Source organism: Actinoallomurus oryzae, assembly GCF_039541955.1.
Lineage (GTDB): Bacteria > Actinomycetota > Actinomycetes > Streptosporangiales > Streptosporangiaceae > Actinoallomurus > Actinoallomurus oryzae.
This window is the reverse complement of record NZ_BAABHF010000042.1, coordinates 1-115,343: the sequence shown is the minus strand read 5'-3', so window position 1 is coordinate 115,343 and position 115,343 is coordinate 1. Positions and strand designations below refer to the sequence as shown.

Genomic DNA, 115,343 nt, shown 5'->3' with positions numbered 1-115,343 from the left:
TCCGTCACCTTGACCTGCCCGTCCGCCGCCAGCAGGACGTTCTCCGGCTTGACGTCACGGTGGACCAGACCGACGCGGTGCGCGGCGCCCAGCGCGGCGAGTATCGGCCGCATGATCCGCAGCGCCGCGCGCGGCCCGAGCCGGCCCCGCTCGGTCAGCAGGTCACGCAGAGTGCGCCCGGCGACGTACTCCATCACGAGGAACACGCGCCCCTGATCGGTGCCCTGGTCGTACATCGCGACGACGTTCGGATGCGACAGCGCCGCGGCGTGCCTGGCCTCGTCGGCGAAGCGCCGCACGAAATCCTCATCGCCGGCCAAGTTGGCGTGCATCACCTTGAGCGCCACCGCACGGTCCAGCTTGGTGTCGTGACCGGCGTACACCGTGGCCATGCCGCCACGGGCGACCCGGGACCCCACGACGTAGCGCCCGTCGAGCACGTGCCCGACGAGTGGATCCGCCCCTGCCATCTCCATCAGATGGAGTGTATGCGGGATTTAATGCGCTGACCTGCCGCTTTGCCGCGGCGTCCACCCGTCCGCGGCGCCCTTCCCCGGGATCGCACCGACCGCCGCGGTTCCTCGACGTGCACCTAGGATTACGAGGGTGACGGCGAGAACCAGTGACATCGAGAAGGCGGCCGAGGTGCTTCGTGCCGGAGGGCTGGCGGCCTTCCCGACCGAAACCGTCTACGGTCTGGGCGCCAACGCCGAGGATCCCGCCGCCGTCGCGCGCACCTTCCAGGTCAAGGGGCGCCCGCCCTCCCACCCGCTGATCGTCCACATCGGCGGCGCGGAGCACCTGGACGACTGGGTACACGACGTGCCGGCGACGGCGCGCCTGCTGGCCGAACGCTTCTGGCCCGGACCGCTCACGCTGGTTCTACGGCGCGACCGCCGGGTGCCCCTGGAGGCGACGGGTGGCCTGGAGACGGTGGCGGTGCGCGTGCCGGACCACCCCGTCGCGCTGGCGCTGCTGTCGACCTTCGGCGGCGGTGTCACGGCCCCGTCCGCCAACCGCTTCGGCTCGGTCAGTCCCACAACGGCGGACCACGTCCGTGCCGAACTCGGCGATGCCGTCGACTTCGTGCTGGACGGCGGCCCGTGCGAGGTCGGCGTCGAGTCGACCATCGTCGACGCCACCGGCGAGACCCCCACCGTCCTCCGGCCCGGCGGGGTGACGCGCGAGGACCTCGAAACCGCGCTGGGGCGCCCGCTCGCGGTCCACTCGACGAGCCGGGTCCGGGTGCCGGGCCAGCATCCGTCGCACTACGCGCCCCGTGCGCGGGTCATCCTCGTCGAGCCCGAGACGGTCGTCGCCGAAGCACAGCGCGCACAGGAGCTGGGGCGGCAGGTGGGCGTCTTCCTTCCCCCCTCCTTCGCCGACGCTCCGGTGAAGGCGCACGCCGTGGTGACGGTCCCCGGTTCGATGGCCGCCTACGCCCGTGGGCTGTACGGATTCCTGCGCGAACTCGACCAGGCCGGGTGCGACCTGATCGTCGCGTCCCTGCCCGAGGAGCAGGGGCTCGGGCTCGCGATCGCCAACCGCCTCCGTCGCGCCGCCGGGCCCCGGCCCACCGACTGACCGGCACCGGCGCGCCGATCACGTCGAGACGATCGGATAAATTGGATCGCGTTCCGTTTACTCCGTGAACGCACGATAACTGGAGCGTGATCCGGCTGAAGAGTGCCGATCCGGCCGAGCTGCGGGCCGATGCCGCGCGCAACCGGGAAGCCCTCCTGGAGGCGGCCACCCGGACTTTCGCCGCGTCCGCCACGGAGCCGTCCATGCGGGCCATCGCGCGCGAGGCCGGCGTTGGAATCGCCACGCTCTACCGGCACTTCCCCACCAGGGAGGCGCTGGTCGAGGCCGTCTATCAGGACCAGGTACAGCGGCTCACCCAAGAAGCCGGGAGGCTGCTACGGCGGCTCCGGCCGAGCGAGGCGATGCGAGCGTGGATGGACCTCTTCGGCGACTGGCTCATGACCAAGCACGGCATGATCGACACCCTGCGCGGCATGATCGACTCCGGCGAGATCGCGCACACTGAGACTCGCGACGAGCTGCTCGCAGCGATCACCAGCATCCTCGACGCCGGGAGCGCCGCGGGAGACCTGCGCCCCGATGTCGCCGCCGACGACATCGCGGCGAGCCTTATCGGCATATTCACCGTCACCGCCGGACAGAGCGAGCGGACCGGGCGGCTCCTGGATCTCCTCCTGGACGGTCTCCGGCCCCAGAGCCGCCGGACCTAGACGGCGCGGACGGGCCTGGTACGCGGACGAGGGCGACACCGACGCCTCAGGGGCCCCGCCGCCCCTTGAGCCGCTATTGACACCTATCGCACCAAACATGCGCCATGCGAAGATTTCCGGGCAGAACTTGTTGGCCGGCGGCGGTGCGAGGTCTGCTCTGGTACCGCGGAGGGTGAGGGTTGTCGGTGGCTCGGGTACCAGAGGCGCCTGTTCCCCTCGTACGTGTGCCGCGCATGGTGGGGCGCGACGCGGAGCTGGCGCGACTGCGCCGCGCGGTGGCGAGTCCGTCCGCGTTGGTGCTCGTCGACGGTGAGGCGGGAATCGGCAAGACCCGGCTGGTGCAGGAGGCCGTCGCCGAGCGGCGGCGGGTGCTCGTCGCGGTGTGCCCCCCGTTCCAGGACGCGTCGACGCTCGGCCCGGTCGTGGACGCCATCCGGCAGACCGGTGTGACGGCCGCCGGACTGGGGCTGAGCGGGCTCGCCGGCGCGCTGCGGCCGCTGTTCCCGGACTGGGCGGACGAGCTGCCGGGCCCGGTCGAACCGCTGCTGGACGCGGCCGCCACCCAGCACAGGCTGTTGCGCGCCCTGGCCGAGCTGCTCGACCGGCTCGGTGTCGAGCTGCTCGTCGTCGAGGACGCGCACTGGGCGGACGAGGCCACCCTCGAGTTGCTGCTGTTCCTCACCGCGCGGCAACCACCCGGCGTCAGCGTGCTCGTGACCTACCGGCCGGAGGATGTGCCCGCCGGATCGCTGCTGCGCCGGCTGTCCTCGCGGGCCCGCGGCATGTCCGGGCACCTGCGCCTGACCCTGAACCCCCTCGACACCGCCGACACCGCCGCGCTCGTGTCGTCGATGCTCGGCGGCGAGCACGTGTCGGCCGCGTTCGCGGAGTTCTTGCACACCCAGACCGACGGGTTGCCGCTCGCGATCGAGGAATCCGTGCGGCTCCTGCGGGACCGCGCCGACCTCGTCCGCGTGCACGAGGAGTGGACGCGGCGCAGTCTCGACGAGATCGCGGTACCGCCGACCATCCGCGACGCGGTGCTGGAGCGCATCGGCCGCCTCGACGAGCCGGCCCGTACGCTCCTGCACGCCGCCGCGGTGCTCGCGGAGCCCGCCGATGAGGCGGTGCTTCGCGCGGTCGCCGACCTGCCGGAGCGGCAGTGCCGCGCCGCGATCGTCGACGCGATCGCGGGCGGCCTGCTCGTGGACGATGAGCGCGGCCGGTTGGCGTTCGCGCACGTCCTCGCCGCGCGGGCCATCTACGATGCGGTGCCCGGTCCGGTCCGCCGCATGCTGCACGGGCGGGCCGGCCGGGCCCTGGAGGCCGCGGGCCGGCCGTCCGCGTCGCGGCTGGCCCGCCACTTCCGGCAGGCCGGCGACACGAGCCGGTGGCACCGGTACGCCGAGCGGGCCGCGGACCTCGCGCTCTCCGTGGGCGACGACGCGGCCGCGGCCGGACATCTGCTCGACCTGCTCGGCGCGGACCTGCCCGCGGACGCGCTGATCCGCGTCGCGGGCAAGATGCCGACCCTGGCGTCCAGCGGTTACCTGCGCAGTAGCGGCCTGGTCGAGGGGCTGCGCTCGATGCTCGACCGGGCCGCGCTCTCGAGGCGGCAGCGGGCCGAGATACGCGCCCAGCTCGGCGCGGCGCTCATCCGCGGCGGTGAGCCCGAGGCCGCCGTCGCCGAGCTGGAAAGCGCCGTCCCGGATCTCGGCCATGACCCCTTCCGGCAGGCCTACGCGATGACGGGCCTGGGCATGCCGTACAGCACGAATCGTCCGGCGAAGGAACACCGCCGCTGGTTCGACCGGGCCGCCGCCGTGGTGGCGGAGGCGTCGCTCCCGCAGCGGGAGGTTCTCGAATTCCAGGTCAGCCGGGCGACCGGCCTGCTGTCCCTCGGCGACCCCGGGGGATGGACCGTCGCCGCCGGACTGCCCGACGGCGCGACCGCGCCGGGCGAGGTCGCTCCGCTCGCCCGGGCGGCGCTGAACATCGGGAACGCGTCCATGGACTGGGGCCGGTACGGCGAGGCGCGCGAGCACCTGGCCCATGGTGCCCGGCTCGCCGAACACCACGGCTATGTGCGGCTGCACGACATGATCGCCGTGACCTCCGCGCACCTGGACTGGTTCACCGGCCGGTGGGACGGTCTCGCCGAGCGGGCCGCACGGCTCGCCGAACTCGACGGCGAGGCGGAGATCCAGCTGGACGCGCAGACGATCGCCGGGCTGCTCGACGCGGCCCGGGGGGATCGGTCGAGCGCGCGGGCCCGGCTGCGGTGGGTGCTGGACGAGTCCGGCAGGCGCGGTTTGGTACGGGTCCCGCAGGAGCCGGCCGCGGGCCTGGCCCGGCTGTGCCTGGCCGAGCAGGACGCCGACGCCGCTCTGCGCATCACCGACGCACCGATGCGTCTGATCGCGGCCAAGGAGACGTGGCTCTGGGCCACCGAGTTCCTGCCGGTGCGGGTCGAGGCCCTCATCGCCGCGGGACGGCCGGCGGAGGCCGCCGAACTCACCGCGGGGTATGAACGCGGCCTGCGGGACTGCGGGGCGCCGAGCGCGCACGCGGCGCTGGCCGACTGTCGCGGTCGGCTCGCCGAGGCGCACGGCGGGCCCGCGGCCGCCGTCGACGCGTACGCCCGGGCCGCCGAGGAGTGGGACGCGCTGCCGCGGCCCTACGCGGCACTGCTCACCCGCGAGCGACAGGCGTCCTGCCTCGTGTCCGCCGGGCGGCGCGACGCCGGGCTGCAACTGCTGACCGAGGTCCTCCGGGGGCTGTCCCGGCTGGGTGCCACCGGCGACGCCGACCGGGTCGTCGAACGGCTGCGCGGCCACGGCGTCGCCGCGCGGCGCGTCTGGCGTGGTGGGCGCCGCGGCTACGGCAGCGAACTGTCACCGCGGGAACTCGAAGTGGTCCGGCTGCTGATGACGGGCCAGAGCAACAAGGCGATCGCGCAGGCGCTGTCCCGCTCGCCGAAGACCGTCGCCGCGCAGCTCAACTCCGCGATGCGCAAGCTCGGCGTTTCCTCGCGCACGGCACTCGCGGTCGCCGCCGCCCAGGCCGGCTTCGGGCCCGGCGAACTCCCGGCGGAACTTTAGGTCATCCGCCCAATAGCAAGCGCCGCGCACGGCTCCGATGATTGATCGGCCGGACGAACCGGTCCGAGACGACGGCGTTTCCGGTCCGCAGCGCCGGCGTGACCACGAGCCGCCCTGATCGGGAGAATCCATGCGTCTGCGCAGACTCGTGACGTTGGCAGCCGCCATCAGCCTTGGCATCGGCGTGCTCGCCGCGCCGGCACAGGCCGCGCCTCCGCCCACCGCCTCGCAAGCCGCCGAGCCGCTGCCCGGCATGCCTCGGCCTGACCACACCCCGGCCGCCTGCAACCGGGTGGACCTGCCCGCCGGCCATGCCCACTGCTTCCTGGAGGTCTACACCCCCGAGCAGGCGAAGATCGCCGCGAAGGCGGAAACGCCGCCGTCGACCGCGCTCACGCCCGAAGACATCCGGTCGGCGTACCACCTGCCCGACGGAGGGAAGGGGCAGACGGTCGCCATCGTCGACGCTTACGGCTACTCCGTCGCCGAGAGCGATCTCGCGGTGTTCCGAGCCGAGTACGGCCTGCCGGAGTGCAGCACGGCCAATGGCTGCTTCCGCAAAGTGGACCAGAACGGCGGCACCGACTTTCCGGGAAACGACGCCGGCTGGGAGGCGGAGAGCGCGCTCGACCTCGACGCGGTCTCCGCGGTCTGTCCACACTGCGACATTCTCCTGGTGGAGGCGAACTCCGCCTCCATCAAGGACCTCAGTACGGCGGCGGACACCGCCGTCGCCCTGGGCGCCAAGTTCGTCTCCAACTCCTACGGCATCCCCGGTGAGGCCGACGGGGAGCAGGCCTACGACGACCGGTACGACCATCCCGGTGTCGTGGTGACCGCGTCCACCGGCGACACCGGCAACCTCAACAGCTGGCCGGCCGGCAACCCCAACGTCGTCGCGGTCGGCGGAACGAAGCTGGTCCGCGACACGTCGACCGATCGCGGCTGGAGCGAGAGCGCGTGGGCCGACGGCGGATCGGGCTGCTCGCCGTACGAACCACGCCCCGACTACCAGGGCGGCATCGAGACCAACTGCCCGAGCGGGCGGGCGACCGCCGACATCGCGGCCGACGCCGACCCGAGCAGCGGGCTGGCCGTCTACCACTCCATCACGAGCGACGGCCACACCGGGTGGGTGCAGTACGGCGGCACCAGCCTGTCCGCCCCGCTGGTCGCCGCGATGTACGCCCTCGCCGGCACCCCGGCGACGGGCACCTACCCGGTGACCTACCCCTACTCCGCCGCCGGGTCGGCCGACCTGTTCGACGTCAGCCAGGGTGTCAACGGCACCTGCGGCAACGTGCTGTGCCAGGCCGGTCCCGGCTGGGACGGGCCGACCGGCCTCGGCAGCCCGAACGGCGTCAAGGGGCTGGCGTTCGGCCCGGCCGGCACCGTGACCGGCCACCTCACCGACCAGAGCGCCGGCAAGCCGGTCACCAATGGTGAGATCACCGCCCGCAACGACGACAACGGCAGGACCTACCACACCGGCGCCGACGGCCAGGGGGCGTACACGCTGGTGCTGCCGGCGGGGACGTACACCCTCACCGCCTCGGGCTTCGGCTACGCCAAGGCGACCAAGAGCGGCGTGGTCGTGACGACCGGCCAGACGGTGACCGCCGACATCCCCATGAAGACGACGCCCAGTCGTACGGTGTCCGGAAAGATCACCGGGGACACCGACCACGCCTGGCCGCTCGCGGCGTCGATCACCATCGACGGCTACCCGGACGGCACGGTCAAGACCGACCCGTACACCGGCCGCTACACGGTCAAGCTCCCCCTCGACGCCGACTACACCTTCCACATCGCCGCCGACTATCCCGGATACACCACCAAGGTCCAGCGGGTCAGCGTCGGTGACAAGGACACCAGCGCGGACGCGGCCCTCGCGGTCGATCGCAAGCCCTGCACCGCCCCGGGATACGCCTATCCGGCCCGCGTCGACTTCGAGGGCTGGACCGGCACCACTCCTCAGGACGGCTGGACGGTGAGCGGATCCACCCCCGGCTGGGAGTTCACCGGCAACCCGGCCAACCTCACCGGGGCCACCGGCGACTTCGCCGGCGCGGCTCCGTTCGTCCACGACGGCACGGCACAGGACACCTACCTCACCTCGCCGAAGATCGACTTGTCCGGACAGAGCGCGCCACAGATCCGGTTCGACAACGCCTACGTGCCTTCGGACGACAGCACGGTGGGCGACGTCCAGCTCAGCCTGGACGGCGGCGCGAACTGGACCACCGTCGGTCACCCCATCGCCGATTTCGCGGCACCGACGAGCATCGCGATCCCCCAGGCGGCGGGCCGGTCCGACGTCCGGGTGCGCTTCCACTACGCCGGTCGCGGTGTCTCCACCTGGCAGCTCGACAACGTCACCGTCGGTGCCTGTACCGCACGGCCGGGAGGACTGGTCAGCGGCACCGTCACCGACGCCAACACCGGCCGGCCGGTGTCAGGCGCGACCGTCGACGGCTCCACGCCCAGCACGGCCGAAGGCTGGTTCTGGACCTTCGCCGGGACCGCCCGGAAGACTCGGCTGACCGCGTCGGCCGACCGCTACGCGTCCTCGACCGGCACGGTGAAGGTCGCTCCCGACGCGGTGACCCGCCACGACTGGTCTCTGCGGGCCGGACGGCTCTCGCTGAGCACGACCGCCGTGTCGGTCGACACCACCCTGGGACGCGCGGGCCGTACCCAGAAGGTCCGGCTCACCAACACCGGCGGTGCGCCCCTGCGGGTCTCGATCGGCGAGCACGGCGCGACGGCCGGATCCAGCGCGGTCCCGCAGGGCACCGCGTGGACGGAGATCCCGGAGTACCCGTTCCCGGTCATGAGCAACACGGTCGGCAGCCATCAGGGCAAGGTCTACTCGGTCGGCGGTGTGACACCGGGCAAGGCCCTCTCGGCCGGTTACGTCTACGACCCGGCGGCCGGCACGTGGAGTCCGATCGCCGACCTGCCTCAGCCCCTGTACAACGCCGCCGGGATCTTCCTCGACGGCACGATGTACGTCGTCGGCGGATCTCACGGCGCCGCGCCGTCGTCCACGGTGTACGCGTACCACCCGGCGAGCGACCGCTGGACCCGGCTCGCCGACCTGCCGACACCGGTCGACCGGGGGGCCGTCGCCGTGCTCGGCGACCGGCTCTACGTCGTGGGCGGCTGCGTGGAGGACTGCCTCAAGTCGTCCTCGGCGGCGGTGTACCGCTACGACCCGCAGCGCGATCGCTGGGCACGTGCCGCCGACTACCCGATGTCCGTGGAGGGTGAGGCCTGCGCCGGAGTCGGCGATCAGATCATCTGTGCCGGTGGGGTCAGCAAGGCCTCCGCGAGTGCGCCCTTCGTCTCGCACACCGAGACCTACGCCTACAGCCCACGCCGAAACACCTGGACCCGCCTCGCCGACATGCCCTACAACGCCTATTACATGGCGTACGGCGGAGCCAACGGCAGGCTTCAGGTCGCCGGCGGTGTCAACCACCAGGCCGCCACCGACCGGGCCGCGGAGTTCGACCCGGTCGCCGGCACCTGGCACGCGCTCCCCAGCATGCGCCACGCCGCGTACTACGTCGGCAGCAGCTGCGGGCTGTACAAGATCGGCGGGGTGGGCGGCGACCCCTCGCCGGTCGGCGAGGTGCTCCCCGGCTATGACTCGTGCGGCGGAGACGACGTGTCCTGGCTGAAGGAGAACCGCACCCGGTTCGAACTCGCACCGGGCCACTCGGCGACGTTGATGATCACGACCAACGCTCGTGTCAGCGTGCCGGGCCGCTACGCCGCCAGGCTGTCGCTGGACACCGATTCGCCCTACCAGCACGGCACGGTCGACGTCTCCATGAAGGTGACGGCACGCAGGTCCCAGGGGAGATAACGGCGACCAAGCCGTGATGCGGCCTCCGGTCACGCGTGACGCGACCGGAGGCCGCCGCCGTCCCGCCGGCGAGGCGGTTGCGGTCGTCAGTCCTTGATGTCGCAGATCGCGAGGCCGGAGGAGACGGTCGCGCCGACCTCCGCCGTCAGGCTCTTGATCGTGCCGGAGCGGTGGGCGTTGATGGGCTGCTCCATCTTCATCGCCTCCAGCACCACGACCAGGTCGCCTTCGTCGACGTGCTCGCCCTCCTCCACGGCCACTTTCACGATGGTGCCCTGCATCGGCGAGGTGAGCGTGTCGCCGGAGGCCGCCGGGCCGGATCTGCCGGCGGCACGCCGTTTCGGGCGCCCGCCGCCCGCGGGGCGGGGCAGGGTGGTTCCCAGCGACGCGGGCAGCGAGACCTCCAGCCGCTTGCCGCCGACCTCGACCACCACGGTCTCGCGTCCCGGCTCGCCGGCGTCCTCGGTCCCGGCGCCACCGGTGAACGGCGGGATGGTGTTGGTGAACTCGGTCTCGATCCAGCGGGTGTGCACGGTGAACGGCGCGCTGGTGAACGCCGGGTCCTCGATGACCGCGCGGTGGAAGGGGATGGCGGTGGCCATGCCCTCGACCTGGAACTCGGCCAGGGCGCGCCGGGCGCGTGCCAGGGCCTGTTCGCGGGTGGCGCCGGTGATGATCAGCTTGGCCAGCAGCGAGTCCCACGCCGGGCCGATCACGCTGCCGGACTCCACGCCCGAGTCCAGCCGCACGCCCGGGCCGGACGGCGGGGCGAACTTCGTCACCGTCCCGGGGGCGGGCAGGAAGCCCCGGCCCGGGTCCTCGCCGTTGATGCGGAACTCGAAGGAGTGGCCGCGCGGTGCCGGGTCGTCGTACCCGAGTCTCTCGCCGTCGGCGATCCGGAACATCTCGCGTACGAGGTCGATGCCGGTGACCTCCTCGGTGACCGGGTGCTCGACCTGCAGCCGGGTGTTGACTTCGAGGAAGGAGACCGTGCCGTCCTGCCCGACGAGGAACTCGCAGGTGCCCGCGCCGACGTACCCGGCCTCGCGCAGGATGGCCTTTGACGCCCGGCGCAGCTCGGCGTTCTGCTCGGCGGTGAGGAACGGCGCCGGCGCCTCTTCCACCAGCTTCTGGTGGCGCCGCTGCAGTGAGCAGTCGCGGGTGGAGACCACCACCACGTCGCCGTACCGGTCGGCCAGGCACTGGGTCTCCACGTGCCGGGGCCGGTCCAGGTAACGCTCGACGAAGCACTCCCCGCGCCCGAACGCGGCCACGGCCTCGCGTACGGCCGAGTCGTACAGCTCGGGGATCTCCTCCAGGGTGCGCGCCACCTTCAGGCCGCGCCCACCGCCGCCGAACGCGGCCTTGATCGCGAGCGGCAGGCCGTGGTTCCGGGCGAACGCCACCACCTCGTCGGCGTCCCGCACCGGATCCTTGGTGCCCGCGACCAGCGGCGCACCCGCACGCTGGGCGATGTGACGGGCGGCGACCTTGTCGCCCAGGGCACGAATCGCGGTGGGTGGGGGGCCGACCCAGATCAGGCCCGCGTCGATGACGGCCTGGGCGAAGTCGGCGTTCTCCGACAGGAAGCCGTAGCCGGGATGGACGGCGTCCGCGCCCGAATCCGCGGCGGCCTTCAGGACCTTGGCGATGTCCAGGTAGCTGGTCGCCGGGGTGTCACCGCCGAGCGCGTACGCCTCGTCCGTCGTACGGACGTGCACGGCGTCGCGGTCCGGCTCGGCGTAGACGGCCACGCTCGTGATCCCCGCGTCGCGGCAGGCACGGGCGACGCGGACCGCGATCTCGCCACGATTGGCGATGAGCACCTTCGTCAGCATGCCGCCTCCTCGTCAGAACGCATCGGACGGGACATGGACGCCCCAGACGTCACGGAGGGCGTGGGAGACCTCGCCGACCGTGGCGCGAAGCCCGAGGGCCTCGCGCATCGGAAGCAGGACGTTGCCGGTGCCCTGGGCGGTGGAGCGCAGGGCGTCCAAGGCCCGCTCGACGGCGGCGTTGTCGCGTTCCTTGCGCAGGACCGCGAGCCGTTCACACTGATCGACCTCGATCTGCGGGTCGACGCGCAGCGGCTCGTAGGGTTCTTCCTCGTCCAGGGCGAACTTGTTCACCCCCACCACGGTCCGCTCCCGGTTGTCGATCTCCTGCGCGATCCGGTAGGCGGAGCGTTCGATCTCCGACTTCTGGAAGCCCTGCTCGATCGCTGCCACGGCACCGCCGCGGTCGTCGACGGCCTGGATCAGCTCGAGGATCGCCGCCTCGAGCTCGTCGGTCGTCGCCTCCATGAAGTAGGACCCGGCGAAGGGATCGACGGTCTTGGTCACGTCGGTCTCGTAGGCGATGACCTGCTGGGTGCGCAGGGCCAGCCGCGCCGCCTTCTGGGTGGGCAGGGCGATGGCCTCGTCGTAGGAGTTGGTGTGCAGGGACTGCGTCCCGCCGAGCACCGCCCCCAGGCCCTGCAGGGCGACCCGGACGAGATTGACCTCGGGCTGCTGCGCCGTCAGCTGCACACCGGCGGTCTGGGTGTGAAAGCGCAGCATCTGCGACTTGGGATTCTTCGCCCCGAACTCATCGCGCATGATCCGCGACCAGATGCGGCGGGCGGCGCGGAACTTCGCGACCTCCTCCAGCAGCGTCGTACGGACGACGAAGAAGAACGACAGGCGCGGCGCGAAGTCGTCGACGTCCAGGCCCGCGGCGATCGCGGTCCGCACGTACTCCTTGGCGTTGGCGAGGGTGAACGCGATCTCCTGTACGGGCGTGGCCCCGGCCTCGGCCATGTGGTACCCGGAGATGGAGATCGTGTTCCAGCGCGGAATCTCCCGGTGGCAGTAGGCGAAGATGTCGCTGATCAGCCGCAGCGACTGCTGCGGCGGGTAGATGTAGGTGCCGCGGGCGATGTACTCCTTGAGCACGTCGTTCTGGATCGTGCCGGTCAGCAGCCGGCTCTCGACTCCCTGTCCGGCCGCCACCAGCTGGTACAGCAGCAGCAGTGCCGACGCGGTGGCATTGATCGTCATCGACGTCGACACCTTCTCCAGCGGCAGCCCCTCGAACAGCGTCCGCATGTCGTCGATCGAATCGATCGCCACGCCGACCTTGCCCACCTCGCCCCGGGCGATCGGCTCGTCGGAGTCGTAGCCCATCTGCGTCGGCAGGTCGAAGGCCACGCTCAGCCCGCCGGTGCCCGCGCCGACCAGATCGTGATAGCGCTCGTTGGACTCCTTCGCCGTACCGAAGCCGGCGTACTGCCGCATCGTCCACGGCCGGCCGGTGTACATCGACGGGTACACCCCGCGGGTGAACGGGAACCGGCCCGGAGCGCCCAGCTTGGCGTCCGCGTCGAAGCCTTCCAGCGTGGAGGGGTCATAGACCGGCTGCATCGGCAGCCCGGACTCGTTGCGCGAGGGGACATGCATTCGCCGGATCCCTTCTGGTACTGGGTACCTTTTGAATGGTACTGAGTACCGGCAATGCCGCCAAGTGGCCGGCGTCGCCGAGTGGCCGGCGTCGCCAGGTGGGCCGTCGCCAGGTGGCCGCCTGCGCGGAGACGGGGAAGGATGGACGGTCATGAGCAAACCGACCGCGCGGGCCCGGCTCGCACAGGCCGCGTTCGTGCTCTTCGACGAGCGCGGGTACGAGCAGACGACGGTCGACGACATCGCCGAGCGGGCCGGCGTGGGGCGCACCACCTTCTTCCGGCACTACCGGTCCAAGGAAGACGTGATCTTCCCCGACCACGACCGGCTGCTCCAGCTGATCAGAGACCGCCTGGCGGCCACCGGCAACGGCACCGCCCTGGTCGCCGTCTCCGACGCCGTACGCCTGGTGCTGCTGCACTACATCGACGAGGGCGACCTCGCGCGCCGGCGGTACGCGCTCACCAGCAAGGTGCCCGCCCTCCGCGAGCGCGAGATCGTCAGCGTCGCCCGCTACCAGCGGCTGTTCCGCGAGTTCATCTCCGACTGGATGGGAGACCCCACGGAGTCGGCGTCACTCAGAGCCGAGCTGATGGCGGCATCGGTCGTCGCCGCCCACAACCACGTGCTGCGCCGATGGCTCCGCGGCGACTCCCCCGACCCGATCGCCGAGGTGGACGAGGCGATGCGCGAGGTGCTCGCCCTTTTCCCCGGGCCCCAGTCCCGACCGCGAGCCGCCGACGGCGGCACCACCGTCGCCGTGTTCCGTACGGGAGAAGATTTCGACGCGCTGCTTCCCACACTGCGGCGCCTCATCGGCGGTGAGCCCGAGCGGTGAACGCCCGCCGCATGAGACGCGGAGGGCTCATCGGCCGTTCTGCGGCTCAGTGGACGAGGCCGCGCTGCCAGGCCAGGCGGCGATCTCGACGCGGTTGCGGGCCTGGAGCTTGTCCTGAACGTGCGTCAGGTGCGACTTGACCGTTCCGATGGTGAAGGCGAGTTCGGTGGCGATCTCGACGTTCGTCCGTCCTCTGGCCACCTTGGCGGCGACCTCTCGCTCCCGGGACGTCAGCGCCTCCGCGGTCTGCCCGCCGCGCCCGTCCTCGCGGGCCGGCGCAGGCCCCCCGGATTCCGATGACGGGGCGGCGTGCGCGAAGCGCTCCAGCAGCCGTACCGTCACCGAAGGCGAGATGAGCGCGCCGCCGTCCACCGCGGCGCGTACCGCGTCGATGAGGAAGCGCGGGCCGGAGTTCTTCAGCACGAACCCCGCGGCACCCGCGCGCAGCGCTTCCAGGATCAGGCAGAACCCGCTGCGGACCATCTCCTGGTCGTCGGCGACCAGCACGCGGATGGCCACGCGGTCAGCTCCTGGGCAGGGACGCCGACAGCTCCCAACCGCCCTCGGGCTGCGCCCCCAGTACAGTTCGCCGCGGAGGCCCTCCACGCGCTCGGACAGGCCCAGCAGCCCGAACCCGCTGCGGGCGAACCGGCGTCCGCGGCGTCCATGCCCGGTGCCGTCGTTGCGCACGGCCACCCGCACCGTGTCTTGATGCGCCGACAGCAGCACCCGGACACCGGTCGGGTTCCGGACGTGCTTCAGGACGTTGGCCGGCCCCTCCTGCACGGACCCGCTGCACCGTGGTGACCAGCTCCGGCGACAGGGACGCGAGGTCCTGGTCGGGGTCCAGGCCTACCAGGTACGGATGGAGGTGACCGGCCCCGGATCCGCACAGATCTCCTACGGTTTCTCCGGGTCCGATGCCTCCATGCCCCGCCGGGAGAAGCTGACCTGGATCAAACGGGCCGACGCCGGGTTCGGTTTCAACCGTCTCTCCGTCTCCGCCGGTGACCCCGGCACCACCTGCCGGATCGTCGTGGACGACGAGGAACGCGACAGGAAGACCGTGGGCGCCGACGGAAAGGCCGAGTGCTACGTCAGCGTCCAGAACGACTAGCCCGGCCGCGCGCGACGGCCACCACTTCACGCGGCCGTCCGGGACCTCACTCGCATTCACGGAGGGAATGCATGGACCTCTCGTCGCTTCGTTATGCGATCACGCTTGCGGAGGAGTTGCACTTCGGCCGCGCCGCGCAGCGGCACTACATCAGCGCGCGGCCGTTCGGCCGCCACATCCAGAACCTGGAGCGCGAACGGGCATCCGGCTGTTCGAACGCACCAGCCGGCGGGTCACCGTGACCCCCGTGGGCGCGCGGGTGCTGGCCGAGGCACGGGCCATCGTGGACGCGGTGAACGCGCTCACCGACTCGCACCGCTGGGCCGAACCCGGCGAGGCCGGCACCCTGGCCGGCTCGTGCAGATGAACGGGCGGTCCATGAGACGCCTCGCCGGGCCGAACGCTCAGACAGCGTGAAGTTCCAGGCCGTGGTAGCCGCCGCCGACGGGATAGGTCGTGCCGCGGCGCCATCCTGAGGCCGCGAAGAGCGTGTCGAACTCCTCCAGGTCTCGTTCTATACCGCCGGTCACGCAGAGCATGGCCATGTCCGACAGGGCGGCGAAGTCGGGCCGGCCGATCTCGCCGACGACGGTCTCCACGACCAGCGCGCGCCCGCCCTCATTTACGGCGGACCGGCAGTTGCGAAGGATGGTGATGGCCCGGTCGTCGTCCCAGTCGTGGAGCACCGTCTTCAGGAGGTACAGATCCGCGGCGGGAACCTCGGCGAAGAAGTCGCCCGCCACCGCGGAGAAGCGCTCGGACAGGCCGCGATTCCCGGCCTCTCTGCGGGCGTCCTCAACGGCGTGCGGCAGGTCGAGCACCTGGCCGCGCAGCCCGGGGTCGGCCGCCATCAACGCGAGGACGAACCGCCCGTCCGCACCGCCGACGTCCACCACGGTCGACACGCCCGCGGTATCGATCGCGGCCACGGCGCCCTGAACCGTCAGATTGGACAAGTCCGCCATCGACTCGGTGAAGAGCGCCGCCTCTCGGGCGTTCTCCGGCCGCGAGAGGTAGTCGAAGATGTCCGCCCCCAGCGCGTCCTTCGCCTGGGCGGCGCCCTGCCGTACCGCCTCGGGGAACAGCTCCCAGGACTTCCAATGCGCACGCCCGGCCTGGACCAGTACGAAGGAGCGGAGGGAGCCGGGAACGTCGGCGCGCAGTAGCCGGCCTCGCCCCGTCAGTCCGAAACGGCGTTCCCCCTCGTAGCTCAGCACGCCCAGCGAGGCGGCCGCGCGCATCAGGCGATAGGTGGCCCGTACCTGGCTGCCCTCGCGCTCGGCCACCTCCTCCGCCGTCCGAGCGCCGTCGGCGAGGTGATCGGCGATATGGAGCGCGGCGACCGCGTGCAGGACCTGGATCCTGACCACTCCCAGGAGCATGTCCATGAGGCCCGCGGCATCCGCCGCGGGGTCGTTGCGCGCTTCGCCGGTGATTTGCGTCGTATCTACCATGGGAATCGAGTGGGCCTTTCTCCCTGTTCGCGGCATTGGCCTCCGGTAACTTATGGCGGGCGATATCGAAGATGTGTGTATCTCAGCGCCACTTTGATAGAACATGCGCGCCATATCGGGGGCAACGATGAGCACCGGATCGATGACGGGCCGAGCGACGACGTTCTCCGCCGACGTCACCGCCCCGAGCGCCGCGCGGAACGGCTTCGACATCTTCCGGCGCGAATGGGACGTGCAGGTGGGAGAGGCCTGGCCACTGGCAGAACTCGACCTCGGCGAGGCCGGCGACTTCCGGATCAACGTCCAGGCCGTGAGGGCGCACGACACGTTGATCGCGGACGTCTACAGCGAGTCGTTCACCGGCCGGACCATGGCCGCCCGCGGCTCCGGTGACCGGGTGCTCGTACACATGATGCAGCGCGGAGCCTGGCGCTTCACCCCGCCGGACGGACGGGGTGAGACCGTCACGGTGCCGGCCAGGTCGTTCATCGCGCGGCACAACGGGCCACCGTCGCTGTTCGAGGTGGACCCCGGCGCGACGGCGAGGATCCTGATTCTGCCCGCCCCGGCTCTCGGACCGCTGATCAACAGCGACCGGCACGTCGTCGGGTCGGCCCGCTCGCCCGAGGTGCGGGTGCTCACGGCCCACGCGAACATGGTCGGCGAGACCGTACGCGACCTCACCCCGGCGGGCGTACGGGGCGCCCGCGACGCCTTGCTCGAGCTCGTCAAGGGAGTCCTGAGACGGGAGTTCGACGACGTCGAACCCCGGCTGGCTCCCGCGCTCGCGCGCGCGGCGATGGAGATCGCGGACAGGCACCTCACCGATCCCGAACTCTCACCGGCGTCGCTGGCACGCGAACTCAACGTCTCCGTGCGCACGCTGCACCGGGCGTTCGCCGCGTCCGGGGAGCCGGTGGCGGCCTACATCCGCCGGAGGCGGCTGGAGCAGGCCCGGCTCCAGCTGGCCACACCGCACCGCCGGCCGAGCATCTCGGAGGTCGCCGCGCACTGGCAGTTCGCCGACAGCAGCCACTTCATCCGCGAGTTCAAGAAGCACTACGCACAGACGCCCGCCGAGTTCGCCCGCGCGTGGAAGGGCGCGCTGCGCGCCATAAGTGGCGACCGGACGGCAGGGGATCGATAAATGCGACATCGTGGCGGCGGACCATCGGGGTGCCTGCTCGCCGTGTCCACCGCCAGTGTTCTGCTCTCCGCATTGGCCGGCCTGCTCGGCAATGTCGTGACGTCGGGGAAGCTGCCGTTCGGCCTGGAGCCCTACCGGCGTTGGGCGCCGGTCGCGCTGGTCGTCGGCCTGGTCCTGGTCATGGTGGTCGCGCTCCTTCAACTGTTCGTGGAACGCCATGAGGACGCCCCGGAGCCGGAGCAGGAGGCCGGCGCCCGGCGGACATGGCTGGTGGCACCGGTGGCGTCGGGGTGCCTCGCGCTCCTTGTCCTGGCCCTCCGCGCCACGAAGTCGGTCCCGTCCGCGCTGGGCACGGCCTCGGTCCTTCTCGTGGTGGTGACCAGCGCCGGTACCTGCGTCATCGTGTCGGCGCGGTTCCTGTGGTGGCGGCGGCAGCCCAAGCCGTTTCCCGCCGTGCTCCGGAGACTGCTGGACAGGCAGCGTGCGACAGCGTCCCTGCAGCACGAGTACAACTACTGGGACGGCACCGCACCGCCCTTGCCGGACATCTACGTCGAGCAGCGGACCGAATATCTTCTGCCGTCGCCCATGGCCGCGCGGAACAAGGACCGAGCCGGCCCGTTGACGCTGGCGCAGATGCTCCACGCCAGCCGGTTTTCGGTGGTTGTGGCGGAACCCGGCGTCGGCAAGTCCACGTCGGTCGCGCGCGTACTCCAGGAGCAGAGCGCGTGGTGGCTGAACGCTCGTAGGACGGCCAAACCCGAGGACGCCCCGTACGGACCGTCGGTGCCCATCGCGCTGCCCGTCAATCTCCACGGATGCGACAGCCTGCCCGAGGCGATGGCCATGGAGTGCAAGCTGCTGACCGGCCTCGAGCCTCCCGCGCGGATGTTCGACGCCCCGCCGCCCGGTGGGCGCTCCTGGCTGATTCTGCTCGACGGGATCGACCAGATTCTCCTCACCCAGGAGCGCAAGGGGGTACTCGCCCGTCTGGGCGGCTGGATCGAGCAGGCACCCACGTCCTATCGATTCATGATCACCACTCGTCCTCTGCTGGGCGGAGAACTCGGCCGGCTCGGCACGGACCATGTCGGGTGGTACGTACTGCAAAGGTTCGACGAAGCGGGCCTGCGCAAGTTCATCACCCAGTGGGTGGCCTATCGGCGGGACCATCACGTGTCCGGTATCGAGGCGGCCCCGATCACCGTCGAGAGGTTCATGGCGAGCGTTTCCTCCGCATCGCTGTCCTCTCTGGCCCGGACCCCACTGATCGCGACGATCACCGCGCTGGTGCTCGAGTGGAGCCACGAGACGGACCTGCCGGCCAGCCGCGCCGGACTGTACGAGAGGTACGTGCAGCAACTGCTCACATCACGAGAGTTGCAGACGATGCCGCCGAGTCCGGAATTCAGCGCCGCGGGAGCCGTGGGAGGACGCGCCTGGAACTGGTTGCGGGACAATATCAGGGCCCTTCTTGAGGGCGTCGCCGACCGGCACCTTTCCCCCACTTCGCCGAGTGTGACAAAGTGCGCGATAGCCTGGATAAAAGAGCGATCCGGAGGGTTGCTCGACGCCGTGCCGGGCTGGGAGACCGCGTTGAGCCGGCTGCTCACCGCCACCAGCCTTATCGTGCCCAGCTCGGACGGGCTGCGATTCGTTCATCCGAGTTTCGCCGAATATCTGGCCGCCGGCCCGCGCGCGGAGGCCTTCGACCTGGACACGTGGTTGGCCGACGCTCTCAGCCCGGACAGCCGCAATCTCGCCCTGTTCATCCTGGCCCGCCTCCCGCAGACCGCCGCACGGCCGTCCGGGCACCGGCTCGCCGACACACTCGTCGAGATGCTGCTCGAACGAGGGAGATGGAGACCTGCGTGGCCGGGGCGATCGCCGCCGACGGCATCGAGATGAGCGATCCGCTCCGTCGCCGCGTCATCGACGACCTCGCGCAGCAGCTGGCCCAGGAGGACCAGACCACGGCCGAGGCCATTCGTGTTCTCATCGACCTCACCATCGATCCGCAGGTCCTGGAGCGGCTGACGCGGTTCGTCGAGGACGCGGGCAACCCGGACTGGGTCAGAGCCGACACCGCGGAAGAGCTGTGCGGCGTCGCGCGGGAGACCGGGATCCGCCTCTTGCGCCATGTGCTGGAGACCGCCGATGACTCGTGGCTCAAGTACCGGATCCTCCTGCTGCTGATCGACTTCGGTGAGGCGACCGACGGCGAGAAGGCCCGCGCCGAACGCCACGATCTCACCGTTCTCGACGTCGACACCTCCAACGTCAGCGCCGGGCACTGGGTGCGGCAGATCGCCGGCAGCACGACCGTCCTCCCCCGGCACCGGCTCTTCGCCGTCCTCGCGATGGCTCAGCGCCGTGAGTCCGGCTGGGACGAGCATTTCGCGGACGTCATCCTCGACGACGCCCTGACCGTCGAGGAGCGCCTGGAGGCGGGCCGGGCCGTGGCGCGGATGACCACACCGGACGGTGCCGAACCGGAGGGCGTGTCGCTGTTGCGCCGCATCGCCGATTCGGAGGAGCGCTCGCTGGACATCAGGGTGCCGCTGCTGGCCGCGTTGGCCGCGGAACAGGACCAGGCGGCCCGGCAGAAGCTGAATGGGCTCGCCAGGACCGGCGGTCGGGAGTTCGCCGAACGCTTCCCGTTCGCCGCCGCGTGGGAGGTGTCGGCCGGGACCCGAAGCTCCGAGCTGTCGTCGCAGGTCACTGGGGGTACGGCTCGTGGACGTGTGCCCGAGGTCTGGGGAGGCGTCCCGCCCCGCAACGCTCACTTCACCGGGCGCGAGGAGCTGCTGGCGGAGCTCAGAGAGAGCATCACCGCCGGGGTGACCGCGATGTTGCCCCTCACCCTTCATGGCCTCGGGGGCGTCGGCAAGACACAGTTGGCGTTGGAGTACGCCTATCGATACCTCGCCGACTACGACCTCGTCTGGTGGATACCGTCCGACCAGCCGTTTCTCGTCCGATCCTCGCTGGCCTCGCTCGCCACCCATCTTGGGCTGCCCCACGCGAACACGACCGGTGTCGAGGAGGCCGCGAGAGCCGTCCTCGACGCCCTCCGACGTGGTGACCCTTATTCCCGATGGCTACTGATCTTCGACAATGCGGGCGAGCCGGAGGATCTGTACGACGTCATTCCCGATGGACCGGGCCACGTTCTGATCACCTCGCGGAACCCTCGTTGGGAGGCCGTGGCCAACACGGTGAGCGTCGATGTCCTGACTCGCCGGGAGAGCGTGGAGTTCCTCTCCGCGCGCACCGCCGAGGTGATCACCGAGCCTGCCGCCGACCGCCTCGCCGACGAACTGGGCGATCTCCCGCTCGCGCTGGAGCAGGCGGCCGCGTTCCAGGTGGAGACCGGGACCGCGGCCGACGAGTATCTCGCGCTTCTGCGTGAGCAAACAGGCGAACTTCTCGATGAGGTGGGATCGGCCGAGTACCCGACATCGGTGAGCGCCGCCTGGACCCTGTCGATCGAAAAGCTCCGCGAGGACCAGCCCGAAGCGGTCGAGCTACTCCGTTGTTGCGCTCTTTTCGGAGCCGACCCGATCCCCCGCGCCATCTTCAGGCGTCCCGCGCGGGGAGATGTGTCGCCACCGCTCGCTCTTCTCGTCGACGATCCGATCAAGCTGGCCCGCGCGATCCGCGCACTCAGCTACTACGCACTCGCCAGGGTCGATCACGCTCGAAACACCATCCAGCTCCACCGGTTGGTCCAGGCCGTCGTACGTGAAGAAATGACCGGGGCCGAACGGCGGCGGATGAGGAGCGACGCGCGACTCTTGCTGGCCGGGTACGCATCAGGGGATCCGGCCGATCCCGAGACGTGGAACACCTACTCCAGCGCACTGGCCCACGTTGAGCCGTTGGGCGTCGAGGAGAGCACGGACCCCGCTGTTCGCGAGTTCGCGCTGGATGTCATTCGGTACCTGCATCTGTCCGGCGCCTATGACGCCGCTCGGTCAATGGTCGAACGGCTGATCGCCGCGTGGGGCACGGAGCCTGAGCCTGATGAGGACGGGCTGGACATCGCCCTCGCCCACCAGCTGTTCGGTGACATCCTTCGCGCCCTCGGCGACTACCAGGCGGCCTACGACGTCGACACGGCGACATTGGCCAGGCTCGAGTCGACCGTCGGCAGGGAGCACGAGGCGACCCTGCGAAGCATGGTGAGTATCGCCACCGACATGCGGGGCCGCGGAGAGTTCGCCGCGGCCAGGATCCGGGACGAGGAAGCCCTGTTCCACTGCGAAAGGCTCTATGGCGCGGACGACCCGGAAACGTGCCGTGTGCTGAACAAACTGGCACTCGACTTCGCCCTGGGCAGTGACTTTCAAGGCGCGAAGGCACTTCACGAACGCGCCTACCAGGCGTCTCTGTCCGGACCGCCCGGCGGCGAGACGCTGCTCCTGAGTACGCGGAGCGATCTGGCCCGCGCGGCCCGACTCTGCGGCGACTACTCCGAAGCGTGTGACGTGGGCGAGGTGGCGTACGCCCAGAGTGTGGGCAAGCTCGGGCCGGAGCATCCCTGGACGCTTCGCACGGCCATCGATCTGTCGACGGCCTTGCGCCGATCCGGTGACTTCGGGGCGTCCCTCGACCGGGCGAGGGACGTGCACGCCCGCATCGTTCGACGACTCGGGACCGACCACCCCGACGCCCTTGCCGCCGCCACCTGCCTCGCCATGAGCCTGCGCGTCACCGGCGAACTGGATGCCGCTCTCGACCTGACCGCCGACACCGCACGGCGCGCCACGAACGTCTACGGAGCGGACCACCCGTACGCCCTCGCCCACACCGGGAACCTCGCTCTCCTGCACCGGCTCTCGGGCGACGCGCGGGAAGGCGGGCGACTCAACGAAAGCGTCCTCGCGGCACTCGATGCGACGCTCGGCCGCGACCACCACTTCTCGCTGACCGTGGCCGCCAACCTCGCCGGCGATCTGGCCGCCCTCGGCGATGTCGCCGCAGCCGCCGGGCTCGGGCGCGAAATTCTCCCGCGACTCCGGGCACTCCTGGGCGAAACCCACCCGATGACGCTCGCATGTGCGGCCAACCTCTCCGCCGACCTGACGGAACTCGGCGAGACCGACGAAGGAGAGACCCTGCGCGAGGCGACCCTCCGTGTCCACGCGGAGAGGCTCGGCCCCGATCACCCGGCCGTCCAGGCCGCACGGCAAGGACGGCGGCTGGACTTCGACTTCGATCCACTACCGATCTAGTGCCGCTCCGGCGGGTTGTGCGCCCGGCGGTAGGCCAGCGGAGACAGGCCCACGTGGGTGTGGAACTGTTTGCGCAGTGCGACCGGATCGCCGAAACCGCAGGCGGTGGCAACGCGTGCGATGGCGAGGTCGGTGGACTCCAGTAGCAGGCGTGCGTGTGCCAGTCGGCGCTGGGCCAGCCATTTGAGTGGGCTGGTGCCCGCCTCGCTGCGGAAACGGCGGGTGAAGGTACGTACGCTCATGTGCGCATGTCGTGCCATGTCCTCCAGCGTGATCGGTTCGGCCAGCCGTTCCAGTGCCCACTGCCGGGTCGCCGAGGTGGAACGGTCGGTGTCCTGGGGAACCAGGTGCTCGATGAACTGGGCCTGTCCACCCTCGCGCCACGGCGCCGCCACGCACCGGCGTGCGGCGGCCGCCGCGACCGTCGCTCCGTGGTCCCGGCGAACCAGGTGAAGGCACATGTCGATGCCGGCCGCTCCGCCGGCGGATGTCAGGATGCGCCCGTTGTCGACGAACAGCACGTTCGGATCGACCTCGACGTCGGGGAACAGCCGCGCGAACGTGTCGCACAGTGCCCAGTGGGTCGTGGCCCGCCGGCCGTTGAGCAGGCCGGCCGCCGCGAGCAGAAAGGCCGAGGTGCACAGGCTCACGATGCGGGTCCGCGGCGGTATCCGATCCAGTGTCGCGGCGAGGTCGCCCGGCAGCGCCCCCGTCGCGAGCAGGTGTTCGCTGGGCTCCTGGGTGGCGATCACCACGGTGTCCGCGGTCCGCAGCACGGACTCGTCGTGGTCGACGAGGATCTGGAAGTCCTCGTGCGTACGGACCGGTCGGCCGCCGAGCGAGAAGGTGCTCACCGAGTAGAGACGAGCCCCGTCCGGAGTACACGCCTCGTTGAACACCCGGGCCGGAATGCCCAGATCCAGGGGCAGGACTCCGTCGAGGGCGAGGACGGCAACACGGTGCGGCATGGCCGGAATGGTACGACAGGTATCCCCCGGCCACTCACCCGCTGCCGTGGGCAGCGCTTGTAGTGCGTAGGCACCAGGACATGCGGGTGGCTGGTCCGGGTGCACCAGGGGAAGACGGCGGCGGGGGACGATGCCCACGCCGGGCGCCGGAGGGAAGTGTTGGAGGCGCGTGAATCTCGCGCATTCCCCTTGCCCAAGCGGCGTCTGGAGTGATCAGCAAGTGGCGACATCTCGTTACGACCCGGCGGCGTCGACCCGGCCGGGCCCCGCGGGAGCGGTCCTACCGCGAGGGCGGACGGCCCGCTTCGGGAGGCTGTGGATCGGTGTCCTCGGCGTCTTGGCCCTCGCCCTCGGCACCCTGCAGTCAGTGGTGGAGCCCGCGATCCCGCTCCTGCAACGTGAGCTGGGGGTCAGTCCCGCCGAAGGGGCACTGGTCGGCAACGCGGTACTCGTCGCCGGCGCGGTCGTCGCACCCGTCGCAGGCAAACTCGGTGACCGCTACGGCGGAAAGCGGGTGCTGGTCGGCCTGATGGCCGTGGTCGCGGCCGGTGGTCTCCTGGCCGGCCTGGCGCCGAACCTGCCGGTGTTGTTGCTCGGTCAGGTGATGCAGGGCGTCATGGTGGGTGCGCTGCCCCTTTCGTTCATCCTGGTGCGCAAACACCTCCCGGCGGGAGAGTCACAGGCGGCGATCGGGCTGGTCGTGGCGCTGTTCACGGGCGGCGGCATGGTGGGAACGTCGATTGCCGGGCCGGTCGCGGAAGAACTGTCCTGGCACTGGATGTTCGCGCTGCCGACGATCGTGATCATCGCGACGACGTTGGCCGTGACCCGGCTGATGCCACATGACCCGCCGATCAAATCGGACGACAGGATCGACTGGCCCGGCGTGGCGCTGCTGAGCGGCACATTGCTCGTGTTCATGATCGGGCTCGTGCGGGTGACGAGCGCCGGCCTGTCGCCACTCGCGGCCGGTGTCATCGCGGTGGTCGTGGCCGCCCTCGCGACCGGATGGGTCGTCGTCGAGCGCCGGGCGGCCTCGCCGATGGTCGACCTACGAATGCTGGCAAAGCCCGCAGTGTGGCATTCGTGCGTGCTCACCTTCGTCATCACCATCAGTTCCGGGATGGTGATCTTTCTACTCCCGCAGCTGTTCGCGGTATCGGCCGACGGATACGGCTTCGGAGTCAGCACGACGGACATCGGACTGTACCTGTTGCCCGGCGCCATCGTCGGGGCGGCGAGCGACTCGGCCGGCGGGTTCGCGGCGCGGCGTTACGGTCCGCGTGCCGTGGTCATCGTGAGCGCTGTCGTCACGACGGCCACGATGATCGCCCTGGCGTCGGCGCACACCGCGGAATGGCAGCTGGTCCTCGCGAAGGTACTGACCGCGTTCGCCGCGGGCGTCGGTACCACGGCGTTGCTCGCCGGCACCGCCACCGCCGTCGAGGCCGGAGACACCGGCATCGCCACCAGCCTGCTCGTGGTAACACGCGTGATCGGCGTCGCCGTGGGCGCTCAGGTCGGCGGCGCGATCCTCGACGCCGCGGCCGACCCGGCGACAGGCCTGCCGACCGAATCGGCCTTCGTGACGGGTTTCGCCGTCGCCGGCCTCGTCGGCGCACTGTCACTGCTCGTTGTCCGTATCACGAAAAAAGGAGCCCAGGCATGACACGGATGGACGCAAGTCATACCGCCAAGCGCAAAGTTCTGATCTCTGGGGCCAGTATCTCCGGACCCGCGCTGGCGTACTGGCTGCACCGGTCCGGATTCGCGGTCACCGTGGTGGAGAAAGCAGGCGCGCTGCGCGGCGGCGGCTATCCGATCGACGTCCGTGGTACCGCGATCGAGGTGGTCCGGCGGATGGGAATACTGCCGCGACTGCAGGACGCGCACATCGACTCGCGTCGTTACACGTTCCTCAACGCCGATGGCAGCATCGCGGCCTCGGTCGCGGGAGCCGTTGCCGGCAGTGTCGAGGGACAGGACCTCGAGGTACGTCGCGGGGATCTGGCCGCGGCCCTCTACTCGATCGTTCGCGACGACGTGGAATTCCTGTTCAACGATTCCATCGACACCCTCGACCAGTCCGGACAAGGAGTCGACGTTACCTTCCGCGGTGGGCGACGGCGCACTTTCGACCTGGTGGTCGGCGCCGACGGCATGCACTCCTCTACCCGGGAGTCCCTGTTCGGCCCCGAGGAACGGTTCCACCGCTACCTCGGCTACTGCTTCGCCATATTCACCATGCCGAACACCTTCGGGCTCTCCCGCGAGCTCATGATGTGGAACGCCCCGGGGAAGGCCGCGGCCCTCTACGCCGTCGGGGACAACGACGAGTTGCACGCCTTCCTGAACTTCCACCAGCCGGAGCCGCCGTTCGATGCCCTCCGGAACCCCGGCGCCCAGCGGGACCTGGTCGCCAGGGTCTTCGCGGGCGCGGGATGGGAGGTCCCTGCCATGCTCAGCGCCATGCGCGACGCGGATGACCTGTTCTTCGACACGGCCGGTCAGATCCGCATGCCCCACTGGTCCAGCGGCCGCGTCGCGCTCGTCGGCGACGCCGCGTACGCGCCCTCGTTCCTCACCGGACAAGGCTCAAGCCTCGCGCTGGTCGGTGCCTACATGCTCGCAGGCGCCCTGGCCGCGAACCGGGACCACACCGCGGCCTTCGCCGCCTACGAACGCGACGTTCGCGGGTTCGTCGGCATGAACCAGGCGCTGGTCGACAACGGTGCGGCCACGCTCTTCCCCACCACGGCACAGGCACTGGAGCAACGCAACACCATGCTGCGCAGCCTCCTCACCATGCCGTCCGCGACGGCACGACCGGCCTACTCGGCCATCACGCTGCGCGAATTCGCCCCTATATCGTGACCTGCCACTCCTGCAGCGTCTCGCTGCCAGGCTGAGTTGAACCCGCGGGCCGTGCGGTATCCAGCCCACAGACGCAGGGCGGCGGGTTTCAGCGACCGGCCGGGAGGCGGCGGTCGAGGAAGTCGCGGATCAGTTCGGCGACCTCGTCGCCGGCGCTCTCCAGGAGGAAGTGGCCGCCGTCCAGGAGGTGGACCTCGGCGTCCGGGACGTCGTCGGCGAAGGCGCGGGCGCCCGCAGGAGCGAAGATCTCATCGCCCCGGCCCCAGACCGCCAGCACCGGCGGCCGGTGGGCGCGCAGGTACTCGTGCAGCGCCGGGTACAGCGGCGGGTTGGTGGCGTAGTCGCGGAACAGCGCGAGCTGGATCTCGTCGTTGCCCGGCCGGGACAGCAGCGCGACGTCGTGGTGCCAGGTGTCCGGGCTGACCAGGCTCTCGTCCGGCACGCCCGTGAGGTACTGCCAGCGGACCGCCTCCAGGGTCAGCGCCGTACGGATCCCGCTCTCGTCCTCCGGGTCGCGGTGGTAGGCCCACACGGTCTCCCAGAACTCCGGTACGAAGCCGGCCTCGTAGCCGTTGCCGTTCTGCGTGACGATCGCGGTGATCGCTTTCGGGTCGGCCAGGGCCAGTCGCCAGCCGATCGGGGCACCGTAGTCCTGGACGTAGATGGCGTACCGCGTCACGCCGAGTTGGTCGAGCAGCCCCGCGGTCAGCTCGGTGAGGGCGTCGAAGGTGTAGTCGAACTCCTCGACGAGAGGGGCGTCGGACAGCCCGAATCCGAGGTGGTCCGGGGCGATCACGTGGTACCGGTCGGCCAGTGCGGGGATCAGGCCGCGGAACATGAACGAGCTGGTCGGGTAGCCGTGCAGCAGCACGAGCACCGGGGCGTCGGCGGGACCGGCCTCCCGGTAGAACAGCCGCCGGCCCTGGACGGTGGCGTAGCGGTGGTGAACCATCATTCGTAACCCCCTTGGTTTCCTTTGCTGGTTAGAACTTGAGCACGCGATGATGTAACCTGTCAAGTCAGCTTTGGAGGTTAGGTATGAGCGAGGCCGAGGAGATCCTCCTGCTCGATCTGCTGAACACCACACCCGTCATCAACGGCGTGCCCCGAGACGACCTGGCCGACGCCGAGGCCGGGCGGCGCTGGCTCGCCGCCCACGGGGGGCCGGTGTCGGAGGAGGAGTGGCGAGAGCTCCGGGACGTACGTCCGGTGCTTCAGGACGTCGTACGCGGTGACGCGCCTCCGTCGGCGCTGGCGCGCTTCGTGACCGGCGTGAGCCGGCGCGCGTCGTTCGCCGACGAGGGCATCGAGTGGACCCTCGACCTACCCGACGGCCGGTCCACCGCCGTACGAGCCGTGCTCGCCTGGGACGCGCTGCGAGTTTCGGCCCCCGGCCGCCTGCGCCCCTGCGCGAACACGGAGTGCCGGCTGTTCCTGATCGACCGCAGCCGCCCGAACAACGCCCGCTGGTGCTCGATGACCGTCTGCGGCAACCGCATGAAGGCCCGCCGCCACTACCAGCGCACCCGCACGGCCGACTGATCGCGCGCCGCTCGGTGCGGTGAGCCCGGAATCTACGGATCGGTTCGGCGTCTTGAGCGGACCCGACCGGGGGCCGCGAACCCCGCGGGTCCCCGGTATCGGACTACGACAGGCGGTCGGTGCCACCGTTCGGGTCGGCGTGGGCCAGGCCCGTCTGGTAAGCGATGACGACGAGTTGTGCCCGGTCGCGGGCGTCCAGCTTCGTCATGGCGCGCTGCACGTGGGCGCGGACGGTGAAGGGGCTGAGGAACATCCGCTCGGCGATCTCCTGGTTGGAAAGGCCGGTCGCGACCAGGGCCACCATCTCGCGTTCGCGCGGGGTGAGCACGGCGAGCCGTTCGGGGTCGTGTGGTGGGACGTCGGGTGTGGCCAGGAAACGGGTGACCAGGGAGCGGGTCGCGGCGGGCGACAGAAGAGTGTCGCCGTCGGCGATCGTACGCACGGCGTCCAGCAGGTCATCGGCCCCGATGCCCTTGCCGATGAAGCCGCTGGCCCCCGCGCGCAGCGCCTGAGCGACGTACTCGTCGGTCTCGTACGTGGTGAGGATCAGGATGCGGCTGGCACGCAGTTCCGGGTCCGCGCAGATCTCCGACGTGGCGGTGAGACCGTCCACCTCGGGCATACGGATGTCCATGATCACCACGTCCGGGCGCAGTTCCCGGGTGAGTCTCACCGCCTCCCTGCCGTCGGCGGCCTCGCCGACCACGGTGATGTCGGCGGCGGAGTCGAGGAGCAGCCGGAAGGCACCGCGCAGCAGGGCCTGATCGTCGGCGAGCAGCACCCGGAGCGTCACGACGCATCCCCGGTCTCTTCGTCGCCTGTCGGTCCGTCGATCGCCGTTGCTCCGTCCGCCCTCCGCGTCGTGTCCTTGGCGGGCGGGAGGGGCAGCTCGGTGGAGACGAGGAAGCCTCCCTCCGGCCGCCTGCCCGCGGAGAGGTGTCCCCCGACCGCGGTGGCGCGTTCGCGCATCCCGATGAGGCCGTAACCGGGCGGACGGACCGCCGCCGTGGATGCGGCCGGCGCCGTACGGACGCCCCTTCCCTCGTCGGCGACGGTGATGGTCACGTGATCGCGGCTCCAGACGAGGTGCACCCGGGCGCTCCCGGTACCGGCGTGCTTGGTCACGTTGGTCAGGGCCTCCTGGACGATGCGGTAGGCGGTGAGGTCCACTCCCGGCGGCAGCGGTCTGGCCGTGCCTTCCTGGTGCACCGAGACCTCCAGGCCCGCGCGGCGGAATGACGCGAGAAGCGTGGGAAGCCGGGACAGCCCGGGCGCCGGTTCGGCGGGCCCGGTCGCGTCCCCGGACTGACGCAGCAGACCCACCGTGGCCCGCAGGTCGTCGAGCGCGTTGGCGGTGGTCTCGACGAGCTCGTTCAGGCTCTTGCGGGTCTGCTCCGGGCGGGCGTCGAAGAGGTGGGCGGCGACCGTGGCCTGCGCGTTGGCCAGGGTGATCTGATGGGCCACGAGGTCGTGCAGTTCCCGGGCGATGCGCACCCGTTCCTCGGCCACTCTCCGGCGCGCCTCGCTGTCCCGGCTCTTCTCGGCCCGCTGGGCCCGCTCCTCCACGGCCGCCAGGTAGGCCCGCCGGTTCTGTACCGAGTAACCGAGTAGGGCGGCCACCAGCGGGAACGCCGCCACCGCTCCCACCCTGCTCACGTCCTTCCACGACAGGGCCCCGAACAGGGGCGTGGAGGCGACCAGCAGCGCCACGGAGGTGAGCGACACCGCGATCAACGCGTGCCGCTCGGTGCGCGCCGTGAGCGAGTAGGCGGTGATCAGGGCGGGGGCCACGATGAGCGGGCTCAGCAGGAGGCCCAGGAGTGGCACCAGCACGCCGCACGCGGTCGTGGCCGCCATGACGGCCAGGGGCGCCCGGTGCCGCACCGGCAGCACGGCACAGGACGCCACGGCGATGAGGTAGCCGGCGGCGGACGGCGGTGACAGCGTGCTGCCGTCGGCCTGCACCACGCCGCCGAGCAGGCAGAGCGCGAACGCCGTCGCCGTGACCGCTCCCTCCCGCCACCACGTGCCGCGCGGTCGCGGGTCACCGCCATCCATGTTCGTCATGGCCGGCTCAGTGCCGACGGACGGCGAGCGGCGGCACCGCTGCTTCCGGCATGGTCGCCGAGGCCGGGGCATGCCTGCTCAGCGCCTCACCCTCGATGTCCACATTCGGCAGCATGCGGTTCAGGATACGAGGCAGCCACCAGGCCCGGTGGCCGAGCAGTGCCAGGACCGCGGGGACGATCGCCATCCGGACCACGAAGGCGTCGAAGAGGACGGCGGCGGCCAGGCCGACGCCCATCGTCTGGATGGTCGGGCTGTTCATCCCGGCGAATCCGGCGAACACGCTGATCATGATGATCGCCGCCGCGGCCACCACACGTCCACTGTGCCGGAAACCGCTGACGATCGCCTCGCCGGGAGACGCGCCCTGGACGTAGGCCTCCCGTATCCGCGAGACCAGGAAGACCTCGTAGTCCATGGCGAGGCCGAACACTATTCCGATGATGATGATCGGCATCAGCGACATGACCGGTCCGGTCTGCTCGATGCCGAGCAGGTCTGCCGCCCAGCCCCACTGGAAGACGGCGACGAGGACGCCGAAGGCGGCGCCCACCGACAGGAGGAAGCCGAGCGCGGCCTTGACCGGGACCAGGATCGAGCGGAAGACCACCGTCAGCAGGAGCACCGCCAGGCCGATGACCACGGTCAGATAGGGGATGAGGGCGTCGGACATGGCTTCGGAGATGTCGATGTTCATCGCGGTGGTGCCGGTCACCAGGACGCCGGCGCCCGTGTCCGCCTCGACGCCGGATACCGCGCCCCGAATCGCGTGCACCAGGTCCTTGGTCTCGCCGCTGTCCGGCGCGGTCTTCGGGACGACGGTGAAGACGGCCGTGTCCTTGGCCCGGTTGAAAGCCGGATCACCGACCGACGCGACGCCGTCCACTCCGCGTACGGTCTTGACGGCCTGGTCCGTGGTGGCCCGCGTGTCCGCGGACTCCGACGTGTCGACGACCACGGTCAACGGGCCGTTGAAGCCGGGGCCGAAGCCTTCTGACAGCAGGTCGTAGGCACGGCGCTCGGTGGTCTGCACCGACTTGGACTCGTCTCCGGGCAGCCCGAGTTCCAGGCGCAGCGCCGGTAGGGCGACCGCGCCGAGGCCGAGTCCGGCGATCAGCAGTACGGCCACCGGCCGGCGCAGCACGAACCGCGCCCAGCGGGTGCCGAGCCCGAGCCGGCCGGCCGCGGTGGGCACCCGGTGCGGGCGCTCGTTTCCCGGCCGGCGATACGAGGACGCCTTGCGGGCGGCGCGGGGCAGTACCCGCCGGCCGAAGAAGCCGAACAGCGCGGGGACCAGGGTCAGTGCGACGAGTACGGCAAGGGCCACCGCGCCCGCGCCGCCCATGCCCATCTTGGTGAGTTCGGGGATGCCGACGACCCCCAGCCCGACCAGGGCGATGGAGACGGTCGCGCCGGCGAAGACGACGGCCGATCCGGCCGTGCCCACCGCCCGGCCGGCGGCCTCCTCCGGCTCGCTGCCCTGGGCGCGCTCGTCACGGAAGCGGGAGGTGATGAAGAGTGCGTAGTCGATGCCGACCGCCAGCCCCAGCATCAGCGCCAGGATGGCGACGGTGGATGACAGGCCCAGCGGCACGGCCAGCGCGGAGACCAGGCCGAAGGCGATGCCCACCCCCGAAAAGGCGGTCAGCAGCGACAGTCCGGCCGCGACCAGCGACCCGAGGGCGAGGATCAGCACCACCGCCGCCACCACCATGCCGATGAGCTCCGTCGTACCGCCCGGTTCCTCCTCCGTGTCCAGGGCCGAGCCACCGATCTCCACGGTCAGCCCCGCGTCCCGGGCCTGGCTCGCGGTGTCCTCGAGGGCGCTCTTCGTCGCCGCGGTCAGGTCGACGGCGTCCGCGGTGTAGTTGACCGTGGAGTAGGCGATGGTGCCGTCCTCGCTGACGGCACCGGTCTCATAGGGGTCGGTCGTCGACGCGACCTGGGCGCCTCCGTCCAGCGAGTCGAGCGTGTGCTCGACGACCGCCCTGTTCTCCCTGGCCGTCACCCGCTGCCCGTCCGGGGCCTTGAACACGAGGCGGGCCTCGGCCCCCTGGGAGTCGCCCTCGGGGAAGCGCTCGTCCAGCAGGTCGAACGCCTTCTGCGACTCGGTTCCGGGCATGGAGAGGTCCTCTTCCTCCCCGGCCGGCGCCAACGCGGCGGCGGCCACGGCCAGCACCAGGGCTCCCAGCCACACACCACCTACGAGCCGGCGTCGCCGGAAGGCCCACCGTCCGAGCCGGTAAAGAAGTCTCGCCACTTGTCGATCACTCCAGACGCCGCTTGGGCAAGGGGAATGCGCGAGATTCACGCGCCTCCAACACTTCCCTCCGGCGCCCGGCGTGGGCATCGTCCCCCGCCGCCGTCTTCCCCTGGTGCACCCGGACCAGCCACCCGCATCTTCTGGTGCCTACGCACTACATGCCGACCCGGGCTCAACGGCCGACCGGGACCGTCCGGTCTTCGATGTAACTCCTTGATCACTCGACCGTGATCTTGGTCGCTGCGATCGACCCGGTGAAGAAGTAGGCGTCCGCGAGGCCGGTGGTGCCCTTGCCGAGCGTCATGGAACCATTGACGACCGGCAGGTAGCCGCCGTCCGTGGTAGCGGACCCGCTGCCGCTGTCAGCTCCGGAGACGGCGATGGACAGGTGGCTGCCGTCCCACCGCGCACGGATGTCGTACCGCTTCCCGGCTACCGCGTGGACGCCGGACGACGCGATCGCGTACGTGTTGCCCGGGTGGTTGACCGGTGACATTCGGAACGTGAATGTGCCATCCGGGTTGACGTACACGGTCCAGCCCGCCGAATAATCTCCCGACGCGCTCCTGGCGTTGGCGATGGCCTGGTAGCCGCCACCGACCTTCTGAGGCACGACTCCGACCAGATCGAGTGTCCAGGTCTGACCCGCGCGGATCGCCTCCGGCTGGTAGTCGGCGCCGTACGGGATGGTTATCGCTCCATCGTCGGTGCCGTTGAAGGACGCTCCCGTACCGGTGAACGTGACTCCGGAGCCGACACCTCCGACACGTCCGTGGCCGGAAAGGTCGGCGGCGCAGCCCAGCGCGAAGTCCCACTGCGCCCGGGCCTTCGGGTCGGCCGCCGGTGGCGTGCCGGTGCAGACGACCATCGTGGTCTCGCCTTCGGCGCTGCCCTTCGTCCGCCCCTTCCACTTCTCGGTTTCCCACCCGTACGCGGCCGTCGCGGTCAGCCGTGGCGCCGCTTCGCCGGCGTCGGCCTTGAGGTTCCCCGGCGGGGTCACTCGCCATTCAACGGTGGCGGACTCCCCGGGCCCGACGCGGTCAATGGTCGACGAGGTGGGCTCGGCCGTCCAACCGTCCGGCGCCTTCAGCGTGACGTCGACGCCGGTCAGAGCCGCGCATCCCCGGTTGGTGACCGTCGCGGTCGCGGTCGCGGCCGTGTGCGAGCCGACGAACGCCGTACCCGCGTCGAGCGCCAGGTCGGCCGGTGGCGCCGGTTGCGTGGGCACCAACGGCAGTACGTTGATGGTCACCGTACGTGTGGGTTGCGAGTCGCCGAGTGCGACCCCGAGCGTGTGCTCACCGGGTCGGCACACGGTGGTGGCGAGCCCGACCGGCACCACCCCCTCGGAGTGTCGCCTGAAGGAGATCACGCTCTCCGGTGTGGTGAACCCGATGCCCTTGGCGAGTGCCCGGTCGTCGGTCTGGGCGGGCTTGCCGTCGACGTACAGCCGGACCCGCGGGTCATCGAGGTAACCCGCGCCGCCCGTGTTGACGACGTTGGCCGTGACCTGGAACAGGTCGCCGGCCCGGACCGTCGGGTGGGCCGTCGCGGTGTCCTCGACCCGAACCTTCGGCGGGGACGTCATCTTGTGGTAGCTCGCCAGGTAGTCGGAGACCGCACGGGCGAAGGAGTACGCCGGGGCGGGATCCTGCCGTTTCCAGCCGATCTTGATCGTGGCAGGTCCGGTCAGCTTGGGGAGCGTGATGCGGTCGCCGCTGAACGTGTGGACGCTGTGCCCGTTCACGGTGACCGCGGTCACCGCGTCGTTCTGCGGGATGCTCACGACGGTGCTCTTCGGCGCGTCTCGCGTGGGCGGGTCGAGGTGCATCACCGCCCCGCCGTCCGCGACGTCGATGGTGTAGGCGAGGTGGCCGAAGTCGGTGTCGCCGGCGAACTGGACGCGCCGGCCGGGCTTCGCCCACTGGGGCGCCCATACGTTGGCCAGGTGCAGCGTGCTGTCCTGGCCCTCGAACGCGAGCATGTCGTGGAGCGTGGTGAGGTACTTACCGGAGAACTCGCCGTGCGGCATGGTGTCCGTCTGCGAGCCGTGGCGTCCCCACCGCTCATAGGCTCGCATCGCTTCCGCGGCCATGTGGGTGCCCGAGGTGTGGATCAGCATCCCGTAGAGGTACTGCAGCGCCTCCGACTGGTCGCCGCGCCGGACATGGGTGATCCCGATCGAGGACGTCGTGTAGCTGTGCAGAAGGTTCTCCATGCCGCCTTCCGGGTAGCCGAAGATGCCTTCGAACGTCTGCGCGTCCCACACCTTCAGGCTCTTGGTCACCCATGGGTCGTCGGGAGAGAAGGCGCCGGTCGGCCATGCGGCTTCCAGGTTGCCCCAGTCGATGCCGTACACGTCGCCGTACCAGCCCACGCGGACAGCGGCGGCCTTAACGCCCTCGAGTGTGGTCGGGAGAAAGCCCAGCTGGTCCACTGCCGGCTTCACCTTCTCCCGCAGCAGGTCGACGTACTGCGTGCGGCGGTGCTGCCACTCATCGGCCGTCGTGTCGGAGCCGACGGCTCGCGCGATCTGAACCGCGCCCTGCTCGCCGGCGATGTTCCACATGTCGTAGGTCAGGAGGTGCCCGCGGACGCCTTCGTTGTCGTAGTCCATCGCCCCCTCGGGCATGAGACCGCCGTCACGTGCCTGCCACTCCCAGGCCATCGCCCGCTGGACCGCAGGCCACACGCGCTGCGCGAACTCCTTGTCGTGCGTACGGGTGTAGTAGTTGCCGAAGGCCCACAGGGCCTGGCCGGTCGCGTCGACCTGACCGGCCTGGGAGTTGAACTGGCCGTCGTCCGTTTGGTAGTCCAGCATGGCGAGGGTCACCCCACGCACGATCTCGGGGAAGCCGGCATCCAGCATGCCGTCCATGTCGAACGCCGTGTCGCGTAGCCAGTAGCCGTCGTACACCGTGGGGTTGGCGTCCCAGAAGTAGTGCCCGTCGACGTTGTCGAACAGCAGCAGGGAGAACGCCAGGTTGGCCTTGTAGGTGTCGAGGACCTTGCTCTCAACGCCCGTACCGGGAACATCGATGCGCGTGTCGGCCTTGTCGAGCGTGCGGTGCCAGAAGTTCGCCGTATCGGTCAGGTAGGTGTCGTAGTCGGCGCCTCGTATCGCGCTCGCGTCGGACTCCTGGGCTACGAAGTACGGCATCTTGAAGACCAGCGACCGGGTTTGACCGGCCGACAGGGCCACGTCATAGTCCAGGCTCCCGGAGTTCACCCGCGTCGGGCTGTCGGCCGCGGTGAAAAGGAGCTTGCCGTCACCGGTGTAGGCGTTCTCGTCGCTGTCCCATGCCGCGGTCGCCGGTCGTGCCGGCCCGTTGTTCCCGTCACGTGCATTGATCTTGTCGCCGGTCAGGCTGACCGAGAAGCGGTACGTCGTCGCCGCGTCGCCGGTGTTGGTCAGGTCGACCTTCACGAAGTTGACCATGTTGTCGACCTGCGACTTCAGCGTCCGCTGCGGCTTCCCGTACGTCTCCTGGTACGCGACCTTCGTGACGCCCGGGACCTTCGCGGCGAACATCTCGATGTTGTTGCGGACGCTGCCGCCGCTGAACTTCTCCTCCAGGATCGGCAGGTAGCCGTCCTTCCACGTCTTGACCCGCTGGTTGATCGGGGTGCGCTTCTCGCCGGTGGCGAAGGCCAACGCACCGAAGACGGTCTGCAGGTTTCCCTGAGGGGTGACGATCGACTCCTCCGGTCCCCCGAGGACGCCGATCGCCGTCAGCGGGTACCGGTACCAGTCGAACGGTTCATTCGGATCATCGTCGACCCGCGGCAGGTTCGCCTGTTGCCGGGGGGAACCCGTCACTCCGAACGGCGTGCGCAGGAAGTCGGTGTACGGGTTGCCGTATGGGCTGCGGACCGACTGGATGGGGGGTTTGGGACCGGGCGGAGGCGTCTCGGCGCTCGCCGGGCCGGCGAGCGGCACAGTGACGCTGAGTAGCAACCCGAGGCACGTAAATGCGACGAAAACCCAAGATCGCCAACGTTTCGACCGCATGACGCCAACTCCTACCTTCGCGGACTGGACCAGCCAGTCACCGCCGCTGCAGCTCCCCCGGTAAGATATGTAAGGTCTTTTCGAAACTAACTTTTGTTAATATGCATCAGTGACACGCCACCGTCAAGAGACGCACGGAGCGCAGTCGGTCACAGGCGGCCCGCCGCTGCTACGACAGATCAACCAGAGAAAGATCCTGGCCATCCTGCGATCCGAGGGCCCGGCGCGGGTAGGCGAGCTGGCCCGGCACTCCGGCCTTTCCCGCCCGACCGTCACACACGTGCTCGATCAGCTGTCCGAGGCGGGGTTGATCGACTACCTGCAGGATCATCCCGATGGGCGCGGTCAGTTGGGGCGGCCCGCCCGGGTGGCGCGGTTCCGGGCCGAGGCCGGCTACGTACTGGGGATCGACATCGGACCCCACCAGACGGCGGTGATCGTCGCCGACCTGGACGGCCGGTCGGTCGCGACCACCCGGCGATCCACGTCATCGGCGCACGACCAGCATCAACTGCTGGCAGCGGTGCGCTCAGCGATCGAGACGGCGCTGGAGCAGGCGGGCGTGACCGAGCAGGCGGTTCTGTCGGTCGCGGTCGGCAGCCCGGGCATCATCGACCGGCGAGTCGGCACCGTCGTACGGGCACCGGGGTTGCCAGGATGGACGGCGCTCGACCTAGGCGAGGAGCTTGGGCGTTTCTTCCGTTGCCCGGTACTTCTCGACAACGATGTCAACCTCGCCGTGCTCGGGGAGCGTTGGCGCGGCGTCGCCCAGGACACCGACGACGTCGTGTTCGTCCTGTGGGGAGAGCGCGTCGGCGCCGGTATCTGCATCGACGGAGAGGTACACCGTGGCAAGGCGGGCGCTGCCGGCGAGATCGGATATCTCACCGTCCTCAGCAAGGATGCCGCCGTCGCGGAACCAGACGGCGAAGGACGAGGGCCGTTCGAGCGGGAGGTCGGGGCCCGCGCGATCATCCGCCTCGCACACGAACTGGCGGCCAGGCCGGGACACACGTCGTCGCTCGCCGGCCGGCCGACGCTCGACGTCCCGGCGGTTTTCGCGGCCGCGGCCGCCGATGACCCGGTCGGGCGGGAGGTGGTGGATACCGTCGCCGCCCGCCTCGCCGCCGGCCTGGCTCCGCTGCTGCTGGTACTCGACCCGGACATGCTGGTCATCGGCGGTGGGATCTCCCGCGCCGGCGCGCGGATCATCGACTCCGTGGCCGCCCACCTCCGCCGGCTCGTGCTCGTCCCGACTCCCGTCCGGCTCTCCGCCCTCGGACAGGACGCCGTCGTCACCGGGGCCGTCCGGCAGGCTCTCAGCGAGGTGGAACAGCGGCTCCTGCCGAACCCCGAAACCGCCCGAGATGGCGCTGACTGACGGGGAGAATCCAAGGGGCTGAGGAGGAACGCCGCATACAAGCGGCCTAGGTGATTGAGATATCAACTTGATCTGCAGATATCGGCAGATGCACCCGTGAACAGGCGGTTCTGCCGTATCAACGCTCCGCAGTGGCATACTGTCGTGGTGCGCGATATCCATCCCGTGATCATGGGAGCGCCTCATATCCCCGCGCTGCTGCTGGCCGGCACGGAAGAGACCGGCCTCGACCGCACCACTCGGGCATACAGGGCGATCAGGCGCCAGATCATCGACCTGACGCTACCGCCCGGCAGCAGCTTCAGTGAGGCATCGCTCGCGCAGCAATGGCGCATCAGCAAGACGCCGGTGCGCGAGGCGCTCGCGCGGTTGAGGCGCGATGGGTTGGTGGATGCGCTTCCGCGCGCGGGCTACGTCGTCAGCCCGATCACGCTCCAGGACACCGACGATCTCTGCGCCTTGCGGACGCTGCTCTCCTGCGAGGCCGCCGCCGCGGCGGCGCGCCGAGGCGTCGAGGCGCCGGCGCTCGAACGGCTCGAAGTGCTGTCCAAGGTGCACTTCGCGCTCGCAGCGGGCGAAGTGGAACTCGAGGAGGCGCTGCAGGCCGCGATGGAGTTCGAGGCCATCATCGCCAACTTCAGCGGCAACAACCGTTTTGGTAAGGCGATCATCGACGTGCTCGACGAGTTGGAGCGGGTCCTGCGGATGGCCGCGTTGATCGCTCCCGAGGCCGCGAGCCCGCCCGGGGAACTGGAGGCCATCTTCGAGCGACTGCGCGCGCGGGATGCGGACGGCGCCCACGAGGCCATGCGTAAGCGCTGTGAGCGCGTGCGTCGCGACGTGCTCCAGGTCCTGGCGAAGAGCCACTCCGTCAGCAGGGCGCACATTGAGATGCCGGCGTCGTCGCTCCCCCCGGCCTAGGCACGCGTCCCCGGCCGAGGCACGCGTCCGCCGGAGCTTGGTCACACCGGGGTGCGGGTCTTCTGCCTGAGGCGTTCACCATGGGTCATCGTGGTTCTCCGGGCCAACCGGCACAGGACACGACCTCAAATCCCCGGCTGGGGAAAACGGCGTCCATGAAGAAGTCGTGCATGGCCGGGTCACCATCGGCGCAACCGTCGCGCAGCACGGTCACCTCGTAGCCACGGTCTGCCGCGTCGTAGCACGTCGCAGCCACCATTGCGCTGGTCGCGACTCCGGCGATCGCGAGAGTGTCGACGCCACCCGCGCGGAGCACAAGGTCAAGATCTGTGCCGGCGAACGCGCTGGCGCGGCGTTTCATCACGACGACGTCCTCGTCGGCGACCGGCAGATCGATCTCCGTTCCGGCCGATCCCTCGTGGAAGGCGTCCCCAGCTTCGAAGAACGTCCTGAACAGCGCGTTGCCCGGCGGCAAGTCGGCGCCGTTGACCCGGAAGGCGAAGTGCACGAACACAACGAGAGCACCGGCCGCGCGGGAGCAGTTCGGTGAGCGGCGGCACGACCTTCCTGGCGAACGGGTAACTGCTCGTGATGCCCTGCTGGACGTCACCGATGATCAGTGCGGTGGTCATGACAGGTTCCCTTCCAGTCTCTCCATCCGACGCCCTGCGGTGAGCAGGACAGCCGTTCCGGCGGCCCGCGCCGAACCGGTTCAGCATCACGTTGCTCGGCACCTCGATGAGGAAGTAGCCGATGAAGAACAGTCCTGCGGCGAGGCCAATGCCGATCTTGTGCCAGGTGCGGAGCGCAACGATCGGGGTGGGCGGACGCCCGAGCTTCATCTCTGGGATCACAGTAGAAGCAAGCTGAGATATCAGCAACCGCTATCGCGCTGCCCGCCGGCTGTCCGGTTCGCTGGCGCGGGTCTCGGGTCTTTCATCGTCAGGCCCAGGCTTCACGGCATTCAGGGCGGTCATGAGACGTGTGAGGAGGGGGCTCATGTCCCCGGCTCGCCAGACCAGGTGCAAGGTGGTGGCGGTACCCGCGAGTCGTCGAGGTGTCACGCCTTCCCGGTGCAGGACTCGATAGGAGTCGGCCATCACGGCGGCACCGAAACCGGCGGCGACCAGCGCGAGGATCGTCTGAACGGTCCGTCCTTGTGCGCCGATGCGCGGCACGATCCCGGCGTGGTGGCACAAGGAGGTGATCTCGTCGTACGCATGGGGCGCGGATTCGCGTGGCCACAGCACCAGGGAGTCTGGCCGAGTACGGACACCGGTGCCGGCTCACGGGTCCTGGCGAGCGGGTGCCCGGCCGGCAGGAAGAGGGCCAACGGCTCGCGCGCCCAGACCCGTATGGCGAGGCGAGCGTCGCGGACCGGTAGCCGCTGCACTGCCACGTCGAGGCTTCCGTCAAGGACGCCGGCCGACATCTCGGCGTCGTCGAACAGTTCCACCAGGGACAGGTCGACGTCGGGGAGTTCGGCTCGCAGTCGGCCGAGGGCGTCTCCCAACGCGCCATTGATTCCGGACCCGGCGAACCCCACCGTCAAGCGACCGGTCCTGCCCTCGGCTGCCAGCCGTACGTCGTTCAGGGCGGCTTCGGCATCGGCCAGCATGCGCACGGCACGCCGGAGCAGCGCCTCGCCTGCGGCGGTCGGAATGAGGCCGCGGCCGGCGCGTACGAAGAGTTCGGCCCCCAAACGTCGTTCCAGGTCACGTAGCTGCCGGCTCAGGGTCGGCTGGGTCAGCCGTAGGCGGCGGGCGGCTCCGCTGATGGACCCCTCTTCGGCGATCGCGACCACATAACCCAGCAACCGTAGATCCATCCATACCTCCACAGCATGGGCGTCATATCGCCCGATGCCTCAAAGTAGGCACGTGGAGATCCTCCGGTAAAGAATGAAGTCGTCCCGATTCCCGGAGAATGCCGGAGCCGTCGTGAAACATCTTGGAGTTCTCGCGCACAGCACGGGGGGAGCCGCCCTTTGCTTCCTCACCTTCTGTGAGGAGGGATTCCGCCGGACCGGCCGCAATGAACATCCCGACGTCACCTTGGACTACATCGCCTTCGGGTACAGCATGCCCGCCTGGGACGCGGGGGATCACGCGAGCGTCCGGGCCACCCTGGCCACCAGCGCGCGGCGGCTCGCCCGGGCCGGCGCCGACTTCTTCGTATGTCCCGACAACACCGCCCACATGGCTCTGGAGGTGCCGGGACCGGACCTCCCACTGCCGGGTCTGCACATCGCCGAGGTCGTCGCGGACCAGGCCGCGGCCGAGGGGCGCGCACGCGTGGGCGTGCTGGGCACCAGGTACACGATGGACGGCCCGCTGTACCCGCGTGCGCTCGCCGCCCGCGGGATCGCCGCGGAGCTGCCGGACGCCGACGACCGCCACCTCGTCAACGAGGTCATCTTCACGGAACTGGTGAACGGCGTGATCAGCGATTCGTCGCGCCAGGCCTACCTCCGCGTCATCGAACGGCTGGCCGACCGAGGCTGCGACGCGATCGCGCTCGTCTGCACCGAGATCCCGTTGCTGATCACACCCGACGTCTCTCCCCTGCCGACCTTGGATTCAACCCGCCTGCTGGCCCGAGCGGCCTACGACGTCGCCGTTGGCGAGCGGGCGATGCCCGACTGGCACGGCGGCCCTCGATGAGCCTGAGGCGCCGCAGAGCAGAGCGTGAGATGTCAGATTTTGAACTTGCTACGGCTTATCCACGCGGATAAAGTTATCCGGTCGGATAACTTCCCCTGTGGCGGACTCACCTCCGCTTCGGCACCGTCCGGCTCACCACGCTTGACATCGCGGGCATCTCGTTCCCAGCGTTCAGGAGAATTTGATGATCGAAGGGTTGAGGATGGGAACGTTGCAGGGTAAGACGGCCGTGGTTACCGGAGGCTCCAGAGGAATCGGCCGGGCGATCGTGGAGCGGCTCGCACGCGAAGGCGCACACGTCGTGTTCAGCTACGCGAAGGACAAGGACCACGCCGTCGCAGTCGAGCAGACGGTTTCACGAGGCGGCGGCAGGGCTCATGGCATCCAGGCCGATTTCACCGATCCGGCCAATGCCGAACGGCTCATGAAGCAGGCCGATGACCTACTCGAGGGCCTCGATATATTGGTGAACAACGTGGCCCTGGCCTTCACCCCGACAACAATCGCCGATACCGACGAAGATCTTTATGACCAGGTCATGGCAACCAATACGAAGTCGACCTTTCTCACCATACGTTACGCTGCGCGGAATATGCGTGACGCGGGACGTATCATCAATATTTCCACCGTGAACACGGTACGGCCGGCCCCTGGCATAGCCATGTACACCGCGAGCAAGGGTGCGATCGAACAACTCACCGCGGCAGCCGCGATGGAATTGGGATCGCGCAGCATCACCGTGAACGCCGTGTCACCGGGATTCACCGATACCGATCTTCTGCGCGGCAGCAACAGTGAACAGGCGCTCGCGCAGATTCCCCGCCTCACTCCGCTCGGCCGAATCGGACAGCCGGCCGACATCGCCGACGTCGTCGCCTTCCTCGCCGGGCCGGACGGCCGTTGGCTCACCGGCCAAAATCTGCACGCCAATGGCGGTTTCGCGTAGCACAAATATCCGAGGCGTTGCTCTCTGGGGCGCGAGTTGTGAGGGTGAGCAGATGATGAAGGATTTTCCTGAGAGCTTGACCGTGCGCCGCCCGACGGTCGTGGATCACGCGCGGGTGCTCGCGGTGCTCGACTGTTGGTGGGACGGGTTCGGGGGTGAGGCCGGGTCGACGGAGCGGGCGCTGCTGTTGCCACGACTCTTCTTTCAGCATTTCGCCACGACCAGTTACTTGGCCGAACGGCCCGACGGTGACCTCGCCGCCTTCCTGATCGGTTTCTTCTCGCAGAGCGATCCAACGGTGGCCTACATCCATTTCGTCGGTGTCGATCCGGCCCTGCGCGGACGCGGTATAGCCACCGCCCTCTACCGAGCTTTCTTCGAGCAGGCGCGTACGCATGGTCGCCGTCACGTCCATTGCATCACCAGCCCTGGCAACACCACGTCTCGCGCCTTCCACGGCCGGCTCGGCTTCGAGATGCTGTCGGGGGTACCGGGCGTCGATGACCTGCCGGTTCAACCGGACTACGACGGCCCCGGACTCGACCGGGTCGTCTTCGCGCTCGATCTCGCTCAGCCGCAGGCCGGCGGCCGAGGCGACGAGCGCGTCGCAGCCCGGCCCGCACTGCGCCTGACGGTCCTGCCGACGGTGTTCGCCGTCGAACACCTCGCGGATCGTCGTCACCGCCGTGACGACTCTTGGCACGCACTCGTGCGTACGTCCGAGGGGCTTACCGTGATCAGAGAGGCATCCGGACAAACGGCCCCGGCGGACCGCTGGATCGGTATCTACGACGCCGACGCGGGACATGGCCTGGATGTCCCTGGTCTCCTGGCATCGGTTATCCAGCCGCTGGCCGAGGCCGGAGTACCGGTATTCGTCGCCTCTACCTACCAAGCCGATCTGGTATTGACGCCCGAGTCGCAGCGCGACCGCGCGGTCACCGCCTTGCAGGCCGCCGGCCACGAGATCGTCTCCCAGGATCCGGCCGGAAGTGCCCAGGCCGACGATCGCCACGTCCGAATGGTCTGATGGCTGCCTTGAGCCCGTGAGATCGGTGGTCGTCAGCGCCAATGACGATCTCCTAGCATCGTGGCTTCCGCACCCCCGTCGGCGAAGATGATCTGTCCGGTGACGAAGCGGTTGTCCGCGCCGGCGAGCCAGCAGATGAGCTCGGCGACCCACTGTGGCCGCCCGGGAAAACCACCGAACGGTTGCGGCGCCGCGGTCTCCACGGCGGTGCGCACGTCTTCGCTCGCCAGGATCCAGGCGGCGGCAGGTGTGTCGACGACGCCGGGTGCGACCGCATTGAGGGCGATGCCGACCCCCGCCCATTCGGGCGTCGGTGCGGCTCCGCGCACCCAGCGATTCAACGCGCGCTTGGCGATGCCGTAGGCGCCGGTGGGTCCACCGATGGACGACTCCGCCTCGACGAGGGCGACGGCGGCGGCCTCGTCACCGTCGAGACATGCCTGAACCAAGCGCTCGTCGGCAGGGTCCAGCGAAGCGGTCGACGACACGGCCACGGCCCGGGGTGCCTCGCTCTGCGCGAGCAGCGGTCGTAGCCCTTCGAGCGTCGCGACCGTACCGAAATAGTTCGTCTCGAGAAGCCCCGTCCTGCCGCCCCCGGCGATGGCGAGCACCGCGTCGATGGGCCCACGCTCGGTCACCTGATCGACCAACGCCTGCCGGCCGAAAGGCGTGGACAGGTCCGCCTGGATGTCGGCCTCGCCGAGGTCACAACCGATGACCTCGGCGCCGCGCTCGCGGAGCAGCGCCGCGGTCGCGGCCCCGATGCCCGACGCCGAGCCGGTCACGACGTACGTACGCCCGGCGACCCCTGTGTACGTCATTGCTGTTCCTCTTGTTTCCGCCCCGGCCCGCCCTCGCGTGTCAGGACTCTTCTCGCGTGCAGCGGTCGAAGAGTTCGACCAGTTCGCCGGCGCATACGCCGGGGTCGAGGCCGGCGGACAGCAGCGTGGCCGCGCTGTCGATCGAGGCTCTCAGCGCCGCCGCCATGACCTGCGGGTCGAATGAGCGGAAGGCGCCGGTGCGCTGTCCGTCGGCGAAGAGGCGGGCCAGCCGGTTCACCGACTCGATGTGGTGCCGCTCCCAGTCGCCCAGACCGCCGTTGAGCAAGATCTGCCGCAGCGCCCGCACCTGCGGCGCGTGGTCCGCGATGAACGCCACATTCGCCCGGATGACGGTGGCGAGAAGCTCGCGAGCGCCGGTCGCGGCCTCGATGGCGGACCGCATGAAGGTCTCACCGTCGGCGACGATCTGGTCGGCGACGGCCGCGAACAACGCGTCTTTGCTGGAGAAGTGGTAGGTGATCAACCGCTTGCTGCTGAGCCCGGCCTCCTGGCAGATGGCCTCGAAGGTGGTCGCTTGGTAGCCGCGCTCGGCGAGCAGAGCGATCGCGGCGCGGATGATCTGCTCCCTGCGGGCCGCCGTCGCCGCCTGACGGGTGGTCATGACCATGGCGCCGTAGCGCCGTACCGCGATGTTGCCGCCGATGAGCGCCACGACGCCGAGCGTGGCGATCGGGACGACCGCCACAGCGTCGAAGAGGGCGCGAACGCGCCGTAAAGGTTATTATCCATGCGGATAACGTTATCCGCATGGATAAAGCATGGCAACCAATCGCCGGGATGCCGGACCAGGACACTCCACCGTTCGGCACGGCATGCCATCGGCTCTGAACCTTGTAGGAGGGAACATTCAGTTCGGGCTCTCGGCCTGGTGACCGCGGCGGCGTTGCCCATGGCGGGTCTTGCCGCCCTGCGTTCCTTGCGCGCGGCCGGGCTGAGTTCGGGGAAGCGGGTCCTGGTCACCGGCGCATCGGGCGGTGTCGGCCGGTTCGCCGTGCAGCTGGCGGCGCACGCAGGCGCCCACGTGATCGCCTCTGTCGGCTCGGCCGGCCGCAGGGAGGGACCGGCCAAGGCGGGTGCCGCCGAAGTCCTGATCGGGCTGGCGAACCTCGACCAGCTGGTCGACATTGTGATCGACAACGTCGGCGGTCCGCAGCTCGTCGAAGCGTGGAGCACGCTCGCGCCGGGAGGAAGTCTGCAGAGCGTCGGCTGGACCTCTGGTCAGCCGGCCGCCTTCCCGGCGTACTCGACGATCGGACCGGCCAAATCATTGACCTCGTTCGTCAACGAACGCGAGTTCGCCGCGGACCTGGCCATCCTCGTCCAGCTTGTCGCCGAGGGCGCCCTCCGCGCTGAGATCGGCTGGCACGGATCGTGGGAAGACGTTGCGGAGGCGACCAAGGCGCTGCGCGGGCGGCAGGTCAACGGCAAGGCCGTCCTGGACATCGACACCCACGGCCGTCGACACGCAGAGCCGAAGGAGCGGGCGGCGATGTTGCGGGCACCGATACACCTCACCGGCTTCACCTGTACCTATTTGTTGAGACTGGCCGATGTCAGCGCGGCAGAATGACTTCCGTGGGGAATTCCGAGATGGACGACTCAAAGACGCCCTCGGGGACGAATTACGATCGCCTGGCGCTGTTGGCGTACGTGATCTTGTGGGACCTGAAACCGGCGCACCGAATTGAGCAGGCGGTGAGTATCGTACGGCGGTGCGTTCCCTGGCGGGAGAGCAACAGTGTGCGGCGGCGCGTGCTGAAGCGCTGTATCCGCACGCCGTGGGGTACCTCGTACCGTTCACGCGCCCGGCTGGGGATGCGGCCGACCGGCGCCGCGCTCGACTCCGGATTGGCCAGCGCGATCCGGCGGCTGGGCCGTGAGGAACGTGTCGCGTACGTCCTGCAGCGGGTGGAGGGCCTGAACGCTGAGGAAACGGCGGCGGAACTGCGGCGCCTGCACGTGTCGGATATCGACAGTGCGGTCCACCGGTCGCTCAAGTCCGTCGATACCGATACGGAACTCAACCCTGAAGAGCAGCGCGCGGCGATCCTCGGCCTGGATCTGGAGACGGTCGCCGTTTCCCCGCGGTGGTCCCCGCGCCCCGCCCGGATCCGGCTGGCCGCACTGCTCGCGGGCGCGTTGGCCGTGGTCGTCGTCGGCGTGGTGCTGGGATGGCCGGGAAAGAAGGCTCCGTTGCGTGTGAACGCCCGAGCCGGCACGTATATCGCCTCCCTCTCCGGATGGCCGGCCCAAGGCGACCGTGTGCATGACCGCGCGTTGCTCGGCCGGGCGCGTGACGCGTGGGAGGGCGTGCCCGCCCTCCCGGCCGAGGACGGAGAACGGTACGGATCCGTGAAGCTGCGCGGCCTCCGCGAAGTGCCCCATCCCCGGCCTGCACCGGGCACGCTCATCGTGCTGTTCGCCGGCACCGTCGGGCCCGGCCGGAGCGTGCTGCTCTTCGACGGCGCACTCTTGGCCCTGTATTCCGAGGGCACGAGCGACGGCAAATCCCTGACCGTCGAAACCACCCTTCCGTTAGCACACCTCGGCCCGCTGGCCGTCAGCCCGCCGGTCGCCGGGGGAACAAGACAGGCCTACCTGCTACCACCTGACACGGTCCGCGCGGAGGTCGCAACGCTCGCGGACACGCGACCGACATGGCAGACCGCGACGCCGCGAAACGGCGTGATCACCATGCCGGACCGCCAGAACTCCTCCAACTGCCGCCGGACGCTGTTCCACACCTCCTGGAAGTTGTCCTCCGGCCGCGTCGACAGCGACGTCTTCACCGGACTGGAGAACCCACTGACGACGACGCAGATCTCGTGGACCTCGCCGGGCGCCAGAGAATTCGACGCGGCGCCCATCGACACCCGCCTGGTCCGCGATGTGATCTGCGACGACGATTCCTTCTCCGAGCGCAACCAACGATCCGTCACCGATGTAGACCTCGAGGCCATCTGGAATGGCGCACTGCCCGAGGGCCACCATCAGGCCGCGTTCGTAAGCCTCGCCGCCTTGTACGGCAGGGGGCAGCCCGACCCGCCGAAGGACCTGCCGATCGTGACCGAGGAAACCCAAACTCTGTTCGTCGACCAACCGCCCAACGCTCCTGGCATAACGAAGATCGTCGAAAGCGAGAGCGGCAGCGGAATCATCGCCGGCGTCGCCGGAGACACCGCGTATGCGACAGCCTCCTGGCACGCACCGTCCGGCCGCTGGTACCTGATTGCGGGCGGCACGCCGAAGATCGCCCGGATACGGGCCTGGGGCAAGCACGAGCAGAAGGCGAAGGGACGCACACTGATCCTCCGCGGCCCGAAATCCCACGGCAGCAAGGCCCCAGACTGGAGCACGAGCGTCGACGCCGAGACCAAAACCGGCGAACCGGGGGAATCTCAGTGAAGCCCTGCTTCCGGAGGTTTGCGCGTGGCGGTCCGTGACGGCGCGGAACGACGTACTCATCATGCCGGAGCAACGGGCCGCCTGCGGTTTCCCGCTCCCGTCGCGCGATTCTAAGGACCGTCACCCCTCCAACGTTGGGTCGTGTCAGGATTTCCTGACACTGCGCACCGAGCCTCCGCCCGTACACCGGTGCCGCACCGCTCCCCTGCGGCGGCTACCCCGGCCGGCGAATGCAGCACCACGCCGCCGGCGGCCTCGAACAGCAGCCCGTACACCAGGTACACCGATGCGTCGATCCGGCCCGAGCGAGTCGGAGTCGGTGGGCTACCACGTCGACCACTCCCGCCCCAGATCGGCGAACACGCCGCAGAGCCGGACCCGGTCCAAGGATCATCTGCTGCGCGACCAGTTTCCACGCTCAGCAGTTCAGATCACGAGCTTTCGGCGCTGACGCATCACGTTCCGGACCGTCCGTGATCACCCGGTGCAGCATCGCGGTAGGCCCGCGGCCACTGTCGTCGGCTGCCTGATCGGGGTCGGACTTCTGTAGTTGAACATCGTTCACCGCAGGGATCATCGTCTTCAGATCGCTGTTCTTCGTAGGAGAGTTGCATTTCCCGCCCAACCACGGAATCGCGATGATTCTGATCACGGCAATGATCTTTCGTCATTCAGCTTGCCGCGCCGGTTCAGCGCTGGGCACGGCCCACGAGGCTTGTAAACGGCTTTCCACGGAGCGCGATGCTGGCGATGCGGACGTTATCTTTAGTGACCGATCGAGCAAGGCGAGGCCTACGTGTCGGTTGCACGCTCATGCCTCGGACCGCTCGTGCCAGAGTGCCCGGTGTGGTGCTTGTTGAATTGAACAGGTCCGGAGCAGGCCGTCGGCCCACCACTGACGGACGCCTGGCGGCACAGCCAGCGAATCAGGCTTCACCTGGGCGTCTGGAGCGGGCGTTAGATTTGTCTTATGCGCAGTAGTCCGTTGGCGGCGCTTCAGCGCTGCAGGCGGCCACCGCTCGTGGTCGGGATGCTTGTCGCAGTGATGGGCGTCGTGGGTCCTGCTCTTCTCGCCGCTCGCCTCGTCGACACCGTGCCGGTGTACGCACTGGTTCTGGTATATCTGCCGGGCATTGTGGTCGTCGCCTCGACCTGGGGTGTCCGACTCGGGCTGACGATGGCGGTGACCGGGGCTCTCGCCGGCGGCCTCTTCCTCACTCCGCCGATGTGGAGTTCGCGGCCGGCACTCGTTCCGTGGCTGATCGTTCTGGCAATCCTTGTGATCGTCGCACTGCTCTGCGGCATCCAACGAAGCCGTGTCGACGAACTGCGGCATGTGGCGGATGAACAAAGCGCCCTACGTCGGCTGGCGACCATAATCGCCCAAGGAGCACCACCATCTCTGATGTTCGACGCCGTCGCCACCGAGATGGGCCGGGTCTTGGGCACGACCAACATCATCCTCACTCGTTATGAGCCAGATGGGACAATCGTCGCTCATGTAGGCGGCTGGGGCCAGAGTGACATCCTTCCCCGGGATTCGCGATGGAAGATCGAGGCAAACACGATTTCGGATCTGGTCCTGAAAAACAAAGCGCCTGTGCGGATGTCCACAGTGACCGGTACCGGACCGTTGTCGACCGCGTTGCGACAAGCTGGAGTGCTCTCTCGAGTCGCTTGTCCGATCACTGTGGGCGGGCACCTATGGGGTACAGCGATCGCCTACAGGACCACGCCAGAGCCCTTCCCGCCCGGCACCGAGGAGAAAATGAGCGCCTTCGCCGAACTGGCAGGCATCGCCATCGCGAACGCTCAGAGTAACGCCGACTTGAAGGCATCGCGTGCCCGGATCGTGACCGCTGCCGACGAGACACGCCGTCGTATCGAAAGGGACCTGCACGACGGTGCGCAACAGCGTCTGATCTCTCTCGGCCTAGCCGTGCGCGTCCTGCAGGCCACCCTGCCTGAGGGAATGGAACGGCTCGATAACGACCTGAATTACATTGCACACATCGCGGATGAGGCCACGTCGGAACTGCAGGAGATCGCTCATGGTCTACACCCGTCCGCCGTGACCAAAGGTGGCCTCAAACGCACCCTCATAACGCTTACGCGTCACTCGTCGATCCCAGTCGAATTGACCATTGATCTGGACCGTCGCCTGCCCGAACCCCTTGAGGTGAGCCTATACTACATCGCGTCTGAGGCCCTGACGAACATCGCCAAACACGCCCAGGCCTCTAACGCGATTATCGATCTTTCGGTGATTGGCACGACCGTCCAGCTCCGCGTCCACGACGACGGAATAGGCGGTGCTGATACGGCACAGGGCTCTGGCCTCACCGGGCTCTTGGACCGGGTCAATTCACTCGGTGGACGCCTCGACATCATCAGCCCCCCAGGCCAAGGAACAACATTGACCGCACAATTCCCCATCGAAGCAAACGATGACCTCTCCACCGGAGCCTCTCAGTTCTAGCTGTCACGGAACCAGGCTTTGATCCGGGTGTTATGGGCCCACCCCTCTGCGCCGCAGGCGGGCCAGCACGAGGGTGTGCAGCACGCAGTTGGCTTGCCGTTCGCCGCCGCGGTTGAGCCGGTGCCGCTGGGTCTTGCCGGAGGATGCCTCGACCGGGCTGCCCCCACACAGTGCGGCGAAGGATGCTTCGCCGTGCAGCCGCTCGGGGTTGTCACCGGCGGCCAGGAGCAACGCGGCGGCGGTGTTCGGACCGACTCCGTAGGTAGCGAGCAGTGCAGGGTTGTGGGTGGCCAGAACGGCGTTCGTCTGGGCGTCGAGGTCGAAAGTTCAACGACTTCGACACCCCACCGGGAGCCGGCCACCCGCACCAGCTCGGGCAGGCCGACCGGGAGGACCTCGCGGGTCAGCACCCAGGTCCGCACGAGTGAAGGGCGAGGCCGCGCGGCCTCGCCCTTCACTCGTGCGGCCGAGACGGGTTCGTGGCCGAGGGGCCAATCCGCCGGACCGGGAGCGTTCAATACGTGCGCCATCCGTTCATAGCGCTCGGCGCATGAGCTATTTTATCCAGAGTTGTGTAGTAAAAGCCTGGTCGTAGCAGTAGTATTGCCAGCCCTCACGCTCGTACTGCTGGCCCGCATCCACGCACTCGAAACGGCTCGCATAGTTATCGACCAGTATCCACGGTGGGCCCGGCACGAATCCTGAGGAGCCGCCGATCTGCGGGGCGGCCGCCTGAGCGGTCGTACTCAGTCCGCTGACCGCCAGGATGGCGAGCCCGGCACTCACGGCTGCTTTGCGTAGTCGCATCTGCGTCTTCCTTTTCGATGAGGGGCGTTGGACTCGGATCGCGTCAGTCGTTCCACGCAATCGCTCGTGCTCACTCAATCCGCTGGAGAGCCGTTCAGCAGGTCAGTCCAGTGGTCGGTGAGTAAGGCGATTTGGCGGAGCGATCTTGCCGTCAAGAACGAATAATGACTATATAAGATGCCGCGTACAAGAGTTCTCGGCGAACTCTACGGTTCGTCTCCATAGATGCGACCGCTCGCTACTCTTCCCGCTCAGGACTTGACTGGGTTCTCACATGGTGAGATCGAGTGTGATGAGCGGGCGTGTACCGCTCGATTATTGGGTCACGCGGCCTTACCTGCGGTTATGCGGCGTCGTGATACTCGTTGATCAAGCCCGCGACGACGGGTTTTCGCCGGATACGGTGTAGGTCGATGGGTCCGGCTGCGCCCTGGAGCGGTTGGGCCTCGGTGTCCGGGGGCCGCTGGTGTCGGGATTGATGCGGCCTGTGCCGGTTGTAGTGGATCAGGTACTCGCGGAGGACCAGGAGCCGGTCCAGAAGTTCACGGCGGAGGGTGCCGATGACGCGTGCGCAGACGGCGTTCATCCGCGGAGTCTTCGGGAGGGTGGTGACGATCCGCAACTCTTCCGCCTTGAACACCTCACCGAAGGCAGCGATGAAGAGCGGATTACGATCAATAAGGAAACGCAGCGTTTCGATGCGCTCGCCCAGGTCCATGGCCAGAGTGCATTCGCCAGGAGATCCTGAAATGACCCTAGGAGGACCGTTGTTGCCGCTTCCTCCGCCAGCGTGCTCATTGTCGCCGGAGATGCCGTAACGGACTCTGGTAGGAGTCCGGCATGGATCTTCGCCACCCCGCCTCGATCGGCCTTGCTCACCCGATCAGGCCGTGCCCCGGCTAACGTCAGCTTAGTGACCGCCGACACTGTGTCATTCGAGTCCTCTGAGCGTCTGCGCGCCGATCTGGTCACCACGCTGAGAAAGCGAGGTTCGCTCCGCTCACCGGCGGTTGCTGCGGCGTTCGCGAAGGTCCCGCGCGAAAAGTTCGCTCCCGAGGCGCCCCTGTCGGCCGCGTACTCCGCCTACGACGTCATTGTCACCGAACGCGATGCCGCCGGTGAAGCGATCAGCTCGGTGAGTGCGCCGTGGCTGCAGGCCGAGATGCTCGAAGCCGCCCGGCTCAAACCCGGAGCGCGGGTACTCGAGATCGGTAGCGGAGGGTACAACGCCGCACTCATCGCCGAGGTCGTCGGCACCGAAGGCTCGGTGGTCACCGTCGACATCGACCCGTTCGTCACCGAGCGAGCGGCCCGCTTTCTCGCCCAGACCGGCCACCCGCACGTGAAGGTCATCCTAGGAGACGCCGAACACGCCGCCGGAGAATACGGCCCCTACGATGCGATCCTCGTCACGGCCGGGGCGTGGGACTGTCCGTGGGGGCATCTGCTCGCCCCCGGCGGCCGGATGGTCGTCCCGCTGTGCTTCGCCTCGATCACCCGCTCGATCACCTTCGTACGGGAGGGCGACCGGTTCATCGGACACGACCCGACGGTATGCGGATTCGTCCCGATCCAGGGTGCCGGAGCCCACGCCGAGCAGGCAGCCGTGCTGGCCGAAGGAGCCGTGAAGTTGACGATCGACGGCGGCCCCGCCCTGGACATCGCGGCGCTCGACCGAGCGTTGACCGACATCCGGACCGAGCTGTGGACCACCGTCACGGTCGGCAGCGGCAAGCCGTTCGACACCCTCCACCTATGGCTCGCGACCGTGACGGACGCCTTCGGCTGGATCTGGCCGAACCCAGACTGTGACTGCGACCTTATCAGCCCCGCGGTTCGCTGGTTCTGCCCCGCGCTCATCACACCTGACAGCTTCGCCTACCTGACCGTCCGCGATGCCCACAGCACCGACGAGGCGAAGGAACGACGACATCAGTTCGGTGTGTACGGGCACGGACGCCGCGGCGCCGAACTCGCCCAGCAACTCGCCGACCAAGTGGCGACCTGGGACCGCGATCGCAGGAACGGCCCCGGCCCGGGCTTCACCCTCTACCCCGCCGATGCGGCAGTCCCGGCCCCGGCTGTGGGCCGCATCTTCGCCAAACGCCGCACCCAGCTGGTCATGTCCTGGCCTGTTTGATTCGTGGTGGGTTTCTCCGTGTTCCCATGCCGCGCTGAGGGTTGGGCCGCCGTCCGGGGTCGCTACTTCGGGTAGGTCAGCTTCAGTGGCGCGGCGGGCGGGTGGTTGAGGTAGTCACCCCACGGGCACCCGGACGGGTGTGGGCACATCTCCAGCCAGGTATCGCAGTGCCAGCAGAGCAGCCCGCGGACCTGCATGGTCGCTGAGTTTGATCGATGAACAGCCCGATCCGGCTCCGGCAGGTCATGCACGCCGTCCCGAATGCTTCGATGAGCGCCTCGCGAATCTTACGGGTGCGGCTTCCGAGTCCCACGTAGGTCGGCCACTCTCCGAGCGCCTCCCGGACCGGGCAGCGCTGGGCGTTGGGGACCATCGATCACCATTTCGGTGAGCGTTACGGTCCAGCGGATCCGGTGGCTGCCGAACCGGCCTTTCTCACGCGGCACACCCCGCGGGGCTTGGACCCGGTGGGCATCGCCGTCGCTCCACCACGAGCATTCTGCCGGTGGCCACTGCGGGGGGACGCGGCAGACAGTGCAGCCTGTCTCCGCCCAGCTTTTAATGAATTTGACGTAATCAGGGGAGCCCGCAAGTTGGGGACCCTTCAGCAGGATATGACGGCGACTTCGACGTACTCGCCCGTCCGGCTCGTGTGTTCTCGCGGGCCGTCCGTGCCGCGTCGGTAGCATCGGCTGGCGTGGACAGGATGGTCATCATCGGCTGCGGTGGTAGCGGAAAGACCACCGTCGGCCGGAAACTGGGAGAACTCCTCGGAGTACAGGTCACCCACCTGGACGTCCTGTTCTACGACGAAGAGTGGAACACCCTGCCCAAGGAGGAGTTCGCCGCCATTCAGGAAAGACTCGTCGCCGAACCGAAATGGATCATCGACGGTAACTACAACTCCACCCTGCCGATCCGCCTGAAACGCGCGGACACCGTGATCTTCCTCGACCTGCCCGCGATCACCTGCCTATGGGGCATCGCTCAGCGGCGCTTCAAGCATGGTGGCGGCCAGAACGACAGCACCGGCGTCTACGACCGCCTCACATGGGACTTCACCAAGTACGTGTGGAAGTACCGCGCCACGATGGCACGCCAGGTCCGCGCCAACATCGACAAGCACGCCGGCCACGCCGACGTTCACATCCTGCGGTCCCGCCGAGCCGCCAACCGGTTCCTCGCCCAAGCCGCCGCAACGCTCAACCGTCCCTGCAGCTGACGCTTCCGCACGGGTGGCGATCCATGTCCACCACCGCCAACCCGTTCCTGGCCCGCCAAACCAGCCGAACCCATACAGCAGTCGGGTGGGCGGTGACACCAAGTACATGGATGCTGCGGATCGCGTGCTCCGCGACTATCCACGACGGGCCCTCGTCGTATCCCCCGGGCGAGCTATCCCAAGTCACCACCGCGAGGTGACGTCCCGAGCCCGATCGGTTCCGTAGCTTCTCCCTACCGACAAGGGACGAAGGAACTTTCGATGATCACGACCGAAACACACGTGGACGCCGCAGTCGAACTCCGTGACGTGATCCGGGAATACGGCAGCAAACAGGCACGCGTCCGCGCCCTCGACGGCGTCGGTATCGGTTTCGCGCGGGGCACGTGGACTGCCGTGATGGGACCATCCGGTTCGGGCAAGTCCACGCTCCTGCACTGCGCCGCCGGCCTCGATCGTCCCACCAGCGGCCAGGTGCTGCTCGGCGACCGCGAGCTGACCGCCGCCTCCGAGCGCGAACTCACCGCGTTGCGGCGTAAGGAAATCGGGTTTGTGTTTCAAAGCTTCAACCTCGTCGGCTCGTTGACCGCCGAGCAGAACGTCGCGCTGCCGCTGCGGCTGGCGGGCCGCAAGGTATCCACGAAGGAGGTGCGTGCGATCCTCAGCGAGGTCGGCCTCGGCGAGCGATTGCGGCACCGACCGCGCGAACTTTCCGGCGGTCAGCAACAGCGCGTCGCGATCGCCCGCGCCATGATCACGCGGCCATCGGTGCTGTTCGCCGACGAGCCGACCGGCGCGCTGGACTCACGCTCCGCGCGCACGGTGCTCGGCCTGCTGCGCTCGCTCGTCGACGGCTCCGGGCAGACCATCGTGATGGTCACCCACGACCCCGCGGCGGCGGCCCGCGCCGATTCGGTGCTGTTCCTGTCCGACGGGCGCATCGTCGACCACCTGACCCGTCCGTCCACGCGCCAGGTCGCCGACCGGCTCGCCGTACTGGAGGACTGATGCTCAGCCTGTCCGTCGCCACGTTCCGGGAACGCTGGCAGCTGTTCGTCGGGGCGATCATCACCGTGACGCTCGGAGTCGCGCTCGTGCAGTCCTCGCTGCTGATCGTCGTGTCCGCCGGGGACCATGGTGAGGCGATCGCGGTACTCGGGCTGGCGCTCGGGGTCTCGACGTTCCTCGCGATCTTCATCGTCAGTTCCACGTTCGCGTTCGCCATCGCCCAGCGGCGCCGCGATCTGGCGCTCTTCCGCCTCATCGGCGGCAGCCGCGGGCAGGTGCGACGGCTGCTGCTGTCCGAGGCGCTCCTGCTCGGCGCCCTCGGCACGGTCCTCGGCGTGCCCGTCGGGCTGGTCGCGATGAGCGCGCAGACCTCGCTGCTCGCGAGTCTCGGGTTCCTACCGGATTCGTTCAGCGCCGAATGGCACGGCTGGATCCTTTACGTCTCAGCGGGAATCGGCATCGGTGTCGCGCAGCTAGGGGTGCTCGCCGCCTCACGCCGGGCGTCGCGGGTGCCTCCGCTGGAAGCGCTGCGGGAGACCGGGACGGCCGCCAAGGTCATGACGCTCTCCCGGTGGTTCGTCGGAATCCTGTTGCTCGCCGTGGCGATCACACTGATGTCGATCTCGACCGCTGTGGACAGCCCCAACGGGGCGATCCCGCTGTCGATCAACTCCACGCTCGCGCTCGCCCTCGGGCTGAGCGCGTTGAGCCCGGTCGTCGTGCCGCTGGTCGGCAGGGTCACCGGAAGCCTCGCGGGCACAACGACGCTCGGCGGGCTCGCGCGGGCGAACCTGCGCGACGGCGTCCGGCGCAGCGCGTCCACCGCGGCGCCGCTCCTGATACTGGTCGCGCTCGTGATCGGGCTGGCCGGCACGTTCGACACGCTTTCCGCAGGCGCGCAACGGCAACTGGCCGACGACGTGCACGGTGACCTCGTCGCGGCGGGACCGGTGCCGCCCGGCACGCCCGGCGTGGCGAGCGCGTCCGCGGAATACACCCTGTCGATCAAGGTCACCACCGTCTCGTACGGCGACGAGGAGACCGATGACGTGGAGGCGCTCGCCATCGACCCGGCCGCCTACCAGCAGGCGCACCGGCAGCGGCTCGTCGCCGGGTCGTACGCCGACCTGCACGGGCTCGCGGTCGCAGCGGCGGGTGGCGATCTCGGCTCCACCGTTCGGATCCGTGTCGGAGGCCGGGAGATCACCCCGCGCGTAGTGGCGGTGTTGCCGCCGAAGCTCAACGGTGGCCCGGAGTACCTGCTGCCGCGCGATCTCGTCCCGCCTGCCGCCCTCGGGCCGGCCCGGTCGATCGTGCGGCTGCAGCCGGGCGCCGACGCCGGCGCCGTGGCCGCCGCACTGCCGCAGCCGGTGTCCACTTTGGACGACTGGATCGCCGAAAACGACAGCGCGCAGGACACCCTCAACGCCGGCGTGATGAAGGTGGTCATGGGGCTGGCCGCGCTCTACGCGGTGATCGCGGTGGTGAACGCGGTCGTCATCGCCGCGGGGGAACGGCGGCGCGAATTCGCGGTCGCACGGCTGACCGGGTTCGGCCGGGGACAGGTGATCGCCACCGCGCTGCTCGAATCGTCCGTCGTCACCGTGACCGGCCTCGGGCTCGGCTGGCTCGCGGCGCTGGCCACGCTGATCGGCATCAGCGGGGTCGCGGGCACGATGGTGATGCCGTGGGGCATCTTCTGGCTCACCGTCCTCGGAGCGTTCCTGGTCGTCGGCGCGACGAGCGTGTGGACGAGCCTCACCGCGACACGCCCCACGCCGATCTCGCTGGCGGGGACGCGCGAATAACCCGTGCGGAGGTTCCAGGACGGTCGGCGGATGCGGCGCTCGGTCGCCGGTGCACTTGTTCGTGCCGGTCGCCCACACCGAACTGCCGTTCTTGCCGTAGATCACCAGATTGGCGTCGCGGAGAACCGGCGTCGAACCGCTGTGCCCGAACGAACCGGCCGCCCAGACGCCGTGGCTCCTTTCGTGTCGTTGGGGCGACGAAGCCCGACATCGGTAGCCCGGGCGTTAGGAGCCTGGTCAGGCCGGTCCGACGAGACCGTAGTGGACAGCTCGGCCGGCTTCGCCGTAAGCCAGTCCGGCATGCCGTCGAGCGATCCGCCGGCACGGCGAAGCTCCTCGCGATAGTGATCGGCTCAGCCCGGCCATCTCCATCCGACCGCACGCCGCAGTCCCAGCCGGCCGGCGCGGCCCGTGCGTACACCGTGCTGGCCGGCACACTGATGTCCCTGGTCGGCATCGGTTGGGACGTGCAGTGGCACGTCGACGCGTAGCCGCCGACAACTTCGGATCGAACCAGCGTCTCTTGTCTCCCACGACCCAAACAACTCTCTGGTCAGGTCGCCACGCTCCGAGAGGAAGCGCACGAGTTCGTCCCAGCTGGCGCCGCCAGAGGATCTTCTTCCGGCTATTTTCTGTCCGCATGTCACAGATGGCCGGGCTGTCTCGTCTCGGGTTTCGAAGACGGGGGTTCTGAGAGGAACGAACTCTCCCATAAGCAAGGAGCTGGTCATGAGCGAGCAGACCGCACACCAGAAGGTCGCGCTGGTCACGGGGGCGAACAAGGGGATCGGCCGTGGGGCTGCCGAGCAACTCGCCGGACTGGGCATGACGGTCCTGATCGGTGCCCGGGACGCGCGGCGCGGTGAGGAGGCCGCCGAGGCGTTGCGCGCGGCGGGTGGCGACGTGCACGCGGTCACCCTGAACGTCACCGACCCGGCCACCGTCCGGGAGGCCGCGAAGCAGGTCGAGGAGCGCTTCGGTCACCTCGACGTACTGATCAACAACGCCGGCATCACCGGCTCCGGGCAGATCTCGCCGGAAGACGCCCACGACCAGGTCCCCAGCACCGTCGACCTGGACATGGTCCGGGCGGTGTTCGAGACCAACGTCTTCGGTGTGATCACCGTGACCAACGCCATGCTGCCGCTGCTACGGCGCTCACCGGCACCGCGCATCGTCAATGTCAGCAGTCACGCCGCGTCGCTGAGCCTCACCAGTGACCCGGACGGCCCGATGGCGGCGCTGCTGCCATCGGCGGCGTACTCGCCGTCCAAGTCCGCGCTGAACGCGCTGACCGTGCACTACGCCAATGAGCTGCGCAAGGACGGCATCCTCGTCAACGCCGTCGCCCCCGGCTTCGTCGACACCGACAGCAACAACCACACCGGGTTCCTCACGGTCGCCCAGGGCGCCGCGGTCCTGGTGCGCCTGGCCACGCTCGGCGCGGACGGACCGACCGCCGGATTCTTCGGCGAGGATGGCCCACTTCCCTGGTGACCGTGACCCTAGACCGCGGCAGAAAGACGTTATCAACAGCCTCGGTACCGTCCCCAGCGGGCGTGTTCTAGGCGATCACACACCATCAACCGTCACCGAGGGCCCCGACGGCGCGCCGAAGATCCCTTCTTTCCGATCATGATGCGCTACTCCACCACGGATTGCCCGCGCCAGTGATCGACGAGCTCCTCGATCAGCTCACAGCGGGGAACGGTAACACCGCCGGAGGCGAGAAAGTCGCCAGGCGACCGGCTTGCGCTTATGCCCAATGGACCACCCACCGCACGACGAAATCCGAATCGGCGCCGACCTGACGGCGAACGCTCCCGCACGCCCCTGCCCCGGAGGTGTAGGCGCATCCCCGGGGGACGATGCGAGAACAACCCCGCCCAACAGCAAGAAATGAGGAACAGTAATGCGAAGACAACGACGTCGGTCCACTGCGGCCGCTGCCCTGACATTCGGTGCCGTGCTGGCCGGCGCGGCGTCGTGGGCGTTCCCCGCGATGGCCAAGACCGGTTCCGCCCCAACGGGAACGAGCACGCCGGCGGCCGCGACGGCGCCCGCGTTCCCCGCGTTCGTGCATCTGCCCGCCGATCAAGCGGCGCACCCGAATGTCGACCAGGACTGGTGGTACGTGGTCGGCCACCTCAACGCGCACGGCTACCGGTTCGGCTATGAGGTCCAGATCGTCGACAGCAAAGCACCGCAGACTTTGATCGCGATCACGGACGAAACCACCGGCGCCTACTACACACACAGCCAGGACTACTCACCTGACCAGACCAGTTTCTCCACCACCACGCTCGACGTACGCGCGCCCTCGGCGACGCTGTCCGGCCCGATGAATGCGATGCACCTGCACGCCAAGCTGCCAGCCGGCGAAATAAACCTGACACTCAGCGCCCAGGGACCCGCGCTTTACAACAATGGGACCGGGCTGATGCCATTCCTCGGCGGCACGAGCTACTACTATTCGCTGCCCAGCCTGGCGTCACAGGGAACGCTCACCGAGAATCACCACACCTATCCGGTGACCGGCGAGTCGTGGCTGGACCGCCAGTGGGGCACCTGGGACTGGAACGCCGCGCAGAAATGGACCTGGATGGCGCTACAACTGTCCAACGGCGACCGGGTCGACCTCTGGGATCTGTTCGATAAGAGCGGCGAGGTCCATTACGCGACTGTGCTGCACCCGGACGGAACAGAAGAGATCGTCGCGGTGGACCCGCTCGCCGACGGCACCTCCGGCTTCTGGACCAGCCCGACCACGGGGAAGCGGTACGGCACCCGGTGGACCGTGAAGATCCCCGCGCTGAACGCCCGCCTCACCGTCACCGCTCAGCCAAAGGGACAAGAAATCCAGGCGGACGGTGGCATCTTCGAAGGCGCGAGCAGCGCCGCCGGACAGTACCGGGGCAAGCCAGTCAACGGGCACGCATACGTCGAACAACTCGGCAACTGGCGATAGCCCATCAGCTCAACCGAAAACTCGCCTGCGGGTCTATTGATGCAGCCGCATCAACAGACCCGCGCAACCGTACCACGATATAGAGCAAACGCGGCGAAGGGAAAAGTTGATAATCGATCTTATACGCGATCCGCGCCACCTGGCACTCATGCGTCGCCGACAGTCGCACTGCCAGCGACGCTCGATTGCCAGCCGTCCGAGGCCATTTAATGACGACGCCGTTGTCAGAGCCGAAGCCGCGGATTGCGGCGACGGAGTAGGGGCGCCCCAGAGCCCCTGGCATCTTTCGAGAACGGTTCAACAGAACGATTCCATGTTGGAGATTGATAGTGAAGCTTAAAAGCACATTCGCCGCCCTCGCTTCTGGTATCGCCGCCATGTCTCTATCGGTCAATCCTGCACAGGCGGTTACCTATACGACAATAGTCAACGACTGGAACGGATATTGCGCCGGCACAGGCGGAAGCACCCTTCAGGGCGCAGCAGCGATTCAGTGGAACTGCAATGGAAAATCCGACGAGGAATGGTACTTTGGGCTAACCACAGACCACATCGGGAACGCCGCCGAAGTAATCACCAATAAGTATTCGGACCTGTGTCTAGGCGTAGGCGCCAGCCTGTCGAATGGAGCCAAGGCAATGCAGTACACATGCAATGGGGCGATCGATGAAAAGTGGTATCGAATTGAGGAATGGCCTGGCGTATATCAATGGAAGAATGTTTACTCCGGGAAATGTCTCGGCACGGGTAGCAGTATGACCGGGGGGACTAATTTGATTCAGTACACCTGCGATGCCGGCCAAGACCAATACTGGATCTCCAGCTAGCCTCGGCCTTTCCTGTGGCTGGCGGGCGAGAGGCCTGGGCGCCCATCGCGGGGGTACCAGTCGGCGAAGTCTTCGTCGCACCGCACCTCGTCCAGCCGGTCACGGCACCCACATGGCGTGACCGAGCATCCGGCGAGAGAACAGGTCCTCGGTGGTCGCCAAGTAGAGCGGCCCTCATCGGTGTCGATCTGCGTCACATCTCCGCACCACAGCAGCCCGTCACGCAGTGACCTGGGCCTGATCCAAGGGACTCAAGGTGTCCACACCCGGGGGACCCATCTCCTCCCCGCGAGGGATGGCATCGCTACCCACGGGGGATGCGACGACCAAATCGCGGCAAGCAGGCTACGCGGGAGGAACGCCATCGCAAGGGAGATTCAATTGACGCACATTGACGCCGCACATGCCCGGCCGCACGGCGGCGGATGGGACCTGGCCCGCAAAGAGACTCCGGCCCTCGAGCCCCTGGCGCGGCGGCCAGTGCCTCGGTGGGCCGAACGTCTAGCACACGTGATCCCCTTGATGGTTCTGCCCTCCGGTCTGTGGCGCCTGGCCGTGGCGTTGGGCTTCTCCATGGGCATGCTGAACGACGCCGGGGAGCTTGCCGTCGTGCGCGGCTGGCCGGCGGTCTACATCGCCGCCATCAGCCTCCTGTCGGAAGCAGTCGCTCTGACCGCCTTCGGACTGGTCCAGCCGTTGGGAGAGGAGGTCCCACGGTGGTTGCCATTCTTTGGCGGCCGCGCGGTTCGTCCAAAGGTCGTGATCGTTGCCGCCACGGTGGGTTCCGTGGCGCTGATGTTGATCTGGACGGTGGGGTTCTGGAATGTCTGGACAGGTGGTCGGCCGGGCCCCATGGCCAGCCCGTTCTGGGCAGCCGTATTCACCATCTGCTATGCGCCCTTGAATCTGTGGGGCCCGGCACTACTCACGCTGACCTGGGCCTACCGCCGCCGCACGGGTCCTAACGATCCGGCGCCAACGAAACGCTCCCAGACTCGATGCGTGGCCCCGGCAGATCATGGTCACGAACCGTCGACCCTGCCGAAGGGAACCTGATGTATCCGGCAAGCTCTTCGACAGACCCGGCGGTCGACCGCGTACGAGTGAACCGTCGAGCCGGTTACATCGCGTTCGTCTGGGTTCTCGTCTTTCTGGTGTGGCACGTCGTCTGGTACGCCACCGGGTTGGCCTTTCCCACGTCCTCGCACTTTCACGGCGCTGCGCGGTTGGTGTACTGGGTGGCCAACAGCCTGATTGGCGTCATGTTCGTTGCCGGGTGCGTGCTGCCATTGGCTCTGGTCCAGCGGTGGGGGCACCGCCTTCCCCGGCGGCTGCTGCTCTCGGCCGCGTGGATCGCGACCGGCATCCTCGCTCTTCGCGGGGTCTCCGGCATCCTCGACGACTTGCTCCGCGCTGCCGGATTCCCCCGCGGCCTGACCGGCCTGACCACAGCGGAGACTGCCGGAACCTCACACGTCACCTTCTGGGCGCAGTTCTCCGGCGTGACCACCGACGTGCTCTTCGCCAGCGGAGCCGTGGTCTTCGCGCTCGCCGCCGTCGCGTACGGCCGCCTCAGCGGGAGGCTGCTGCCAAGACTGTCGGGTACCGAGGGGAACCGGTGAGCAGGACGGTGTCCCCGCCGCGCGGGACTCAATGCGTCGAGGTGATACGCGGGCTGCCGTAGGTAGGGGTCTGGCCCAGGTGAGCCGAAAACCCGCCAGGAGTTGACCTTGGTCATCTGAGCACCGTTCGCGGAGTACCTCCAGGACAATTCGCGTCTGGTTGCTGCGGCGCTATCCGATTAGGGGTCTCGGTAGCCGCCCGGCCGGCATCCATCCTCTGCTGGCGGGACGGTTCAGCCCTTACAAGTTCGACCCGTCGGCCACCATCGACGACCACTCCCTCGGCTTGCTGCTGGAAGCCGCGCGGTGGGCACCGTCCGCTGGGAACTCCCAGCCATGAGGGTTCTTCACGAGCCGGCCCGGTGAGCGGGGGCACGAGCAGGTAGGGCGCTACCTCGCGCCCAGCTCGGCCCGGTGGGCGACGGACGCAAGCCTGCTCGTCGTCACGCTGGCGCGCCGCTGACCACCGATGTCGCCGCTGAGATCGCACGCGCTAAGGCAGCCTTACGAGGTCTTCAGGCGACCGGCCGTGTCGAGAGTGAGCACGGCCGGTCGCCGGGGGTCAAAAGACGCAGCGAGGAGTGTGAGCCACGTAGCGGGTGGACCGGGCAGTTCTCCGCCGGTGTGCTCGTGTGAGCCTCAGCGGTCCGGTACGCCGGAAGACCGATCGTCAGCCGCTCCAGGCTGAGTCCGTTGAGCAGGTACTTGACCTTGTGGCCGGTGGCGGCCGCGTACCGCTCGACGGCGGCAGGGTGCCTCAGCGTCTCGGCCGAGACCTCGACTGTTTCCGGGGACGGCTTGTCCTCCGCTGGCGCGGCATCCGCCTCCTCCGGATCCGGATCCGTACATACGGAAGGCGGATACGGATTGGGTGCCAGATTGTCACCTAGGTGACAGATTGGCCTATCAGCAGGTCAGAGCCTTATGCCAGATCGTCACCCGCGCCGATTCGGCGGACTCGTCCTCATCGAACGTGAGTGCCTCGATCAGGCTGTCGTCGTACTCCCAGTCGGGACGATTCATGGAGGCGAGCAATGCCAGGTTGACCCTGGCGAGGTTGGTGATCGGCTCGCCGGTACGAGGGTTGACGCGCCTCGCGGACTTGATCAGATGCTTCGCCTTGAGCTGTACGTTGGCGCGTCTGACGGTTCGCTCAGGATCTCCCGGTCTCGTCGGCGAGCCGGGAGATGCCGGCGGTGACGGCCCGTCGTCCTAGGAGTCGTTGATCAAGTGGTCCGTGTTCGAAGCGGCATCCTCGGTGGTGGTCTTGGGCTGCCGGGCCGGCGGTGCCTTTGAGGAATCCTGCGCGGCGTAGGTGTTCGCGGATGGTGCTGGGGTTGGCGGGTTGGCCTGCGCGGCGGCCGGGGATCAGCCAGCGAGCGTCGGGGTTGGTTGCGGTGTTGAGGTGTGGCCGGTTGTTGGCCAGCTTCAGCAGGAGGGTGGCGAAGGTACCGGGGTTGGCGGGACTCCGAGCCGGAGGCGCAGTTCGCCGTGATGGTGGGTGAGGTCATCGAGGGTGAGCCGAACGATCCGGGTGACGGGCTGGGCGTAGAGGAGCATGAGACAGGCTGCGACCCGGATGGGCAGGTCCAGGTGCTCGTCGGTGCCAGCCCGCCGGAGGAGTTGGAGGCGTCGTCGTTGAGACATCGGCTGATCCGTGTCAAATCCTCTGCGCCGATCGGTGCGGTCTGACTTCCCAGGCAGGCCGCTGGAGCTCGTCGTTGTTCACGATGATGTCGGCGTGGTCGGTCGGGCGGGCCAAGGTGAAGTAGAGCTGTTGGGAGGGGATGTAGCGTTCGTTCCAGGACCGCTCGATCTCGGTTGTGTCGGCGGAGAGTCCGGCCAGTGCGGTGCCTCGGGCCTGGGCGCGCTCCAGCGTCCGATCGAACTCGACCGAGACGAAGATGCTCAGATCCCACCGGTCGATCAGTTCTGGGCGCAGGAGGAAGACGCCGTCGAAGAGCAGCACGGCGTCCGCGGGTGCCGTGGCGACCGGGAGGGACAGTGTGGTGTCGGTTTCTCTGTGGTAGACCGCCGTCCTGAATCCTCGATCTCCGTCCGGGCCCAGCGGATCGAGTAGCACCCGGCGCATCGCGTCGCGGTCGTGGGCATCGAAGTAGCAGCCTTCGGCCGAGTACTGACCGCGTCGATAACGCCGTGCTCGAGGGAACAGGAAGTCATCGATCGTCGCACGGATGACTTCGCGGCCCTGCGCACGGAGAACGACGGCGAGTTCGTCGGCCAGCGTGGTCTTGCCCGCGGCGGGCGGCCCGTCGATGGCGACCCTTAGCGGGTGCGTGATCGTGGCGGATCCGATCTCTGCGGTCAGCCGGCCGAGGAGATCGCCGCGCGTGCCTTGTTCCATCTTCTTTTATCCCCTGTCCGTGCGTCCACGGCTGCATTTGATGTATCGACTCGATATATCGAGAAGATACGGCAGTTGATGCGCCCGCGTAAGGTCTCAACGCGCTCTTTGTAGGACATGCCCCAACGCCGATGTCGGTGACCTGGCGATGGATGTCGTGCGGGCGACCGGGGTCAGCCGTCGCGGGGATCGGGGCTGTCTCCTGCTTGGCGGATGACGGTGAGGCGGGTTTCGAACTCTTCGCGGAGGTGGGCGTAGGGGCGGGTGCCGTAGAGGGCGGTGCGGTCGATGCCGGATTCGCGGGCGAGGGTCTTGATGTCGCATCGGCCTCCGCGCGGCAGGTCGACGCGCAGGAGCCGGTCCATGGCTTCGCGGATCCTGGTTTCGTTATGGTGACGCTGCTGCGGGGTGAGTCTCACGGGTGGGCTCGGGATGCTGTGTCGATCGCGGTGATGACGCGGGTGGCGCGGGCGTAGTCGGCTTGCAGGCGGGTTCGTTCGGTCCGCCGGGTGGGGCCAAGCGCGCCGAGGAAGGTCTTCGTCTTGTCTGCGTGGTCGGCCCAGACGGGCCTGTGGCAGGGGTGGTGGGTGGCTTGCGGGCAGCGGGCGGAGTCACACATGCCGATGCGGGGTTTGTCGGCGGTGAGGGTGCCGACCAGCCGCAGGCAGAGTGTGCGGGAGGGGGCGGTGAACCAGCAGTAGTTCCCTGGGCCGAGGTGCAGCACTGTGGCACGTTTGGTGAGGAGGCTGAGGATCTCTCGGTCGCAGCGTTGAACCTTCGCGGCAGGGGTGTCGGTGGGGTCGAGCTTGGCGTCGATGTAGGCGAAGAACTCCGTCGGTTCGCGAGCGCCGGGCCCTGCGGCCAGCGGTGCGGTCCGAATGACCGTGAACTGACAGTCACGAACTTTCGGCGCTGACACGTCAGGTTTCGGGCCATCCGCAATCACCTAGCGCCAGCGCCGCTGCATGCGGGCCGACGGCCCCGGCCGACAAGATCATGACATTCGAGCACCCACGGGCCGCGGACCGCCTCAAAACGCACACTGGGCACTCCCGACAGTGTCGAGAATGCCCAGTTCAGCACGGGTGCGCCGCCAGGGACTTGAACCCCGAACCCGCGGATTAAGAGTCCGCTGCTCTGCCAATTGAGCTAGCGGCGCTTGCGACATCCGTTACTCTAGCAGCCCCCTCACCACCCTCGCGAATCGAACGATCCTCCCCTGGATCCGGGCTCAGTGCTGGGTCTGCCACAGGCTGATCGCGGCGCCCCGGGAGTTCACGCCGAGCTTGGCGTAGATGCGGTTGACGTGGTTCTTCACCGTCTTCTCGCTCAGGAACAGCTCCCTGGCGATCTCGCCGTTCGAGCGGCCGCTCGCGATCAGGTCCATGACCTCTGTCTCTCTCGCGGACAGGCCCAGGTGGGCGCGGCCGGCCTCGCGGACGGCCTGGATCAGCCTTCTCGCGGTCAGTTCCTTCGGGCGGAGGCAGCCGCTGGCGCCCTCGCGCATGGCCGCGGTCGCCGCCGCCGGCGACGGGCACAGGACGAACACGCGGGCCGTACGGCTCAGCGGGGCGGTGTGCGCGGCGGAGGACAGACCCAGCAGGACGACGTCCGGTCTCAGGCGCTCGGCGGCCTCGATCGGCTCGCCCGGCTCAGGAAGCACTTCCACCTCGTCACTGCTCCTCAGCGACGACATGAGAGAGGGGTCGCCATCGACGACCATGACGCGAAGTGGTCGGTCCGAACTCATCCGGCCTCCGGGGGGCACCGTATCAGGGCGGAGCATAACCCTCTCGCATGCGATCTGAGATGAAGATCTAGCGTCGATCCCCTCAGGCGTCCCCGTGGTGCCCGCCGTTCGGGCCGGACGCGTTGAGGCGGCCGCGCCACCAGGGAGTTTCGATGAAGCCCCGTTTGAGGTTGAGCATCTCCATATTGGCGGTCCAGCCCTGGACGCCGGGGAGCGGTCCGAGCGTCCTGGTCACGAAGTCGAACACGTCGCGCGTCGTCGGCAGGATCACCTCGCACATCAACGAGCTTCCGTTGAGTGTGGCCGCGACGTACCGGACGCCTCGATAGGTGGCGAGTTCACGAGCGGCCGAGTCGAGGTTGGCCGGCGTCACCGTGATCATGAAGATGATCTCGGACTCGAAGCCGAGCGCGGGCGCGGGGACCAGCGTGTTGACCAGGATGCATCCCCTCGCCCGCAGCGTCTCGAACCTGCGGCGGACGGTGCTCTCGTTGACCCCGATAACGTCCGCGACGCCCTGGAAGCTGGCCCGGCCGTCGTCGCGGAGCACGGCGACGATCGCCCGGTCGGTGTCGTTGAAGTGGCTGGAGTCGCACTCGTGCGGCTCGACGGGCGTGTAGACGTGCTCTTTGCCGGTCAGGAGCTGACGGCTCCAGTCGTTCGTGGCCTTGTAGGTGTGGAGCAGCAGGTCGGTCTCGCATCGCGACACACCGTCGATCGCCAGCACCTCGTCGATCAGGCGCGTGTGCAACGAGTCGTCCGTCCGCACGTTCAGCTCGGCGATGATGTCCGTCTCCCCGGTCACCAGCGTGAGGAAACGGACATCGTCGCGGCGGACGAGCTCCAGGGCGACCTCCGTCTGGCGGCCCGGCTCACAGCCGATGCGGAGAATGAACAGGTTCACCGGTCCCGCGTGGCTGATGTCCGGGGTCACGCCGACGCGGACGATGCCCTCGGCGAGGAGCTGCTGGGCGCGGCGCGCCACGGTCGGTACCGACGTGTCGCAGACGTCGGCGACCGACGTCCAGCTCGCCCGGCCATCGCTCTGCAGCGCGACGATGATGCGCCGGTCGAGGTCGTCGAGTTCTTTCAGAACCGGATTGATGCTCATTCCTTATCGCTGATCGGCGCCCACGTCGCGCAGGAAGTCGCGGACGACCTTCCGCCACCGTGCGGCCTCCTCGATCTGCGGAGAGTGCCCCGACTTCTCGAAGACCACCAATTGGGCGTCAGGAATGAGCGACACGATTTTCTCACTGCTCTCGACCGGGGTTATCCAGTCGTCACGCCCGACGGTGACGAGGGTCGGGCAGATGATATCGGGCAGCTGCGGTTTGATGTCGTAACTCGGCTGATTGACCGCGAAGGCGAAGTTATGCGTCTCGTACCGGTAAGGGGTGGCCGCCACTTTCTCTTCGACCTTGGCCGGGTCGTAGACATGGTCATAGAGCGGCAGGATCTCGCGCCAGCAGTCGCGCAGGTCATCGTTGTCGCGTACGAGACCGTTGTTGATGCGGTCGAGTTTCTCCACATCGACGGTGACCCTCGTCGAGTTGAGGGCGTTGCGGCGCGCGGCCTCCTCATTGTCGTGGTCGGGTGACGTGTCGCGCAGGACGAGCGCCTTGACCCGCCGCGGGTGGCGAATCGCGTACTCCATCGCGATGAATCCGCCGTACGAGCCGCCGGCCATGACGATCTGCTCGGCCCCGATCCACTCACGCAGCCCATCGACGTCGGCGGCCCACTGCTCGTGGGTGAAGGGCGGGTTGCCGCCGCTCTCCCCCGATCCGCGGGCGTCGAAGACGACGACCCGGAAGGTGTCGGCGAACGGCGCGAAGGTCGCCCGCGGCTCGGCGCGGGAGCCCAGCCCCGGAGCGCCGTGGTGCGCGATGAGGACGGGCGCGCCCTCCTCCCCGAAGACCTCGACCGCCAGTTCGTTGCCATTGATCGTGACGAACACGATCCCTCCTTGCTAGACGGGGACGACCACGTCGTCGAGCGTGCGGGGATAGAAGGTGAAGGGGGTGGCCGCGTCATCGGTGACGAGCATGCTGTCGGAGATCCGGTATCCGGCGTGCCCGGTGACGTAGATGCCGGGCTCGTTCGACACGACCATGCCCGGCTCCAGGACCGTGGCGTCGCCGTCTTCCAGCCATGGCGGCTCGTGCATCCCCAGCCCGATGCCGTGTCCCTGACGGTGTCTGAGGAACCCTTCCAGCCCCGCGTCCCGGATGACGTCCAGGCAGGTGCGGTTCACGTCCGCGCACCGCACCCCCGGCCGGATGCTCGCCGCGCCGACCGCCTGGGCCTCCCGTACGGCCTCGTAGTAGCGACGCTGCTCCGCCGACGGCTCACCGAGCACGAACGTCCGCTCGCCCTCGACGAAGCGGCCGCCGACCGCGCAGCCGAGTGAGAGCACGAACGTGTCGCCGGGGCGCAGCCGGCGAGCCGACGGCAGCCCGTGCGGGCGCGCGCTGTTCTCCGCCGCGTAGACCAGGCCGCCGGCCAGCGGCGAGACCACCACGACGTCGTCGTGCTCGGCGTACATCGTGCGGCCGCCGAACGACGTCACGTGCGCGGCGAGTTCGGCCTCGCTCGGCAGCTCCCCGCCGGCGGCGACGGCCTGTTCGATCAGTTCCCGCCCGGCGGTGAGCATCGCGTCGGTGATCCGCCCGGCCTCCCGGTGCAGCGCTATCTCCTCGGGTCGCTTGCGCAGGCGGGCGCGTTCGGCGACGCCGGTCCGGACGAACTCGGTGCCGGGGAACGCCGCGCGGACGGCGGCGAGGCGGTCGACCGCCATGCCGCCCGGGTGGCCGACGCGCCGGGCGCCGGGCACGTGCCCGAAGAGCGCGTCGAAGGGCGGGACCACCCCCGGGTACTCCGGGTAGACCACGAGCTCGGCCGCGGTGTTCTGGACCCGGGCGTGCTCGACTTCGAGGTCGGGCAGCAGCAGGGCCGCGGTCCCGTCCACGCCGATCCACACCGCGACCGGCCGCTCGCAGGGATGGTGGAAGAACCCGGTCAGGTACGCCACGTCCTCCGGAGAGTCGGTGAGAAGGGCGTCCACACGCTCGTCGGCGAGGGCCGCGCGTACGCGGTCCTGCACGTCGGCGTAGAAGGTGGCGGGAAGCCGCTGGTCGAACGCCACGCTCAGTCCTTCCTCGTCCGCGGGTCGCGGGCGTCGTTGTAGGCGATGGAGAGCAGGGTCGCGGCGACCACCAGCGCGAGGATGGCCAACGACGGGAAGAGCGTCGTCCACCACGCCTCCTGCATGGCGCCGGACTGCTGGGCCTCGAAGAGGATGCGGCCCCACGACCAGCTGTTCGGGTCCCCGAGCCCGAGGAACGCCAGGCCCGCCGCGGACAGCACCGCGCGGGACGCGGTGAGCACGACGGAGACCGCGATCACCGGTGCCACGGCCGGGAGCAGGTGCTTGCGGATGATCCACAGCGGTGAGCCAGTGGCCAGCCGCGCCGCGTCCACGTACGGCAGCCGTACGACCGCGAGCGCCTGTGACCGTACGACGCGGCTGACCTCGGGCCAGGAGAAGAAGGCCAGGACGAACACGATGGTCTGCAGGCTCGGCCCGACCAGGGCGGCGACGAGGATCATCAGCGGCAGCACCGGAAGCGACAGGAAGAGGTCGACCAGTACGCCCATCACCCCGTCGACCCAGCGGAAGTACGCGCTGCACACGGCCACGGTCACGCCGATGACGATCGCCAGCGCGGTCGCGCCGGCCGCGACGAGCATGCTGGCCCTCGTGCCGTACACCACCTCGGCGAACACGTCGCGGCCGAGGTTGTCGGTGCCGAACCAGTGGGCGGCCGAGGGCGGTCGCAGGATCGCCGTGCCGTGGCCGCGCGGATAGCTCGCGAGCAGCGGTGCGACGAGCGCGACCACGATGAGCAGTGCCAGCAGCCCCATCGCGAGGATGCCGAGCGGGTTACGGCGGAAGGCGTCCCAGGTCGCCTTCGCCGCGGTCGGCCGGTCCGCCGCGTCCGCCACGTCCGCCGTGCCGGCCGCGGACTCGATGAGTGAGGTCATGCGGTTCGCACCCGTGGATCGAGTAGCCCGTAGGCGAGGTCGGTGAGCAGGTTGGCGACGATCACCGTCGCCGACAGGAGCACGAAGGCGCCCTGCAGAACCGGGAAGTCCAGCCGGGTCACGGCCTCGTAGATGCCGCGCCCGATCCCCGGGTAGGCGTAGATCGTTTCGGTGAGTACGGCGCCGCCGACGACGAAGCCGAGCTGGAGCCCGACGAGAGTCGTCGTCGGCAGCAGCGCGTTGCGCAGAGCGTGCTTCCAGACGACCTTGCGCTCACCCAGCCCGTTCGCGCGGGCCAGCATGCAGTAGTCCTCGCCGAGCGCGTCGATCAGCGTGGACCGCAGCGTGAGCACGTACGAGCCGAGCTGGACCAGCACCAGCGACAGGCACGGCAGGACCAGGTGCCGCAGCACGCTGCCGTACCAGGCGATCCCGTAGGTGTTCTCCGCGTAGGCGCCCCCGATCGGGAACCAGCGCAGCTTCAGGCCGAGGAAGTACAGCAGGAAGATCCCGATACTGGGCACGAACAGGGACTGCCCGACGACGCCGCTGAGCTGCACGGCGCGATCCCAGAACCCGCGGCGTGAGGCCGCGACCACCCCGAGCGGGACGCCGATGACGATGGTGACGACCAGCGCGGAGACGGTGAGCAGGAGCGTCCACGGCAGGCGCTCCATCAGCGCCGTGGTGACCGGCACCGACTGGCTGAACGAGACGCCGAGGTTCCCGTGCAGGAGCTGCCACAGGTACTTGCCGTACTGCACGGCCAGCGACTGGTCCAGGCCGTACTGGTGAAGCAGCGCCTGCCGTGTCTCCCTCGTCATGTTGGGGTTGGCCACCGCCAGCGCCGGGTCGCCCGGCAGCAGGCGGAGCATGAGGAAGGTGACGGTCACGGCGAACCAGATCGTGACCACTCCGCGAAGGAGCCGTCGCAGCGCGAACCGGGCGAGAGGCGGCATGGCGGTGGCCCTTCGTCAGCTGCTCGACTTGACGTTGGCCAGCGACTGCGGATCGACGATCGACAGCAGCTCGCTCGGCTTGACGACGAACCCGGTCCAGTTCGAACGGTGCGCCACGTAGAGGTTCTGCGTGTACATCACGTTGTCGTAGACCTGGTCGTGCACCAGCTTGGCGGCGGCCTGGACGAGCTTCTTCTGCTCGTTCACGTCGGTCGTCGCCTGCGCCTTGGTCACCAGCGCCGACAGGTCGGAAGCGTCGACGTGGGAGTAGTTGATGATGCCCTTCGGCAGGTACGTCAGGGTCATGTTCGTCGCCGGGTCGTCCATGATGGCGAAGTTGCCGGCGTAGATGTCGAAGTCACCCGCGTCCGTCTTGGCCAGGTACGTGTTGCGCTCCAGGCCCTGCGGCTTGATGGTGATCCCCGCCTTGGCCGCGTCGTCCCTGACCAGGGTCGCCCACTGCGCGGTGACCGGGTCCTGCAGGGAGTAGATCATCCGGAACGACAGCGGGAACTTGCCACTGCCGTCGGCGGTGTACCCCGCGTCCTGCAGCAGCTTGCGCGCCATCGCCGGATCGAACGTGTACTCCTGGAGCGACGGGTCGTAGAACTGCTTGAGCACCGGCATGAGCGGGCTGCTGCCCGTGGAGACCGCCTGGCCCTGCAGGACGACCTTGCGGATCGCCTCGTAGTCGACGGCGTGGGCCAGCGCCTGGCGCACCTTGACGTTGTCGAGGGGCTTCTTGTCCATGTTGTACGCCAGGTGCGCGTAGCCCAGACCCGGAACCTCCTCGACCGTGATGCCGTCGGCCTGCTTGAGCGGCTGCACCTGCGCGGGCGGCAGCGCGTTGGCGATCGCGTCCACGTCGCCGTTCTTCAGCGCCAGGATCTCGGTGTTGACGTCCGGGTAGACCTTGTAGACCACCTGGCTTACCGTGGGCCGGCCACCCGGTGCGAGCGGGTACGGCGTGACCCGCTCCATCGTGTAGCTCTGCCCCTTCGCCACCTTGGTCAGCCGGTACGGCCCGGCGCTGACCCAGTTCGCGTTGTTGGCGAACTTCGCGACGCTGCCGGCCTTGCCGAACACGTGCTCGGGGACGACGTTGCCCCAGAAGCCGACCTCCGGAATGACGGTGGCATCCGGTTTGGACAGCTTGAGCTCGACCCGGGTGGGTGACACGGCCTTGGCCGACGAGAAGTTCGCGAGCTGCCCGTACAGCGTGCCGGACGGCTTGTCCTTCTTCACCGCGTTGAGCGTGTACGCCACGTCCGAGGCGGTCAGCGGCGTTCCGTCGCTCCACTTCATGTCGCCGCGGATCTCGTAGAACCCCGTGGTCGGGCTGGTGTACCCCCACTTGGTCGCGAGCGAGGGCTGCTTGGTGCCGTCGTTCCCGATCGTCAGCAGGTGGGGGTACATCAGGTTGGTCAGCCAGTAGTCGGTCCGGCTGCTGCCGATGAGGGGGTTGAAGTTCACCACGTCGGTGGTGGTGGCGATCCGCAGCTGGACGCCCGAGCCCGACTCCGCCGCCTTCTTGCTGGGCGCACAGGCGCCGAGCGCGCCGGTCAGCACGGTCACCGCGGCCGTGCCGGCCATGAGTCCGGTGCGCCGACGCATCACACCCACACCTCTTCCAGCACGCGTAGGGTGTTGCCGCCGACCACGGCGCGGATCTCGTCGTCGGAGTAGTCGTGGGAGACCAGCCAGCCGATGATGTTGTAGAAGCACTCGGCCGGGTTCTCCAGGCCGTCGACGTACTCCACCTTCGGGAACTCCACGCCGCTGTGCGCCTGCCCGATCGAGAGGTTGGCCGAGAACGCGTCGTGCAGGCCCACGTGGTCGCCGAAGAGGGTGTCGGGCCCGAAGGTGACGTGTTCGATGCCGACGAGGTCCACGCAGTGCACGAAGTGGTCCATCACCGACTCCAGCGAGTGGCGCGGATGGGCGTGGGACAGCGTCGTGTGCGGCGCCGCCTCCAGTCCGAGGACCCCGCCGCGCTCGGCGCAGGCCTTGATGACCGCGTCGGGCTTCATCCGGTTGGTCGGCCAGACCTCGCGTGACCCGCAGTGCGTGATGAAGATCGGCTTGGTGGACTTCTCGATGACGTCCATGGCGGTCCGGTCGCCGGAGTGGGAGACGTCGATGGCGATGCCGAGCTTGTTCATCCGCTCGACCGCGCGCTCGCCGAAGTAGGTCAGCCCGCCGTCGCCGCGCTCCTTCAGGCCGCTGCCGAGAGTGTTCGCCTCCGAGTAGGCGATGCCCATCTGGCGAACGCCGAAGCCGTACAGGACGTCGAGCCGGTCGACCTCGTTCTCGATCATCGTCGCGGCCTCGAGGCCGAAGATGTGCGCCACGCGGCCGCTCGCGTGAGCGTCATGGATGTCCTTGACCGTCTCCCCCTTGACGACGAAGTCCTGGTGGGCGAGGTCCGCCATCCGTACGCCGAGGTCGAACAGGACGTCCTGGTACTTCCAGCCGGCGTCGCTGCTGATGCAGCACGTGCCGTCCATGCCGTTGTCGAACACGGCGGTCATCCCCGAACGGGAGAGGCCCTCGTAGCCGGTGGGCTCGCGGCCCTGCCGGATGTGCTCCCGGAGGTCGGACATGTCGTCGGGGAAGACCTGGACGTGCTCGTGCAGCGAGATCACGACCTCGTCGGTCAACAGGCGCTTGGTGCGTTCCAGCTGCGCGTCGGACAGCTCGAGGCCCTGGTACGGGGGCACCCGGCCGATCTGCTTGGCGTAGGTGATGTCCCGGTAGTCCTTGCCGCGCTCGAGGTACTCGTAGGCGGTGTAACCGGTGTAGCGCTTCGCGGGCTCGAGCACTGGCTCTCCTCTCGTCTCCCGACTCACCTCGGACCGTTATCGCCGTTGCGGCACGTCCGTTAGTCGAGAGTTCGTATGGCCGCATACTCTTGCCAAACTTCGGCGGGAGTGTCAAGGTATCGGCAATATTCCGGCCGAATACACGTCTCAGCTTGTTACATCCGGCGCTAGGGGGTTTCGTGGCGGTTACGTCAACCTCACCGACGGCGGCGCGATCCGCGTTGCGCGTGCGCGGCCTGTCCGTCGAATTTCGGACCCGGCGGGGTCCGGTGCCCTCGGTCAGGGGCGTGGATCTCGACGTCGCGCGGGGCGAGCTCGTGGCGCTGCTCGGGGAGTCCGGATCGGGCAAGTCGGTGACCGTGCGCTCGATCATGGGTCTCGACGCGGACAACGCGCGGTCCAGCGCGGACGAGATGCGGCTGGGCGACACGGACCTGCTGGCGCTGAGCGACGACGAGCGCCGCCGGCTCCGCGGACACCGGATGAGCATGGTCTTCCAGGACGCGCTGTCGGCGCTGAACCCGGTGCTCTCGGTGGGCGACCAGATCGGTGACCTGATCCGCGCCCACACCGACACCTCACGGCGTGCCGCCCGCGCCCGCGCGGTCGAGCTGCTCGAGATGGTCGGCATCCCCGGGGCGTCCCGGCGGGTCGGGGACTACCCGCACCAGTTCTCCGGCGGGATGCGCCAGCGGATCCTCATCGGCATGGCGATCGCGCTCGAACCGGAGCTGCTCCTCGCCGACGAGCCGACCACCGCGCTCGACGTCACCGTGCAGGCGCAGATCCTCGAACTGCTCGACCGGCTGCGCCGCGAGCTGGACATGGCGGTCCTGCTCATCACGCACGACCTCGGGGTGGTCAGCGAGGTCGCCGACCGGGTCGCCGTCATGTACGCCGGGCGGATCGTCGAACGCGGCAGCGGCGACGACCTGCTCGCACGGCCCGCGCACCCCTACACCGAGGCGCTGCTGACGTCGGTGCCGCAGGCGGAGGGCCTCGGCCGGGACCTGGTGACCATCCCCGGCTCCCCGCCGAACCCGGAGCGGGTCCCGCCGGGCTGCGCCTTCCATCCCCGCTGCTCATGGGCGGTGGAGGACTGCCGGAAGACACGCCCGGCTCTCATCGAGATACGGCGCGGGCGGGACTCCGCCTGCCACCGCAGTCAGGAGGTCGTCGGTGCCGGCAACGAGTAGCCCCCACACGCCGCAGCCGGCCGGAACGGCGGCGCCCGGAGAGGTCGTGCTGGAGGCGCACGACCTGGTGAAGACCTTCACCACCGGGCGTGGCGGTCTGGGCCGCACCCGCGTGTCCAGCGTGGACGGGATCAGCCTGTCACTGCGGGCCGGCGAGTCGCTGGGGATCGTCGGAGAGTCCGGCTGCGGCAAGTCGACCCTCGCCCGGATGCTCGTCGGCCTGGAGGTGCCGGACTCGGGCTCGATCAGCTACCGCGGCCGCGACGTGACCGCCGCCCGCCGGGGTGACCGGAGGCTGCTGCGACGAGGCGTGCAGATGGTCTTCCAGGATCCCTACACCTCGTTGGATCCGCGGATGACCGTGCTGGAGATCGTCGGTGAACCGCTGGCCGCGTCCCGGACGGGCACGCGGGCCGCGCGGCGCGAGCGGGTCGCCGAGCTGCTCTCCCTGGTCGGCCTGGCGCCCGACCTGATGGAACGCTATCCGCACCAGTTCTCCGGCGGACAGCGGCAGCGGATCGGGATCGCCCGCGCACTGGCGCTGGAGCCGGAGGTGCTGGTGTGCGACGAACCGGTCTCCGCCCTCGACGTCTCGGTGCAGGCGCAGGTCGTCAACGTCCTTCGCGACCTGCAACGACGGCTCGGCGTGACGCTGCTGTTCATCGCGCACGACCTGTCGGTGGTCCGCCATGTGGCCGACCGCGTCGCGGTGATGTACCTCGGGCGGCTCGCCGAGATCGGGCCGACCGCCACCGTCTACGAGGCGCCCGCCCATCCGTACACCCAGGCGCTGCTGTCCGCCTCGCCGGTGGTGGACCGGGCGCGGCGCGGACGGATGGCGGCACGGATCGTGCTCGACGGCGATCCTCCGTCGCCGACCAGTCCCCCGGCCGGGTGCCGGTTCCACACCCGGTGCCGGATGGCCCGCGAGGACTGCCGGACCGACGTGCCGTCGCTGCGCCGGCCGTCCGAGGCGCAGGAGCGAGCGCGGCTGGCCGCCTGCCACCACGCCGAAGACGCCCTCACTCGCCTGGAGGACGTCTTCGGCCCGGCGTAGCGGGGCTCACCCGGTCGCGGCGGCCCCGGCGGCGGCGCCGGCGAGGTGACCGAGGCCGACGGCCGCGAGCAGGCCGCTGCCGGAGGAGTACCCGCGGCCCCCGGACCGCCCGCTGATCCCGGCGGCGACGCCGCCGACCGCGTACAGGCCGGGCACGACCGACCCGTCCTCCCGGGTGGGCCGGGCGTCGCCGTCGACGGCCAGGCCGCCCTGGGTGTGGAACAGGCCGGGCGTGCTGCGGCAGGCCACGTACGGCGAGGTCAGCGGCGCCATGCCGAAGGCGGACCGGCCGAACGCGTCGCGGCCGGCGGCCACGGAGCTCCGATAGTCATCCAGCGTGGAGCGGACGTTCCCGGCCGGAGCGCCGATCCACTCGGCGAGCGCGTCGGCGGTGGCGAACTCGCGGACGCCGCCGGCCTCGAGGAGGTCGCGGAACTCCTCCTCGTGTGCGGCCACGTAGTCGCGGATGCGGGTGTCGAAGACGACGTACGCCGGGGGCTCGGTGCCGCGCAGCACGGTCTCGGCGAAGCCGGAGTAGCCGAGGGTCTCATCGCCCAGCCGCCGTCCGTCGTGGTCGAGCATGACCCCGCCCATCTCCACCGTGGTCCAGGAGACGATGGACCCGTGCGGGTAGGCGACGGCGGCGTACCCCTGGTACGCGCCGAGGTTGCCGGTGCGGGCGCCCAGGGCGATCCCCCACTCGATCGCCTCGCCCGTGCTGCCGTGGCCGCCGAAGTACGTGGCCCCGGCGATGTCCGGCGCCCAGGCACGGACCAGCTCCGGGTTGGCCGCGTATCCGTTGGCCGCGAGGACGACCGCGTCGGCGCGCAGGTCGTAGGAGCCGATCCGGTCGCCGTCGACGCGCACGCCGCGTACGGCGCCGTCCTCGACGATCAGTGACGCGACGGGGTTGTTCAACACGATCTCGATGCCCGCGTCGCCGCAGGCCCGTACCAGGTCATCGACGAGGACCTGGCCCTTGCGCGCGGCCGGCGCGTGCAGCCGGGGCACGGAGTGCCCGACGTGCTTGTAGTCGGTGATCAGCAGGAGCTCGACGCCGTGCCGGTCCACGAGCCACTCCACCACGGGCGCCGACACCCGGGCCAGCAGGCGGGTCAGCTCCTCCGCCTCGTGGGGACCGCTCTGCCGCAGCAGGTCGTCGGCGAACCGGCCGGGGTCGTCGTCGATGCCCGCGTCCTTCTGCCAGCGGGTGCCCGCGCCGGGGATCGACCCCGTCGAGAGGCCGGTGTTGCCGCCGGGCCGGTCGAGCTTCTCCAGCACCGCCACGGACGCGCCGGCGTCGTGGGCCGCGAGCGCGGCGGCGAGTCCGCCGCCGCCGGCGCCCACCACGATGACGTCGACGTCGTTCATGTGCTCTCCACCCCGCGAACGGCCTCGACCACCTCGGCGACCGGGCGCACGTCGGCGTACTTCTGCGCCATGTCGAAGAGGTTCGCCTGGTGCACGGTGGGCGTACGGTCATAGACCGCCTCGGCCGGGACGGTCACCCGGAAGTTGTACGCGAACGCGTCCACGACCGTGGAGCGCACGCAACCGCTGGTGGTGCAGCCCGTCACGACGAGGCTGTCCACGCCGAGATCGACGAGGTAGCTGACGAGCGGGGTCGCGAAGAACGCGCTCGGGTGCCGCTTGGGCAGCAGGATGTCGCCGTCGCGCGGTGCGACCTCCTCCACGAACCGGTAGCCCTGCGGCGGAATGCCCATGATCGCCGGGACCTTCGCGCCGAGGCGGCCGGCGTCGTAGGACTCCTTCGGCGCGACGTGCGGGTAGATCACCGGCAACTCGCGCTCGCGGAAGACGCCGAGCAGCTCACCGATGCGCCCCACCGCGTCCCAGCCCACATCGCCGCAGCTCGTCGGGTAGTCCGCGAGAGAGTCAAAGAACGGCTTCGGCGTGTCGCCGACCGTGCGGTACTGCACGTCGATGATCAGCAGCGCCGGGCGCTTGCCCGTCCCGACGGGCTTGCCGAAGCCCGCGGCGGCGTAGCGTCGCTCGTCGTCATCGGTGATCACGTCGGCCCACGGCCGGTACGGCTCACCAATGAGCCCTCCTTCGTCGGGGGAGTGACCAGGCGCACTGTGCTCGTCGATTCGCTCGCTCCGCTCGCTCATCGGGAGACCCCCTGGGCGGCCAGAGCGGCGGCGCCGCTGTTCGGGCGGGAGACGTACGCGCCGGCGGCCTCACCGAGCGCGCCGTCGCGGACGGCGAACCGGCCGCGTACGAGCGTGTGCTCGACCGAGCAGCCGACCTCGAGCCCCTCCCAGACGGAGTACCGCGCGGCGCTGTGCTGGTCCTCGGCGCGTACGGTGAAGCCCTCCTCCAGGTTCAGCACGACCAGGTCCGCGTCCGCGCCGACGGCGATGACGCCCTTGCGGGGGTACATGCCGAACAGCTGGGCGGGCCGGGTCGAGGTCGCCTCGACGATCCGCTCCAGCGGCAGGCCGCGCCGCTGGTGCCCCTCACCGACCATGGACGGGAACAGCGTGCCGGTTCCGGGGAACCCCGCCGACGCCGACCAGATGTCCTTGTCCTTCGCGGAGAAGTGGCGCGGCACGTGGTCGGAGCCGATGACGTCGACGCGGCCGTCGGCCACCGCCGCCCACAGCGCCTCCCGGTCGCCGGCGGTGCGCAGCGGCGGGTTGACCTTCGCCCGCGAGCCCATCGAGGAGGTCTCGTCGAGGGTGAGGTAGTGCGGGCAGGTCTCGACGAACAGGTTCGGGTAGTGCGCGCGCTGCCGGGTGATCGCGTCCAGCGCGGCGGCGCAGGTCGTGTGCACGGCGTACACGGACGCTCCGAGCACGCTGGCGAGGTACGCGACCCGTTGCAGCGCCTCGGCCTCCACGAAGTCGGGTCGGGTCCTGTTCCAGGCGTCCAGCCCGGCGTCGGCGGGCTTGTCCATGCTCTCCCGCAGCTTCCAGACCAGCTCGATGTTCTCCGCGTGCGGGTCGGCCATCGCGCCGTTCTCCGCCACCGCCTTCAGCAGGTCGTACAGGAAGCCGTCGTCGTTGCCCGGCAGCCCGAGATAGGCGCCCTCGTTCCCGCGGAAGTTCATGAAGAACTTGAAGCTGGAGACGCCGAACTCCTCGACGTAGCGCGGGATCGCGGCCACCTGCTCCTGGGAGACCAGGCAGAAGTGGAAGCCGAAGTCGGTGTACGCGTCGGCCGCCATGACGTCGTGCGCCGCGGTGAAGCTCTCCTCGTACGGCTTCGGGCTCATCAGGTAGGCGAGCATCGTGGTGACACCGCCCGCGACCGCCGAGGCGGTCTCCGGGGCCACGTCGTCGGCGGTCTTCGGCACGGTGATGTCCTGGCCGAGGTGGACGTGCGCGTCGATCGCGCCGGGCACCACGACCCGCCCGGTCACGTCCAGCACCTCACGCGCCGGCGCGGGGTCGGCGCGCTCGACCAGGGCGGCGACGCGTCCGTCGCGCACGCACACGTCCACGGCCGTGCGTCCCAGACCGGGCAGTACGACGTCACCACCGGTCAGCCGGAGGTCGTATTCCGTCATGTTCGCTCCTCTCATCTTCTCGGCGCTCAGCCGGCGTACCGCTCGTTCATCGCGTCGAATTCGTCCTTGCGGACCAGGCTCTGCCGCTCCTCCCAGCTCGCGATGCGGTCGCCGAGGGCGAGACTGTCGCCCTTCGCGCGCAGGTCGGTGAGCGCGGACCGCATGCCCTTGATCGCGGCGCGCATCGCCGTGTTGGCGTAGAGCACCACCGCGAAGCCGTACGCGGCCAGCTCGTCCAGGGGGGTGATGGGCGTGAGCGCGCCCTCGACCATGTTGGCGACGTGCGCGCCGGGCACCCGCCCGGGAATCTCCCGCAGCTCCTCCCGCGACCGCGGCGCCTCGACGAACGCGACGTCGGCGCCCGCGTCGAGGTAGCGGGCGGCGCGGTCGCACGCCTCGTCCATCCCGGACACCGCGCGGGCGTCGGTGCGCGCGATGATCAGCAGATCGTCGTCCTGCCGCGCGTCGGTGGCGGCATGGATCTTGCCGACCATCTCCCCCGCGTCGATCACGGCCTTGCCGGTGAAGTGCCCGCAGCGCTTGGGCGCCACCTGGTCCTCGAGCTGGACCGCGTTCGCGCCGGAACGTTCCAGGGAGCGGATCGTGCGCCGCACGTTGATCGCGTTGCCGAAGCCGGTGTCGGCGTCGACGACCAGGGGAAGCTCGACCGCGTCGCGTACGGCGGCGACGTGGTCGGCCAGCTCCGGGAGCGACAGCAGCCCGACGTCCGGCGCGCCGAGGTAGGTGTTCGTGATGCCCGCGCCGGAGAGATACACGGCCTCGAAGCCGGTCTCCTCCAGGATCCGCGCGGTCAGCGCGTTCGGCGCGCCCGGCAGCAGCAGGGGCCGTCCGGGCTCGATCCGGGCGCGGAGCCGGGCGTTGAGATTGTCGCTCACCGGGAACCTTTCCGTGGTCGTGTGAATGGGGGGCGCGCCGCCGTCAGGTGTCGCCGGGCGACGCGTCGAAGATGCGCAGCGCGTTCTCCAGCGACCGGTACAGGTGCGCGCGCATGAGGTTCGCCGCGGCCTCACCGTCGCCGGCGGCCACGTGGTCGACGACGGCACGGTGCTCGTCGTACGCGTGACGCGCGCGGCGCGGCTGCTGTCCGGAGCGTGACCGGGCGAGGTGGATCTGCTGGTGCACCTCCACCGTGGCGGACAGCAGGATCTGGTTGCCGGTCAGCGCCACGATCCGCCGGTGGAAGTCGAGCTCCTCGGGATAGGGGCGCTCGTCGTCGGCGGCGAGCATGTCGCCCGTCTCGTCGAGCAGGCCGCCGACGTCCGCCACGTCGTCGGCGGTCATCCGTTCCGCCGCGAGGCGTACGGCGTGCGTCTCCAGGGCGATGCGCAGTTCGTACAGGTCGCGCAGCTCGTCCGCGTCGAACGTGCGCACGTACGCTCCGCGGTGGCTGACGATGCGCAGCAGCCCCTCGCTGGCCAGGCGCTGGATGGCCTCGCGCAGCGGCCCGCGGCTGATCTCCAGGGCGCGGGCCAGCTCCACCTCGTTCAGCCGCTGGCCGGGCTTGAGCCGGCCGGACAGCACCATGTCCCGGAGCACCTCGACGCTGCGTCCGCTGAAGGTCTGCGCCCGCCGCTCCAGCGGGCCCGGGAGGTGACTGCTCGACATTTCGGTCCTCAATCGTCGGTTGGTGTCGTCAGGACGTCCGCAGGGACGTACCGGCGGATTCTCGCAAGCTGAAGGTCGTCGCGAGGGTGATGAGCGCGGTACCGGCGAGGAACCAGGCCGGGCACAGCGGATCGCCGGTCTTGTTGATCAGCCACGTGCAGATGTACGGCGCCGTGCCGCCCACGGCCATGCTGGCGAGGTTGAAGCCCAGCGCGATGCCGCTGTAGCGGACCCGCGCGGGCAGCATCTCGGCGAACGTGGAGAAGGCCACGGCCATCAGCGCCGACTCGGGGATGCCGAGCACGATCTGGGCCAGCACGGCCGGCGCGGTGCCGTGCGCGTCCATCGCCATGAACCCGGGGAAGACCAGCACGAGGGTCGCGATGGAGGCGCCGAAGAAGATCGGCTTGCGGCCCACCCGGTCCGACAGCGCACCGAACACCGGCATCAGCACGCACGACACGGCCAGCGTCGCGATCGTCGACCAGAACGCGGTCAGCGCCGAGAAGCCGCCGGTCTTCTGCAGATGCGTCGCGGCGTACACGTACACGACGTAGTAGGCGGCGAACAGCAGCACCGAGAGGCCGAAGGTGCGCGCCAGCGCGGCGCGGTTGTTCGCGAAGAGCTGGACGACCGGGGCCTTGGCGACCTCACCCCGCTCGGCCAGGTCGAGGAACTGCGGCGAGTCCTCCAGCCGGGCGCGGATCCACAGGCCGACCAGGCCGAGCGGCAGGCCGATCAGGAACGGGATTCGCCAGCCCCACGCCTTCATCGTCTCGTCGCCCAGCACCGTGGTGAACAGGGTGACCACGGCCGAGGCCAGCAGCGCGCCGGTCAGCGCGCCGAGCTGTGTCGTGCTGCAGAGCAGGCCGCGCCGGTGCGGGGGCGAGCACTCCGCGACGTACGAGGCCGCGCCGCCGATCTCGCCGCCGCTGGCCACACCCTGGACGCATCGCCCGAGGACCAGCAGCACCGCCGCGAACGCGCCGACGGCGGCGTAGCTCGGCAGGACCCCGATCGCGAACGTGGCCAGCGCCATGGCGATGACGGTCGCCGCGAGGGTCTTCTTCCGGCCGATCCGGTCGCCGATGTGACCGAAGATGAGCCCGCCCAGCGGGCGCAGCACGAACGCCGCCGCGAACGTCGCGAACGTGGCGAGCAGCGCCGCGGCCGGATCTCCGTGCACGAAGAAGACCGAGGCCAGCGACGCGGACAGGTAACCGTAGATGCCGAAGTCGTAGTACTCGATGATCGAGCCGACGGCCCCGGCGAGGATGACCCTCCGGTCGATCGCGGGCGCCGTTCCGGCGGGGACGGGGGCGGGGTTGGGACGGTAGGGGGACGGGTCGACCTGCATGGTCACTCCTGGGGGGCGGGAGCGCACGGGCGTTCGCATCCGATCCGGCCGCCGCGGGCGGCGCGGGCCGATGCGGAGAGGGGGACGAGGCAGGCCGCACGAGATCGTCGACATCGCGGAGAACCCGGACCCCAATACGTCCGGATTAGGACGTGCGACCATCGAAGCTGCTCAGAGGCTATCTGTCAACAGTTAGCAGTCGACAGGCGTCCGTGACCTGAGGTTCGGTCCCCTCGGGCCGTCGTCGTTCCGTGAAGGACCGTGGCGCGGTTCGGCATTACCCCGTGGGCTCTCGGGGTAGTCGATGCGACATGACGCGCTGTTCGACCGTGCCCCGCAGAACCGACCACGTGGTCGTGGTCGGTGCGGGGCTGTCCGGGCTGGCCGCCGCGTCGCACCTGTGCGGGCGCGGCCGTGCCGTGACGGTGCTCGAACGCGACGGGGTGCCGGGCGGCCGGGCGGGCCGCCTCGACGTCGGCGGCTACCGGCTCGACACCGGGCCGACCGTGCTCACGATGCCGGACATCGTGCGCGACACGCTGGCGGCCACCGGCGCCTCGATGGACGAGCGGCTGCCGCTCATCCGGCTGGACCCGGCGTACCGGACGTTCTTCGCCGACGGCACATCGCTCGACGTGCGCACCGACGCCGAGGCGATGACCGAGGCGGTCCGGGCGTTCGCCGGTCCCCGTGAGGCGGCGGGGTACGCGCGGCTGCGCGCCTGGCTGACCCGGCTGTACGAGGTCGAGTACGCCGGTTTCATCGCGGCGAACGTCGACTCGCCGCTCGGCCTGCTCACCCCGCGACTGGCCCGGCTGGCGGCGCTCGGCGGCTTCGGGCGCTGGGAGAACGCCGTCGGCCGGTTCCTGCGCGACGAACGGCTGCGGCGCGTGTTCACCTTCCAGGCGCTGTACGCCGGGCTGTCCCCCCGCCGGGCGCTCGCCCTGTACGCGGTCATCGCCTACATGGACACCGTCGGCGGCGTGTTCTTTCCCCGTGGCGGCATGCGGGCGCTCCCCGATGCCCTCGCCGGCGCCGCCGCCGACGCGGGGGTGGAGTTCCGCTACGACACCCGCGTCACCGCGCTCGAACGCCGCGGGCGCCGCGTGACCGCCGCGCTCACCGCCGACGGCGACCGGATCCCGTGCGACGCCATCGTCCTCACCTGCGACCTGCCGGCCGCCTACCGGCTGCTCGGCCGCGTCCCGCGCCGGCCGGTCCGCCTCGTCGCCGCGCCGTCGGCCGTCGTCGTGCACCTCGGCGTGTCCGGTGACGGGCGGTGCGGCGCGGACGGCACCGCCCACCACAACCTGCTGTTCGGCCGGGCCTGGCACACGACCTTCGACGACCTGACTCGCGACGGCCGGCCGATGCGCGACCCGTCGCTGCTGCTGACCCGCCCGACGGTCACCGACACCGCGCTCGCCCCCGGCGGACGCCAACTCGTGTCCGTGCTCGCCCCGGCGCCCAACCTCGCCCGCGCCCGGCTCGACTGGGACCGGATCGGCCCGGCGTACGCGGAAGAGCTCATCGAGGCCACGGCCGCCCGGTCCGGCCTGAAAATGCGCATGGAGGACGTTCTGCACGTCATCACCCCCGCCGACTGGCGCCGCCAGGGGCTCCTCGCCGGCACGCCCTTCAGCCTGGCGCACACGTTCGGCCAGACCGGCCCGTTCCGGCCCGCCAACCTCCCCCGGACGACCGACAACGCGGTACTGGCCGGCTGCGGCACCGTACCCGGCGTCGGCGTCCCGACCGCACTGGTGTCCGGACGGCTGGCCGCCGACCGGATCACCGGCGCCGTGCCGTCATGACCGAGCGAAGCGAGGGAATCGAAGACACGCGCCCGTCACCCTCCCCGACGAAGGAAGGCTCATGACCGGCCGGGAGCTCGACGCGGCCGGGATCACCGAGCCGTCCCTGCGGGAGGCCTACCTCCGGTGCCGGGCGCTCAACGCCCGGCACGGCCGGACCTTCTTCCTCGCGACCCGGTTACTGCCGCCGTCGCGACGGCCGGCGGTCCACGCCCTGTACGGCTTCGCCCGCCACGCGGACGACATCGTCGACGAACCCGCGCCGGGCACCCCGCTCACGCGGATCGCCGCCGCGCTGGACCGGCTCGCCGCCAAGCTGGCCGGCGGTCTGCGCGCCGGGCGCAGCGACGACCCGGTGCTCGCCGCGGTCGTGGACACGGCGCGCCGGCACGGCATCGACGTCGGCCTGTTCGACGCCTTCCTGCACTCGATGCGGATGGACCTGACCGTGACCGGATACGCCACGCGGGCGGCGCTGCGGGAGTACGTGTACGGGTCGGCCGAGGTGATCGGGCTGCAGATGCTGCCCGTGCTGGGCACGGTCGGCGACCCCGCCGAGGCCGCCGGCGCCGCCGCGGCGCTCGGCCAGGCGTTCCAGCTGACCAACTTCCTGCGCGACATCGCCGAGGACCTGGACCGTGGCCGCGTCTACCTGCCCGCCGACGAGCTCGCGGCGTTCGGCGTCGACCGCGAGGTGCTCGCCGAATGCCGGCGGACCGGCCGGGCCGACCCGCGCGTACGGCGCGCGCTCGCCGACCAGATCGCGCGCACGCGCGAGGTGTACGGCCGCGCCCGGCCCGGGATCGAGCTGCTGCACCCCGTCTCCCGGCCCTGCATCGCGACGGCCTGCACGCTCTACTCCCACATCCTCGACCGCATCGAGGCCCGCGACTACAACGTCTTCGACGGGCGCGTCTCCGTGGGCGTCGGCCGCCGGGTGGTGCTCGCCGGCGGTGCCGTCGCCCGCTCCCTGTGGGCGCGCACCCGGACGGACGCGGTGACGGCGGGCCGGGCACGGTGAAAGCGGCGGAAAGGATCGACATGGACCATCTGCAGTACCTGGCACTGCTCGCGGGGTGTGTGGCGGTCACCCTGCCGCTGGAGCTGTCGGGCAGCCGGGTCTACCGGCGACCCCGGCGGCTCGCCCGCGCCGTGCTCCCCGTCGCCGCGGTCTTCGTCGTGTGGGACGTGATCGCGATCGCGGCCGGCGTCTGGTGGTACAACCCGCGGTACGTCACCGGCATCACCCTGCCGCTGTCGCTGCCGCTGGAGGAGGTGCTGTTCTTCCTCGTCATCCCGGTCTGCGGGGTGCTGACGCTGGAGACCGTCCGCCGCCTCGCCCCCCGGCGGCGCAGCCCGGCACGTGAGAAGGAGGACGTCAGGTGAGCGGACTCGGGTACACCGTCCCGGCCGTCGTCTCGGTCGTGGCCGTCGTCGCGCTGGAGCTCGGGCGGCTGCGCACCGGGCTGTTCCGCAGCGGCGCGTACTGGATCACGATGGTGATCGTGTTCGCGTTCCAGACGGTGGTCGACGGCCGGCTGACCAAGCTGTCCGCGCCGGTCGTCAGCTACGACCCCCACCAGCTCTCCGGGCTGCGGATCCCGTTCGACATCCCGGTGGAGGACTTCCTCTTCGGCTTCTCCCTCATCACCGCCACCCTGCTCCTGTGGGAACACGCCCGGAGCCCCCGATGACCCCCCTCGTACGGCGGCGGGTGCCCGAGGCGTTCGACCGCGGCGCGGCGGCGTACGACCGGCTCGTCGGCGCCAACCCCGGCTACCACGCGCACCTGCGGCGGTCCGCCCGCGCGTTCGGTTTCGGCGACCGTCCGGTCCGCCTGCTGGACGTGGGATGCGGCACCGGCGCCTCCACCGCGGCGCTTCTGGCCGCCGCCCCGAACGCCCGCGTCGTCGGCGTCGACGCCTCGGCCGGCATGCTCGCCCGTGCGCGCGCCAAGCCGTGGCCGGACGGCGTGGAGTTCGTGCACGCCCGCGCCGAGGAGCTCGCCGGCGCCGGGATCAGCGGGCCGTTCGACGGCGTCTTCGCCGCCTACCTCATCCGGAACCTGCCCGACCCGGACGCCGTGCTCGCCTCGCTGTGGTCCCTGCTGCGCCCCGGCGGCCGCCTCATCGTGCACGACTACTCCGTACGCGACCATCCGCTCACCCGGCTGGTCTGGCACGCCGTGTGCTGGGGCGTGATCATCCCGGCGGGCCGGCTGACCACCGGCGACGCGGGCCTGTACCGCTACCTGTGGCGGAGCGCGCTGGAGTTCGACCGGCCACCGGAGTTCGCCGGGCGCCTGCGCCGCGCCGGCTTCACCGACGTGCGCGTCGCCACCATGACCGGCTGGCAGCGCGGCATCGTGCACGCGTTCGGCGGCCGGCGACCGGACGGGGCGTCATGACGGCCGGGCGCGCGCCGGGCGCCGACCGCCGCCGGGTGCACCATCCGCCGCCGCCCGGGGCGCCGAGCGCCGACCGGCTGTCCCGGCGTCCGCGGGCCGTGGTCGTCGGCGGGGGCATCGCCGGGCTCACGGCCGGCGTCGCCCTGGCCGAACGCGGCGTCGCCGTCGACCTGTACGAGCGGGAGGGCCATCTCGGGGGCCGCGCGGGCGGCTGGGACGCCGCGCTGCCGGACGGCACGCGCGTCGGCATGGGCCGCGGTTTCCACGCCTACTTCCGGCAGTACTACAACCTGCGCACGCTGCTGCGCCGCACCGACCCGGACCTCAAGCGGCTCACCGCCGTGCCGGACTACCCGCTCGTCGACGAGGAGGGCCGCACCGACACCTTCCGCGGCCTGCCCCGCACCCCGCCGTGGAACGCCCTGTTCTTCGCGCTCCGCAGCCCGACCTTCCGGCCGCGCGACCTGCTGCGCCTGAACGCCCGCGCCGCGCTGCCGCTGATCGGCGTCAGCGTTCCCGGCACGTACCAACGGCTGGACCACCTGGACGCCGAGACCTTCCTCGCCCGGCTGCGCTTCCCGCCGGCAGCGCGTCACCTGGCCTTCGAGGTGTTCTCCCGCAGCTTCTTCGCTCCGCCCGGCCGGCTGTCCGCGGCCGAGCTCGCGGTCATGTTCCACCTGTACTTCCTCGGCTCGGCCGAGGGCCTGCTGTTCGACGTGCCCGGCGTGCCGCCGCCCCGGCTCTGGGCGCCGCTCGGCGACCACCTCGCCTCGCTCGGCGGGCGCGTGCACACGGGCACGCCCGTCAGCGCCGTACGGCCCGGCGGGTCCGGGTTCGCGGTGGACGTCGCGGACGGCACCGTGGACGCCGACGCCGTGGTCCTCGCCCTCGACGTCCCGGGGCTGCGCGACCTCGTCGCCGCCTCACCCGGACTCGGCACCCCGGCCTGGCGGCGGCGGATCGCCGCCCAGCGGACGGCGCCGCCGTTCCTCGTCCGCCGCCTCTGGCTGGACCGGCCCGTCGCCGCCGACCGCCCCGCGTTCCTGGCGACCGGCGGGCTGCCGCCGCTCGACAACGTCAGCGTGCTCGAACGCTATGACCGCGAGGCCGCGACGTGGGCCGCCACCGCTGGCGGGTCCGTGGTCGAACTCCACGCGTACGCGGTCACGGGCTCGCGTGAGGAGGCCGCGGCGGGGCTGCTCGACCGTCTGCACGCGGTCTATCCGGAGACGGCGGCCGCCCGGATCCTCGGCGAGTTCAGCGAATGGCGTGCCGACTGCCCGCTGTTCGCGCCCGGCACCTTCGCGGACCGGCCCACGGTGGCCGGACCGGTCCCCGGCCTCGTGCTGGCCGGCGACGGCATCCGCGTCGACCTGCCCGTGGCCCTGATGGAGCGCGCCGCCACGACCGGCTGGCAGGCCGCCAACCTGCTGCTGTCCGGCTGGGGTGTGGCCGGTCATCCGTTGACGACCGTGCCGCTGCGCGGACGGCTGCCCACGCTGGGCTCACAGCGTTCGTGAGCGCAGGGCGTAGCGGCGTTCGGCGTAGGCCAGGTCGTCGCGCCAGAGGCGGGCGGCGGCCCGGCGCATGGCCGGGCGGATCAGCGGGGCCAGGGCACGGGCGGCGGCGAAGCCCGGACGGCCGGACGTGGCGACCACCGCCTCGACCACCGCCGTACGCGGACGGCCGTCGCGGCCCGGCCCCAGCGGCGTCGCGTGGGTCTCGACCACGCTGCCCTCACCCTCGCCCTCGACGATGCGCATCAGCACCGTACGGGGGTCCGGGCAGCCGAACTCCGCGAGCACCGGCACTCCCAGCCACGGCCCGACCCGGAACGTCACCCGCACCAGGAAGCGGTCGTCCGCCTCGTCCGGCGTGGACTCGACCCGCAGCCGGGTGAAGGAGTACGGGTGGAACCACGCGCCGTGCCAGGGGTCGAGCCGGTTCGCGACCACGTCGCCCGGTTCACAGACGCCGACCATGCGGGCGACCGCGCCCACGCCGCCGTCCGGACGCGGCCGGGCGGCGGGCACCGGCGCGTCGAGCGGAGCCTCGCCACCGGCCCGGTCGTGGCGCACCCACACGAGCACCCCGTCGTCGTACGCGGGCAGGGTGCGCCACTCGTCGGTGCCCTCGGCGGGAAGGCGCAGGCCGTGCCACCGGCACGTCAGACAGCCGTCGATGACGCGCCCGTCGGCGAGCGGCGCGCCGAGATGCGGACACGCGCCCGGACCGGCCACCGGCCGTCCCGTACGGTCACGCCACAGGACGACCTCCCGGCCGGCGACCTTCGTGCCGAGCGGACGGTCGGCACGTACGACACGACTCGACGCCACCACGAACCAGTTGCCCGACGGTCGCGCCTGGGCGCGCTTCAGCGCCGCCGCGATGAGCGCCGGGTCGGCGTCATCGGCGGTCGGGGTCTGCGCCGACCACCGCCCTCGGGGCACGGTACGCAGCGGCCACCGCCCGGGACGCAGGGGCTGGTCGTCGGCCATCTCTCCACGCTCCCTCTCGCCGGAGAACCCACATGGCCAGTCTGCCCCGTACGGAACGCGCGTGTCAGAGCGAAGTCGGCGCGCTACAGTCGGGGAACTCGCCGCGCCGCACGAGGTCTCGTGGTCGGCGATCGCCCGGCAGCCGAAGGCGGTCGAGAGGGGACGGCTCATCCCCCGCTCCCGACGCGCGACCGCGTGGCTCAGGGCCGGGCTCCTCACCGATCTGGAACGCGCGCCTCCTCGAGGGTGACGTTCCGGAGCGCGTCGCCGAACTCAAGCGGGAGCTGCCGGGCAACCTTCTCTCGTACGGCTTCGGCGAGCCGGCCCACGGCCTGGCGCGCCATGGGCTGGTCGACGAGGTCAGGTTCTGGCTGCACCCGGTGGTCTGGGGCGAGGGGCTGCGCCCGATCGAGAACGGCAGGTCACCGGTCCGGATGCGCCTGATCGGCGCCCGACGTTCAGCTCCGGGGTCGTGCTGCTGTCGTACCAGCCTCTTGGCGGCTGAGCCCGCGTTCGACTGGCGTGGATGAGGGCCTTCTCGGTTTCATTCAGGTTGACATTTCTTCACGGCAACGGTTCTACTGATGACCGTGTCCACTGTCATGGAAACCACCGTGGCCCCTTCCACAACAGTCAACTCCCCGATCTGCGCCGCGCCATTCCGGACCCAGGTGGATTTCGCTCGTGTCGGCTCGATGACCGTGGCCCGGGTTCGCGGCGTTTTCCCGCGGACCTCGCGTGCGGTACACCGCGTCATCTCCGCCGAGCGCGACCGGTTCGCGGTGGTGCTGCACCGGAGCGGCACCGCGCAGGTGGCGCAGGACGACCGCCGCTTCCCGGCGAGGGCCGGCGACCTCGTCGCCCTCGACACCGGCAGGCCGTACGAGCTCTCGGTGGCCGGCGCCTGCGACGTCGTGGTGGTCGAACTGCCGCACGGCATGCTCGGCGCCAACGCCGACCTCGTCGGCCGCTCCGTCGCCACCCCGCAGCGGTGCGACCGTGGCGCGTGGGCGGTCCTCGCCGCCTTCCTGTCGAGCCTGGGTGATCGCATCAACGGGCTCACCGACATGCCGGACGTTCACCTGGCGGACGCCCTGGTCTCCCTGGTCGTCGCGGCCTTCGCGGAGCCGGCACCGGAATCGGCGGACGTCGGCGACGACCTGACCGACCGGATCCTCACCCACACCCTCGCGAACCTCGGTGACCCCACCCTGTCGGTGGACTCCGCCGCGCGTCACCACGGCATCTCCCCGCGCTACCTCCACCAGCTGTTCCGGCGGCGCGGCCTCACCTTCGCCGCCTGGGTCAGGCGCGAACGCCTCATCCGTATCCGCCGGGACCTCCTGGACCCCGCGCTCACCACCCGGACCACCGCGGTGATCGCCGCTCACTGGGGGATCCGCGACCACGGGCACCTCAGCCGGGCGCTGAAGAAGGAGTTCGGCCTGACCGCCGCCGAGTTGCGCCTCATGGCACGGGGCGAGCGACAGAACACCTGACCTAGCGGAGGCCCACGGAACCCAGACGGAACGGCGCACGGCGACCACCGAACCGCTGGACCGGCGCAGAACCAGCCGGCGTTCCCCGAGGTCCGCAGCTCCAGCAGCGGCACCGGCCGGGTCACCTGGGCCTGCTGGTCCGCCGCCGCGAACGCCCGGTGTCACCAGCACTCTTCCGTTACCGGGGCGGGTGTCCGTAACGGCCTGCTCTACGGTGAGGACTCCTTGCCCGCCGGCGTGAGGTAGCGGAAGCCGATCCAGGTGAACTCGTCCAGGTACCGGAAGTCGCCCCGGATGACGTCGTCGGGCAGCCGGGCGAGCCAGCGGAACCGTTTCTTGTCCTGCCGGCCGAAGCAGCCGGGGATGTGCGGCGTCCTCGTTCCGGCGTCGGCCGGGACGTCGTCGTCCAAACTGACGCCGAGCGCCTCCAGCGAGTCACTCGCCCGGTCCAGGACCCGGCGCGCCCGGGCGAGGTCGCCGACCGCCAGCAGGCCCCGGCCGAGCGCCCTGGTCGCGTGCGCCCGGCGCAGCGGCTCATCGTGCTTCGTGAACAGGGCCACGGCCCGCGTCGCGCACCGGACGACGGCGCTGCCGTAGCAGGCCGGGCAGATGCTGAGGTAGAGAGCGCCGAGGTCGAGCAGGGCCACGGCCTCGCCGTGATGGTCGTCCCGCTCCCGGGCCAGCCGGAGGGCGTGGCAGAGGTGCCAGATCCCGCAGGCGCCGTACAAAACCGGGTTCCAGCCCAACAGGACGAGCGCGAGGTTGATCCGGGCCCGCATCAGGCCTCCGGCGTCCTCAAGCTTCTCGAACACCTCGATGGCACGCACGAGCGACGCGGCCGCCTCCTCGTACTCCTCCCGCATCCGCAGCGCGTCGCCCAGCGCGCAGAGCGACTGGGCGGCGCCGAGCAGGTCGCCGGCGTCCGTGCAGATGCGCAGGTCGTTCCGGTGGCACTCCACGGCCTTCGCGTAGTCGCCGGTGCCCCAGTACACGAGACCGAGGTTGTGCCAGGCGTTTCCCTCCGCCGGGCGATCCGGGGCCAGGTCGAGGGCCCGCCGCAGTTGCCGCTCCGCCTCCTCGTACCGTCCGGCGACCCGGCAGGCGTTGCCGAGCGACAGCGCGGCCGGCGGAACGCGCTCGGGCTCCAGGTGCTCCGCGGCGTCGAGGGCCAGACGGGCACAGGCGATCCACTCGTCGGCGTGGCGGCGGAACTCCAGGTAGCGGGCGAGCCGGAGGGCCGGTTCGTACGCCCGGCGCCACAGCCCCGCCTCGTGGGCGGCCGTGACCGCGGCGGCGACGTTGCGGTGCTCGGCGTCGAGCCAGTCCAGCGCCTGAGCCCGGGAGGCGAACCGGTTGACATGGAAGAGACGGAGCGTTCCGGGGGCGGTGAACCGCCGGTCGGCGTCGGTGGTGGCGCCCTCGTAGTGCTCCAGCAGCCGGTCCAGCGCGTCGCGGTATCCCTCGGCGTCGGCGCGGGCGTGTTCGGTCGCGTAGAGGCGGACCAGGTCGTGCAGGTCCCACCGGCGACCCGGGCGTCCCTGGACCAGGTGGAGACGGGTCAGGCCGGCCAGGAGACGTTCGGCCTCCGGCGGCGTCCGGTCGAGCACCGCGGCGGCGGCCTCCGATCCGAAGTCCGGGCCGGGGACCGCGCCGAGCAGGTCGAAGGCCCGCCGCTGCTCGGCGCCGAGGCGCGCGTAGGAGAGGTCGAACGCCGCGCGGACGCCGAGGGGACGGCCCTGCTCGTCGACGTCGTCGTACCGCAGCCGGTCGAGCCGGTCGCGCGCCGCACCCAGCGCCGCGACCTCGTCGGCGAGCGGCCGGTGCGGGTCGTCGAGGAGCAGTGCCGCGACGATCCGCAGCGCGAGCGGCAGCCTCCCGCACAGCGCGGCGAGCCGCTCCGCGTCCCGCGGGCACGCCGTCACCCGGTCGTCGTCCGGAAGGGTGCTCCGCAGCGCCCGGTCGAGGAGGCGCACGGACTCCCCCGCGTCGAGCGGCGCCAGGCCGACCCGGTGCGCCGCGAGTGTGGACAGCGTGGTGCGCGACGTGATGATCACGTGGTGCGGCGGGTCCGGGAGCAGCGGCGCGACCTGGCCGGCGGACGCGGCGTTGTCCAGCACGATCAGCAGGGGCCGGTCCGCCGAGGCGGCGAGCGCCGTCCGCCACCGGCCGACGGGCTCGGGCGGGGTGCCGCCGGGGTCCGCCACACCGAGCATGCGCAGCAGGCGTTCCGCGGCGTCGCCGGCCTCCAGTGGCCCGCCCTGGCCGAAGCCCCCTAAGTCGAGGAAGAGAGTGCCGCCGGAGAAGCGCCCGGCCCGGTGCGCGGCGCGCACGGCCAGCGCGGTCTTGCCCACGCCGCCCATTCCGGTGACCACCGTGATCGCCTGGTCCGCGCCGTCCAGGCGCTCCGCGAGCTCCGCCAGGGCCGCGGCGCGGCCGGTGAAGCCCGCCGGGTCGGGCGGCAGCGTCATCGGAACCGGCCGTGGCGGCGGGCCGCCGGCGGCACGGACCGCCCTCGCCTTGCGGGGCCGGCCGCCGCGGTTCGCCCGCTTCTCCACGCGCGCCCGCGCGAGGGCGTTCTTCCACCCGTCGGGGAAGTGCGCCGAGGGATCGCCGCCGCGCTCGCGCACCTCCTCCCGGAGGTAACCCACGATGTGGGAGAAGGCGCGCTCGGATCGCTCGGAGGGGATGTTCGTGCCGGTCAGCCAGCCGTGGATGGTCGCGTCGCTGGTCGTGATGGGCGGCTTCTGGGCGCGGCAGTGGCGTACGAGACGGTCGAGCGTCGGGCGGCCCGCCGCATGGTGGAGCGACCTCAGCTCGGCGGAGAAACGCTCCACCGCACCGCCCGTACCCATCGGCTCCCCGCCTTGCCCGGAAAATCGGAAATCCGCCGCCCGACCAGGGTAGTCGGGGCCCGCGTACCTGACGCCGGATCGCCGGAAACGTCCCGGACAGGGCACTCATGGGATCCCGGCCGGGGCGTCCGCCCCGGCCCGTTCCCGGGAGGTCCTCGATGCACACACTGCTCCGTCACGTGTACGCGGCGGGCGGCGCCGCCGGCGTCCTCTACGCGCTGACGGTCGCCGTCACCGCCATCACCTCCGTCGCCGCCCCCACGCCGCGGCGCCGCAAGGACGCGCGGACGACGCTCCGGCTGCTCCTCCCCCGCGGCGACACGCGCCGGCGGGCCGCCCCGCCCCGTTGAGAAGGGTCCGGTCAGTCCCCCGGGAAGCGCAGCTCGGCGATCTGCAGGAAGCCGTCCGGCGTGCCCGGGGCGCGGCTCGTCAGGTCCAGCCGCACGCTCGTGGTGCGGACCGGGTCGAAGGTGATCGCGGTCGGCTGGTTCGAGCCGGTCGCCCACGTGATGCTCAGGTGCCGCACCGGAACGTACCGGCCGCCGCGCAGGTACGACACGGCCACCGACCCCGGCAGCGCGCGCCCGGCACCGACCGTGAAGTACGGCGTGACGCCGCCGAGCGTACGGGTCTTCGGCCAGGTCACCGACACCCACTCGCGCGGATGCGCCAGGCTGAACGCCGGCAGCAGCGCCGTGGCGTGCTTGTTGTAGTAGTTCGACCAGCCGCCCGAGGCCGTGTCGCCGTCGAGCATGGCGGCCGGCAGCGTGTCGGGCGCGCCGGAGTAGCTCGCGTCCGCGGTCACGGTCGCGGGAGGTGCCGGGGCGGCCCGCACCGGCACGGGTGCCGCGGCGGTCGCGCCGGGTGTTCCGCCGGTGGCGTGGATGACCGTGGACGCCGGGCGCAGGCCGGGGGCGGTGACCGTCACCGTGATCGGGCCCGGCTTGGTCCCCGACCGTACGATCGCCAGCGCCTTGCCGTTGAACGCCGAGCGCACCGGTGCCTTGTAGTTCTCCGCGCTCTCCTCCTCCCCGTTGTCCAGCCCGGCCAGCGAGCCGCCGGTCACGGTGAAGTGCAGCGAGTCGTCCGCACTCGGCACGGTCACGCCGTGCGCGTCGACGACGTCGGCGGTGACGTAGGACAGCGACCGGCCGTCCGCGGCGATCGTCCGGCGGTCCGGCGACAGGCGGACCGTGTGCGGCGCGCCCGCCGTCTTCAGCACGTCGGACGCCACGACCTTCCCGTTCCGGGTGGCGACCGCCTTCAGCGTGCCGGGCTCGAACGGGACGTCCCAGGTCAGGTGCAGCTTGCCCGCGCTGCCGTTCGGGCTGGTGTAGCTGCCCGGGTACGGCCCGGAGGTCACCGTCTTGTCGTCGTGGGTCGCCTCCGTCGTCTCCAGGTACGCCCGGCCGTCCGCGGTCGTCTTGTGGTCGAACCGGCGGACGCCCAGTGACCGGCCGTTCAGGAACAGCTCCACGGTGTCGGCGTTGGAGTACGCCCACACCTGCACGGGCTCGCCGCGCCGGTGGTCGGTCCAGTTCATCGGCAGCAGGTGGACCATGGGCTCGGTCGTCCACTGGCTGCGGAACAGGTAGTACATGTCCTTGGGGAAGCCGGCGGTGTCCACCGCCCCGAAGAAGGAGGCCTTGACCGGGAACACGTTGTACGGCGTGGGCTCGCCGATGTAGTCCATGCCCGACCACAGGAACTGCCCGGCGAACCAGCCGCGGTCGCGGTCCTTCTTCAGCCCGTACTCCCCGCTCATCGTCCACGAGGCGAGGTTGTTGTCATAGGAGGAGGTTCCGCGCTTGCCCGGGGTGTAGTTCTCGCCGGTGTTGAGCTGCTGCGGGTCCTGGTAGACGCCGCGTGTGGAGGTCTCCGAGGACGACTCGGACTCGAAGAAGAACTTGTCCGGATAGCGGGCGTGCAACGCGTCGATCGAGGCCGCGGTGTTGTAGTTGAGGCCGATGCCGTCGAGCATCCGCAGGATCTGGTCCTGGGCCGATCCGGGCGCCGGCACGCTGCGGTACTTGTCCGACCCCATGACGATCGGCCGCGTCGTGTCGACCGCGCGGACGTCGGCGATGAGCCGCCGCGCGATGGGCACGCCGACCGCGACGGAGGTCGAGTCGGGGATCTCGTTGCCGATCGACCACATCACGACGGCCGGGGAGTTCTTGGCCGCGTTCACCATCTCGGTGATGTCGGCGTCGCTGTTCGCGTCGAAGAACCGGCCGTAGTCGTACTTCACCTTCGGCGTGTGCCAGGTGTCGAACGCCTCGACCATCATCACGATGCCGAGTTCCTCGCAGACCCGCACCATGGCCGGCGAGGGCGGGTTGTGCGAGGTGCGGAAGGCGTTGACGCCCATGCTCTTCATGATCTTCATCTGCCGGTACAGGGCGTCCTCCGTGACGGCCGCTCCGAGCGCGCCCCCGTCGTGGTGCAGGTCGACGCCCTGTAGCTTCATCCGCTGCCCGTTGAGGGAGAAACCGCCGTCCGGGCTGAAGGTGGACCAGCGGACGCCGAAGCGGGTCGTGGTCGTGTCCACGGTCCGGCCCGCCACGACGACGTCGGTGCGCAGCGTGTAGAGGTACGGGTGGGCGGTGGACCAGAGGGTGGGGTGATCGACGCGCAGGTCCGCCGTCGCGGTCCCCGAGGTCACGCCGGAGGAGCCTCGCGCGACCGTACGGCCGCGGGCGTCCCGTACGGTGGCGACGACCCGCGTGTCCGCGGTCGCGCCGGCGACGTCCGTACGGGCGTGGACGTCCGCGTAGCCCGCCTTCACGGTCTTCGCCAGGTCCGGCGTGGTGACGAAGACGCCGTGCCGCTGGACGTGGACCGGCGCGGTGACCGTGAGGTGGACGTCGCGGTAGATGCCACTGCCGGAGTACCAGCGGCTGCTGGGGAGCTGGTTGCGCACCTCGACCGCGAGCACGTTCGGCGTCTTGCCGTCGGTGTGCGCGAGCTCGGTCAGGTCCACGTCGAACCCGGTGTAGCCGTACGGGTGGGCGCCGACCTGCCGACCGTTGAAGTAGATGACCGAGTCCATGTAGACGCCGTCGAACTCGGCGGAGATCTTCCGGCCGGCCATCGAGGACGGCAGCGTGAAGGTCTTGCGGTACCAGCCGAGCCCGCCCTGCAGGAAGCCGGTGCCGCTGTTCGTGCCGCCGTCCGGCGTCGGGTCGCGCTCGATGCTCCAGTCGTGCGGGAGGTTCACCCGGCGCCACGAGGAGTCGTCGTAGCCCGGATCGGCGGCGTGCGCGTAGGCGCCGGTGGGATCGGTGACGCCTTCGGGGTTGACGAGGGCGAACCGCCAGTCCTGGTCGAAGTCCACGCTCCGTCCGGTGTCGGCCACGTGTTCGGCCGCGGCGGACCTCGGAGGCGGCGCGGCAGCCTGTGCCCTGGTGGGAAGGGCGGCGAGGACGAGCGACACGGCCACGAGCAGCCGGGCGGCGGTGCCGGCACGGAAGTTTCCGGACATCGGTGCCCTCTCAGCGACAGAAGGCGCCTCTGTTCGAGATCCCGAACAGAGGATCGCTTTGCGGACCCTTGACGATCTATAGGTCAGGACGATCAGTCAAGAGCCGGGGCCGAGGGTGGCCGCCGGGCGCCACCGCGCGGCCCCGGCATCGGGCCGTACCGCGGACCGGAAGTGCCTCAGGCGGTCTGCCCCTGAATCGTCGCCGGGCGCTTGGCGCGGCGGAACAGCTCACGCGGTGTCCGGCCGCCGCTGAAGCACCACAGGGCGATGACCGGGTCGCAGATGGCGCAGCCCAGGGACGAGCCGTGGTCGAACGGGAGGATGGGGTGGCCATTGAGGTGGTGGACGATGTCCCAGGCGGTGTGCAGCAGCCAGCCGATCCCGATGAACGTCCACGAGTCCAGGCCACGGTAGGCGACGTAGACGAGCACCGCGGCGAACGCCAGCTCCCAGACGCCCATACCGCCGCCACTGAGGTACGTCGCGCCGGCTCCGGCGATCATGAGCGCGTTGACGCGCCGGCGGTGTGGTTCGTGGATGAGGGACATCAGCAGTGCGTAGGCGGCGCCGATGCCGATCGGCGCGATGTACTGCAGGTACTCCATGTGTCATTTCCGATGCGGTGAGGATTCAGGACGGCGCCGGGTTCGCGCCGCCGAGTTGCACATGGAACGTCAAGGTACGCAGACGGCGCGGCGGCTCCCAGTGGCTCGAGTGCCAGATCCCACCGGAAAATCGCCAACGTCCGCGCCGGAGGCAGGGACCCCTGCGCTGCTGCCGATCCACGGCGGGCCGTTCGACCGCCACCCGACCGCGCGGCCGATCATTCGGTGCGGGGCGGGCGCCGCGGGTCGTAAAAATTCACGTCCTCAGCCGAGAGGAATTCGGTGGCGCCTATTTCCTGGACCAGCGCCAGCTCCGACTCATACAACGGATAAAGTTGAACAAGATTGATGGTGCCGTTCGGGAGTTCTATATGGGAGACCTCTCGATCCAGGCTGGTGACCAGAAAGAGGAGCACGGCCGACATCTCGGACTCCTCCGGGCTTATTGGGGCACCGAGGTCGAACATGTCGCCGGCACTGTAGGGCTTCTCACCTCGCCATGCGGTTGCGACATACCCCGCGGCGAGCACCCAATCGATTTTGTCGGACTCCATGGCGATGAACAGCTCCGGGCTGCCGAACTTCCAGTCCGGGTGCGACACCAGCGAGAGGCCATAGGTGAAGCCCGAGATCGTGTTGTCGCCGAACTGTTCACGGTAGGTGAAGGTGAAAACCGGCGGCTCGACGTCGCCAGGAGAAACGAGGTGAGTTTCCGGTTCCTCCCCCGCCCACTCGTTCAACCGGTCGAGATAGATCCTCATCGAGGACTCGCTCGCCACCACGACTAACGCCTCTTTTTCTTCTGGGCTTGCTCGCGTAGCCTATCGGCATCCGCTTGCGCCTGCTCGGCCCTCTTTCTCATCTGCTCCTTTGCGCTCTTACCCCATTGCCCTGCGATCCTCTTCGTCAAATCGTCCGCCTTCTTCTGCGCCTGAAGAGCCCGCTTCTCCTGCGAGGTCTGATCGGAGGCGTTTTGCACCGTATCTTGCCACTGGCGACGCGCAAAGACATCCGGGACATCGCTCGAATGGATCTTTACTCCGGTTTTCTCGTCATAAGTACTTCCGTCGGCATATATTCGCTGGCCATCGATGGTGACGGACCCGTCCCGATGCTTCTTGACGCGCTGAAGCCGCTTGCTGGTACCGCCGGCACTTCTGTCCTCGTGCCGATGCCCCCTGTTCTGGTTCCTATCTTCCCACTGGTACATACTCGAATCCTGCACAATCGAATTGAGCTGTTCCTGGGTCAAGCCCATTCGTTTTGCTTCGTCCCTGACCCTCCGCCACTCATCTCCTGGCTTGTGGCCGATGTCCGCTCTTCCTTGTGGAATGGGTTTACCCGTATTCGCGTCGAGCAGATTGCCTTGCGAGTCGCGATTCTCGAGGATTCCCCTGATGGTCTTGTCGCGGAGACTCGGCCGGTGAAGAGTCCCGCCGGAATCTCTCCACTGCTGCTCGACCGCTTGTTCGATATCCCTTTGTTCCGCACTGGTCAGCGGCCGCCCGCGCATGTTCTGGGCGTCCCGGACTGCCTTCTGTTTCGCCTTTTCTTTGCGATCCGCAGCCGGTACCGCGTGTTCGTGTCGGTCGGAATCACGCCGCTGCTCCTCGGCCATCTGGTCGATGGCCCGGTGGGTGACCTCTGTGCTCGGCAGGGTTCCCAGCTTGTCCGCTGCCGCCCGGTGGAGGGCGTCGGAGGGCCGTTCGAACGCATGCCGGCCGTCCATGTGGTCGTTGAGGTGTGCGGCGAGCTTGGACAGGCCCTCGATGTCGTGCGGAGTCGGGCTTCGGTCAAGGGTCTGGCGGGCGACCTCGTGTAGGACGTCCGCATGCGGCAGCCTCCCATGGGGAGACGTGTCGGCGATATCGGCGAGATGGTGCAGCCCCTGCAGGTCCTCGCCCCGGAAGGAGTAGTCCGGCGCGGTCTCGTAGAGGCGGCGGGCCGCGTCGCTCAACGCCTCGGTGTAGCGCAGGTGATCGGCGGTCCGCGCCTCATCGCCGAACAGCGTGTGCATCCGGTCGAGCAGCATGGCGTGCTCGACCGGGTCGCGGCCTTCGGCCGGGAAAACCGGCCGGCCGTCTCCGTCGACTCGATCACGCAGTTCCCGGACGTGGTCGGGCAGGTCCAGCGCGCGGTCCGATCGACCGGGCCGAGTCGAATGCTCGGCCGGCACCGGCAGGCCGGCGTCTCCATGGATGCTCGGTCCGTCCGGCGCGGCGCGGTCGGCGAAGGCGTTCAGTTCGGCCAGATGGCGATCGCGCAGGCCGACGATGCCGGGGACGGAGTTGCCGTTGTGGTCCACGACCAGTGCGTGGTCGCTCCAGTAGAGCTCACCGCTGCCCATCGCGCTCGCATCGCGTCTCACCTCCGACGCGGTCAGCCGGCCGGGTTCGGCGTACTCATCGTGCAGATCGAAGTGGTGGCCCAGCTCGTGGGCGGTCACGACAGGGTCCATGTCGGCGTACCAGGTGAGCATGTCGGGCCGCTCGCCCTCGTACGCGCCGTTTCCCGGATGCAGCTGAACGGCGCCGTCGGCTGCGGACCGCGATGGTACGTCGTCGAAGACCACACGGACATGGAGCTGGGAACCATCGGGAAGCCGGTGCTGGTGGTTGTAGTAGAGGTCGACGGCATCGAGGATGTTCGACTTGGCCCGCACGACGTCGTGGGGCGCCATCGCCTCGTCGGCCTGGAGACGTACTTTGACGGTGAACTCGGTGACGGTCCTTTCGGTACCGTCCGGGGCGGTCAGGCCGAGCCGTCGTGCCTCGACGGTGGAGGCGTTCTCGAACGGATAACGCTCACGGGCGACCGGTGCCGCGGTGGCGGAATCGCGAAGATGCGCCCACTGGGAGGCGCGCAGCGCCTCTCCCTCGGTAAGCGTGTTCGCGTGCTCTCCGCGGAGTGCGGCGAGCGCCCGCTCGCCGTGCGCGGGGATCAGGGGCGGCCGGGTGTCGGGGTTCAGGTCGGTGCTGCGGGTCCCGTTCACCTCGCGCGGCGTCGGCCGGTCGACGACGGTGCGCGCCTCCGGAGACGGGCCCGAGGCGGCCGGATGATCCGCCGGCGTCGCGACGGCGGTGTCCTGTCGGCCGCCGGACGAGACGGCGTGGTCTCCACCCGTGATGTCGGCGTGTGACGCCGATGGGCCCGGCCCGTGGTCGACCGGGGTGACCGCGGCCGGGACGGGCTCCGGCCGCTGCCCGGCCGGCTGCGCCGTGCCGCGTCCGGAATCCTGAGCGGACGCGACGTCGGTGGTCGCGGTCCCCAGACTCCGGCCGGGTGCCTGTGGTCCGTGCGACTGATCCGGGTGAGCGGCGGACAGGGCTTCTCCGGGCCGTCCAGGCTGGGGATCACGCCGGCTGGACGCGTCGTGGCCGACGTCGGCACCGCCGGGCTCGGCCGGGACCTCCGGCGGCCGCCCGCCCGCGGAACGAGGTCCGGTGAGGGGGTCCGCGGCCGCGCCACCTCTGGGCGAGGACGTCGACGGCTCGCGGTTGAGGATGTCGGTGATGCTGGGCCGGTTCGATGGTGGTGCGGACTGCCGGGCCGGGCCGGCGGCACCGGCCGTCGCGTCGCCGGCGGCACCGGCCGTCGCGTCACCGGCGTGCCTGCCGGGGGCGGCGATGATCGAGGGGGCTTCGCCTGCCGGGCCGGCGGCCGTGGTGGAGTTCTTGGCGGCCGCGTTGTCCGTGCCGTGCGGTGCGGTGACGGCATCGGCGCCGGTGTGGGCGGCGTTCTGGGCCGGGGCGCTGGCGAGTTGGCTGTCACCTGCCCGGGCGGCGGGCGGCGCGCCGCTCCCGGACGGATCGTTGTGGGGGGTGTTCCCGCCTGGATTCGGTTGGGGCGCCGGGTTGCCGCCTTCGCCTCCCTCACCGGCGGGTGGAGGGGTGTGGGGGGAGGTTCCGGAAGTGGGGGCGCCGTCGTGGGCGCTTCCTGCGGGCGGGAGTGAATCAGCGTGTTCACTGGCCCAGGTGTGCAATCGGTAGGCGTTACTGATCTGCTCGGCGGAATGCCGGCCCGAGGGTCTGGCGGCTTCGATACCGGCCATGCCGAATCCGAACTGAGCGGCCTGGCCGACATCGACGTGCTGATCGACAATGGCTTGGGCGACGATGTTCCCAACGGTTCCCGTGGTACCGGCGAAGGCGAATCTCGATGCCGCGCCTTTGAGACCACCGGATTCCATCCAGGACGACAGCGCAGTGGTAAGCCGGCCGCTCCCTCTGGCGACCGCCGCGCCTCCAACACCCATGACCCCGCCGGCGATCGCGCCCTCGCCCATGGCTTTACCGAGCTCGGCGAAGTTCCAACCTTTCTGCGCGCCCTCGTGGATATGGGCATACTGCCCGATGGCGTCCAGGGAGCCGCCGTATCCCGCCCCCATCAGTGCGGCCTTGGCAGCAGCTCGTATGAACGCGTTAAGCTCGCTTCCGGCCGATTCGGTGGCCGCGAGCGCCGCTCCCTCCGCCGCGGGACCGGTGAACCACGAAATCACCCATGCTGCGACCCAGGTCGCCGCCATGAACTCGAAAGACAGCTTGAACTGCAGCCGGGCGGCCTTCTCCTGCTTGATCAGCGCGTCAACCGAATCTCCCAGCGCCTTGGACTCGGACGCCAGCCACAGCAGGCCTCCCTCTTCTCCGCCTCCCCGCAGTGCCGCCGCGAACGACGCGAACTTCTGCGCGGTCTCACCCGAATTGTTCGCCGTCACCGTATGCGCGTGGCCGGCCACCTCGTCGGCGACCGAACTGATCGAGTCCGCGGTGGCGTAGAACGCATCCCGCATCGACGCCAGGCCCGACAGACTGCCATCCGGCCACTGACAGCCGCCCACCAACTCCTGCAACAGCTTCGAGAGGAAATCAAAGAGCTGAAACGGAGGGACCGGATCGGATTTCACCAAAGTCTGCGACACCGGAGGCAAGTAGTATGGGTTCACCGCCGCGAGCGCGTCTTTGTCCGCCCCTTTCGGCAAGGCCGACCCGACCGTGCTCGCTTCGTCGGCCACCGCATAGTTACGGCCCGACAGCTTCAGCAAGCCGCCGGTGGCCCGCAGCAGGTTCACCATGTCGGCGAGGTCGTTCAGGAAGGCGTCCCGTGACTTACCGAAACCCGGCGTCTTGTCATCGCCGTTGAAGAACATCCGTCCGATCTCGTCCTTGGACGAACCCCAGCAGGCGCCGGCATCGGCCAGCTGGGAACACAACGTGTCGGTCGCGGTCGCCAGCGTGTTCGACGCCTCGGCAATTCCGTGCCCCGAAGCCACCCATGTATGAGGAACCGCCACATATCCCGGAGCCACCGGTCACTCCAGCCCGACGTTCGGCATGCTCGACGCATCCGGCATGAACACGGCGACATCGTCCTCACCATCGAGCAGCCGCGCACCCAGCTCCCCCGGCAGGAAATCGGCCGCGATCCTCCTCGCCCGCTCCGCCGCCTCCCGTGACGCCTCCTCGATCAGCTGCATGGTCGTGCGAGCGAGCTGATTCGGGTTCATCCGGCTGTACGCCTGCGCTTTGAACCGGATATCCCGGACCTCGCCCCTCGGCCCCACCTCGACGGCCACCGCGCCATCTCGAGTACGGGCGGTGGCGGTCACGGCACGGACATCCCGCTGCATTTGACGCAGCTCATCCAGCCGTTTCCCATAGTCCGCCGCGACGTCCCGCGACGATGCCTCGGTTGTTTCGTCCATACGACAGCTCCGACTCCCCCGACGACGCCAGGTGCCGAGGACAGACGGCGATGGGACCGGCAGGCCACCGGACAGAAATGATGAGGACCTAGCGCGAACACCATGGATGGCGGACATCCCCCGACCGCGAACACCGTGCTGTCACCCGGTAGAAAGCACCTTATCGGCCATCCACCGATAATTGATCATGGGGTGAAATATCCGCCTTTGGGTGTTTTGCAAGCGCCCGGCTAGCGATCGCGCGCCCATGTCACCACGCCCTGCTCACCGGCGACGTTGAGGCGGCCGTCAAGGAACGCCGCCGCCTGGGGAGTCTGCGGGACACCGGTCTGATCGATGAGCTCACCCGCGGGAAGCCGCCACAGCCGTACGGTGCCGTCCGCGGCGGCGACCGCGAGATCGTTCCCGTCGAAGCACAGTGCTCTGACCGGCCCCTCGTCTCCCGGGAGCTGCGCGACCTGCGCTCCGGTAGCGGCATCCCAGACCCGTACCAAGCCGTCATAGCCCGCCGAGGCGAGCCACCCGTCGCCGAACGCGAGCGCATAGACCGGATACATATGGCCGTGGATCGCGAGCAACGGGCGGCCCGTGGCGGCGTCCCATGTGCGCACCACCCGGTCGTAGCCAGCGGAGGCGATCACGGTGCGGCCGCCGACGCGACCGGTCACCACGGCCGCGACACCCGCGGTGTGGCCGAGCAACCGGGCCACCGGCGCACCCGACAGGGCCCGCCAGGTACGCACGACGGCGTCGGCTCCACCGGAGACAAGAAGATCGTCGGCGAACGCCAGCGACAGGACCGGTGCGGTATGCGGGGTCGGAACCCGCGACTCGTCGCCGCTGTCGGGATCATGGACGCGCAGCGTGCCGTTGTCCGTACCGGAGACAAGGCCTCCGGGCCCGAAGGCCACCGCCGTGATCGCCCCGTCGGACGGGGGGATCGTACGGGTGAGCGTCCCATCGCTCCAGACGCGTAGCGAACCGTCCTTGAACCCGGCCGCGACGGTCCACCGGCCGCTCCTGGTGGTCGTGGCCACGCAGGCCGGGACCGACTCCGACGCCAGTGTCGCCAGCGGAGCACCGCCCACCGCGTCCCACAGCCGCACCGTGCCGTCCGTCCCGCTGGTCACGGCGGCCGTTCCGTCCGCGGTCCGGACGAACCCGATACCGGTGAGCCAACCGCTCTCCGCCGGCCGGCCGGCCATCGGCTCGCCGGTGACGGCGTCCCACGTACGTACCGTCCCGTCGAGCGAGCAGGACCCGACCACCTGGCGGTCGCCGATGACGGTCAACGCGACGCCGGTGACGCTGTCGGTGTGTCCCGCCAGCTCATGGAGTTGCCGCCCGTCGGATGGATCCCACAGCCGTACGACGCGGTCCGCCCCGCCGGTCGCCACGAGGCCAGGACCCGGTGCACCGGTCATGGCGACGGCGTTGACCCAGCCGGTGTGGCCGCGCAGCGTGCGGACACTCTCACCGTCGGCGGCGTCCCAGATGCGGACGGCACCATCGTCGGAACCCGCGCAGATGAGATCACGACGGGCGACGCGGGCATGGCAGACACTCGTCAGCCCGCCGTCCACGACAGAGACGGCGCCCGCTTCGGCAGCGGTTCCATCCGCCCACGCGCGTACCTGGCCGTCCACGCCCACCGACAGCACGACCAGATGCTCCGCGGCCTCGCCGGCCGCCACCCCGGTCACCGGCCCCCGGTGACCGGCTCTGGAGTGCACCAGCTCGCCCGTACGCGCATCCCACACCCTGATCAGATGATCATCACCCGCCACGGCGAGCAGGTCACGCCCTCCGGCGGTGCCGAGAGCGACGGACCGACACTTCGTCCGGCTGATGACGGGAACACCCACCGGCTCATGACCGGGCAGCGAGGAGACCTTGATCTCGTCCGCGGCGACGACGTAGGCCGGCCGCCCGGAAACGGTACCGAACGCCGCCGCACCGGAGGCGGCGTTCACCGCCTCGGACGGCTCGGTCTCGCCGCACCAGTGCGCCACCTGGGGCAGCGCGTCGGCCGTGGACCGTACGGCTCCGGCGCTCACCTGGCGTACCAGGGCGTCGAGGATCCGGAAGACCTCGCCGAGCGCCGGGGCGGCGACGTCGTCGTTCCAGGCGAACACCAGTTCCCCGGCCGGGGGGACGGTCAGCTCCCGGCGCGCGGCGCCCGGGGGGACCGGCGCCGGCTCGATCTCCGGAAAGCCGGACCGGTCCAGCGCGTCGAGCAGCCGGGACCACACCGCCCGTTCGAGCCGCGCGGTCCACACCCGTAGCCTCCTGGCGTCACGATGGTCCAGCCGCGCGCCGCCGTCCGGCCGGACGGTGAGCTCGAAACGCCCCAGCGGATCACCGGGAGCGCCCGAACGGTAACCGATCTGATCGGCGCCTGCCATGGCCATGCGGTTCGCCCTTCCCCCGGTCAGTCACCCACAAAGATCTTCAGTGCACCGCGAGGTCAGTATCGCGGCGAACGGATGCCGCCGCACACCGTGGGTCGCCCGTGCCGGTGTCGTCCACGCAGACGCGGGCCTACGAGTGGCTTCTCAGGCGTCCTCGCCGCGCAGCAGGCGCTGCAGGAACGCCTCGTCCTCCGGGCTCAGCGACGACACGAACCTCGCCAGCACGCCCGCGTGATCATGACGGCGGCTCAGCAGGTCGGTCATCGCCCGGGCGGTGTGGGAGGCCTCGTCGACGGTGGGAAGGTAGGCGTACCCCTTCTTCACCGGGCGGCGGGAGACCAGCCCCTTCCGGTACATCCGCGCCAGGGTGGACATCACGGTCGTGTACGCGAGCCGGTCGTCGAGCCGGCCCCGCACCTCCGCGGGCGTCATCGCCCGCCCGCCCGTCCAGAGCACGGCCAGCACCTCGTCCTCGAGCATTCCGGGCTGACGCCGGACGCCATCGCGGGTGGACCGCTCGGCGGAAGGCTCGGGCGCGGGGGGCTCAGCACTCATTCCGCCGAGAGTACTCTCCGGTAGTACTACCGTGATAGTCGTCGCCGTTTCCCGACCGGACCTGACCTGCCCCGATACCGCCCGCCTTCGGCCAGATCGGGGCAGATCGCCCCATCAGCCGACCCGGTGGCGCGGACGGGCGGCGGCCGGTGGTGAAGCGCACGGGCAGGGCGCGGTGGAACGGACCGGGCCGCCAGGTCGCCTCGCCGCCCCGGAACGCCGGCGCGCCCTCGGTCGGCATGCTCTGGGAGAACCCGGGCGGTGAGACGGATGGCCGGCTCAGCGGCGGAACGGGCACCGGAATCACTACGATCGGTTGGTCATGTGACGTACGCGTTCCTGCGGCGGGGACGCGAAGACGGGCGGATCGAGTGACGGAACGCACCGCGGACGGCTGGCGCGACGGCTACGTCCCGGCCGAGCTCAGCGGCCTCATCGGCCGCCGGCAGCTGCTCTCCTCGGTGAAGGCGCGGCTGTCCGACCCACGTGTCCGGCTGCTGTCGCTGACCGGGGCCGGCGGCACGGGCAAGACCCGGCTCGCGATGCGGCTGGCGAACGAGGCCCGCCGCGCCCAGCCCGACGGCGTGTGGTGGGTCGACCTCGCCTCCCACACCGACCCGGCCTCGGCCGGCCGGGTCATCCTGGACGCCCTGCCCGTCGACGACGTGTCGGCGCGGGAGCCCGGCGACGTCCTGGTCGCGGCGCTGAGCAGGCGGGCGGCCCTGCTCGTGCTCGACAACTGCGAGCACCTCATCCGCACGCTCGCGCCCCTGGTGGTCCGCCTCCTGCGCGACTGCCCCGAGCTCCGGATCATCGCGACCAGCAGGGTGCCGCTCCGCTGTGAGGGCGAGCACGTGATCGACGTGCCGCCGCTCACCGTCCCGGCGGACCCCGAGCGCGCCGTGGTGACCGAGTACGAGGCGGTACGCCTGTTCGAGGCGCGGGCCTCCGCGGCGCGCGCGGACTTCGCGATCACGCCGCGGAACGCGGCCGACGTCGCCCGCCTGGTGGCGATGCTGGACGGCATCCCGCTCGCCATCGAGCTCGCGGCGCCGCTGGTCCGGGTGATGTCCGTCGCGGAGATCGTGTCGATGCTGTCGGGGTTCCGGCTGCGGACGCTCTCAAAGGACATGAGCGCCCCGGCCCGGCACCGCACCCTCTGGGACAGCTTCGAGTGGAGCTACCAGCTCTGCTCGCCGGCCGAGCGGCTGCTGTGGGCCCGGCTGGCGGTGTTCGCGGGCGGCTTCACCATGGAGGCGGCGATGGCCGTCGCCGCCGACGGCGAGCTCGAGGCCGTCCAGGTGCCGGCGGTCCTCGGCGAACTGGCCGCCAAGAGCATCGTCGTCGCCGACACCGACTCGATTCCGACCCGGTACTCCATGCTCGCGACCGTACGGGAGTACGGACTGGCCCGCCTCGGCTCGCGCACCGGGGACCTGCCGGACCCGGAGGGCAGGCCCGCGCCGCCGTCCGGCGACGAGACGGTCGCACACCGCCGGCTCAGCGCCTACTTACTCGACCGCGCCGAGTGGTACAGCCGGCACTGGTACGGGCCCGACGAGGCACGCTACCTGGGAGAGGCGCGCCAGGACCTGCCGAACCACCGTGCCGTCCTGGACCGGTGCGCCGCCGCGACGACGCTGGAGGAGGCCGAGGTCGGCGCGCGGCTCGCCTCCGCGCTGACCGCCCTTCGGCTGTGGTTCTTCGGCGGCACGCTGGGCGAGGGCATGCGGGCCCTGTCGCGGGCCGAGGAGGCCCTGGCCGGAAACGCCGCGGCCGCCCCGCTCCGGCTGACGGTGCTCGCGCAGGCGGGCTGGATCGCGCTGTGCCTGGGCGACGAGGTCAACGCCGAGACCCTGCTGCGCCGGTGCGGCGCGCTGGCACCCGCGGTGTCCGGAGGAGACGAGGCGGCGTTCGCGCTCGCCGCCCACCGTTTCCTCACCGCCTCGACCGACCTGTTCGTCCACGGCGACCCCGCGGCGCTCACGCTGTGGGCCGCCGTACGCGACGAGCTGGCCGCGATGAACGACACCCGCCTGCTGCCCATGGCCGAGATGTTCCACGCCATCGCGGCCGCCTTCACCGCGCCGGCGCCGGACGCGTTCGCCATCGCCGACCGGCACCTGGCCGACACCCGCGCCCGGGGCGCGACCTGGGCGGCCTCCTGGGCCCAGTGGGCCCGTGCCGTCGCCGAGCTCCGCCACGGTGACCCGCCGGCCGCCGCCGCGATGTTCCGGTCCGTGCTGCGCACCCAGTGGGACATCGGCGACCGCTGGGGGTCGATCTGGGGCGTGGAGTCGCTCGCGTGGTGCGCGGTGGCCCGCGGGCGCCACGAGGAGGCGGCCGTGCTGCTGGGCGCCTCGCGGAACATGCAGCAGGCGCTCGGCGTGGCCATCCACCGGCTGCGTCCCTGGCTGGAGGCGCACACCGCCTGCGTCGAGCAGGCGCGGCTCGCCCTCGGCGACGCGGCGTACGACGAGGCCGAGGGGCACGGCGTGGAGATGGAGTTCGGCGCCGCGGTCGACCTGGCGCTGGGCCAGCCGTCCACGCCCCGGTCCGGCGCCCCTTCCCGGCAGCGGTCGGCGAACCGGCTGCTCAGCGACAAACAGCGCGCCGTGGCCGAGCTGATCGCCGAGGGGAAGACGGACAAGCAGATCGCCTCGGTGCTGTTCCTCAGTCCCCGTACCGTCCAGTCGCACGTGAGCGCCATCCTGCGCCGACTGGGGTTCACGGGCCGGGCGGAGATCGCGGCATGGGTGGTCGAGCAGCAGGGCGGCACGGCCTCGCGCCCGTGACGGCCCGGCCGCCCCAGGGCCCGGCTCGAAGCTCCGCCGTCCTCCTGCGCGGCGCTCGCTACGGGCGGCGACGTCGAGACAGGGTCTACCGTACGGCGAGCCGGCGGTATTCGGGCAGGGTGATGTTGCCCGCCTTGGCGAACTGCTTGGCGATCAGCGGCCGCATCGGCCAGCGGGTCATCCAGCGCATCGAGGCGGCCCGCATGCGGATGGCCAGGGTGCTGGACGGCGCGAAGCCGGAGGCGCCGCCCGGGGGCAGCTTCTGCGCCTCGGTGACGTACGGGCGCATGATCTCGTCGTAGCGCGCGAACGCGGCCCGGTGGTCGCCGGTCGCCGCGAGTTCGCCCGCCAGCACGTACGCGCCGACCAGGGCCAGGCTGGTGCCCAGCCCGGTGAGCGGCGTCGGGCAGTAACCGGCGTCGCCGAGGAGCGCCACGCGCCCGCGCGACCAGCCGTCCAGGTGCACCTGTCCCATCGGCTCGAAGAAGAAGTCCGGCGCGGTCTCCATCCCGCGCAGCAGCCGCGGCACCTCCCAGCCCGTGACGCCGGCGAAGCGGCTCGCCACCAGGTCCCGCTGTGCGCCGAGGTCGCTCCGGTCGTAGGCGAGCGGCGGGGACCGGAAGGCGAGGGCGGCCTTGACCTCCCCGGGGAGCCGGCCCGGCCGCGCGGACGCCACGCGCCCGCCCGGCGCGTTGAACATGCGGTACCAGCCACCGAGGTCCATGCCCTCGTTGATCGTGAACCAGGCGTTGTAGAGGTTCAGCGGGCGGACGCAGTCCGCCTCGGAGCCGAAGGCCAGCGCACGCACCACGGAGTGCATGCCGTCCGCGCCGACGACCAGCCCGAACCGACGCGAGGGCGCCTTCTCGAACATCACGGTGACGCCGTCGTCGTCCTGGTCGAGGCCGGTGATCGTGTCGTCGAAGACGTACTCGGTGTCCGGCAGTGTCGCCTCGTACAGAACGCGGGCCAGGTCGCCGCGGAGGATCTCGATCTCGGAGATGATCCCCTCGCCGCCGAAGGCGTCGGCCGACATGGTCCCCTTGACCCGGCCCTTGGCATCGACCATCGCAATGCCGTCCTGCTCGACGGCCGCCGCACGCGCCTGGTCCATCAGTCCCATGCGGATGATCACCTCGCGGCCGGCGCCGCGCAGGTCCACGGTCTGCCCGCCCGGGCGGGGGGCGGGGGCGCGCTCCACGACCGTGACCGTGAAGCCCGCCGCGCGTAGCCAGTACGCCACTGCCGCTCCGGCGATCCCGGCGCCGGAAACGAGTATCTCGGTGTTTCGCATGACCGGAATGTACGGCGTACATATGCTGCACTGCAAGCGAGTTGAACAGCCATATCTTATTTGGTGCACTAGTACACAAGAGGCGCCGTGCACCCGGGGAGAAGGCGGTCACGGACATCGGCGCAGCGTGGCGGCTAGGGTGGCGGCGCCGCGAGGTGCACTAGTGCGGAGGTGGTTCGGTGGAACAGAGCTCGACGGAACAGAGCCCGGGAGAACAGAGAGCGTCGCGTTCCGGCCGGATCGTGGCGGAACTGCGGCAGCGGATCGCGACGGGTGAGCTGGCGCCGGGCGACCGGGTGCCCTCCACCCGGGAGATCACCCGGCGGTGGGGCGTCGCGATGGCGACCGCCACGAAGGTGCTCACGCAGCTTCGTCACGAGGGCCTGGTCCGCGCGGTGCCGGGAGTCGGCACGGTGGTGGCGACCGACGCGGGCCCCGCGCCACGGCCCACCGCGCGGCCGAGCGGGCCGCGGCCACGCCGGCGGGGCGGGGACGAGGAGGCGACGTCGGACCGGATCGTCGCGACCGCGATCGCCGTCGCCGACGCGGAGGGGCTGGCCGCGGTCTCGATGCGCCGGGTCGCCGCCGAACTCGGCATGGCGACGATGTCGCTGTACCGGCACGTCGCGGGAAAGGAGGACCTGCTCGCGCAGATGATGGACGCGGCCTTCTCCGAGCGGCCGCTCCCCGACGATCCGCCGGAGGGCTGGCGTGCCCGGCTGGAGGTCGCCGCCCGGACGCTGTGGGCGATGTTCCGCCGTCACCCCTGGCTCGCGCCCGCCCTCTCGGCCACCCGGCCGCAGCCGATCCCCAACGGCATCCCGTTCACCGAATGGGTGCTCGGCTCGCTGGACGGCCTCCTCGACCTGCAGACGACCCTCACCGCCCACATCGCGCTGTTCAACTACGTGCGGGGCCACGCGATCAACATCGAGTCCGAGGCGGAGGCGGAGGCTCTCAGCGGCATGGACGCCGAGGAGTGGATGGACACCCAGGAGCCGGAGCTGTGGAAGATCTTCGCCACCGGCCGGTTTCCGATCTTCGAGCGGCTCGCCACGGAGGGGTATGACTTCGACCTCGACGACGTCTTCGACTTCGGCCTGCAGCGTTTCCTGGACGGCATCGCCGCCTTGGTCGGCGAGGCGCCGGGCGCGGTCAGCGGTGGAGCTCGATGAGCTCGACGAGGCTCTCGACGTCGACGTGGACGAGCGCGGCCGCCGCCGACCGGTAGTAGCCCTGCCCGAGACCCGGAGTCCCCGGGCCGAGGAGCACCCGGCGCCACGAGACGCGGATCCACTGTTGCGGGCCATGACCCCGATCGAGACGGATCACCTCGACGCGCCGCCCGTACCGATCGACCATGACACTCACCGTGACAGCGTATGTGACCTGCGCGAATGCCGGTCACCGGCGACCAGGCACCGGTCGCCGCACCCGGTGCCCGGGCGCGGCGCCGCTGGGCGCGTAGCAGGCATACCGTCACACGGTGGACAATGGGCGTTCTCTCAGCGCACCGACCCCAGCGCACCGACCGCTTCCCGGAGGCGACCATGCCGGATTCCCGACCACTACGGCCGGACGATCCGGAGCGGCTCGGCGACTACCGGCTGATCGGGCTGCTCGGTGAGGGCGGCCAGGGCGTCGTCTATCTCGGCGAGCGGATCGACGACACCAAGCCGTCCGAGACCGCGTCCTCCGACGCTGAGACGGCCGACGGCGAGGACGGGACGGCACGCCCGGAACGGTTCGCGATCAAGTTGCTGCGAACCCACCTGAGCGGTGACGAGCGGGCGCGGCGCTACTTCGCCCGCGAGCTCGCCGCCGCACAGCGGATCGACCCCTCGTTCACGGCCCACATCGTCGAGGCCGATGTCGAGGGCCGCACCCCGTACATCGTCAGCGAGTACGTCGACGGCCGCCCGCTGTCGGACATCGTGCGGGAGCGGGGCCCGCTGTCCGGGGCCGAGCTGCACGACCTCGCGATCGGCACGCTGCGCGCGCTCGCCGCCATCCACCAGGCCAACGTCGTGCACCGCGACTTCAAGCCGAGCAACGTGCTGCTCGGCGCCGGCCGGCCACGCGTGATCGACTTCGGGATCGCCCGTGCTCTCGACTCGACGATGTCGATGACGAGCGGCATCGTGGGCACGCCCGCGTACATGGCGCCCGAGCAGTTGAACGGGCACCGGCTCACGCCGGCGGCGGACGTGTTCGCGTGGGGCGCGACCATGGTCTTCGCCGCCACCGGCAGGTCGCCGTTCGGGCACGACTCGATCCCGGCGACGATGAACCGGATCCTCAGCGGCGACCCGGACATCGGCACCATCGCGAGCCCGCTGCGCGAGCTGGTCTGGTACTGCATGTACAAGGACCCGGCGCACCGGCCCACCGTGGCCCAGCTCCTGACCGACCTCGGCGAGACCACCGCGGCACCGGGCGTTCCGAGCCCGGCGCCGGCGCCCGCGCCGCAGCCGGCCGTCCTGCCCGCGCCGGCCTCACCGTGGGGCGCCGGGCCCGGCCAGTGGGAGAGCGGCTGGCAGAGCCTTCCCCCCGACGCGCCGCCGCCGTCACAGTCTCCGTGGGGCGCTCCGCCGCGGGACACGACGCCGCCCCCACGCGTACGGAAGAACCGTCGCTGGGTTCCGGCGGTCGCCGCGTCCGCCGGCGTCGCGCTGGTGGCCGCCGCATCGGTCGCCGTCGTACGGCTCGTCCACGACGGCGAGCACCCCGATCCGGGCCCGACGGACAAGGCCGTTGCCGCGCCGGCCGCCGACGCGGCGCTCACCAAGGTGGTCAACCCCTCGACCGCCAAGGGCGGCACGCTGAAGCTGGCGCAGGCCGATGACTTCGACTCGCTCGACCCCGCCGATATGTACTTCGCCGGCTCGTGGAACATCAGCCGCCTGTACGCGCGGTCGCTCCTCACCTACCGGGCCGGAGCCGGCGCGGCGGCGCTGCGCCCGGTGCCCGACCTGGCGAGCGGGCCCGGCCAGTCCAGCGACGACCTGAAAACCTGGACGTACAAGCTGCGTACCGGGGTGAAGTTCGACGACGGAACGCCGGTCACGGCCAAGGACGTGCGGTACGCCGTCGCACGGACGTTCGCGACGGAGGTGCACTACCTCGGCCCGACGTACTTCCACCAGATGCTCGACGCCGGATCGTACGCCGGGCCGTACAAGGACCACGACCTAGACGACTTCCACGGCGTCACCACCCCCGACGACCAGACGGTGGTCTTCCACCTGAAGAAGCCGTTCGCCGACTTCGACTCCCTGGCCGCCCTGCCGCAGACGGCGCCGGTACCGGCGGCCAAGGACGACGGCGCGCAGTACAAGAACCATCCGGCCTCCACCGGGCCGTACAAGCTCGAGTCGTACTCGCCGGGGAAGTCGCTGTCGCTGGTCCGAAACCCGGCGTGGAGCCCCGACGGCATCCGCACGCAGCTGCCGGACCGGGTCGAGGTCCAGTTCGGCCTGGCCGCGGACGCCGTCGACCAGCAACTCCTGGGCGGGCAGGCAGAGCTGAACCCGAACGGCGTGGGACTGTCGGACGCCGCCCGGGTCAAGGCGCTCGCCGACCCGAGCCTCACGAAGAACACCGACTCGCTGACCAGCGGATACCTGCGTTACATCGCGCTGTCGACCAAGGTCGCGCCGTTCGACAACGTGCACTGCCGGCGCGCCGTGCAGTACGCGGTGGACCGTGCGGCGGCGCAGACGGCGGACGGTGGCCCGCAGGGCGCCGAGATCGCGACGAACCTGGCGCCGCCGGTTCTCGTGGGGCGCCAGAAGTTCGACCAGTACCCGGCGAGTACCGACAAGGCGCGGCAGGAGCTGGCGGCGTGCGGCAAGCCGTCGGGGTTCAGCACGACGATGGCGATCAGGCAGGACCGGCCGAAGGACATGGCGGTCGCGGAGACGGTCCAGAGGGCGCTCCAGCGGTCCGGCATCTCCGTCAAGATCAAGCCGTACGACGCCGCCCGCTTCTACACCGAGTACGCGGGCAAGCCGTCGTACGTGCACGAAAACGACCTCGGCATGATCCTGTCGGTCTGGGGCCCGGACTTCCCGACCGCGACCGGCTTCTTCCCGCTGCTCGTCGACGGCCGGCAGATCCTCCCGACCGGCAACAACAACCTGGCCGAGCTCAACGACTCCACGGTCAACGGGCTGCTCGACCAGGCGGACCAGGCCAAGGACCAGAAGACGCGTGAGGGCCTGACCGCGCGGATCGACCAGGCGGTGATGGCCACGGGCGCGATCGTGCCGCTCGTGTACGACAAGGTGGTCCTCTACCGCGGCACTCGGCTGACCAACGCCGCGGTCAGCCCGGTGTACGTCGGGTACGACCTGGCCACCGCCGGCGTCGGCTGAACGCGCCGCGCCGCGCCGACCGGGCCGGGATGCTCCTATGGATGTCAAGCCGCTGAAGGCGTGAGGTCGGTTGAGGCCGGCGGGCA

94 protein-coding genes, 1 tRNA gene and 1 pseudogene (1 of these 96 running past the window's edge) are annotated in these 115,343 nt (G+C 70.0%); 46 read left to right on the top strand and 50 right to left on the bottom strand.

Features of this window, described 5'->3' with window-relative positions; all coding sequences use genetic code 11:
• Positions 1-476, bottom strand: the start of a protein-coding gene (gene pknB / locus ABEA10_RS33440) for a Stk1 family PASTA domain-containing Ser/Thr kinase (protein ID WP_345470794.1). It extends 1,336 nt beyond the left edge of the window; only the first 476 of its 1,812 coding nucleotides appear in the window; its start codon is at positions 474-476; its stop codon lies beyond the left edge, outside the window.
• 130 nt (positions 477-606) lie between these two features.
• Between pknB and ABEA10_RS33435 the strand changes: the two genes are divergently transcribed.
• From ABEA10_RS33435 to ABEA10_RS33420, 4 genes are all read left to right on the top strand, one after another.
• Positions 607-1,584 carry an L-threonylcarbamoyladenylate synthase gene (locus ABEA10_RS33435; protein ID WP_345470792.1) on the top strand — a complete coding sequence of 326 codons (978 nt, stop codon included), beginning with the start codon at positions 607-609 and terminating at the stop codon, positions 1,582-1,584.
• A gap of 86 nt (positions 1,585-1,670) precedes the next feature.
• Positions 1,671-2,255, top strand: a complete 585-nt coding sequence (locus ABEA10_RS33430; RefSeq protein WP_345470790.1) for a TetR/AcrR family transcriptional regulator — start codon at positions 1,671-1,673, stop codon at positions 2,253-2,255.
• 233 nt (positions 2,256-2,488) lie between these two features.
• Entirely contained in the window at positions 2,489-5,356 is a 2,868-nt protein-coding gene (locus tag ABEA10_RS33425) for a helix-turn-helix transcriptional regulator (RefSeq protein WP_345470943.1), read from the top strand.
• Positions 5,357-5,486: 130 nt separating this feature from the next.
• Entirely contained in the window at positions 5,487-9,230 is a 3,744-nt protein-coding gene (locus ABEA10_RS33420) for a carboxypeptidase regulatory-like domain-containing protein (protein ID WP_345470788.1), read from the top strand.
• An 86-nt stretch (positions 9,231-9,316) separates the two neighbouring features.
• Here the strand turns inward: ABEA10_RS33420 and ABEA10_RS33415 are convergent, their stop codons facing one another.
• Both ABEA10_RS33415 and ABEA10_RS33410 read right to left on the bottom strand, forming a co-directional pair.
• Entirely contained in the window at positions 9,317-11,065 is a 1,749-nt protein-coding gene (locus ABEA10_RS33415) for an acetyl/propionyl/methylcrotonyl-CoA carboxylase subunit alpha (RefSeq protein WP_345470942.1), read from the bottom strand.
• A 15-nt stretch (positions 11,066-11,080) separates the two neighbouring features.
• Positions 11,081-12,667 carry an acyl-CoA mutase large subunit family protein gene (locus ABEA10_RS33410; RefSeq protein WP_345470786.1) on the bottom strand — a complete coding sequence of 529 codons (1,587 nt, stop codon included), beginning with the start codon at positions 12,665-12,667 and terminating at the stop codon, positions 11,081-11,083.
• A gap of 151 nt (positions 12,668-12,818) precedes the next feature.
• Between ABEA10_RS33410 and ABEA10_RS33405 the strand changes: the two genes are divergently transcribed.
• On the top strand, positions 12,819-13,505 hold the full coding sequence (locus tag ABEA10_RS33405; RefSeq protein ID WP_345470783.1) for a TetR/AcrR family transcriptional regulator: 687 nt from the start codon (positions 12,819-12,821) through the stop codon (positions 13,503-13,505).
• 27 nt (positions 13,506-13,532) lie between these two features.
• Here ABEA10_RS33405 and ABEA10_RS33400 read toward each other — a convergent pair whose 3' ends face one another.
• Positions 13,533-14,291 carry a helix-turn-helix transcriptional regulator gene (locus ABEA10_RS33400; RefSeq protein WP_345470781.1) on the bottom strand — a complete coding sequence of 253 codons (759 nt, stop codon included), beginning with the start codon at positions 14,289-14,291 and terminating at the stop codon, positions 13,533-13,535.
• On the opposite strand from ABEA10_RS33400, the gene ABEA10_RS33395 reads away from it, so the two are divergent.
• The gene (locus ABEA10_RS33395) at positions 14,272-14,622 is read left to right on the top strand and encodes a hypothetical protein (protein WP_345470779.1); all 351 of its coding nucleotides are present in this window, start codon (positions 14,272-14,274) and stop codon (positions 14,620-14,622) included. The two genes, ABEA10_RS33400 and ABEA10_RS33395, sit on opposite strands and share 20 nt — an antisense overlap.
• A 71-nt stretch (positions 14,623-14,693) precedes the next feature.
• The gene (locus ABEA10_RS33390) at positions 14,694-14,864 is read left to right on the top strand and encodes a LysR family transcriptional regulator (RefSeq protein ID WP_345470777.1); all 171 of its coding nucleotides are present in this window, start codon (positions 14,694-14,696) and stop codon (positions 14,862-14,864) included.
• 162 nt (positions 14,865-15,026) lie between these two features.
• Here the strand turns inward: ABEA10_RS33390 and ABEA10_RS33385 are convergent, their stop codons facing one another.
• Positions 15,027-16,010 (bottom strand): methyltransferase, encoded by a 984-nt coding sequence (locus tag ABEA10_RS33385; RefSeq protein ID WP_345470775.1) that lies wholly within the window; start codon positions 16,008-16,010, stop codon positions 15,027-15,029.
• 208 nt (positions 16,011-16,218) lie between these two features.
• Here ABEA10_RS33385 and ABEA10_RS33380 point away from each other — a divergent pair, with 208 nt between their 5' ends.
• Genes ABEA10_RS33380 through fxsT form a run of 3 tightly spaced genes read left to right on the top strand, consistent with a single transcriptional unit; the run spans position 16,219 to position 22,460 of the window.
• Complete coding sequence (locus ABEA10_RS33380; RefSeq protein ID WP_345470773.1) at positions 16,219-17,223, top strand: helix-turn-helix domain-containing protein; 1,005 nt, start codon at positions 16,219-16,221, stop codon at positions 17,221-17,223.
• On the top strand, positions 17,224-19,131 hold the full coding sequence (locus ABEA10_RS33375; RefSeq protein WP_345470771.1) for an NACHT domain-containing protein: 1,908 nt from the start codon (positions 17,224-17,226) through the stop codon (positions 19,129-19,131).
• Positions 19,083-22,460, top strand: coding sequence for an FxSxx-COOH system tetratricopeptide repeat protein (fxsT, locus tag ABEA10_RS33370; protein ID WP_345470769.1), 3,378 nt, complete (start codon positions 19,083-19,085; stop codon positions 22,458-22,460). Before ABEA10_RS33375 ends, fxsT begins: the two co-directional genes overlap by 49 nt.
• Here the strand turns inward: fxsT and ABEA10_RS33365 are convergent.
• Positions 22,457-23,428: a GlxA family transcriptional regulator gene (locus tag ABEA10_RS33365; RefSeq protein WP_345470767.1), complete on the bottom strand. Its 972-nt coding sequence runs from the start codon at positions 23,426-23,428 to the stop codon at positions 22,457-22,459. The genes fxsT and ABEA10_RS33365 overlap by 4 nt on opposite strands.
• Positions 23,429-23,765: 337 nt before the next feature.
• On the opposite strand from ABEA10_RS33365, the gene ABEA10_RS33360 reads away from it, so the two are divergent.
• Positions 23,766-25,097, top strand: a complete 1,332-nt coding sequence (locus ABEA10_RS33360; RefSeq protein ID WP_345470765.1) for an MFS transporter — start codon at positions 23,766-23,768, stop codon at positions 25,095-25,097.
• Positions 25,094-26,302 (top strand): FAD-dependent monooxygenase, encoded by a 1,209-nt coding sequence (locus ABEA10_RS33355; RefSeq protein WP_345470763.1) that lies wholly within the window; start codon positions 25,094-25,096, stop codon positions 26,300-26,302. Before ABEA10_RS33360 ends, ABEA10_RS33355 begins: the two co-directional genes overlap by 4 nt.
• 88 nt (positions 26,303-26,390) lie before the next feature.
• On the opposite strand, the gene ABEA10_RS33350 is transcribed toward ABEA10_RS33355, so the two are convergent.
• The gene (locus tag ABEA10_RS33350; protein WP_345470761.1) at positions 26,391-27,257 is read right to left on the bottom strand and encodes an alpha/beta fold hydrolase; all 867 of its coding nucleotides are present in this window, start codon (positions 27,255-27,257) and stop codon (positions 26,391-26,393) included.
• An 83-nt stretch (positions 27,258-27,340) separates the two neighbouring features.
• Here ABEA10_RS33350 and ABEA10_RS33345 point away from each other — a divergent pair, with 83 nt between their 5' ends.
• Entirely contained in the window at positions 27,341-27,844 is a 504-nt protein-coding gene (locus ABEA10_RS33345) for a CGNR zinc finger domain-containing protein (RefSeq protein ID WP_345470759.1), read from the top strand.
• A 103-nt stretch (positions 27,845-27,947) separates the two neighbouring features.
• Here ABEA10_RS33345 and ABEA10_RS33340 read toward each other — a convergent pair whose 3' ends face one another.
• From ABEA10_RS33340 to ABEA10_RS33325, 4 genes are all read right to left on the bottom strand, one after another.
• Positions 27,948-28,637 carry a response regulator transcription factor gene (locus tag ABEA10_RS33340; RefSeq protein ID WP_345470757.1) on the bottom strand — a complete coding sequence of 230 codons (690 nt, stop codon included), beginning with the start codon at positions 28,635-28,637 and terminating at the stop codon, positions 27,948-27,950.
• Complete coding sequence (locus ABEA10_RS33335; RefSeq protein ID WP_345470755.1) at positions 28,634-29,911, bottom strand: sensor histidine kinase; 1,278 nt, start codon at positions 29,909-29,911, stop codon at positions 28,634-28,636. Before ABEA10_RS33335 ends, ABEA10_RS33340 begins: the two co-directional genes overlap by 4 nt.
• Positions 29,912-29,918: 7 nt before the next feature.
• Positions 29,919-32,171 (bottom strand): MMPL family transporter, encoded by a 2,253-nt coding sequence (locus ABEA10_RS33330; RefSeq protein WP_345470753.1) that lies wholly within the window; start codon positions 32,169-32,171, stop codon positions 29,919-29,921.
• A gap of 220 nt (positions 32,172-32,391) precedes the next feature.
• Positions 32,392-36,114 (bottom strand): NEW3 domain-containing protein, encoded by a 3,723-nt coding sequence (locus ABEA10_RS33325; RefSeq protein ID WP_345470751.1) that lies wholly within the window; start codon positions 36,112-36,114, stop codon positions 32,392-32,394.
• Between the two features lie 181 nt (positions 36,115-36,295).
• Between ABEA10_RS33325 and ABEA10_RS33320 the strand changes: the two genes are divergently transcribed.
• Both ABEA10_RS33320 and ABEA10_RS33315 read left to right on the top strand, forming a co-directional pair.
• The gene (locus tag ABEA10_RS33320) at positions 36,296-37,567 is read left to right on the top strand and encodes an ROK family transcriptional regulator (RefSeq protein WP_345470749.1); all 1,272 of its coding nucleotides are present in this window, start codon (positions 36,296-36,298) and stop codon (positions 37,565-37,567) included.
• 144 nt (positions 37,568-37,711) lie between these two features.
• Positions 37,712-38,488, top strand: coding sequence for a GntR family transcriptional regulator (locus tag ABEA10_RS33315; RefSeq protein WP_345470747.1), 777 nt, complete (start codon positions 37,712-37,714; stop codon positions 38,486-38,488).
• A gap of 85 nt (positions 38,489-38,573) precedes the next feature.
• Here ABEA10_RS33315 and ABEA10_RS33310 read toward each other — a convergent pair whose 3' ends face one another.
• The 3 genes from ABEA10_RS33310 to ABEA10_RS33305 form a co-directional block, all read right to left on the bottom strand.
• The gene (locus ABEA10_RS33310) at positions 38,574-38,996 is read right to left on the bottom strand and encodes a cysteine hydrolase family protein (protein WP_345470745.1); all 423 of its coding nucleotides are present in this window, start codon (positions 38,994-38,996) and stop codon (positions 38,574-38,576) included.
• 376 nt (positions 38,997-39,372) lie between these two features.
• Complete coding sequence (locus tag ABEA10_RS51350) at positions 39,373-39,687, bottom strand: LysR substrate-binding domain-containing protein (protein WP_425550992.1); 315 nt, start codon at positions 39,685-39,687, stop codon at positions 39,373-39,375.
• Complete coding sequence (locus tag ABEA10_RS33305; RefSeq protein WP_345470742.1) at positions 39,588-40,316, bottom strand: LysR family transcriptional regulator; 729 nt, start codon at positions 40,314-40,316, stop codon at positions 39,588-39,590. Before ABEA10_RS33305 ends, ABEA10_RS51350 begins: the two co-directional genes overlap by 100 nt.
• Positions 40,317-40,428: 112 nt before the next feature.
• Here ABEA10_RS33305 and ABEA10_RS33300 point away from each other — a divergent pair, with 112 nt between their 5' ends.
• The 3 genes from ABEA10_RS33300 (at position 40,429) to ABEA10_RS33290 (ending at position 43,127) form a co-directional block, all read left to right on the top strand.
• Positions 40,429-41,151, top strand: coding sequence for an aspartate/glutamate racemase family protein (locus ABEA10_RS33300; RefSeq protein ID WP_345470740.1), 723 nt, complete (start codon positions 40,429-40,431; stop codon positions 41,149-41,151).
• A 184-nt stretch (positions 41,152-41,335) separates the two neighbouring features.
• Entirely contained in the window at positions 41,336-42,097 is a 762-nt protein-coding gene (locus ABEA10_RS33295; RefSeq protein WP_345470738.1) for an SDR family NAD(P)-dependent oxidoreductase, read from the top strand.
• Positions 42,098-42,149: 52 nt separating this feature from the next.
• A complete protein-coding gene (locus tag ABEA10_RS33290) occupies positions 42,150-43,127 on the top strand; it encodes a GNAT family N-acetyltransferase (protein ID WP_345470735.1) in 978 nt (325 codons plus the stop codon).
• A 32-nt stretch (positions 43,128-43,159) separates the two neighbouring features.
• On the opposite strand, the gene ABEA10_RS33285 is transcribed toward ABEA10_RS33290, so the two are convergent.
• Positions 43,160-43,912 carry an SDR family oxidoreductase gene (locus ABEA10_RS33285; protein ID WP_345470733.1) on the bottom strand — a complete coding sequence of 251 codons (753 nt, stop codon included), beginning with the start codon at positions 43,910-43,912 and terminating at the stop codon, positions 43,160-43,162.
• A 76-nt stretch (positions 43,913-43,988) separates the two neighbouring features.
• Positions 43,989-44,654, bottom strand: a complete 666-nt coding sequence (locus tag ABEA10_RS33280; protein ID WP_345470731.1) for a TetR/AcrR family transcriptional regulator — start codon at positions 44,652-44,654, stop codon at positions 43,989-43,991.
• 183 nt (positions 44,655-44,837) lie between these two features.
• Here ABEA10_RS33280 and ABEA10_RS33275 point away from each other — a divergent pair, with 183 nt between their 5' ends.
• Positions 44,838-45,539 (top strand): zinc-binding dehydrogenase, encoded by a 702-nt coding sequence (locus tag ABEA10_RS33275; protein ID WP_345470729.1) that lies wholly within the window; start codon positions 44,838-44,840, stop codon positions 45,537-45,539.
• A gap of 20 nt (positions 45,540-45,559) precedes the next feature.
• The gene (locus ABEA10_RS33270) at positions 45,560-47,374 is read left to right on the top strand and encodes an RNA polymerase sigma factor sigma-70 region 4 domain-containing protein (RefSeq protein WP_345470727.1); all 1,815 of its coding nucleotides are present in this window, start codon (positions 45,560-45,562) and stop codon (positions 47,372-47,374) included.
• A gap of 418 nt (positions 47,375-47,792) precedes the next feature.
• Here ABEA10_RS33270 and ABEA10_RS33265 read toward each other — a convergent pair whose 3' ends face one another.
• Positions 47,793-48,026 (bottom strand): hypothetical protein, encoded by a 234-nt coding sequence (locus ABEA10_RS33265; protein WP_345470725.1) that lies wholly within the window; start codon positions 48,024-48,026, stop codon positions 47,793-47,795.
• 393 nt (positions 48,027-48,419) lie between these two features.
• Between ABEA10_RS33265 and ABEA10_RS33260 the strand changes: the two genes are divergently transcribed.
• Positions 48,420-49,853 carry a GAF domain-containing sensor histidine kinase gene (locus tag ABEA10_RS33260; protein ID WP_345470940.1) on the top strand — a complete coding sequence of 478 codons (1,434 nt, stop codon included), beginning with the start codon at positions 48,420-48,422 and terminating at the stop codon, positions 49,851-49,853.
• A gap of 51 nt (positions 49,854-49,904) precedes the next feature.
• On the opposite strand, the pseudogene ABEA10_RS33255 reads toward ABEA10_RS33260, so the two are convergent.
• The 3 genes and pseudogenes from ABEA10_RS33255 to ABEA10_RS33245 all read right to left on the bottom strand — a co-directional run.
• A pseudogene (locus ABEA10_RS33255) lies at positions 49,905-50,174 on the bottom strand (transposase); the annotation flags it as partial.
• Between the two features lie 234 nt (positions 50,175-50,408).
• A complete protein-coding gene (locus ABEA10_RS33250; protein ID WP_345470723.1) occupies positions 50,409-50,660 on the bottom strand; it encodes a hypothetical protein in 252 nt (83 codons plus the stop codon).
• A 343-nt stretch (positions 50,661-51,003) separates the two neighbouring features.
• On the bottom strand, positions 51,004-51,378 hold the full coding sequence (locus ABEA10_RS33245; RefSeq protein WP_345470721.1) for an integrase core domain-containing protein: 375 nt from the start codon (positions 51,376-51,378) through the stop codon (positions 51,004-51,006).
• Between the two features lie 153 nt (positions 51,379-51,531).
• Between ABEA10_RS33245 and fxlM the strand changes: the two genes are divergently transcribed.
• Positions 51,532-52,800, top strand: a complete 1,269-nt coding sequence (fxlM, locus tag ABEA10_RS33240) for a methyltransferase, FxLD system (RefSeq protein ID WP_345470719.1) — start codon at positions 51,532-51,534, stop codon at positions 52,798-52,800.
• A 62-nt stretch (positions 52,801-52,862) separates the two neighbouring features.
• Here the strand turns inward: fxlM and ABEA10_RS33235 are convergent, their stop codons facing one another.
• Positions 52,863-52,997, bottom strand: coding sequence for a hypothetical protein (locus tag ABEA10_RS33235; protein ID WP_345470717.1), 135 nt, complete (start codon positions 52,995-52,997; stop codon positions 52,863-52,865).
• A 509-nt stretch (positions 52,998-53,506) separates the two neighbouring features.
• Between ABEA10_RS33235 and ABEA10_RS33230 the strand changes: the two genes are divergently transcribed.
• From ABEA10_RS33230 to ABEA10_RS51345, 10 genes are all read left to right on the top strand, one after another.
• On the top strand, positions 53,507-54,022 hold the full coding sequence (locus tag ABEA10_RS33230) for a P-loop NTPase family protein (RefSeq protein WP_345470938.1): 516 nt from the start codon (positions 53,507-53,509) through the stop codon (positions 54,020-54,022).
• A 261-nt stretch (positions 54,023-54,283) separates the two neighbouring features.
• On the top strand, positions 54,284-55,030 hold the full coding sequence (locus tag ABEA10_RS33225) for an ABC transporter ATP-binding protein (protein WP_345470716.1): 747 nt from the start codon (positions 54,284-54,286) through the stop codon (positions 55,028-55,030).
• Positions 55,030-56,838 (top strand): FtsX-like permease family protein, encoded by a 1,809-nt coding sequence (locus ABEA10_RS33220; protein WP_345470715.1) that lies wholly within the window; start codon positions 55,030-55,032, stop codon positions 56,836-56,838. The genes ABEA10_RS33225 and ABEA10_RS33220 overlap by 1 nt, the downstream gene beginning before the upstream one ends.
• A 344-nt stretch (positions 56,839-57,182) precedes the next feature.
• Complete coding sequence (locus ABEA10_RS33215; protein ID WP_345470712.1) at positions 57,183-57,329, top strand: hypothetical protein; 147 nt, start codon at positions 57,183-57,185, stop codon at positions 57,327-57,329.
• A gap of 238 nt (positions 57,330-57,567) precedes the next feature.
• Entirely contained in the window at positions 57,568-58,335 is a 768-nt protein-coding gene (locus tag ABEA10_RS33210; RefSeq protein WP_345470710.1) for an SDR family NAD(P)-dependent oxidoreductase, read from the top strand.
• A gap of 469 nt (positions 58,336-58,804) precedes the next feature.
• A complete protein-coding gene (locus tag ABEA10_RS33205) occupies positions 58,805-59,806 on the top strand; it encodes a lipocalin-like domain-containing protein (RefSeq protein WP_345470709.1) in 1,002 nt (333 codons plus the stop codon).
• A gap of 329 nt (positions 59,807-60,135) precedes the next feature.
• Positions 60,136-60,633, top strand: a complete 498-nt coding sequence (locus ABEA10_RS33200; RefSeq protein WP_345470708.1) for an RICIN domain-containing protein — start codon at positions 60,136-60,138, stop codon at positions 60,631-60,633.
• 510 nt (positions 60,634-61,143) lie between these two features.
• Positions 61,144-61,689 carry a hypothetical protein gene (locus ABEA10_RS33195; protein ID WP_345470706.1) on the top strand — a complete coding sequence of 182 codons (546 nt, stop codon included), beginning with the start codon at positions 61,144-61,146 and terminating at the stop codon, positions 61,687-61,689.
• A 47-nt stretch (positions 61,690-61,736) separates the two neighbouring features.
• Positions 61,737-62,255, top strand: coding sequence for a hypothetical protein (locus ABEA10_RS33190; RefSeq protein ID WP_345470704.1), 519 nt, complete (start codon positions 61,737-61,739; stop codon positions 62,253-62,255).
• A 160-nt stretch (positions 62,256-62,415) separates the two neighbouring features.
• Complete coding sequence (locus tag ABEA10_RS51345; protein WP_425550991.1) at positions 62,416-62,595, top strand: nitroreductase family protein; 180 nt, start codon at positions 62,416-62,418, stop codon at positions 62,593-62,595.
• Between the two features lie 1,320 nt (positions 62,596-63,915).
• Here the strand turns inward: ABEA10_RS51345 and ABEA10_RS33185 are convergent.
• The 12 genes from ABEA10_RS33185 to ABEA10_RS33130 form a co-directional block, all read right to left on the bottom strand.
• Positions 63,916-64,620, bottom strand: a complete 705-nt coding sequence (locus tag ABEA10_RS33185) for a cytidylate kinase family protein (RefSeq protein ID WP_345470702.1) — start codon at positions 64,618-64,620, stop codon at positions 63,916-63,918.
• 173 nt (positions 64,621-64,793) lie between these two features.
• Positions 64,794-65,039 carry a hypothetical protein gene (locus ABEA10_RS33180; protein WP_345470700.1) on the bottom strand — a complete coding sequence of 82 codons (246 nt, stop codon included), beginning with the start codon at positions 65,037-65,039 and terminating at the stop codon, positions 64,794-64,796.
• Positions 65,036-65,539 (bottom strand): hypothetical protein, encoded by a 504-nt coding sequence (locus ABEA10_RS33175; protein ID WP_345470698.1) that lies wholly within the window; start codon positions 65,537-65,539, stop codon positions 65,036-65,038. The genes ABEA10_RS33180 and ABEA10_RS33175 overlap by 4 nt, the downstream gene beginning before the upstream one ends.
• Before the next feature lie 167 nt (positions 65,540-65,706).
• Positions 65,707-65,779, bottom strand: a tRNA-Lys gene (locus ABEA10_RS33170).
• 72 nt (positions 65,780-65,851) lie between these two features.
• Entirely contained in the window at positions 65,852-66,289 is a 438-nt protein-coding gene (locus tag ABEA10_RS33165; protein ID WP_345470696.1) for a response regulator transcription factor, read from the bottom strand.
• Positions 66,290-66,452: 163 nt separating this feature from the next.
• Positions 66,453-67,481: an Lrp/AsnC family transcriptional regulator gene (locus ABEA10_RS33160; protein WP_345470694.1), complete on the bottom strand. Its 1,029-nt coding sequence runs from the start codon at positions 67,479-67,481 to the stop codon at positions 66,453-66,455.
• 3 nt (positions 67,482-67,484) lie between these two features.
• Entirely contained in the window at positions 67,485-68,330 is an 846-nt protein-coding gene (locus tag ABEA10_RS33155; RefSeq protein WP_345470692.1) for an alpha/beta fold hydrolase, read from the bottom strand.
• Positions 68,331-68,342: 12 nt separating this feature from the next.
• Positions 68,343-69,518 carry a M24 family metallopeptidase gene (locus tag ABEA10_RS33150; RefSeq protein ID WP_345470690.1) on the bottom strand — a complete coding sequence of 392 codons (1,176 nt, stop codon included), beginning with the start codon at positions 69,516-69,518 and terminating at the stop codon, positions 68,343-68,345.
• 2 nt (positions 69,519-69,520) lie between these two features.
• Positions 69,521-70,417, bottom strand: coding sequence for an ABC transporter permease (locus tag ABEA10_RS33145; protein ID WP_345470688.1), 897 nt, complete (start codon positions 70,415-70,417; stop codon positions 69,521-69,523).
• Positions 70,414-71,376 (bottom strand): ABC transporter permease, encoded by a 963-nt coding sequence (locus ABEA10_RS33140; protein ID WP_345470686.1) that lies wholly within the window; start codon positions 71,374-71,376, stop codon positions 70,414-70,416. The genes ABEA10_RS33145 and ABEA10_RS33140 overlap by 4 nt, the downstream gene beginning before the upstream one ends.
• Positions 71,377-71,391: 15 nt before the next feature.
• On the bottom strand, positions 71,392-72,990 hold the full coding sequence (locus tag ABEA10_RS33135; protein ID WP_345470684.1) for an ABC transporter substrate-binding protein: 1,599 nt from the start codon (positions 72,988-72,990) through the stop codon (positions 71,392-71,394).
• Entirely contained in the window at positions 72,990-74,198 is a 1,209-nt protein-coding gene (locus ABEA10_RS33130) for a dipeptidase (protein WP_345470682.1), read from the bottom strand. Before ABEA10_RS33130 ends, ABEA10_RS33135 begins: the two co-directional genes overlap by 1 nt.
• Before the next feature lie 287 nt (positions 74,199-74,485).
• Between ABEA10_RS33130 and ABEA10_RS33125 the strand changes: the two genes are divergently transcribed.
• Together ABEA10_RS33125 and ABEA10_RS33120 are read left to right on the top strand one after the other, a co-directional pair.
• Positions 74,486-75,394 carry an ABC transporter ATP-binding protein gene (locus ABEA10_RS33125; RefSeq protein ID WP_345470680.1) on the top strand — a complete coding sequence of 303 codons (909 nt, stop codon included), beginning with the start codon at positions 74,486-74,488 and terminating at the stop codon, positions 75,392-75,394.
• Complete coding sequence (locus tag ABEA10_RS33120) at positions 75,378-76,451, top strand: ABC transporter ATP-binding protein (RefSeq protein ID WP_345470678.1); 1,074 nt, start codon at positions 75,378-75,380, stop codon at positions 76,449-76,451. The genes ABEA10_RS33125 and ABEA10_RS33120 overlap by 17 nt, the downstream gene beginning before the upstream one ends.
• A 6-nt stretch (positions 76,452-76,457) precedes the next feature.
• Here ABEA10_RS33120 and ABEA10_RS33115 read toward each other — a convergent pair whose 3' ends face one another.
• The 6 genes from ABEA10_RS33115 to ABEA10_RS33090 are packed head-to-tail and all read right to left on the bottom strand — an operon-like array spanning position 76,458 to position 82,966.
• The gene (locus ABEA10_RS33115) at positions 76,458-77,822 is read right to left on the bottom strand and encodes an FAD-dependent oxidoreductase (protein WP_345470676.1); all 1,365 of its coding nucleotides are present in this window, start codon (positions 77,820-77,822) and stop codon (positions 76,458-76,460) included.
• The gene (locus tag ABEA10_RS33110; protein WP_345470674.1) at positions 77,819-78,583 is read right to left on the bottom strand and encodes an isochorismatase family protein; all 765 of its coding nucleotides are present in this window, start codon (positions 78,581-78,583) and stop codon (positions 77,819-77,821) included. Before ABEA10_RS33110 ends, ABEA10_RS33115 begins: the two co-directional genes overlap by 4 nt.
• Positions 78,580-79,983 carry a dihydroorotase gene (locus ABEA10_RS33105; RefSeq protein ID WP_345470672.1) on the bottom strand — a complete coding sequence of 468 codons (1,404 nt, stop codon included), beginning with the start codon at positions 79,981-79,983 and terminating at the stop codon, positions 78,580-78,582. Before ABEA10_RS33105 ends, ABEA10_RS33110 begins: the two co-directional genes overlap by 4 nt.
• Before the next feature lie 26 nt (positions 79,984-80,009).
• On the bottom strand, positions 80,010-80,879 hold the full coding sequence (locus ABEA10_RS33100; protein WP_345470670.1) for an isocitrate lyase/PEP mutase family protein: 870 nt from the start codon (positions 80,877-80,879) through the stop codon (positions 80,010-80,012).
• Positions 80,880-80,922: 43 nt separating this feature from the next.
• A complete protein-coding gene (locus ABEA10_RS33095; protein WP_329254462.1) occupies positions 80,923-81,609 on the bottom strand; it encodes a GntR family transcriptional regulator in 687 nt (228 codons plus the stop codon).
• Positions 81,610-81,637: 28 nt separating this feature from the next.
• The gene (locus ABEA10_RS33090) at positions 81,638-82,966 is read right to left on the bottom strand and encodes an MFS transporter (RefSeq protein WP_345470669.1); all 1,329 of its coding nucleotides are present in this window, start codon (positions 82,964-82,966) and stop codon (positions 81,638-81,640) included.
• Positions 82,967-83,277: 311 nt separating this feature from the next.
• Here ABEA10_RS33090 and crtI point away from each other — a divergent pair, with 311 nt between their 5' ends.
• The 6 genes from crtI to ABEA10_RS33060 all read left to right on the top strand — a co-directional run bounded on the left by crtI (position 83,278) and on the right by ABEA10_RS33060 (position 88,707).
• A complete protein-coding gene (gene crtI / locus ABEA10_RS33085; RefSeq protein WP_425550990.1) occupies positions 83,278-84,780 on the top strand; it encodes a phytoene desaturase family protein in 1,503 nt (500 codons plus the stop codon).
• A 61-nt stretch (positions 84,781-84,841) separates the two neighbouring features.
• Positions 84,842-85,801 (top strand): phytoene/squalene synthase family protein, encoded by a 960-nt coding sequence (locus tag ABEA10_RS33080; RefSeq protein ID WP_345470666.1) that lies wholly within the window; start codon positions 84,842-84,844, stop codon positions 85,799-85,801.
• A 20-nt stretch (positions 85,802-85,821) separates the two neighbouring features.
• Positions 85,822-86,166: a lycopene cyclase domain-containing protein gene (locus ABEA10_RS33075; protein ID WP_329254450.1), complete on the top strand. Its 345-nt coding sequence runs from the start codon at positions 85,822-85,824 to the stop codon at positions 86,164-86,166.
• Complete coding sequence (locus ABEA10_RS33070; RefSeq protein ID WP_329254448.1) at positions 86,163-86,474, top strand: lycopene cyclase domain-containing protein; 312 nt, start codon at positions 86,163-86,165, stop codon at positions 86,472-86,474. The genes ABEA10_RS33075 and ABEA10_RS33070 overlap by 4 nt, the downstream gene beginning before the upstream one ends.
• The gene (locus ABEA10_RS33065) at positions 86,471-87,187 is read left to right on the top strand and encodes a class I SAM-dependent methyltransferase (protein ID WP_345470660.1); all 717 of its coding nucleotides are present in this window, start codon (positions 86,471-86,473) and stop codon (positions 87,185-87,187) included. The genes ABEA10_RS33070 and ABEA10_RS33065 overlap by 4 nt, the downstream gene beginning before the upstream one ends.
• Positions 87,184-88,707, top strand: a complete 1,524-nt coding sequence (locus tag ABEA10_RS33060) for a hydroxysqualene dehydroxylase (protein WP_345470658.1) — start codon at positions 87,184-87,186, stop codon at positions 88,705-88,707. Before ABEA10_RS33065 ends, ABEA10_RS33060 begins: the two co-directional genes overlap by 4 nt.
• Here ABEA10_RS33060 and ABEA10_RS33055 read toward each other — a convergent pair.
• Entirely contained in the window at positions 88,693-89,685 is a 993-nt protein-coding gene (locus ABEA10_RS33055; RefSeq protein WP_345470656.1) for a Rieske (2Fe-2S) protein, read from the bottom strand. The two genes, ABEA10_RS33060 and ABEA10_RS33055, sit on opposite strands and share 15 nt — an antisense overlap.
• Positions 89,686-89,717: 32 nt before the next feature.
• On the opposite strand from ABEA10_RS33055, the gene ABEA10_RS51340 reads away from it, so the two are divergent.
• Complete coding sequence (locus ABEA10_RS51340; RefSeq protein WP_425550989.1) at positions 89,718-90,215, top strand: dihydrofolate reductase family protein; 498 nt, start codon at positions 89,718-89,720, stop codon at positions 90,213-90,215.
• A gap of 54 nt (positions 90,216-90,269) precedes the next feature.
• Complete coding sequence (locus ABEA10_RS33050) at positions 90,270-91,184, top strand: AraC-like ligand-binding domain-containing protein (RefSeq protein ID WP_345470654.1); 915 nt, start codon at positions 90,270-90,272, stop codon at positions 91,182-91,184.
• Positions 91,185-91,393: 209 nt separating this feature from the next.
• On the opposite strand, the gene ABEA10_RS33045 is transcribed toward ABEA10_RS33050, so the two are convergent.
• On the bottom strand, positions 91,394-94,036 hold the full coding sequence (locus ABEA10_RS33045) for an ATP-binding protein (protein ID WP_345470652.1): 2,643 nt from the start codon (positions 94,034-94,036) through the stop codon (positions 91,394-91,396).
• A gap of 158 nt (positions 94,037-94,194) precedes the next feature.
• Here ABEA10_RS33045 and ABEA10_RS33040 point away from each other — a divergent pair, with 158 nt between their 5' ends.
• Positions 94,195-94,386: a hypothetical protein gene (locus ABEA10_RS33040; protein WP_345470650.1), complete on the top strand. Its 192-nt coding sequence runs from the start codon at positions 94,195-94,197 to the stop codon at positions 94,384-94,386.
• Positions 94,387-94,397: 11 nt separating this feature from the next.
• Here ABEA10_RS33040 and ABEA10_RS33035 read toward each other — a convergent pair whose 3' ends face one another.
• From ABEA10_RS33035 to ABEA10_RS33005, 7 genes are all read right to left on the bottom strand, one after another.
• A complete protein-coding gene (locus ABEA10_RS33035) occupies positions 94,398-97,520 on the bottom strand; it encodes a glycoside hydrolase family 2 TIM barrel-domain containing protein (RefSeq protein ID WP_345470648.1) in 3,123 nt (1,040 codons plus the stop codon).
• A gap of 176 nt (positions 97,521-97,696) precedes the next feature.
• Entirely contained in the window at positions 97,697-98,125 is a 429-nt protein-coding gene (locus tag ABEA10_RS33030) for a DUF6010 family protein (RefSeq protein ID WP_345470646.1), read from the bottom strand.
• Between the two features lie 218 nt (positions 98,126-98,343).
• Complete coding sequence (locus ABEA10_RS33025) at positions 98,344-98,886, bottom strand: suppressor of fused domain protein (RefSeq protein WP_345470644.1); 543 nt, start codon at positions 98,884-98,886, stop codon at positions 98,344-98,346.
• Positions 98,887-98,909: 23 nt separating this feature from the next.
• Positions 98,910-103,394 (bottom strand): GH-E family nuclease, encoded by a 4,485-nt coding sequence (locus tag ABEA10_RS33020; RefSeq protein ID WP_345470642.1) that lies wholly within the window; start codon positions 103,392-103,394, stop codon positions 98,910-98,912.
• Positions 103,395-103,433: 39 nt separating this feature from the next.
• The gene (locus tag ABEA10_RS33015) at positions 103,434-103,826 is read right to left on the bottom strand and encodes a YbaB/EbfC family nucleoid-associated protein (protein WP_345470640.1); all 393 of its coding nucleotides are present in this window, start codon (positions 103,824-103,826) and stop codon (positions 103,434-103,436) included.
• A 230-nt stretch (positions 103,827-104,056) separates the two neighbouring features.
• Positions 104,057-106,237 carry a WD40 repeat domain-containing protein gene (locus tag ABEA10_RS33010; RefSeq protein ID WP_345470638.1) on the bottom strand — a complete coding sequence of 727 codons (2,181 nt, stop codon included), beginning with the start codon at positions 106,235-106,237 and terminating at the stop codon, positions 104,057-104,059.
• Positions 106,238-106,381: 144 nt separating this feature from the next.
• The gene (locus ABEA10_RS33005; RefSeq protein WP_345470636.1) at positions 106,382-106,792 is read right to left on the bottom strand and encodes a BlaI/MecI/CopY family transcriptional regulator; all 411 of its coding nucleotides are present in this window, start codon (positions 106,790-106,792) and stop codon (positions 106,382-106,384) included.
• A 371-nt stretch (positions 106,793-107,163) separates the two neighbouring features.
• Between ABEA10_RS33005 and ABEA10_RS33000 the strand changes: the two genes are divergently transcribed.
• Entirely contained in the window at positions 107,164-109,587 is a 2,424-nt protein-coding gene (locus tag ABEA10_RS33000; protein WP_345470634.1) for a LuxR C-terminal-related transcriptional regulator, read from the top strand.
• Positions 109,588-109,672: 85 nt separating this feature from the next.
• Here the strand turns inward: ABEA10_RS33000 and ABEA10_RS32995 are convergent, their stop codons facing one another.
• Positions 109,673-110,881: an FAD-dependent monooxygenase gene (locus ABEA10_RS32995; protein ID WP_345470632.1), complete on the bottom strand. Its 1,209-nt coding sequence runs from the start codon at positions 110,879-110,881 to the stop codon at positions 109,673-109,675.
• A 179-nt stretch (positions 110,882-111,060) separates the two neighbouring features.
• On the opposite strand from ABEA10_RS32995, the gene ABEA10_RS32990 reads away from it, so the two are divergent.
• Positions 111,061-112,056: a TetR/AcrR family transcriptional regulator C-terminal domain-containing protein gene (locus tag ABEA10_RS32990; RefSeq protein WP_345470630.1), complete on the top strand. Its 996-nt coding sequence runs from the start codon at positions 111,061-111,063 to the stop codon at positions 112,054-112,056.
• On the opposite strand, the gene ABEA10_RS32985 is transcribed toward ABEA10_RS32990, so the two are convergent.
• On the bottom strand, positions 112,037-112,252 hold the full coding sequence (locus ABEA10_RS32985; RefSeq protein WP_345470627.1) for a hypothetical protein: 216 nt from the start codon (positions 112,250-112,252) through the stop codon (positions 112,037-112,039). The genes ABEA10_RS32990 and ABEA10_RS32985 overlap by 20 nt on opposite strands.
• Positions 112,253-112,431: 179 nt before the next feature.
• Here ABEA10_RS32985 and ABEA10_RS32980 point away from each other — a divergent pair, with 179 nt between their 5' ends.
• Positions 112,432-115,257 carry an ABC transporter substrate-binding protein gene (locus ABEA10_RS32980; RefSeq protein WP_345470624.1) on the top strand — a complete coding sequence of 942 codons (2,826 nt, stop codon included), beginning with the start codon at positions 112,432-112,434 and terminating at the stop codon, positions 115,255-115,257.
• Positions 115,258-115,343: the final 86 nt, after the last annotated feature.

What these genes read in the sequence shown, in the direction of transcription:
- ABEA10_RS33425 (WP_345470943.1), top strand. Translation starts at nt 2,489, where the DNA reads ATGGTGGGGCGCGACGCGGAGCTGGCGCGACTGCGCCGCGCGGTGGCG.
- ABEA10_RS33420 (WP_345470788.1), top strand. Translation starts at nt 5,487, where the DNA reads ATGCGTCTGCGCAGACTCGTGACGTTGGCAGCCGCCATCAGCCTTGGC.
- ABEA10_RS33410 (WP_345470786.1), bottom strand. Translation starts at nt 12,667, where the DNA reads ATGCATGTCCCCTCGCGCAACGAGTCCGGGCTGCCGATGCAGCCGGTC.
- ABEA10_RS33405 (WP_345470783.1), top strand. Translation starts at nt 12,819, where the DNA reads ATGAGCAAACCGACCGCGCGGGCCCGGCTCGCACAGGCCGCGTTCGTG.
- ABEA10_RS33390 (WP_345470777.1), top strand. Translation starts at nt 14,694, where the DNA reads ATGGACCTCTCGTCGCTTCGTTATGCGATCACGCTTGCGGAGGAGTTG.
- ABEA10_RS33385 (WP_345470775.1), bottom strand. Translation starts at nt 16,010, where the DNA reads ATGGACATGCTCCTGGGAGTGGTCAGGATCCAGGTCCTGCACGCGGTC.
- ABEA10_RS33380 (WP_345470773.1), top strand. Translation starts at nt 16,219, where the DNA reads ATGACGGGCCGAGCGACGACGTTCTCCGCCGACGTCACCGCCCCGAGC.
- ABEA10_RS33375 (WP_345470771.1), top strand. Translation starts at nt 17,224, where the DNA reads ATGCGACATCGTGGCGGCGGACCATCGGGGTGCCTGCTCGCCGTGTCC.
- fxsT (WP_345470769.1), top strand. Translation starts at nt 19,083, where the DNA reads ATGGAGACCTGCGTGGCCGGGGCGATCGCCGCCGACGGCATCGAGATG.
- ABEA10_RS33365 (WP_345470767.1), bottom strand. Translation starts at nt 23,428, where the DNA reads ATGCCGCACCGTGTTGCCGTCCTCGCCCTCGACGGAGTCCTGCCCCTG.
- ABEA10_RS33355 (WP_345470763.1), top strand. Translation starts at nt 25,094, where the DNA reads ATGACACGGATGGACGCAAGTCATACCGCCAAGCGCAAAGTTCTGATC.
- ABEA10_RS33350 (WP_345470761.1), bottom strand. Translation starts at nt 27,257, where the DNA reads ATGATGGTTCACCACCGCTACGCCACCGTCCAGGGCCGGCGGCTGTTC.
- ABEA10_RS33345 (WP_345470759.1), top strand. Translation starts at nt 27,341, where the DNA reads ATGAGCGAGGCCGAGGAGATCCTCCTGCTCGATCTGCTGAACACCACA.
- ABEA10_RS33335 (WP_345470755.1), bottom strand. Translation starts at nt 29,911, where the DNA reads ATGACGAACATGGATGGCGGTGACCCGCGACCGCGCGGCACGTGGTGG.
- ABEA10_RS33305 (WP_345470742.1), bottom strand. Translation starts at nt 40,316, where the DNA reads ATGGATCTACGGTTGCTGGGTTATGTGGTCGCGATCGCCGAAGAGGGG.
- ABEA10_RS33295 (WP_345470738.1), top strand. Translation starts at nt 41,336, where the DNA reads ATGATCGAAGGGTTGAGGATGGGAACGTTGCAGGGTAAGACGGCCGTG.
- ABEA10_RS33290 (WP_345470735.1), top strand. Translation starts at nt 42,150, where the DNA reads ATGATGAAGGATTTTCCTGAGAGCTTGACCGTGCGCCGCCCGACGGTC.
- ABEA10_RS33270 (WP_345470727.1), top strand. Translation starts at nt 45,560, where the DNA reads ATGGACGACTCAAAGACGCCCTCGGGGACGAATTACGATCGCCTGGCG.
- ABEA10_RS33260 (WP_345470940.1), top strand. Translation starts at nt 48,420, where the DNA reads ATGGGCGTCGTGGGTCCTGCTCTTCTCGCCGCTCGCCTCGTCGACACC.
- ABEA10_RS33250 (WP_345470723.1), bottom strand. Translation starts at nt 50,660, where the DNA reads ATGCGACTACGCAAAGCAGCCGTGAGTGCCGGGCTCGCCATCCTGGCG.
- ABEA10_RS33245 (WP_345470721.1), bottom strand. Translation starts at nt 51,378, where the DNA reads ATGGACCTGGGCGAGCGCATCGAAACGCTGCGTTTCCTTATTGATCGT.
- ABEA10_RS33235 (WP_345470717.1), bottom strand. Translation starts at nt 52,997, where the DNA reads ATGCAGGTCCGCGGGCTGCTCTGCTGGCACTGCGATACCTGGCTGGAG.
- ABEA10_RS33230 (WP_345470938.1), top strand. Translation starts at nt 53,507, where the DNA reads ATGGTCATCATCGGCTGCGGTGGTAGCGGAAAGACCACCGTCGGCCGG.
- ABEA10_RS33225 (WP_345470716.1), top strand. Translation starts at nt 54,284, where the DNA reads ATGATCACGACCGAAACACACGTGGACGCCGCAGTCGAACTCCGTGAC.
- ABEA10_RS33220 (WP_345470715.1), top strand. Translation starts at nt 55,030, where the DNA reads ATGCTCAGCCTGTCCGTCGCCACGTTCCGGGAACGCTGGCAGCTGTTC.
- ABEA10_RS33210 (WP_345470710.1), top strand. Translation starts at nt 57,568, where the DNA reads ATGAGCGAGCAGACCGCACACCAGAAGGTCGCGCTGGTCACGGGGGCG.
- ABEA10_RS33185 (WP_345470702.1), bottom strand. Translation starts at nt 64,620, where the DNA reads ATGGAACAAGGCACGCGCGGCGATCTCCTCGGCCGGCTGACCGCAGAG.
- ABEA10_RS33160 (WP_345470694.1), bottom strand. Translation starts at nt 67,481, where the DNA reads ATGAGCATCAATCCGGTTCTGAAAGAACTCGACGACCTCGACCGGCGC.
- ABEA10_RS33145 (WP_345470688.1), bottom strand. Translation starts at nt 70,417, where the DNA reads ATGACCTCACTCATCGAGTCCGCGGCCGGCACGGCGGACGTGGCGGAC.
- ABEA10_RS33140 (WP_345470686.1), bottom strand. Translation starts at nt 71,376, where the DNA reads ATGCCGCCTCTCGCCCGGTTCGCGCTGCGACGGCTCCTTCGCGGAGTG.
- ABEA10_RS33135 (WP_345470684.1), bottom strand. Translation starts at nt 72,990, where the DNA reads ATGCGTCGGCGCACCGGACTCATGGCCGGCACGGCCGCGGTGACCGTG.
- ABEA10_RS33115 (WP_345470676.1), bottom strand. Translation starts at nt 77,822, where the DNA reads ATGAACGACGTCGACGTCATCGTGGTGGGCGCCGGCGGCGGCGGACTC.
- ABEA10_RS33110 (WP_345470674.1), bottom strand. Translation starts at nt 78,583, where the DNA reads ATGAGCGAGCGGAGCGAGCGAATCGACGAGCACAGTGCGCCTGGTCAC.
- ABEA10_RS33105 (WP_345470672.1), bottom strand. Translation starts at nt 79,983, where the DNA reads ATGACGGAATACGACCTCCGGCTGACCGGTGGTGACGTCGTACTGCCC.
- ABEA10_RS33095 (WP_329254462.1), bottom strand. Translation starts at nt 81,609, where the DNA reads ATGTCGAGCAGTCACCTCCCGGGCCCGCTGGAGCGGCGGGCGCAGACC.
- ABEA10_RS33090 (WP_345470669.1), bottom strand. Translation starts at nt 82,966, where the DNA reads ATGCAGGTCGACCCGTCCCCCTACCGTCCCAACCCCGCCCCCGTCCCC.
- crtI (WP_425550990.1), top strand. Translation starts at nt 83,278, where the DNA reads ATGACGCGCTGTTCGACCGTGCCCCGCAGAACCGACCACGTGGTCGTG.
- ABEA10_RS33080 (WP_345470666.1), top strand. Translation starts at nt 84,842, where the DNA reads ATGACCGGCCGGGAGCTCGACGCGGCCGGGATCACCGAGCCGTCCCTG.
- ABEA10_RS33075 (WP_329254450.1), top strand. Translation starts at nt 85,822, where the DNA reads ATGGACCATCTGCAGTACCTGGCACTGCTCGCGGGGTGTGTGGCGGTC.
- ABEA10_RS33065 (WP_345470660.1), top strand. Translation starts at nt 86,471, where the DNA reads ATGACCCCCCTCGTACGGCGGCGGGTGCCCGAGGCGTTCGACCGCGGC.
- ABEA10_RS33060 (WP_345470658.1), top strand. Translation starts at nt 87,184, where the DNA reads ATGACGGCCGGGCGCGCGCCGGGCGCCGACCGCCGCCGGGTGCACCAT.
- ABEA10_RS33055 (WP_345470656.1), bottom strand. Translation starts at nt 89,685, where the DNA reads ATGGCCGACGACCAGCCCCTGCGTCCCGGGCGGTGGCCGCTGCGTACC.
- ABEA10_RS51340 (WP_425550989.1), top strand. Translation starts at nt 89,718, where the DNA reads ATGGCCAGTCTGCCCCGTACGGAACGCGCGTGTCAGAGCGAAGTCGGC.
- ABEA10_RS33050 (WP_345470654.1), top strand. Translation starts at nt 90,270, where the DNA reads ATGACCGTGTCCACTGTCATGGAAACCACCGTGGCCCCTTCCACAACA.
- ABEA10_RS33045 (WP_345470652.1), bottom strand. Translation starts at nt 94,036, where the DNA reads ATGGGTACGGGCGGTGCGGTGGAGCGTTTCTCCGCCGAGCTGAGGTCG.
- ABEA10_RS33040 (WP_345470650.1), top strand. Translation starts at nt 94,195, where the DNA reads ATGCACACACTGCTCCGTCACGTGTACGCGGCGGGCGGCGCCGCCGGC.
- ABEA10_RS33035 (WP_345470648.1), bottom strand. Translation starts at nt 97,520, where the DNA reads ATGTCCGGAAACTTCCGTGCCGGCACCGCCGCCCGGCTGCTCGTGGCC.
- ABEA10_RS33030 (WP_345470646.1), bottom strand. Translation starts at nt 98,125, where the DNA reads ATGGAGTACCTGCAGTACATCGCGCCGATCGGCATCGGCGCCGCCTAC.
- ABEA10_RS33025 (WP_345470644.1), bottom strand. Translation starts at nt 98,886, where the DNA reads ATGAGGATCTATCTCGACCGGTTGAACGAGTGGGCGGGGGAGGAACCG.
- ABEA10_RS33015 (WP_345470640.1), bottom strand. Translation starts at nt 103,826, where the DNA reads ATGGACGAAACAACCGAGGCATCGTCGCGGGACGTCGCGGCGGACTAT.
- ABEA10_RS33010 (WP_345470638.1), bottom strand. Translation starts at nt 106,237, where the DNA reads ATGGCCATGGCAGGCGCCGATCAGATCGGTTACCGTTCGGGCGCTCCC.
- ABEA10_RS33005 (WP_345470636.1), bottom strand. Translation starts at nt 106,792, where the DNA reads ATGAGTGCTGAGCCCCCCGCGCCCGAGCCTTCCGCCGAGCGGTCCACC.
- ABEA10_RS32995 (WP_345470632.1), bottom strand. Translation starts at nt 110,881, where the DNA reads ATGCGAAACACCGAGATACTCGTTTCCGGCGCCGGGATCGCCGGAGCG.
- ABEA10_RS32980 (WP_345470624.1), top strand. Translation starts at nt 112,432, where the DNA reads ATGCCGGATTCCCGACCACTACGGCCGGACGATCCGGAGCGGCTCGGC.